Annotated in this window: 102 protein-coding genes, 4 tRNA genes and 4 pseudogenes (1 of these 110 cut by a window edge); 54 read left to right on the plus strand and 56 right to left on the minus strand. The window is 59.2% G+C overall.

Features of this window, described 5'->3' with window-relative positions; all coding sequences use genetic code 11:
* Window positions 1–100 precede the first annotated feature (100 nt).
* The 3 genes from FSY59_RS01930 (at window position 101) to FSY59_RS01940 (ending at window position 2,011) form a co-directional block, all read left to right on the plus strand.
* On the plus strand, window positions 101–316 hold the full coding sequence (locus FSY59_RS01930) for a hypothetical protein (RefSeq protein WP_187427873.1): 216 nt from the start codon (window positions 101–103) through the stop codon (window positions 314–316).
* Window positions 317–1,235: 919 nt separating this feature from the next.
* On the plus strand, window positions 1,236–1,481 hold the full coding sequence (locus tag FSY59_RS01935) for a hypothetical protein (protein ID WP_003057115.1): 246 nt from the start codon (window positions 1,236–1,238) through the stop codon (window positions 1,479–1,481).
* A 173-nt stretch (window positions 1,482–1,654) separates the two neighbouring features.
* Window positions 1,655–2,011, plus strand: coding sequence for a GNAT family N-acetyltransferase (locus tag FSY59_RS01940; RefSeq protein ID WP_255439099.1), 357 nt, complete (start codon window positions 1,655–1,657; stop codon window positions 2,009–2,011).
* 92 nt (window positions 2,012–2,103) lie between these two features.
* Here FSY59_RS01940 and FSY59_RS01945 read toward each other — a convergent pair.
* A pseudogene (locus FSY59_RS01945) lies at window positions 2,104–2,421 on the minus strand (winged helix-turn-helix transcriptional regulator).
* Window positions 2,422–2,547: 126 nt separating this feature from the next.
* Here FSY59_RS01945 and FSY59_RS01950 point away from each other — a divergent pair.
* Window positions 2,548–3,178: pseudogene (locus tag FSY59_RS01950) on the plus strand (glutathione binding-like protein).
* A gap of 99 nt (window positions 3,179–3,277) precedes the next feature.
* Here the strand turns inward: FSY59_RS01950 and FSY59_RS01955 are convergent.
* Together FSY59_RS01955 and FSY59_RS01960 are read right to left on the minus strand one after the other, a co-directional pair.
* Complete coding sequence (locus FSY59_RS01955) at window positions 3,278–3,643, minus strand: hypothetical protein (protein ID WP_148728354.1); 366 nt, start codon at window positions 3,641–3,643, stop codon at window positions 3,278–3,280.
* 257 nt (window positions 3,644–3,900) lie between these two features.
* A complete protein-coding gene (locus FSY59_RS01960) occupies window positions 3,901–4,257 on the minus strand; it encodes a Rap1a/Tai family immunity protein (protein WP_148728355.1) in 357 nt (118 codons plus the stop codon).
* A gap of 127 nt (window positions 4,258–4,384) precedes the next feature.
* Between FSY59_RS01960 and FSY59_RS01965 the strand changes: the two genes are divergently transcribed.
* A complete protein-coding gene (locus FSY59_RS01965) occupies window positions 4,385–4,714 on the plus strand; it encodes a hypothetical protein (protein ID WP_148728356.1) in 330 nt (109 codons plus the stop codon).
* 77 nt (window positions 4,715–4,791) lie between these two features.
* On the opposite strand, the gene FSY59_RS01970 is transcribed toward FSY59_RS01965, so the two are convergent.
* Window positions 4,792–5,046, minus strand: coding sequence for a hypothetical protein (locus tag FSY59_RS01970; RefSeq protein WP_043371760.1), 255 nt, complete (start codon window positions 5,044–5,046; stop codon window positions 4,792–4,794).
* Between the two features lie 139 nt (window positions 5,047–5,185).
* On the opposite strand from FSY59_RS01970, the gene FSY59_RS01975 reads away from it, so the two are divergent.
* From FSY59_RS01975 to arsH, 4 genes are read left to right on the plus strand one after another with little or no spacing between them, the layout of a single operon-like run.
* Window positions 5,186–5,509, plus strand: a complete 324-nt coding sequence (locus tag FSY59_RS01975) for a helix-turn-helix transcriptional regulator (RefSeq protein WP_148728357.1) — start codon at window positions 5,186–5,188, stop codon at window positions 5,507–5,509.
* 25 nt (window positions 5,510–5,534) lie between these two features.
* Window positions 5,535–6,824 carry an arsenic transporter gene (locus FSY59_RS01980; protein WP_148728358.1) on the plus strand — a complete coding sequence of 430 codons (1,290 nt, stop codon included), beginning with the start codon at window positions 5,535–5,537 and terminating at the stop codon, window positions 6,822–6,824.
* Window positions 6,825–6,849: 25 nt separating this feature from the next.
* A complete protein-coding gene (gene arsC, locus FSY59_RS01985; RefSeq protein ID WP_148728359.1) occupies window positions 6,850–7,281 on the plus strand; it encodes an arsenate reductase (glutaredoxin) in 432 nt (143 codons plus the stop codon).
* Window positions 7,268–7,984: an arsenical resistance protein ArsH gene (arsH, locus tag FSY59_RS01990; protein ID WP_003057103.1), complete on the plus strand. Its 717-nt coding sequence runs from the start codon at window positions 7,268–7,270 to the stop codon at window positions 7,982–7,984. The genes arsC and arsH overlap by 14 nt, the downstream gene beginning before the upstream one ends.
* A gap of 59 nt (window positions 7,985–8,043) precedes the next feature.
* On the opposite strand, the gene FSY59_RS01995 is transcribed toward arsH, so the two are convergent.
* Window positions 8,044–8,120: transfer RNA gene (locus FSY59_RS01995), tRNA-Pro, on the minus strand.
* A 271-nt stretch (window positions 8,121–8,391) separates the two neighbouring features.
* Here FSY59_RS01995 and FSY59_RS02000 point away from each other — a divergent pair.
* From FSY59_RS02000 to FSY59_RS02015, 4 genes are all read left to right on the plus strand, one after another.
* Window positions 8,392–8,468, plus strand: a tRNA-Arg gene (locus FSY59_RS02000).
* Between the two features lie 164 nt (window positions 8,469–8,632).
* Window positions 8,633–9,874, plus strand: a complete 1,242-nt coding sequence (locus FSY59_RS02005) for an integrase arm-type DNA-binding domain-containing protein (protein WP_148728360.1) — start codon at window positions 8,633–8,635, stop codon at window positions 9,872–9,874.
* Window positions 9,875–10,249: 375 nt separating this feature from the next.
* The gene (locus FSY59_RS02010) at window positions 10,250–11,005 is read left to right on the plus strand and encodes a restriction endonuclease (RefSeq protein ID WP_148728361.1); all 756 of its coding nucleotides are present in this window, start codon (window positions 10,250–10,252) and stop codon (window positions 11,003–11,005) included.
* Between the two features lie 910 nt (window positions 11,006–11,915).
* Entirely contained in the window at window positions 11,916–14,498 is a 2,583-nt protein-coding gene (locus tag FSY59_RS02015) for an AAA family ATPase (protein ID WP_148728362.1), read from the plus strand.
* A 692-nt stretch (window positions 14,499–15,190) separates the two neighbouring features.
* On the opposite strand, the gene FSY59_RS02020 is transcribed toward FSY59_RS02015, so the two are convergent.
* From FSY59_RS02020 to FSY59_RS02085, 13 genes are all read right to left on the minus strand, one after another.
* Window positions 15,191–17,974: a toprim domain-containing protein gene (locus FSY59_RS02020; protein WP_148728363.1), complete on the minus strand. Its 2,784-nt coding sequence runs from the start codon at window positions 17,972–17,974 to the stop codon at window positions 15,191–15,193.
* Window positions 17,971–18,636, minus strand: a complete 666-nt coding sequence (locus FSY59_RS27605; protein ID WP_255439100.1) for an AlpA family transcriptional regulator — start codon at window positions 18,634–18,636, stop codon at window positions 17,971–17,973. Before FSY59_RS27605 ends, FSY59_RS02020 begins: the two co-directional genes overlap by 4 nt.
* Entirely contained in the window at window positions 18,633–19,142 is a 510-nt protein-coding gene (locus tag FSY59_RS02035; RefSeq protein ID WP_148728364.1) for a hypothetical protein, read from the minus strand. The genes FSY59_RS27605 and FSY59_RS02035 overlap by 4 nt, the downstream gene beginning before the upstream one ends.
* Before the next feature lie 3 nt (window positions 19,143–19,145).
* Entirely contained in the window at window positions 19,146–19,361 is a 216-nt protein-coding gene (locus FSY59_RS02040) for a hypothetical protein (RefSeq protein WP_148728365.1), read from the minus strand.
* A gap of 440 nt (window positions 19,362–19,801) precedes the next feature.
* On the minus strand, window positions 19,802–20,077 hold the full coding sequence (locus FSY59_RS02045; protein WP_003074698.1) for an AlpA family transcriptional regulator: 276 nt from the start codon (window positions 20,075–20,077) through the stop codon (window positions 19,802–19,804).
* Window positions 20,078–20,192: 115 nt separating this feature from the next.
* Complete coding sequence (locus FSY59_RS02050; RefSeq protein WP_148728366.1) at window positions 20,193–20,939, minus strand: hypothetical protein; 747 nt, start codon at window positions 20,937–20,939, stop codon at window positions 20,193–20,195.
* Window positions 20,940–21,078: 139 nt separating this feature from the next.
* Window positions 21,079–21,504 carry an ogr/Delta-like zinc finger family protein gene (locus FSY59_RS02055; RefSeq protein ID WP_187427874.1) on the minus strand — a complete coding sequence of 142 codons (426 nt, stop codon included), beginning with the start codon at window positions 21,502–21,504 and terminating at the stop codon, window positions 21,079–21,081.
* Window positions 21,477–21,680 carry an AlpA family phage regulatory protein gene (locus tag FSY59_RS02060; protein WP_148728368.1) on the minus strand — a complete coding sequence of 68 codons (204 nt, stop codon included), beginning with the start codon at window positions 21,678–21,680 and terminating at the stop codon, window positions 21,477–21,479. The genes FSY59_RS02055 and FSY59_RS02060 overlap by 28 nt, the downstream gene beginning before the upstream one ends.
* Window positions 21,681–21,755: 75 nt before the next feature.
* On the minus strand, window positions 21,756–22,370 hold the full coding sequence (locus FSY59_RS02065; protein WP_148728369.1) for a hypothetical protein: 615 nt from the start codon (window positions 22,368–22,370) through the stop codon (window positions 21,756–21,758).
* A 162-nt stretch (window positions 22,371–22,532) separates the two neighbouring features.
* The gene (locus FSY59_RS02070) at window positions 22,533–22,721 is read right to left on the minus strand and encodes a hypothetical protein (RefSeq protein WP_148728370.1); all 189 of its coding nucleotides are present in this window, start codon (window positions 22,719–22,721) and stop codon (window positions 22,533–22,535) included.
* Window positions 22,722–22,894: 173 nt separating this feature from the next.
* Window positions 22,895–23,125: a hypothetical protein gene (locus tag FSY59_RS02075; RefSeq protein WP_148728371.1), complete on the minus strand. Its 231-nt coding sequence runs from the start codon at window positions 23,123–23,125 to the stop codon at window positions 22,895–22,897.
* Window positions 23,126–23,214: 89 nt separating this feature from the next.
* A complete protein-coding gene (locus FSY59_RS02080; RefSeq protein ID WP_003057101.1) occupies window positions 23,215–24,951 on the minus strand; it encodes a M14 family zinc carboxypeptidase in 1,737 nt (578 codons plus the stop codon).
* A 213-nt stretch (window positions 24,952–25,164) separates the two neighbouring features.
* Window positions 25,165–27,006: a DEAD/DEAH box helicase gene (locus FSY59_RS02085; RefSeq protein ID WP_148728372.1), complete on the minus strand. Its 1,842-nt coding sequence runs from the start codon at window positions 27,004–27,006 to the stop codon at window positions 25,165–25,167.
* 263 nt (window positions 27,007–27,269) lie between these two features.
* Between FSY59_RS02085 and ettA the strand changes: the two genes are divergently transcribed.
* Window positions 27,270–28,931 carry an energy-dependent translational throttle protein EttA gene (ettA, locus tag FSY59_RS02090; protein ID WP_019043963.1) on the plus strand — a complete coding sequence of 554 codons (1,662 nt, stop codon included), beginning with the start codon at window positions 27,270–27,272 and terminating at the stop codon, window positions 28,929–28,931.
* 48 nt (window positions 28,932–28,979) lie between these two features.
* Entirely contained in the window at window positions 28,980–31,265 is a 2,286-nt protein-coding gene (locus FSY59_RS02095) for a DUF1631 family protein (protein ID WP_148728373.1), read from the plus strand.
* Here FSY59_RS02095 and FSY59_RS02100 read toward each other — a convergent pair.
* On the minus strand, window positions 31,262–32,299 hold the full coding sequence (locus FSY59_RS02100; protein ID WP_148728374.1) for a P1 family peptidase: 1,038 nt from the start codon (window positions 32,297–32,299) through the stop codon (window positions 31,262–31,264). The genes FSY59_RS02095 and FSY59_RS02100 overlap by 4 nt on opposite strands.
* 173 nt (window positions 32,300–32,472) lie before the next feature.
* Here FSY59_RS02100 and FSY59_RS02105 point away from each other — a divergent pair, with 173 nt between their 5' ends.
* Together FSY59_RS02105 and FSY59_RS02110 are read left to right on the plus strand one after the other, a co-directional pair.
* Complete coding sequence (locus FSY59_RS02105) at window positions 32,473–33,309, plus strand: MetQ/NlpA family ABC transporter substrate-binding protein (protein WP_003057095.1); 837 nt, start codon at window positions 32,473–32,475, stop codon at window positions 33,307–33,309.
* 205 nt (window positions 33,310–33,514) lie between these two features.
* The gene (locus FSY59_RS02110) at window positions 33,515–34,357 is read left to right on the plus strand and encodes a MetQ/NlpA family ABC transporter substrate-binding protein (RefSeq protein ID WP_003057093.1); all 843 of its coding nucleotides are present in this window, start codon (window positions 33,515–33,517) and stop codon (window positions 34,355–34,357) included.
* A 3-nt stretch (window positions 34,358–34,360) separates the two neighbouring features.
* On the opposite strand, the gene FSY59_RS02115 is transcribed toward FSY59_RS02110, so the two are convergent.
* Window positions 34,361–35,563 (minus strand): leucine-rich repeat-containing protein kinase family protein, encoded by a 1,203-nt coding sequence (locus tag FSY59_RS02115; protein WP_003057092.1) that lies wholly within the window; start codon window positions 35,561–35,563, stop codon window positions 34,361–34,363.
* Window positions 35,564–35,619: 56 nt separating this feature from the next.
* Here FSY59_RS02115 and FSY59_RS02120 point away from each other — a divergent pair, with 56 nt between their 5' ends.
* The gene (locus FSY59_RS02120; RefSeq protein ID WP_148728375.1) at window positions 35,620–36,597 is read left to right on the plus strand and encodes an SMI1/KNR4 family protein; all 978 of its coding nucleotides are present in this window, start codon (window positions 35,620–35,622) and stop codon (window positions 36,595–36,597) included.
* Between the two features lies 1 nt (window position 36,598).
* Window positions 36,599–37,108 (plus strand): ankyrin repeat domain-containing protein, encoded by a 510-nt coding sequence (locus FSY59_RS02125; RefSeq protein WP_003057090.1) that lies wholly within the window; start codon window positions 36,599–36,601, stop codon window positions 37,106–37,108.
* 57 nt (window positions 37,109–37,165) lie between these two features.
* Here FSY59_RS02125 and FSY59_RS02130 read toward each other — a convergent pair whose 3' ends face one another.
* From FSY59_RS02130 to FSY59_RS02165, 8 genes are all read right to left on the minus strand, one after another.
* Window positions 37,166–37,534 (minus strand): copper-binding protein, encoded by a 369-nt coding sequence (locus FSY59_RS02130; protein WP_003057089.1) that lies wholly within the window; start codon window positions 37,532–37,534, stop codon window positions 37,166–37,168.
* Window positions 37,535–37,558: 24 nt separating this feature from the next.
* The gene (locus FSY59_RS02135) at window positions 37,559–38,047 is read right to left on the minus strand and encodes a DUF411 domain-containing protein (protein ID WP_003057088.1); all 489 of its coding nucleotides are present in this window, start codon (window positions 38,045–38,047) and stop codon (window positions 37,559–37,561) included.
* A 19-nt stretch (window positions 38,048–38,066) separates the two neighbouring features.
* The gene (locus FSY59_RS02140; protein ID WP_003057087.1) at window positions 38,067–38,549 is read right to left on the minus strand and encodes a plastocyanin/azurin family copper-binding protein; all 483 of its coding nucleotides are present in this window, start codon (window positions 38,547–38,549) and stop codon (window positions 38,067–38,069) included.
* Between the two features lie 15 nt (window positions 38,550–38,564).
* The gene (locus tag FSY59_RS02145; RefSeq protein ID WP_148728376.1) at window positions 38,565–40,001 is read right to left on the minus strand and encodes a multicopper oxidase family protein; all 1,437 of its coding nucleotides are present in this window, start codon (window positions 39,999–40,001) and stop codon (window positions 38,565–38,567) included.
* A gap of 1 nt (window position 40,002) precedes the next feature.
* Window positions 40,003–41,436 (minus strand): TolC family protein, encoded by a 1,434-nt coding sequence (locus FSY59_RS02150; protein WP_148728377.1) that lies wholly within the window; start codon window positions 41,434–41,436, stop codon window positions 40,003–40,005.
* Entirely contained in the window at window positions 41,433–41,792 is a 360-nt protein-coding gene (locus FSY59_RS02155; RefSeq protein ID WP_003057084.1) for a hypothetical protein, read from the minus strand. Before FSY59_RS02155 ends, FSY59_RS02150 begins: the two co-directional genes overlap by 4 nt.
* A gap of 115 nt (window positions 41,793–41,907) precedes the next feature.
* On the minus strand, window positions 41,908–42,369 hold the full coding sequence (locus tag FSY59_RS02160; RefSeq protein ID WP_050872618.1) for a hypothetical protein: 462 nt from the start codon (window positions 42,367–42,369) through the stop codon (window positions 41,908–41,910).
* Window positions 42,370–42,473: 104 nt separating this feature from the next.
* Window positions 42,474–44,609, minus strand: coding sequence for a cation-translocating P-type ATPase (locus FSY59_RS02165; RefSeq protein WP_148728378.1), 2,136 nt, complete (start codon window positions 44,607–44,609; stop codon window positions 42,474–42,476).
* Between the two features lie 39 nt (window positions 44,610–44,648).
* Here FSY59_RS02165 and FSY59_RS02170 point away from each other — a divergent pair, with 39 nt between their 5' ends.
* Genes FSY59_RS02170 through FSY59_RS02185 form a run of 4 tightly spaced genes read left to right on the plus strand, consistent with a single transcriptional unit; the run spans window position 44,649 to window position 47,687 of the window.
* On the plus strand, window positions 44,649–45,122 hold the full coding sequence (locus FSY59_RS02170; RefSeq protein ID WP_003057078.1) for a Cd(II)/Pb(II)-responsive transcriptional regulator: 474 nt from the start codon (window positions 44,649–44,651) through the stop codon (window positions 45,120–45,122).
* Between the two features lie 57 nt (window positions 45,123–45,179).
* Window positions 45,180–45,983, plus strand: a complete 804-nt coding sequence (locus FSY59_RS02175; RefSeq protein ID WP_003057076.1) for an ABC transporter permease — start codon at window positions 45,180–45,182, stop codon at window positions 45,981–45,983.
* A 13-nt stretch (window positions 45,984–45,996) separates the two neighbouring features.
* Window positions 45,997–46,986, plus strand: a complete 990-nt coding sequence (locus FSY59_RS02180) for an MlaD family protein (RefSeq protein ID WP_003057075.1) — start codon at window positions 45,997–45,999, stop codon at window positions 46,984–46,986.
* Window positions 46,983–47,687, plus strand: a complete 705-nt coding sequence (locus FSY59_RS02185; RefSeq protein ID WP_043371791.1) for a hypothetical protein — start codon at window positions 46,983–46,985, stop codon at window positions 47,685–47,687. Before FSY59_RS02180 ends, FSY59_RS02185 begins: the two co-directional genes overlap by 4 nt.
* Window positions 47,688–47,781: 94 nt before the next feature.
* Here the strand turns inward: FSY59_RS02185 and FSY59_RS02190 are convergent, their stop codons facing one another.
* The gene (locus tag FSY59_RS02190) at window positions 47,782–48,819 is read right to left on the minus strand and encodes a porin (protein WP_003057071.1); all 1,038 of its coding nucleotides are present in this window, start codon (window positions 48,817–48,819) and stop codon (window positions 47,782–47,784) included.
* Window positions 48,820–49,375: 556 nt separating this feature from the next.
* Between FSY59_RS02190 and FSY59_RS02195 the strand changes: the two genes are divergently transcribed.
* A tRNA-Pro gene (locus FSY59_RS02195) sits at window positions 49,376–49,452 on the plus strand.
* A gap of 185 nt (window positions 49,453–49,637) precedes the next feature.
* Window positions 49,638–49,714 (plus strand) — tRNA-Pro (locus FSY59_RS02200).
* A 102-nt stretch (window positions 49,715–49,816) separates the two neighbouring features.
* Here FSY59_RS02200 and FSY59_RS02205 read toward each other — a convergent pair.
* Window positions 49,817–50,257, minus strand: a complete 441-nt coding sequence (locus FSY59_RS02205; RefSeq protein WP_148728379.1) for a YbaN family protein — start codon at window positions 50,255–50,257, stop codon at window positions 49,817–49,819.
* Window positions 50,258–50,474: 217 nt separating this feature from the next.
* Between FSY59_RS02205 and FSY59_RS02210 the strand changes: the two genes are divergently transcribed.
* Entirely contained in the window at window positions 50,475–51,578 is a 1,104-nt protein-coding gene (locus FSY59_RS02210; protein ID WP_003057068.1) for an enoyl-CoA hydratase/isomerase family protein, read from the plus strand.
* A gap of 111 nt (window positions 51,579–51,689) precedes the next feature.
* Here the strand turns inward: FSY59_RS02210 and FSY59_RS02215 are convergent, their stop codons facing one another.
* On the minus strand, window positions 51,690–52,808 hold the full coding sequence (locus FSY59_RS02215; RefSeq protein ID WP_043371797.1) for a DUF72 domain-containing protein: 1,119 nt from the start codon (window positions 52,806–52,808) through the stop codon (window positions 51,690–51,692).
* Window positions 52,809–52,986: 178 nt separating this feature from the next.
* Here FSY59_RS02215 and FSY59_RS02220 point away from each other — a divergent pair, with 178 nt between their 5' ends.
* Window positions 52,987–55,368 carry a Tex family protein gene (locus tag FSY59_RS02220; protein WP_148728380.1) on the plus strand — a complete coding sequence of 794 codons (2,382 nt, stop codon included), beginning with the start codon at window positions 52,987–52,989 and terminating at the stop codon, window positions 55,366–55,368.
* Window positions 55,369–55,510: 142 nt separating this feature from the next.
* Here the strand turns inward: FSY59_RS02220 and FSY59_RS27610 are convergent, their stop codons facing one another.
* On the minus strand, window positions 55,511–55,813 hold the full coding sequence (locus FSY59_RS27610) for a hypothetical protein (RefSeq protein WP_255439101.1): 303 nt from the start codon (window positions 55,811–55,813) through the stop codon (window positions 55,511–55,513).
* Between the two features lie 36 nt (window positions 55,814–55,849).
* Here FSY59_RS27610 and FSY59_RS02225 point away from each other — a divergent pair, with 36 nt between their 5' ends.
* The 6 genes from FSY59_RS02225 (at window position 55,850) to FSY59_RS02250 (ending at window position 63,306) form a co-directional block, all read left to right on the plus strand.
* The gene (locus FSY59_RS02225) at window positions 55,850–56,677 is read left to right on the plus strand and encodes a S9 family peptidase (protein WP_255439102.1); all 828 of its coding nucleotides are present in this window, start codon (window positions 55,850–55,852) and stop codon (window positions 56,675–56,677) included.
* Window positions 56,678–56,743: 66 nt separating this feature from the next.
* Window positions 56,744–57,583: an HDOD domain-containing protein gene (locus FSY59_RS02230; RefSeq protein ID WP_003057060.1), complete on the plus strand. Its 840-nt coding sequence runs from the start codon at window positions 56,744–56,746 to the stop codon at window positions 57,581–57,583.
* Window positions 57,584–57,793: 210 nt separating this feature from the next.
* Entirely contained in the window at window positions 57,794–58,555 is a 762-nt protein-coding gene (locus FSY59_RS02235; RefSeq protein ID WP_003057058.1) for a response regulator transcription factor, read from the plus strand.
* A gap of 30 nt (window positions 58,556–58,585) precedes the next feature.
* Window positions 58,586–59,428: a sensor histidine kinase gene (locus FSY59_RS02240; protein WP_148728381.1), complete on the plus strand. Its 843-nt coding sequence runs from the start codon at window positions 58,586–58,588 to the stop codon at window positions 59,426–59,428.
* Window positions 59,429–59,561: 133 nt separating this feature from the next.
* Complete coding sequence (locus tag FSY59_RS02245; RefSeq protein ID WP_080553942.1) at window positions 59,562–60,581, plus strand: patatin-like phospholipase family protein; 1,020 nt, start codon at window positions 59,562–59,564, stop codon at window positions 60,579–60,581.
* A 298-nt stretch (window positions 60,582–60,879) separates the two neighbouring features.
* Entirely contained in the window at window positions 60,880–63,306 is a 2,427-nt protein-coding gene (locus FSY59_RS02250) for an AI-2E family transporter (RefSeq protein ID WP_148728567.1), read from the plus strand.
* Window positions 63,307–63,323: 17 nt separating this feature from the next.
* Here the strand turns inward: FSY59_RS02250 and FSY59_RS02255 are convergent, their stop codons facing one another.
* The 8 genes from FSY59_RS02255 to FSY59_RS02290 form a co-directional block, all read right to left on the minus strand.
* Window positions 63,324–64,460: an iron-containing alcohol dehydrogenase gene (locus FSY59_RS02255; protein ID WP_148728382.1), complete on the minus strand. Its 1,137-nt coding sequence runs from the start codon at window positions 64,458–64,460 to the stop codon at window positions 63,324–63,326.
* A gap of 577 nt (window positions 64,461–65,037) precedes the next feature.
* Entirely contained in the window at window positions 65,038–65,943 is a 906-nt protein-coding gene (locus tag FSY59_RS02260; RefSeq protein ID WP_148728383.1) for a TIGR01777 family oxidoreductase, read from the minus strand.
* A gap of 33 nt (window positions 65,944–65,976) precedes the next feature.
* A complete protein-coding gene (locus tag FSY59_RS02265; protein WP_043371807.1) occupies window positions 65,977–66,675 on the minus strand; it encodes an SDR family NAD(P)-dependent oxidoreductase in 699 nt (232 codons plus the stop codon).
* A 23-nt stretch (window positions 66,676–66,698) separates the two neighbouring features.
* Window positions 66,699–68,258, minus strand: coding sequence for a cryptochrome/photolyase family protein (locus FSY59_RS02270; protein WP_148728384.1), 1,560 nt, complete (start codon window positions 68,256–68,258; stop codon window positions 66,699–66,701).
* Window positions 68,255–69,550 (minus strand): DASH family cryptochrome, encoded by a 1,296-nt coding sequence (locus tag FSY59_RS02275; RefSeq protein ID WP_148728385.1) that lies wholly within the window; start codon window positions 69,548–69,550, stop codon window positions 68,255–68,257. The genes FSY59_RS02270 and FSY59_RS02275 overlap by 4 nt, the downstream gene beginning before the upstream one ends.
* Window positions 69,547–69,708 (minus strand): DUF2256 domain-containing protein, encoded by a 162-nt coding sequence (locus FSY59_RS02280; protein ID WP_080553913.1) that lies wholly within the window; start codon window positions 69,706–69,708, stop codon window positions 69,547–69,549. The genes FSY59_RS02275 and FSY59_RS02280 overlap by 4 nt, the downstream gene beginning before the upstream one ends.
* A gap of 18 nt (window positions 69,709–69,726) precedes the next feature.
* Window positions 69,727–70,791 (minus strand): NAD(P)/FAD-dependent oxidoreductase, encoded by a 1,065-nt coding sequence (locus tag FSY59_RS02285; RefSeq protein WP_148728386.1) that lies wholly within the window; start codon window positions 70,789–70,791, stop codon window positions 69,727–69,729.
* A 73-nt stretch (window positions 70,792–70,864) separates the two neighbouring features.
* Window positions 70,865–71,320, minus strand: coding sequence for a lipocalin family protein (locus FSY59_RS02290; RefSeq protein ID WP_050872578.1), 456 nt, complete (start codon window positions 71,318–71,320; stop codon window positions 70,865–70,867).
* A 916-nt stretch (window positions 71,321–72,236) separates the two neighbouring features.
* On the opposite strand from FSY59_RS02290, the pseudogene FSY59_RS02295 reads away from it, so the two are divergent.
* Window positions 72,237–72,994, plus strand: a pseudogene (locus FSY59_RS02295) (IS3 family transposase); the annotation flags it as partial.
* A gap of 37 nt (window positions 72,995–73,031) precedes the next feature.
* On the opposite strand, the gene FSY59_RS02300 reads toward FSY59_RS02295, so the two are convergent.
* Entirely contained in the window at window positions 73,032–73,601 is a 570-nt protein-coding gene (locus FSY59_RS02300) for a TetR/AcrR family transcriptional regulator (protein WP_029158530.1), read from the minus strand.
* A gap of 85 nt (window positions 73,602–73,686) precedes the next feature.
* On the opposite strand from FSY59_RS02300, the gene FSY59_RS02305 reads away from it, so the two are divergent.
* Window positions 73,687–74,154 (plus strand): nuclear transport factor 2 family protein, encoded by a 468-nt coding sequence (locus FSY59_RS02305; protein WP_003057023.1) that lies wholly within the window; start codon window positions 73,687–73,689, stop codon window positions 74,152–74,154.
* A 338-nt stretch (window positions 74,155–74,492) separates the two neighbouring features.
* Here FSY59_RS02305 and FSY59_RS02310 read toward each other — a convergent pair whose 3' ends face one another.
* The 3 genes from FSY59_RS02310 to FSY59_RS02320 all read right to left on the minus strand — a co-directional run bounded on the left by FSY59_RS02310 (window position 74,493) and on the right by FSY59_RS02320 (window position 77,463).
* Entirely contained in the window at window positions 74,493–74,900 is a 408-nt protein-coding gene (locus tag FSY59_RS02310; protein WP_148728388.1) for a nuclear transport factor 2 family protein, read from the minus strand.
* 53 nt (window positions 74,901–74,953) lie between these two features.
* Entirely contained in the window at window positions 74,954–76,390 is a 1,437-nt protein-coding gene (locus tag FSY59_RS02315; RefSeq protein WP_003057020.1) for an aldehyde dehydrogenase family protein, read from the minus strand.
* Between the two features lie 488 nt (window positions 76,391–76,878).
* Window positions 76,879–77,463 carry an NADPH-dependent FMN reductase gene (locus tag FSY59_RS02320; protein WP_085960117.1) on the minus strand — a complete coding sequence of 195 codons (585 nt, stop codon included), beginning with the start codon at window positions 77,461–77,463 and terminating at the stop codon, window positions 76,879–76,881.
* 34 nt (window positions 77,464–77,497) lie between these two features.
* Here FSY59_RS02320 and FSY59_RS02325 point away from each other — a divergent pair, with 34 nt between their 5' ends.
* From FSY59_RS02325 to FSY59_RS02350, 6 genes are all read left to right on the plus strand, one after another.
* A complete protein-coding gene (locus FSY59_RS02325; protein ID WP_019043115.1) occupies window positions 77,498–78,214 on the plus strand; it encodes a GntR family transcriptional regulator in 717 nt (238 codons plus the stop codon).
* 373 nt (window positions 78,215–78,587) lie between these two features.
* Complete coding sequence (locus tag FSY59_RS02330) at window positions 78,588–79,448, plus strand: fumarylacetoacetate hydrolase family protein (protein ID WP_148728389.1); 861 nt, start codon at window positions 78,588–78,590, stop codon at window positions 79,446–79,448.
* A 63-nt stretch (window positions 79,449–79,511) separates the two neighbouring features.
* Window positions 79,512–80,495 (plus strand): tripartite tricarboxylate transporter substrate binding protein, encoded by a 984-nt coding sequence (locus FSY59_RS02335; protein WP_255439106.1) that lies wholly within the window; start codon window positions 79,512–79,514, stop codon window positions 80,493–80,495.
* A 23-nt stretch (window positions 80,496–80,518) separates the two neighbouring features.
* Window positions 80,519–81,097: an amino acid synthesis family protein gene (locus FSY59_RS02340; protein ID WP_148728390.1), complete on the plus strand. Its 579-nt coding sequence runs from the start codon at window positions 80,519–80,521 to the stop codon at window positions 81,095–81,097.
* A gap of 17 nt (window positions 81,098–81,114) precedes the next feature.
* Window positions 81,115–82,110, plus strand: a complete 996-nt coding sequence (locus tag FSY59_RS02345; protein WP_148728569.1) for a zinc-dependent alcohol dehydrogenase family protein — start codon at window positions 81,115–81,117, stop codon at window positions 82,108–82,110.
* 19 nt (window positions 82,111–82,129) lie between these two features.
* Window positions 82,130–82,684 (plus strand): VOC family protein, encoded by a 555-nt coding sequence (locus tag FSY59_RS02350; protein WP_148728391.1) that lies wholly within the window; start codon window positions 82,130–82,132, stop codon window positions 82,682–82,684.
* 204 nt (window positions 82,685–82,888) lie between these two features.
* On the opposite strand, the gene FSY59_RS02355 is transcribed toward FSY59_RS02350, so the two are convergent.
* Genes FSY59_RS02355 through FSY59_RS02365 form a run of 3 tightly spaced genes read right to left on the minus strand, consistent with a single transcriptional unit; the run spans window position 82,889 to window position 85,265 of the window.
* Entirely contained in the window at window positions 82,889–83,866 is a 978-nt protein-coding gene (locus tag FSY59_RS02355; protein WP_148728392.1) for a zinc-binding dehydrogenase, read from the minus strand.
* Between the two features lie 3 nt (window positions 83,867–83,869).
* A complete protein-coding gene (locus FSY59_RS02360) occupies window positions 83,870–84,559 on the minus strand; it encodes a type 1 glutamine amidotransferase domain-containing protein (protein WP_148728393.1) in 690 nt (229 codons plus the stop codon).
* A 49-nt stretch (window positions 84,560–84,608) separates the two neighbouring features.
* On the minus strand, window positions 84,609–85,265 hold the full coding sequence (locus tag FSY59_RS02365) for a TetR/AcrR family transcriptional regulator (protein ID WP_003057000.1): 657 nt from the start codon (window positions 85,263–85,265) through the stop codon (window positions 84,609–84,611).
* Between the two features lie 321 nt (window positions 85,266–85,586).
* On the opposite strand from FSY59_RS02365, the gene FSY59_RS02370 reads away from it, so the two are divergent.
* From FSY59_RS02370 to FSY59_RS02390, 5 genes are all read left to right on the plus strand, one after another.
* Window positions 85,587–86,501, plus strand: a complete 915-nt coding sequence (locus FSY59_RS02370; RefSeq protein WP_003056997.1) for a helix-turn-helix domain-containing protein — start codon at window positions 85,587–85,589, stop codon at window positions 86,499–86,501.
* Between the two features lie 168 nt (window positions 86,502–86,669).
* Entirely contained in the window at window positions 86,670–87,662 is a 993-nt protein-coding gene (locus FSY59_RS02375) for a tripartite tricarboxylate transporter substrate binding protein (RefSeq protein ID WP_003056994.1), read from the plus strand.
* 2 nt (window positions 87,663–87,664) lie between these two features.
* On the plus strand, window positions 87,665–88,441 hold the full coding sequence (locus tag FSY59_RS02380; RefSeq protein ID WP_003056991.1) for an SDR family NAD(P)-dependent oxidoreductase: 777 nt from the start codon (window positions 87,665–87,667) through the stop codon (window positions 88,439–88,441).
* A gap of 19 nt (window positions 88,442–88,460) precedes the next feature.
* The gene (locus FSY59_RS02385) at window positions 88,461–89,447 is read left to right on the plus strand and encodes a fumarylacetoacetate hydrolase family protein (RefSeq protein ID WP_148728394.1); all 987 of its coding nucleotides are present in this window, start codon (window positions 88,461–88,463) and stop codon (window positions 89,445–89,447) included.
* A complete protein-coding gene (locus tag FSY59_RS02390) occupies window positions 89,444–90,391 on the plus strand; it encodes an NAD-dependent epimerase/dehydratase family protein (RefSeq protein WP_187427876.1) in 948 nt (315 codons plus the stop codon). Before FSY59_RS02385 ends, FSY59_RS02390 begins: the two co-directional genes overlap by 4 nt.
* A 246-nt stretch (window positions 90,392–90,637) precedes the next feature.
* On the opposite strand, the gene FSY59_RS02395 is transcribed toward FSY59_RS02390, so the two are convergent.
* The 4 genes from FSY59_RS02395 to FSY59_RS02410 are packed head-to-tail and all read right to left on the minus strand — an operon-like array spanning window position 90,638 to window position 94,261.
* Window positions 90,638–91,213: a cupin domain-containing protein gene (locus FSY59_RS02395; RefSeq protein WP_003056981.1), complete on the minus strand. Its 576-nt coding sequence runs from the start codon at window positions 91,211–91,213 to the stop codon at window positions 90,638–90,640.
* Entirely contained in the window at window positions 91,210–92,022 is an 813-nt protein-coding gene (locus tag FSY59_RS02400; RefSeq protein WP_148728396.1) for a cyclase family protein, read from the minus strand. The genes FSY59_RS02395 and FSY59_RS02400 overlap by 4 nt, the downstream gene beginning before the upstream one ends.
* 10 nt (window positions 92,023–92,032) lie before the next feature.
* On the minus strand, window positions 92,033–93,046 hold the full coding sequence (locus FSY59_RS02405) for a tripartite tricarboxylate transporter substrate binding protein (RefSeq protein WP_043371839.1): 1,014 nt from the start codon (window positions 93,044–93,046) through the stop codon (window positions 92,033–92,035).
* 30 nt (window positions 93,047–93,076) lie between these two features.
* Entirely contained in the window at window positions 93,077–94,261 is a 1,185-nt protein-coding gene (locus FSY59_RS02410; protein WP_003056977.1) for a porin, read from the minus strand.
* A gap of 88 nt (window positions 94,262–94,349) precedes the next feature.
* Here FSY59_RS02410 and FSY59_RS02415 point away from each other — a divergent pair, with 88 nt between their 5' ends.
* Window positions 94,350–95,363: a LysR family transcriptional regulator gene (locus FSY59_RS02415; protein WP_322518414.1), complete on the plus strand. Its 1,014-nt coding sequence runs from the start codon at window positions 94,350–94,352 to the stop codon at window positions 95,361–95,363.
* 377 nt (window positions 95,364–95,740) lie between these two features.
* Here FSY59_RS02415 and FSY59_RS02425 read toward each other — a convergent pair whose 3' ends face one another.
* Window positions 95,741–96,925, minus strand: coding sequence for a multidrug effflux MFS transporter (locus FSY59_RS02425; RefSeq protein WP_148728397.1), 1,185 nt, complete (start codon window positions 96,923–96,925; stop codon window positions 95,741–95,743).
* Window positions 96,909–97,370 (minus strand): MarR family winged helix-turn-helix transcriptional regulator, encoded by a 462-nt coding sequence (locus FSY59_RS02430; RefSeq protein WP_003056969.1) that lies wholly within the window; start codon window positions 97,368–97,370, stop codon window positions 96,909–96,911. Before FSY59_RS02430 ends, FSY59_RS02425 begins: the two co-directional genes overlap by 17 nt.
* A 60-nt stretch (window positions 97,371–97,430) precedes the next feature.
* Between FSY59_RS02430 and FSY59_RS02435 the strand changes: the two genes are divergently transcribed.
* The gene (locus FSY59_RS02435) at window positions 97,431–97,976 is read left to right on the plus strand and encodes a PaaI family thioesterase (protein ID WP_148728398.1); all 546 of its coding nucleotides are present in this window, start codon (window positions 97,431–97,433) and stop codon (window positions 97,974–97,976) included.
* Window positions 97,977–98,520: 544 nt separating this feature from the next.
* A pseudogene (locus FSY59_RS02440) lies at window positions 98,521–99,349 on the plus strand (IS5 family transposase).
* A gap of 32 nt (window positions 99,350–99,381) precedes the next feature.
* On the opposite strand, the gene FSY59_RS02445 reads toward FSY59_RS02440, so the two are convergent.
* Both FSY59_RS02445 and FSY59_RS02450 read right to left on the minus strand, forming a co-directional pair.
* Window positions 99,382–101,643, minus strand: a complete 2,262-nt coding sequence (locus FSY59_RS02445) for a sensor histidine kinase (RefSeq protein ID WP_255439107.1) — start codon at window positions 101,641–101,643, stop codon at window positions 99,382–99,384.
* 38 nt (window positions 101,644–101,681) lie between these two features.
* Complete coding sequence (locus tag FSY59_RS02450) at window positions 101,682–102,512, minus strand: DNA-binding response regulator (RefSeq protein WP_003056954.1); 831 nt, start codon at window positions 102,510–102,512, stop codon at window positions 101,682–101,684.
* 362 nt (window positions 102,513–102,874) lie between these two features.
* Between FSY59_RS02450 and FSY59_RS02455 the strand changes: the two genes are divergently transcribed.
* From FSY59_RS02455 to bamE, 5 genes are all read left to right on the plus strand, one after another.
* Window positions 102,875–106,678, plus strand: coding sequence for an Ig-like domain-containing protein (locus tag FSY59_RS02455; protein WP_148728400.1), 3,804 nt, complete (start codon window positions 102,875–102,877; stop codon window positions 106,676–106,678).
* 210 nt (window positions 106,679–106,888) lie between these two features.
* Complete coding sequence (locus FSY59_RS02460; protein WP_255439108.1) at window positions 106,889–108,244, plus strand: TolC family outer membrane protein; 1,356 nt, start codon at window positions 106,889–106,891, stop codon at window positions 108,242–108,244.
* Window positions 108,245–108,315: 71 nt separating this feature from the next.
* Window positions 108,316–110,511 carry a type I secretion system permease/ATPase gene (locus FSY59_RS02465; RefSeq protein WP_255439109.1) on the plus strand — a complete coding sequence of 732 codons (2,196 nt, stop codon included), beginning with the start codon at window positions 108,316–108,318 and terminating at the stop codon, window positions 110,509–110,511.
* Window positions 110,508–111,785 (plus strand): HlyD family efflux transporter periplasmic adaptor subunit, encoded by a 1,278-nt coding sequence (locus tag FSY59_RS02470; RefSeq protein WP_148728401.1) that lies wholly within the window; start codon window positions 110,508–110,510, stop codon window positions 111,783–111,785. Before FSY59_RS02465 ends, FSY59_RS02470 begins: the two co-directional genes overlap by 4 nt.
* A 42-nt stretch (window positions 111,786–111,827) precedes the next feature.
* A complete protein-coding gene (gene bamE, locus FSY59_RS02475; RefSeq protein ID WP_043376289.1) occupies window positions 111,828–112,265 on the plus strand; it encodes an outer membrane protein assembly factor BamE in 438 nt (145 codons plus the stop codon).
* A gap of 321 nt (window positions 112,266–112,586) precedes the next feature.
* On the opposite strand, the gene FSY59_RS02480 is transcribed toward bamE, so the two are convergent.
* On the minus strand, window positions 112,587–112,914 hold the 3' end of the coding sequence (locus FSY59_RS02480; RefSeq protein ID WP_148728402.1) for a LysR family transcriptional regulator. The gene runs 611 nt beyond the window's last position; only the last 328 of its 939 coding nucleotides appear in the window; the start codon falls outside the window, past its right edge; the stop codon is at window positions 112,587–112,589.

Genomic DNA, 112,914 nt, shown 5'->3' on the forward strand with positions numbered 1-112,914 from the left:
ATCAGGAATCGTTACTGATGGCGAGTAAGGGGAATATTTGTTTACAGGCCGGTCTGACTATGAGTCCTAGACTGGTGGCAACAACCAATAAGGAGTTGCCATGAAGAAACTGTCTGCTCTGGCTGCTGTGGTGGCCGTTGCTGCATCACTGGGTGGTTGTATCGTTGCTCCGCACGATGGGTACTACGGTCACGGCCACGGAGGCCGCTACGACAGCGATCGTGGGGGACGCTATGAGTATGAGCAGAACGACCGGGACCAGCGACCCAATCGCCCGGACAGACGCCCGGATGACCGCTGGCGCTCGCAGTACTGACCCCGAGGTCTGTGCTGCTGCATAAAAAGCCCCGCCTGGCGGTGTGAACTCACGGTGAAGTCACAGCTAAAGCCCTGCAGGGGAGGGCACATGGAGATTGCGGCAGCTTGAAGACTCACATTTCAAAATATCCAGACGCCAATAAGCCGTCCGAAGATGGCTGGAACCCAAGAGACTTCATCGCTCTGATTCAGGGCGGCTCATTGGCCGTCTGTCCTGGCTGAATCAGGCGTCCCTGATGTCGCTCAGGGCCTGGTGCCGACTGCTCTGTGGGCGCTGCTGCTCTTGGCTTCCCGGAATGTCTCACCGCCGTATGGGCCTAGCGGATGGATTTCGCGTGGTCTTTCGATGTTCCTGTTGCCGATTCCATCCGGGGCAGAGGAATACTGACTTGAGCGAACGTCGATCTCTTGTATCCCGCTACCGTCTGTGACGCCTTCTGCTTGCCCTACCGTGCCGATGCATGAGCCGGGGGACCCATTGCAGCGGTTTTGCCATAGTGGATGAAGTATAGAAATGCTGACCTTGTGCTGTGAATAAACACTAGCCAAAAAGCCTTTTTACTATCCTATTCACATGTGGAGAGCTGCAAAAGCCCGTATTGGCTGAGCTGTTCGCGCTTGAACCACGGGCGAGGAGGGTGCACCATTGGGGCATCACGCACTTCAAGGAGAGCGGCGATGTCTACCCTCATGATGCAAATGGTTGGCCTTTGGATCCTGGCCGTGCTGGTGGCCTGGGTGATCAATGAAATCCGAGACGACTGGTGGGCGTAAAAAAAGCCCGCTGGAGCGGGGGGCTGAAGCTTACAGATAGTTATGGCTGACCAGAGCAGTTGCAGCGTAACGCCATATAGGCAGCGGCTCATCGCGTTTGGCCATGGGATAAGCTCGGCTACCCTGAAGCCAGACCGAGAGACATGGGACTAGAGTACAAAATCAAATTTTCTGTGCCGGGCAGTTACGACCCCGCTGCCTTGCTACAAAAGCTGCCAAATGCAGTAAATAGAGAGTTGATGTGCGATGCGTATGGCTACGTTGTAGAGCCGGACGGGTTTTATTTCATTGATCACTTGGTGGATCGCACCATAGCGGCCGTGGCGCTGCAAAGCTTGCTTGATGAGGCACTGCGATTCACGGATTCGATTGAACTGACTCAGCTGTAGTCCATGTGTCGCTTTATGCTGCGCAGATGCGGTTGCTCATTGCATGATCACAGGCTTGGGCCACCTAGAATTTGGCGATGAAAAGCAAGGCTCCTACTCCTCAAATTCGACCTGCGTCTGTCTCCGATATGGATGCCATGTTCAGAGTCAGAGCCGCTGTCGGGGAGGACACCATGACCGCAGAGGAACTGTCTGCCATCGGTGTCACGCCAGACTCCATTTCGCAGGCGGTTCTCGGTGCTCCTTGCTCTTGGGTTGCCGCTGTCAATGATGATGTCGTCGGGTTCGCCATGGTGGACCTGGACAGCGCATGTCTGTTTGCGCTATTTGTACTGCCCGAGCATGAAGGATGCGGAATCGGAACAGCTCTCACCCATGCCTGTGAGCAAGCCTTATTTCAGCAACATGCATCAGCCTGGCTTGAGATCGCCAAAGAAAGCCGAGCTGCGCGTCCCTATCGTTACCTCGGATGGGGCGATGAAGTCGATATTGGGAGCGGCGATATACGGCTGAAAAAGCAGCGCGCATAACTGCTTGGGGTTCTGCGCAGGGGGCAGCTTGTGGCCAGAGCGGCCGAGACTTCAGACTCAAGAGGGCCTCATCTTTGGCCTACCGGCAAGTGCTAGCTTTTTTGTTTCAGCCACATCCCAAACTCTTTCATTACGTTGACTACGGGTTTCAAGCGCTTGCCATCGAGCGTCAACTCGTAATCGACCCGGACGGGAGCACTGGGCCACACCGTTCTTTTGACTAGGCCTGACTTTTCGAGAGCACGCAGGTCCAAGGTCAGTGAGCGCTGCGAAATTCCTGTTATGTCTCGGCGCAACTCGTTGAGTCTCTTAGGTCAATCTACAAGATAGGAGACTATTAATAAGCGCCATCGACCTCCCAGCAACCGCATGGCCTCTTCGACTGAGCAGCCACTGACATTGACCTTCATGGCACATCTCTCCAAACGGTGGTCTAGGTATATTTTTTTAACCTATCTGCAGATTTTTTGCCGGTCGATGAAAACTAGCCTTCAGCGCTGTATGTCACAGCGCATGTCATAGATCGGAATACTGCGATGAAGCTGTACTGCATCCCCGCGGCCTGCTCGCTAGCCCCTCATATCGTCCTGCACGAATTGGAGCTGGACTTCACACCCGTCAAGGTGGACTACCAAAACGCATGTGACCGAGGATGGGCGAAACTTCCTGCACCTCAACCCCTTTGGCTATGCACCACTTCTGGATCTGAACGACGGCAGATTGCTGCGTGAAGGCCCGGCAATACTGCAGTACCTTGCGGACCTCAGCCCTGACTTGCAGCTGGCTCCGGCACATGGCTCCATAGAGCGCTACCGGCTCCAAGAATGGCTCAATTTTTTAACTTCTGAAATCCACAAGGGATTCATACCACTGCTCTATCCGGTACAAGCCGGAAGGTATGGCACACAATCAGCAAAGCCCAAGCTGGAAAAACGCTACGAGAGGATCAATGCACAACTTGCGGGAAGGAGATTTCTAACGGGCGAATACTCGGTTGCTGATTGATACCTGTATGCCTTAACCCAATGGGGACAGGCCGAGTGGCTTTTTCCCACATACAAGGCCAATATTCACTTCGATGGTCTCGAAAATCTTAGGAGCTGGTATTTGCGTATGCGTGAGAGGCCCGCGGTGAGAAAGGCGCTGAGCGCAGAAGGGCTGCAATAGCTTTCGCAATGCGCACGGCAGCGAAGGTTATGTGCTGCAGCAGGCATGTTGGAGGCCGCCGCGCTGATGGCGCAATGCGGGTCCAGTTTGATGCGTGCTTCAGCCCCGAGCTCGAAGTTGCTGCTGACGCATTTTCAGGGAGTGCTGGCTTTCTGAGTCGACCCGGGCCCACATATGAAGGAACGCGTCCAGCGCGGGCTTCGACAATTCCTTGTCTTCAATATAGGCAAGTTCGCGTTGCCGGTATAGCTCCAGAACAGCGCGCAGCGTTTTGGGATCGGGGTGTGTGCTGATGAGGGCCCCCATGACTGCAAGGAACGCGGCCTGCATGCCCAGCGTGAATTCGCGCAGTTGTTCTAGCTTCTGGATTTGGTGTGGCATGGCAGCCTTGTTTGGTAATGATGTGTGGGAGTAACCATCGTAGTCCGGGGCAGGACGGTTATCTTTGCCCGATCCTGTCAGCATGTCAGACGCTGCTTTACGCTTGACTTCAGTCGCTGGAGGCCGCGGCGGGGCCGCTATCGCCCCCTCAGGGCCTCGGAATGTGGTGGGCAGATGCGCGGAAGGGGCTCTTGACGACTGTACGGGGCAGTTACTCACAACCAGCGGTTTGATTGCGCGCCCAGCTGGAACTACAAAGGCCACGCCAGCTGTGGCAATCTGACAAGCTCACATCTCTCTTATTCATCCCGAGTGAAGGAATGTCGCAGAGCAGTTGCAATCTACTTTGGCTTGCAGGGGAAGACATCGTGCAATGCTGATGCGACCAGTCGGTTGGCATTCAAGTGCCTGAGCTGGGGCCGGGCGTGGAGCATCATAGGCATGATGTCCAAGATCTGGTCGCGTGTGATGCCATCTGGTATGCAGATGATTTTGGATGACACCAGTGTTTCGGTAACTCCTAAAACATACCCGCGAGCGATGTTGGTCTGTTGGCCGTCCGACGTGATACCCGCTTGAGAGCTTTTTGCTTCAGAAAGCCATTGGTACAGCTCATTTCCTGTGATCTGCTGCGCATGCAGATGTGGTCCGCAGAACAAGGCGACCAACAAAGCGGCTGTTCCCTGAAAAGCTCTCATCTGTCCCAATCCTCCTCTGCGAAGGAATGTATCAGAGCGACTCTGAAGCACATCCCCTCCGGCGAGGGGTAGTCGTACGCGATGAAGTCAGTACGATGCTCGCTCACACTTGAGGAGATGAATGCTCATGAAAGCAGCACTGATGATCTTGGCAGCATCGATGTCGGCAGGCATGGCTTTTTCTGCACATGCCGATGATGCAAAAGCGGCGATGGCTTCAGGCACCATCAATATGGCTGCGAGCATGAATGAGCTCGCTCTGGCTTGTGGACACATGAGCGCCCAGGATGTGGAGGCTGGCCGCATCAAGCAACGCGACGCGGCGATCAAGGACCTCGGCGTGACTTCCGCCAGCTACGACAAGATGTATGCCGGCTACGCATCCGACTTCAAGAAGAAGTGGGGCACCTTGACTGCGGCAAAACAGAAAAGCACTTGTGATCAGATGAAGCGCTAGCCGCGCCCTGACAGCCCGCAAACAGGCCCGCCTTGGCGGGCTTTTGGCATGTTCTCATGCAGAGGTACGGCGCCCCCTCAATAGCCTTCGACCAAGGGCATTTCCGTTCCATCGACCGCAATCATCACGCCCGTGGTGCTGGCGTCGATCTCGATCGGAACGCCCCATAACTCGTTGGGCTTGCCGAAGGAGTTGACGATGTTGAACTGCCGCAGCTCTTCCGGTGGCATTTTGATGAGCTTGGGGTAGGCGTTGTTGTGGGCCTTCCAGTGCCTCAGGAAGGACTGGCAAACGCGCTTGTGGACGGTGTGGATCGGTGATTCATCGGTCATGGCGCGATTGTCTCAGACCATAGTTGGATGCGGCTACAAGCTGCCAGTTGGTGTGCGTTCGTAAATAGGTCCTTCCATCGCCCTTCTGCAACGCAGATACTTTGCATCAATAATTCAACAATAGTTGTATTATCTACTTATGCACGAAACCCAAGTGATCCGTTCCCTCTCCGCGCTGGCCCATGAAGCACGTTTGCGCGTTTTTCGTGCGTTGGTGGTTGCCGGGCCTGAAGGGCTGACTCCCAGCGCATTGGCGCAGCAACTGGGTATCGCTCCCAATGCACTGTCATTTCACCTTAAGGAGCTGTTCCATGCCGAGCTCGTGAGTCAGGAGAGGCAGGGGCGCAATGTGCTCTATCGCGCTGCGTTCCCCGTCATGAATGGCCTGCTGGGCTATCTCACCGAGAACTGCTGCCAGGGCGCTGCCTGCACCCCAGACGCTGCGGCTTTATGCCTGCGCTGAAGTAGTTGTTGCGAGGAGCAGTTCAATGTTGACGGCCATTCTGATTTTCATCTTCACCTTGACGCTGGTCATCTGGCAGCCACGCGGCCTTGGCATTGGCTGGAGCGCCTCGATGGGAGCCGGTATCGCGCTGCTGCTGGGGGTTGTGCATCTTTCTGATATTCCGGTGGTCTGGAATATCGTCTGGAATGCCACGGCGACCTTTGTCGCCGTCATCATCATCAGCCTTTTGCTGGATGAGGCCGGATTCTTTGAATGGGCCGCGCTGCACTTTGCCCGCTGGGGTGGCGGCAGCGGAGTCAAGCTGTTTGCTTTCATCGTGCTGCTGGGGGCCGCCGTTTCGGCCCTGTTTGCCAATGACGGAGCCGCCCTGATTCTCACGCCCATCGTGATGGCCATGCTGCTGGCGCTGGGCTTTTCTGCGGCAGCAACGCTGGCGTTTGTCATGGCCGCCGGATTTATTGCCGACACTGCCAGCCTGCCGCTGATCGTCTCCAATCTGGTGAATATCGTCTCCGCCGACTTTTTCAAGATTGGCTTCAACGACTACGCATCGGTGATGGTGCCGGTCAACATCGTCTCGGTCCTGGCCAGCCTCGGGGTGCTGCTGCTGTTTTTCCGACGCGATATTCCTGCCTTCTACGACATGGCCCAGCTCAAGCAGCCATCGGCTGCGATCAAGGATCTGGCCACCTTCCAGGCTGGTTGGGCCGTGCTGGTCTTGCTTCTGGTCGGCTTCTTCGCTCTGGAGCCTCTGGGCGTTCCCGTCAGTGCCGTGGCCGCCGTGGGGGCTGCGATCTTGCTGGCGGTGGCTGCGCGCGGCCAGGCCATCAGCACCAGGAAGGTGCTTCATGGCGCTCCATGGCAGATCGTGGTGTTCTCGCTGGGTATGTATCTGGTGGTCTACGGGCTGCGCAACGCGGGCCTTACGGATGTCATCGCCGTGTTGCTGAATCAGTTTGCAGCCGGTGGTGTATGGACCGCATCACTGGGCACAGGCGTGCTCTCTGCGGTGCTGTCTTCCATCATGAACAACATGCCCACAGTCTTGATCGGAGCCTTGTCCATCGATGCTTCCACAGCTAGCGGGGCTGTCAAGGAGGCCATGGTGTATGCCAATGTGATCGGCTGCGATCTAGGCCCCAAGATCACGCCGATTGGCAGCCTGGCCACGCTCCTTTGGCTGCATGTGCTCGCCAAGAAGGGCACAACCATTGGCTGGGGCTATTACTTCAAAGTCGGTGCGGTGCTGACCATGCCCGTGCTGCTCATCACACTTGCAGCGCTGGCCTTGCGGCTCAGCGTGGCGTCATGAACCTTTGCAACGGAAATATAGCGCTATGAGTGAAATCACGATTTATCACAACCCTGCTTGCGGCACCTCCCGCAATGTTTTGGCACTGATTCGCAACAGCGGGGAGGAGCCCACGGTCATTGAATACCTGAAGACGCCTCCTGATCGCGCCACCCTGGTGGGATTGATCCAGGCCATGGGCATGCCCGTGCGCGATGTGTTGCGTCAAAAAGGTACGCCTTATGACGAACTGGGCCTTGGCGATCCTCAATGGACCGACGAGCAACTGGTGGACTTCATGCTGCAGCATCCCGTCCTGATCAATCGGCCGATAGTGGTCACCCCTCTGGGAACCCGCTTGTGCCGTCCCTCGGAGGCCGTACTGGACATCCTGCCGCAGCCTCAACAGGCCGCATTTTCCAAAGAAGACGGGGAAGCCGTCATTGACTCGAAAGGAAATCGAATTGGCAAGCTCTGATCTACCGAATCTGGACGAACAAGTATTTGAAAAGCCCAGCCTGGAAGGCTTGCTGCCCGCACAACGTGCTGCGCATGCGCCGCGCATTCTGCTGCTGTATGGCTCGGTTCGCGACCGCTCCTATAGCCGACTGCTGACCGAAGAGGCCGCGCGCCTGCTGCGCAAGATGGGTGCCGAGACCAGGATCTTCGATCCGCGTGGCCTGCCGCAGCCCGATGGAGCCCCTGACGATCACCCAAAGGTCAAGGAACTGCGTGAGCTGGCTGTGTGGGCCGAGGGTATGGTCTGGACGTCTCCTGAGCGTCATGGTGCGATGAGCAGCATCCTCAAAGCGCAGATAGACTGGATCCCTTTGTCCGCTGGTGCCGTGCGACCGACGCAAGGCAAGACGTTGGCGGTGATGCAAGTCTCGGGTGGCTCGCAGTCCTTCAATGCGGTCAACCAGATGCGGGTACTGGGCCGGTGGATGCGCATGATCACCATCCCCAATCAGTCCTCCGTTGCCAAGGCATTCGCCGAGTTCGATGAGGCCGGCCGGATGAAGCCTTCTTCATACTACGAGCGAGTGGTGGATGTGATGGAAGAGCTGGTCAAGTTCACGCTGCTGACGCGAGACTGTTCGGACTACCTGGTGGATCGATATAGCGAGCGCCGTGAAAGTGCTGAAGAGCTGTCCAAACGGGTCAACCAGCGAAGCATTTGAGCGATACCGGCGTATAGACAAAAGGCCTTGGGTTTTGCAACCCAAGGCCTTGTATCGTTTGGTCGGAGCGGCGGGATTCGAACTCGCGACCCTCTGCTCCCAAAGCAGATGCGCTACCAGGCTGCGCTACGCTCCGAAGGGTGTTAATGTAGCGCTAAATCGGGCTCGAAAATTTGAAATTCCTGTTTCAGTTTGACGCAAAGCGATATTTCGATGATGCCTTGCATTGCATCAGGTACTCGTTTGTTGCGCTGACGTCGTGTCGCATGGTGTCCGTTGCAACTACAGAAATCGCATCAATTTTGCACCGATGCCTTGCAAGCCGCTTAGAATAAGAGGCTAACGCGGGTTCAATTCCCGACAGCCATTTTTCAACAACCCAGCTTTGCTGGGTTGTTTCAGTCAAACTGCCCGTAGCTCAGTCGGATAGAGCAACAGCCTTCTAAGCTGTGGGTCACAGGTTCGATCCCTGTCGGGCAGGCCAGATTCTCATCGCAAGTCACTTCAAGACATCTCAAAACCCGCATGCCTAAAGGCTTTGCGGGTTTTTTGTTGTCTCACGTCGTGTCATGCCATGTCTTTACATGCCAACATATTGTTGGTACTTTCGTTGGTATCTGACATGCAAACAGGACGACATACCAACAAATGCCCCTTACAGACACTTTTGTTAAGCAGGTCAAACATTCTGGTAAGGCTGCTGGCGACAAGTACAGCGATGGCGGCGGCCTTTACTTGCATGTGACCAAATCCGGTAGGTATTGGCGCATGGCCTACCGCTTTGGTGGCAAGCAAAAAACCGTAGCCTTTGGCGTATACCCCGCCGTGACGTTAGCCCAGGCCCGCAAGCGCCGTGATGCTGCCAGAGAACAGCTGGCCAGTGATCTTGACCCAGGCCTAGTCAAGCAGGCGGCAAAGGCGGCGCGTGCCTTAGCTGGTGAAAACACCTTTGAGGCCGTGGCCCGCGAATATCACGGTATCAAGTCGAGTGCCTGGAGTGAAAGTTACGCAGCGAAGTGGCTGCGGCTGTTGGAGAAGGATTTTTTTCCCTCACTGGGCAAATTGGCCCTTGCAGACATCACGCCGCCGATGATGCTGGGGGTGTTGCGTCGTGTGGAGCAGCGCGGTGCGGTGGATGCGGCACACACGCTGAGAAAAAACGCAGGTCAGGTGTTCCGCTACGGCATTCAGACCGGGCGGTGTGAGCGTAACCCCGTCCCTGATTTGCAGGGTGCGCTCAAGCCACTATCCGTCAAGCATATGGCAGCATTGTTGGAGCCGGTGAAGGTAGGCGAACTGATGCGGGCTATAGATGCCTATACCGGCCAGCCTGTCACGCGCGGAGCGCTGCTGTTGTCGGCCTTGCTGTTTCAGCGTCCAGTGAATATCAGGTCGATGGAATGGGCGTGGATTGATTTGGATGCCGCCATGCTGACTATTCCTGCGCAGGAGATGAAGCGCACCCAGGCAGGAAAGCTGAACGGCAGGCCACACTTTGTTCCACTGGCTCGGCAGGCCGTGGAAGCCTTGCGTGAGATGCTGCTGCTTACAGGACACCGAGTGCACGTTTTTCCAGCCAATCGGGGAGACGGTCGGCCCATGTCCAACATGACTATCAATGCTGCGCTGCGGCGTATGGGTTTCAGTAGTGACGAGATGACGGCGCACGGCTTCCGTGCAATGGCCAGAACCTTGATGATTGAGCGCATGCCTGGCATCCACGCTGATGTGATCGAGGCTCAACTAGCTCACAGCAAAAGTGGCCCGTTAAGGGCGGCCTACGACCGGGCCGAATACATGGATCAGCGTCGGACGATGATGCAAGCCTGGGCTGACTACCTGGACAAGCTGCGCCAAGGGGCTGACGTGCTTCAGTTCAAGAAGGTATAGCAGCCGACGAACCCAAGCCATCAGTGCGGGCGCTGGCCTTAATTGACCATCATCCCGATACGCGATGACCGGCTTGCTTGTTCTGGCCACCGGCAACAAACGACCCTGATCCGCCATCCAGCTAGAAGCTCGAAAGCCGTCACTAATTGGCCAGCACGGCCTGAAAAGCCCATGTTTCGCGATGCCGCAAACCGTGCTATTTCACAAACAGGCGCACCCATTGCTCATAGGCCTGCTCCGCGAGTCAGCTATAGTATTTGTAACAGATTCGTTCGCGGATCTGATTCCATAACCGCGTGGCGCGTAAGCCAGATATGGCCTACGGGTCGGCGCGGCTTACATCGCGTTATCCCTCACGGTTAGGAGTCGTCACACATGAGCATCATTGAAATTTCGCGCGATGAGTTCGACCAGCTTGGCATTGAGCGCATGGGATTTTCTCCTGAGCGGGGTTGGTTCAAAAGCACGGAGCTCGATCTTGCTGGGACCATCATTCGCGATCCGTTCGACAAGGACTGGTCGTACGTGCTCTTGGCCAAAGAAGAGGACGGGGCATACAGATATCTTGAGGGAGAGGTCAGCCTGAAGACCCAGCAGGATGCGGAGTCAAAGCTGTACGCATCCGCGCTTCGTATCGAGATAGCAGGCGCGTTCCAGGAGGAGCTCTATGCCGCACCTGAATCAAAGGGGGAGGACAGCTCTGCTCTTATCGTTACGTCGATTGACGATGAAGTTAAGAGGTACTTAAAGAAGCACCCTCAGAAGCTTTATGAGCTCTCGCCAAGGAAGTTCGAGGAACTTGTCGCTAGCATCCTTAAAGACTTGGGATTTGAAGTCGAACTCACTCAGGCAACTCGTGACGGCGGAAGAGACATCATTGCCCATGTGAGAAATGCCGTGAGCAGCTACTTGACCTATATCGAGTGCAAGCGTTACGCGGCTGACAACAAAGTCGGCGTCGGCATTGTCAGAGAGGTGATTGGCGTCCATCACCTACGCAAGCCCACTAAGAGCATCATTGTCACGACCAGCTTTTTCTCTAAGGACGCCATCCAAGAGGCCGAGAAGATGGAGAGTCAGCTGGAGCTAAAAGATTTCACTGACATCAAGGGATGGCTGCAACTTTACTAGTGAGGCTTAACACTGCGGTCTAGACCGACACCCAACTGCAGGGCGTGGCTCACCTATGCGTTGAACGTCCGCTTTTATCCGCGGCCATCGGCAGCTCTTGGCAGAACTCAATCGGTCACGACCAGCAGCATAGTTAGCCACAGTCGGCGCAGACAGTCAGTTCGACCGGAATACGCAATCAGGGCGTTCAAGTCTCAAAACGATCAGGGCGCGTTATACGCCTTTTTTTGCGTCCGCTCTCTGTCGACCTTGGACTTTCCATTTTCTCGCGCCACAGGTCCGCTCTGTTCATTTTCTGGCCTGCTGGCGTCCCATGGCAGCCCTATCTGCCGGAGGTCGAACACCGCCTCTCAACCCCGTGGCGCGCCATGACGCCCCCGCCGCGCCCGCCCGCTTCGTGGAGCTCAAATTACGAGAAGGTCGCACCGCCAAAACCCGCATCTGACAAGGCTTTGCCGGGAAAAGTGCATATCTTCAGAACTACGGAATATTACGGAAATTTTGCAGATCCTTGCGCAGATAGAGCCGCTCAAGCAATCGAATTTGGCAACGGGTATATAGCTTTTCTAAAGCCATCAAAAATTACCCCAAAGGAGTGACGGTCTAGCGTCATTGACTCTCAATTTATTCGACGTCGAACATTTCAAACCAATCTCAACTTGCGTCGATCAACGGCTGCAATATGGCAGTGTCAATTTTTTGATAGGTCAGGATTTTCTCTTCAGCACAGAAGAACTGCCCTTTTACGATTTTTCAGGAAAACCTGTATTTTTCTCTTAATAGAAATCTCCAAGCTATGGCTGAGGCATTTTTACGACAATTTCATGAGAGACGGCATAAACGACATACCCCGCGCATGTAACAAAATGCACAATTCAATGTTCAAAAGTATTCTTTGCTGGAGGCTTTAATGAGAACCGTAGGTGAGGACATCAAGACATGGTTGCTAACCCAACAGGATTGGCTCCAAGAGGCCTGTGATCGGCTGCTGACGAGTGGACTGTTAACGGATTCCGATGTAACAGACGTGTGCAGCTTGCTCAAAACCGAAAATGGTCAAAAAGTTAGCAAGCACCGCACTTTTAACGCTCTAGCACAGCCAGCCGTGACGGCTGGTGAGTTCCGCCTTACACGCATCGGTGAAGTTCAGGGCATTGAAAACTTAGCCCCACGAACACCTCTAGATTTTGGCACTGGAAACATGGTTGTCGTCTATGGACACAACGGTTCTGGAAAGTCTAGTTACACAAGAATCTTGAAGAAAGCAAGCGGGAAACCGAGAGCCGTCACTCTCAAGGCAAATGTGTTTGCAGAGGCTCCCGCAGTGCAGCAATGCAGCATCGGTTTTCAACAGGGGAGCCAGGAGTCCGCAGTAATCTGGGCAGCCAATGGCCAACCAATCGATGCAATACGTACAGTAGACATATTTGATAGTGACGAAGCAACCCACTATCTAACCAAAGAGAGTGCCGCTGCGTACATACCGCCGATGGTTTCAATGTTCGAGGCCTTGGCCGGAGCTTGTGACCGAGTGAGAACGCAGCTCCAGTTGGAACAAGATCAATTGACTTCGGTGCTCCCTGTTCTGCCTCCGATCTACTTGGCAACTGAGCCTGCAAGCCGCTACGCTGCTCTCCGTCCAAATATGACGGAGACCGAGATTCAAGCAATTATTTCGTGGACCGATGCACAGGCCAGTGAGCTAAACGCACTGACAGAACGCTTGAAGGTTACTGACCCTGCAGCCGTTGCACGCCAGCGCCGAGCAACCAAGCAGCAGGTAGTGCAAATCAGCGATGCACTAAAACAAGGAACACGTGCCTTCAACGCCGCTGGGATTCAAGCTATTCACCTGCTCCAGAAGACTGCCGAGGAAAAGCGACGAATCGCGACAGAAGGCGCTCTCGTAACGTCTGCGCAGTTGGATGGGCTTGGAGTCAGTACTTGGCGAGCACTATGGGAGGCTGCTCGGGCCTACTCAGAAACTGCATACCCAGGAAAAATATTTCCAGTTACTAATGCTGCGCGTTGCTTGCTTTGCCATCAAGAGCTCGCAGAGGATGCCCAGCAGCGGTTACGCGATTTCGAGTCATTTGTCCAAAGCAAGTTGGAAGCCGAGGCAGACGCTGCGGAGAAAACTTATAGGTTAGCACTTCAAAATTTGCCAACGGTGCCAACAGAAGCCCAATTGAAGACTCAATGTGAGGCCGCCGCGTTAACAAGCGATGCCTGGACTGATTACTTGACGAAATTCTGGAATCTGGCCAGAACTGCACGACTGGCACTGCAATCAGCAAAGTCCGAAGTACCGATACTTCCGGTGCTAGACACGTCGGAGGCACTGGTCTCATTAGAGAGCTATTGCGCTTCGCTTGACGCAGATGCCGCACAACATGACTTGGATGCTCAAGGATTTGACCGGAAAAAAGCAGCGCAGGACAAGCTAACTTTGGAAGCACGACATTGGATATCTCAGCAGGCCGATGCAGTTAGAAAAGAGGTCGGGCGACTGAATGCTCTGAAGTCCTTTGAAGATTGGAAGGCACTTGCGAATCCACGTAAAGTGTCGATAAAGGCAAGCGAGATAGCCGAAAAAGTCATTACACAGGCCTTTGTTAGTCGTTTTAATGATGAGTTAAAGCTGCTCGGTGCTTCGCGAATTCAAGTAGAGATCGTGAAATCGCGAACCGATCGAGGCAAGGTCTTACATCAACTTCGCTTGAAAGGAGCAAAGAACGGTCAGGCTATCCCTGCTGAAGTGCTAAGCGAAGGCGAACGTCGAATCATTGCCCTGGCCGCCTTTCTTGCTGATGTAACTGAAAGGCCGCAGCGCGCGCCCTTTATCTTCGATGACCCAATATCATCGCTGGATCATGACTTTGAATGGGCTGTAGCGACACGCCTCGCGGCGCTAGCTCAGACTCGCCAGGTGCTTGTGTTCACCCATCGGCTTTCACTGTACGGAGCAATGGAAGATGTTGCTCGTAAAGTCGGTGAGCAGTGGAAGACTACTCATCTGACTCAGCTATGTATCGAATCCTACTCTGGCGCTGCAGGCCATCCAGTGGCACAGGCAATCTGGAACTCCAAGACAGAGAAGGCGAACAACATCCTGCTGGACAGGCTTGGAGGGGCCAAGAGAGCCGGCGAAGAGTCCGGAGCCGAGGCATATCGAGCGCTAGCCCAGGGCATCTGTGGTGACTTCCGCAAGCTGCTCGAGAGAACGGTTGAGGATGACTTGCTATATTCAATCGTGCGACGTCATCGACGCAGCGTCACCACAGACAACAAACTTCCCGCCTTGTCAGTGATTAACGCTGACGACTGCACTCTCATTGACGGACTAATGACAAAGTACTCGTGCTATGAGCATAGCCAGTCCCGTGAGGTTCCTGTATTCATTCCCGAAGAGACTGAATTACGGCAAGACATTGAATCGCTGAAGCACTGGCGAAAAAGCTTTGAAACTCGTAGAAAAGAAGTACTAGCCTAAGAAGTTTGGCCTAGTAAACAGCACCAAAGCACCGCAAGAAAATGGCGGCTGCTTTGGGCTTCCACCAAATATTGAGCTGCATCGGCACCGACCACTGATTCATCCAGCTTAAATTCCCTGAGCTACGTCGTCTCGTCAAACTCAGCCCATCAAGGGCCACGTTGGCCCTCCCAGGAACGAACAATGAGCAGCCATCAACCGAAGCAGACATTACTTGAATCTTCTCCAGCCGTTCCCAGGGTGGGTTCGGGAAAAGCGTAACCTCCGTAATCAGCCCATCAAATCGCCTGCAAACCCGCATGAACGCTGGGTTTCGTAGGTTACAGCTTTCTGTAATTCAGCGTAATCCAGATTACAGCAGCTTCGCAACCCATTGTTTTTATTAGTCTTTCTGTTTCTGAGAGATTACTTTGAATTCTGTAATCTGATTACGCTCAGGTTACGGAAAAATTACAACAAGCACCTTTCCAAAAGCATTGATAGCAAAGGCTCTCCAGGTTAGCAATTGCTTCGATTACGCAGATTACACTTTTCCCGACCCCTCCCCGGAATTTTGGTGGACCTTAATTTTCGCAAGGGTTAACCCTTGTTTTTCGCACAAATGCCTATTTATTCATCAATATTGGCGGGCATGAAAAAGCCCCGTTTCCGGGGCTGGCCATGAGATCGGAGTCGGCTCGGAAAAGAGCGGTCTAACCGCCCAACTCAAACACCCAGCAGCGCACCGCCTTACCCTGGTCATCGCCTGCATTGCGGGTCTTGATCGCGCTGTTGATGACGCGGCTGGAGTCCACAAAGCGGCGCGCTTTGCTGGTGCGCAGCACCTTCTTGAGCTCAGCCAGCGGCGGCACTTGCTGGCGGTGCACGCTGGCCTGCTCCACAAACTCGTTCAGGTTCACGGCGATGAGCTGCTTGTCCCGGCTGTGATTCAGGCGCGGCACATGCAACGTGCCTCTCACCGTATCGGTCGGAAGGCTGTCGAGGAAATCGAACATCTCCCAAAACTCTTGCACTAGAGGATGATCGGCACTGATGGACCGCTGCCGCTCCTGGGCCATGGCCACAATGCACGAGCGCACAGCATCAAACTGCCCATCGCTCATACGCATGAGCCGGCTCATGGCCACGACGGCCACCAACAGCTGAGCATGGTTCTTGGCAATACGCGGCTTGTGAATGCCGTCCTGCTGCAGCAACCATGCAATGGTCTTGTCGGTTTCTTTCTTGAAGGTCTCCAACACTTGGGATTCCTGGCGCAGGCAGGCCAGCAGAAAGCCGCTCAGTTGCTCCATTTCATAGGTCTCCAGCTTCTTGGCACTTTCAAAGCTGGCAGGCGTGTGGCCATGCGTGGTGAATGTCATGTGGCAGATGCGCTCCATGATGGCTTGGCTGGCCTGCACAGGGTTGTTCTGGCTGATGACAATGCTGGCCCTGAACGGTGGGTCATAGGTCTCATTGCCGCCCGTGCGCACGCCTGTGGTTCGCACGTTGCGGCCGTTGTAGGCGTCCTTGAGCTCGTCCCAATCAAAGCTCTTCACATGGGCGCTGTTGCCGGTCTTGGTTTCGCGGTCGCTCTCGATCAGCACGATGGGCAGATTGCTGACCTGCGTGAACGTGCGCATGCGTCCGGCAGCCGTGGATTTGCTGGGGTCGAAGCCTTCGTAATCCCGGCCAAACAGCTTCCACAAAAACTGAATCAAGGTCGTCTTGCCGCTGCCCGGTTCGCCCACGATTTCCAGAAACGGAAAGGACATTTGCTCGGCCCGAATCTGCTCTGCAAACAGACTGGCAAACCAGTAGCTTAGAGCCACATAGCCAGGGGCTCCAAAGGCTGACCAGAGGTGCTGTGGCCAGCTTCTGTCCTGGGCTTCTGCATCGCGGTTGATGTGCAGATGAATGGAGCGCTGCAGGCTTTTGATGCTGAGCTTTCCAATCTCGAAATAGTCCTCTTCATTGGCCTCCAGCACCGCGCCATCGTGCACCGCATAGTCGCCCAACAGATAGGTTTTGTGCTGGGCGCTGTAGCCCACAAAATCCACCGTCTGCACTTCTTTGATGTTGTCCAGTTGGCGTTGCATCATTCGTTCAAGCTGGGCGCTGCTGCCGCTATACAAGGCTCCGGGTGCCAAGTGCAGCAGCTGCTTTTTGAACTCGCTGGCCGAGGTCAGATGGCCTGCAGTGAAGTTACCTTTGACGGGCAGGCTTTTATGCGGCTGGGCAATGCTGAAGTAATACCAAGCCTCCTGTGTCACCTCATTGCGCTGGTAGTACAGCGCTTTGGGCAAGCAATTGGCAATGGGCTGCAGCACCGAGGCTTGCTCGATAGCCTTCTCTCGCAGCTCGTGCTCTGACAGGTATTTGTCGCCCTCTTCCTGTCCTTTTTCCAAGTCATCCTTGGCCTTGCTGTAGGCGGCCAGATCGAGCTTGAACCAATACAGGCGGCTGCCATATTCCAAGTCGAACTCGGCGCGGCCCGTGTGGTTGTAGATCAACAGCGCCTTGTCGGAGGCAGACTCAGCCACCAGCAACGCACCTTGATGCAGATACTCTTTGAGGTCTTTTTCCGTCAGGAGCTCGCGCAAATGCAGGTCGTTCCAATCCTGCTTGGCGCTGCCGCTGCGCTGCGGGATTTGCGCCGCTGTGCAACGCCACCCGGCCTCCTGAGCCCTGCGCACATGGCGCAGGGTGTAATCCCGCCCGGCCTTGTCGCTATCAAGCGCAAACACCAAGCGCGGCTCCTTCACCTGTTGGCCCTCGCGCTGTATCTGCGCGCGAAGAGCCTCCAATGCCTTGCCTGGGTAGTTGTTGCAGCTCATCAGGGCGACGGCTGCAATGCCGTGATGGGCCAGCGCAATGGCATCAAAAATGCCTTCCACCAGCCACAGCTCCTTAGGTGGCTCCGATGCCTCAGGCTGGGCCGGATTGGGTGCTGCAAAGCTCAGATCAGGCATGGCCCACCAGTGGCCACCATAGCTCCCTCCCTGCTTGAAATTGGCCTTCTTCTTGCCAAAGCGCGCGGGCTTATCTATCAGGCGCTCCCACCATGTCTGGGCCACAGCAAAACGCACCGTGGCCGTGCCTGCACCGCGCCCCCGGTCAGCGCGCGGGTCAAAGTATTGCTCCTGCGAGTACAGGCCACGAATCCGCGACAAGTCGAAGCCACGGGCCTGCTGCAGATACGCATCTGCAGCCGCGTGCGGATTGCGCTCGGCTTCGGGCTTGCGTTCTTCGGCCATGCGGGCGCGCTCGCTCCAGCTCTCAAACAGATCGCTGTACAGGTCTTTGGCGTGGGCCTCATACCCGCAATGGTTAAGCCGCTCGCACTTCACCACCCACGGCGTGGCAGCGTAAGTCCACAGGCTTTTGTGATCGCAGCCAGGGCATCGGCCCTTGCGCAAATGCTTGCCATCGGATGCAGGCTTGAACTCATAGTCCGACTGCAACCGCTGGGCGATTTCATGAAGCAAATCACTCATGCTGCACCGCCTTTCTGCTGCCATGCCCGCACATCACTCACACGCCACCAACGCAGGCGGCGGCTGGCATACAAAAAAGGCTGCGGAAAACTGGCCTGCCTGAGCAGACGGTCGGTGAAATGCTCTCGTGTGCAGCCCAGCATTTGCGCCACTCCATCGGCATCCACAATCGCCGGGGCTGCGGCGTGGCCGCCGCTGCCAAACTCGGCCCCCTGCGGGGCCAGCCAAGCCAGCACATCCCGGTAAAGCCAAGCGCGCATGCGGTTGCTGACGTTGATGCACGGCGGCGGGAAGTCTTTGCGCTTGGCAATCACCGCAGTGGCGTGCTGGCGTGAGCAGCCCAGCAAGTCGGCAATGCCTCCGACATCAAGCCGCGGTGCCCCCAGGTCTGCCACGCTCAAGGCACGCATGCCGGGCTGATACAGCCACTGCAGCACGTCGATGACCCGCCAGTAACGCAGGCGCGGGCTCAGGTCGATGAACGGCGCGGGGAAGTCAAGACGATGACCCAAATGGTGGCGCACATGGTGCGGGGCGCACCCCAGCAAAGCCGCAAGGCCGGAGGTATCCAGACACTGAACGCCATTCATCACGGCGGTTGCAATGTCGGCTACAGCAGGCGCAGCCGGGCACTTGAATGAAGGCTGGTGCAGGGCATTCATGCTTTGACCCTCCACACCATGCTCACCTCATTGACGGCGCTGCGAATCTCCTGCGTGCGGCGCTCCAGCTCGGCATGCACCACGTGCAACAGATTGGCCATGTCCTGTGCGGGCACACCCAAAGTCGGTCCCACATGAAAGGCGCATTCGTCCGTCATGGTGGCCACCGCGTTCAATGCAGAACGGGCAGCGTCCAGATGCCACACCTCATCACTGAGGTTCAGCATTTTGGTTTTGATCTGCGCTTGAGTGGCCTCGTTCAAGGTGCCAGATGCAGGACTATCCTCACCAAGCCAATTGCTCCATTGCTTGGCCGCATCACTATCGAGGGCCGACTCCCAATCCGATCGCGGAATGCCTGCAGCAATGCAGTCAAAAACATCGCGAGGCTTCGCGGTGCGCTGCGTGCTTTGCGGTTTGGAGCGCGCCGCGCTTGCTCTTGTGGATGTGCCAGACAATGCAGCAGCTTCCACTGCCCCTTGGGCAGCGTTGTGATGGGTTTTCATGGGTCAGCCCTCCAGGCTCAGATCGAGGCCACGCAGAGCGGCCAAAGCCTGCACAGCTTTGCGGCGTGCGCCGGGAACATTGGCCTTGGGCTGGCTGAGATAGTGCAGCGCCATGCTGAGCGCGTTATGCGCATCGGCGTGCAGTTGGATGGGGTCAGATGTGCCCGTGATGGGCGGAGTGAGCGCAGCGCGGCGGCTGGCCAGGGTGATAACGGTCATGGTTTCGATTCCTGCTGGAGAACCAAAGAAAGCCAACTTCTGCGTTTTGAAGCGCATAAGGTGGACGGGATGTTCAAAACACGCCAGCAGACGTGCGGCAGTCCTTACGGATATGCCCATCCCGCCCGTAACCACGTGGGAGCAGTGCAGGCGCACCACTCCCCAAAATTTGGGCGTGACAAAACCCCGCTTGACGGTGGGGGCTGCAACCTCTGCTGGATTGGTGTTTTGAAGCACCGGGCCTCTCGGCTTGCCACAATTGTGCCATGAAGCAGCGCGAGATGGGAAGGCCCGCGATGGGCTATGAGTGCTTTTAAGCTGCCATGCAACTGCACTATTGGCCTGCTGTTGCTGGCTCAGTAGAATGGGCGCTGCTACCGCGCTCTGGCTGTCCGATTGGATGGCTGGGGCGTTTTTCTTTTGTGTCATCGACCTGCCCCTTACGCCTGCTGCTGCGCCATCCAGGCGCGGACATCAGCCACCCTCCACGCGGAAATTTTGGCCCCCAGTTTCTGCGGCTTGGGGAAGTCTCCAGCACTGACCTTGCGCCACAAAGTAGAGGCGCTGAACGGCAGCAGCCCCACCACGCCTTGGCGGCGCGGATGGGCGACTAGATCGCGTTCGCGGATGTATGCGCAATCGGGCAGCGTTTCAAAGGCTTGAGCTGCGGTGAGGGTCTTCACGCCGTGCGTTGTGGCGCGTGCTTGTGCGGTCATATGGGCCTCATTGAATGAACAATGGGGCGATGGTCTGACGCCGACAACGGGCTGTCGCCTAGTTTTCTGATTCGTCCGCTATCCGTCCGCTATCCGTCCGAATTACGGTCGCTCTTTAGGAGCTTGTAAATCGGCCAATGGCCTTGCGCAAAGCTTCCAAGTCAGCGGTGGCCACATCGCCTCTGCTGTCGTAAAAGGCCAGCTCATGAACGTGCACCTGGGCAATTTCAGGCCATGCGTTGGGCTCACTTCTCACCCTATCGCGGAAGTACTCCAAGACATCGCGGGCGGTGGGGCGCGTGCGCAGGCCTATCTCGTTGAAGTGCTCTAAGGCACGTATCAAAGGAAGGGCATAGCCTTGAATCCGCTTGGGATGTCGAATGCTCCAAGGCTGAAAAGATTCGCCCAGCCCGGGCTGCTCTTCATTTCGAGCTTGATCGGGCTCAGAAATTCCATCTTCATCTTCGGCAAAGAGATTTTGGTTATTCTCAATGAATACAGAGACATGCTCATTCGTGTGTATTGATATACTTTCTTGGTCTTCTATAAACAATAGATGTGATTTATACTTTAAAAGTACAGTATTAATTAAAATTGTCGTCAGTAAATTAATATTTGCCGGTGTTAAATCGGGAAGAAAATTCTTTAATTCTTCTGATTTTTTATAAAAATAGATTTTATATTCTGACTGAGGGATTGCTCTGGCAAAAAGCACTTCATCCCCAAAATCCTTAGATATTATTTCAGGATTAACTCCTACGTGAATTAGTAGTGCTTCGGCTATATTTACGCAATCTTCAACGGTGATTGTGACCGTTTCACCATATTGATCTTCATATTGAAAATGTGGTGTCTCACCCATGGCACGCCCTGATGTGCTACTCCCTGAAAGCAAAAAACTCCAGCAGGCGGGCAGGGTCTCCCGCTTTTCGGTTCGCGGGCCTAGCTGGAGTCAAGTGCAATCTTACTTCAGGACAGGCAGAGCATGCACTTGCTCATTCCTATGAAGCCGCGGGCGCGCTATGCAGTGCCTTGATGATGGGGTCTTGTGCTGGAATCTCGAAATGGGCTTTGGGCTTGATTTCAGATTTCTTGTGCTCTGCGCTTTTGCACAGAACCATAGAGTAGGCTCCACCATCCTGCTTATTCAGGGAAACTTGATCCCTGATTATTTTCTGCTTCAGCGCACTCATTGGCAGAAAAATACCCTCACGGGGTTTTGACGATGGCGAGATGGTTCTAACTGCTGCCAATTGCGCCAGGAATGTATGACCACATTCAATATCAGTACAGACAAACACAACATCTCTCACCAGATCAGATACAAATCTGCTGGTGCGCGAATGGGATTTGGCTCCACAGTGTGGGCAGTTAAACATGATTCTTCTACCTCCGGGATCTACAAATTCTTTAGAGAGCTGATCCATGAATTTATCTCGCTTTGACGCCATGCAACTAAGCGTTTGGCAATAACTAATGGGCGGGGAAATTCGTTACTTCGTATTTTCTTGTAAATAGTACTTCGTGCCATTCCCGTTTTTTGAATAACAGCACCGATTCTCAAAAGCTGTTCATCGCACGGCTGATTGGGTTGTGCTTTCATGGCTCTATGCATGCGGACTGAAGGCTTGGGGCACTGCCCGCCGCACCGCTCATTGCGGCGTAGCAGTGATATGGGTCAGCGCGATGACTGCTTGAGATTCAGCACACGATTGCGGTGAAGTGCTATAGGCGACATGCGCGGGATTGTGGGCAGGCCTTCACCGCCGCCAACGGCCATGCCTGCGGCTTCAAATTCAGCCGCTGGATCGCATTGGCCCGGCACGCTGTCGATGGCTTCAAAGATACGGGTCATAGCCCTTGCCTTGATCTCTTTCAGGTCATCCGCCAAAGGCAGCAATCCCTTGGAGTCTCTGGCGTCGGACTTGGCCATGAATCTCTGCAGTGCAATGGCCTTGAGCAGGCTTTCCGGCACTTCGGACAGCGCCTGGGCCAGCATCATTTCAGCGTACTTGCGACGTGCCACATCCAGGGTGGATTGGTAGCTTTGCGCCAGGGTAGCCACCTCAGGCTTGAATGGAAAGTCCTGAATCGCCTGGGCAATGTGAGCCAGAGCTGCGGCGACTTCGCTGGCCATGTCCTTGTTGGCCACCTTCTTGTTCATGGCGTCGTTCACCTGTTTGGTCACGTTGAATCCGCTCTTGGCAAACAGCTCTTTGAATTCGCTCTCAGCGGCGTCGGCAGCCGCTTCAAACTGATGCTGTTTCTCCAGCAGTGAGGTCTGCTGTTGCATCAGCCCTTGCAGGTCTTCTTGAGCCTGACGGTAGGAGGATTGAGCCGATTGAAACTGAGCCAGGGCCGATTGGAATGCAGCTTTTGCGGCTTCGTATGGAGTGACTTGCATAGTGATGGACGTGACGAAAGTTGATGGGCTTCTTGAGGCTGTGGAGCGGGCTTAGTAGTCCGTCAGCAAGGGCTTTGAAGTCGCATCAACTTTGCTGTCCGTGCCGCTGGCGAAATGCTGGCCAGGGGACGAATACGAGGCGGCCTGCAAGGCTTTCTCAGCTTGCGCATATACCTGCTGAGCGCGGTGCAACAGGTCTTTGGCTTCGTTGAATTTCTGGAGGGCTTGGGCTTCGGTCATGGAGGCATCCGGGGTTGCGTTGGGATGTCTCTATGGTGCTCAGTGAGGCTACTGAGATGAAGCAAAACGCTTTGTGCTGGTGCTCAAGACAAAAGGATTCTGCGCAGCACGAATGAGCATTCCAGCCAAGTGGCTTGGATCGGTGGATTGCTGGTCGGGATATGCGCAATCAGTTACTGCGCTTCTTGTGCATGCTCACCCCTTGACCGGCAGCTTGGCGCGTTCGCACAAGGACGCGCTTCACGCTGCAGCGCCATCCAAATTTGGACGGCAAAGGGGGTCAAAATAATATTTGTTGGTACTTTTGTTGGTATGTTTTTTCCTGGCAAAAATGAAACCAAGAGCTGATGGGGTGTGTAGGAGGTTTTTATATCCCTGTCGGGCACATGAACCAAAAAATCCATTCATGCAATTGCATGAATGGATTTTTTGGTTCTGTATCAGCGGTTTGCCGCAGAGTGTTTTGACAGCTCTGCGATCCTGGCTTACGTTTTTATTCCATTTCTTCTTCAAAAACGACCGACGGTGCAGCGACGACACGTGCAATGTCTGTGGGTGCCGTAATCAGGCTTTTGCTTACATAGCTGAAGGGTGTGTCGGGCTCCAGGGCTGCAGTCGCCAAATGGGCTTTTGCCTGGTTGAGGGTGATGTAGTAGCTGCCCATGGGGGCTTCAATGGCGCCGCGCGTCAGCACGGGGGTGTTGCTGCCGGAGCGGGAAGGAGTGTAGTTTTCTGCAAGCATCTGGCCAGATTCCGCAATCTGCATCACTTGCACTCCCTGCAGGCGCAAACGGTCGACGGCTCTCCCGGAGTCAGCGGACAGCCAGTAGCCGCATGGGCGGGGACGGCTTTGTTCGGGCTTGATGCTCAGCGACGAGTTCCAGTCGACACGAGCCTCGATTTCCTGACCGGAGTCGGCCTGCAGCATGTGGATGGTGCGCTGTTCGGGGGTCTGCCTGGCCTGGATGGTCAGAGTGTTGCGGCAAGCGAGAGCGGAAATGTCGCGGGAGACGAAGGACTCGACCTGCTTCAGATTTTTCGATTTCTCTGCCGTTGCACGCAAGGCAGCCGTTGCTGCAGTGACCAGACTGTGCACACGACGCTGAATATGCAGGCGGTCCAGATCGGAGCCGCGGCTGGCGATGAGCAGGGCAACAGAGTTTTTCAGGCTGCTGGTGTTGGCGAGGGTGTCCGCAGTCAAGTCGGCCATGGACAGCGACTTGTCCTCAGGCTGAGCGCTGGGCTGAAAAAACCATTCATTGCTGAGCTCTGCCTGCTTGAGTGCGTTGCGTACAGGCAGGCTGAACCACTCTCGTGCAGCCTTGTTGACGAACTCGTGTGCATTGGCCGTGGCCGCGGGTTGCAGCAGCACATCGTAGCGCTGCACAGCCTGAAACTTCTGCAGCAGCACGCCTGCCGCAGCGAATTCACGCAAGTCAATCACAGCAGCCGGGCGGTAGTTGCGGGTCAGGCGAGCGAGGGCCTGTGCCTCCGGAGTGCTGAGCAGCAGATGATCGTGAACAAGGTCTGTGCCGTCTGCCGTAACGTGGCTGGCCGAGCCAGCCGCATCAGGGTTGGCCCGGGGCAAGATGATGATGTTGATCTGTTGCAGCAATGGCGCCAGCAGGCCGCCCTGGCCCAATTCGCGTGCGACGACCAGCAAGGCTTCTGTGCTGGCGGGTTCGTCGCCACGTTGGCCGCCGACCAGCAGAACCGTGGGTTTGTCGTTGCTGTTGATGGCTGTTGCCTGCGTGCTTTGGCCCCGTGTGGCAATAAGGGCTTGAATCGGTAGCCCTCGTTGAGAGGTGCCGATGGTGACAGTGGACAGCTGGGACCCGTTGCTGGCTTTGCTGCTCACAGATTGCAGCCATGCAGAAATTTCTGTCTGTGTGCTGAACTGCTGTCGTCCGTTGCCCAGACCCGGTGTGTCGTAGAGCGTGGTGGGGTCGGGGAAGCGAGACTCGATGGCAGGGTTATAGGGCAGTGATGTCAGCTGTGGTGAAGGGGGAACCGGCTGGCTGACCGTTGAGGGAGGAGTGGGGGAACTGGCCGCTGGGGCGTTCGCAGTCGGTGCCGGGCCTGACATGCCAGTCCAGGGCTGCAGCTGCACATTGGCACAGGCCGTCAACAGCACTGCCGAGCCCACTGTCGTCAGCTTGAGCATGCTTTGAGTCCAGACGGACTGCGTGCGCTTGGCATGAGAGAAAACAGGCTTGGTGAGAAATGTCATAAGTTCAACGCAGATAAAAAGAACATGCCAAGAGCGAAAGCTCAAGCTTCGCACATCTGGAGCCCATATTAGGTCGGCTGGCTTGCGATCGGCTGTCAGCGGGCAGCGATGCTGCAGCTGGAAAAAACAGAAGGGCTGCAATATTGGAGATTGCAGCCCTTCGGGACGGTGGGCTGAAGGCGATTTCACGCCTTCAACCAAGGAGGCCGTGGATTAACGGCTGTAACCGCCGCCAAAGCCTCCACGGTTGCCACCGCGATTGCCTCCACCGAAGCCACCGCGACCGCCGCCAAAGCCGCCACGGCGACCACGGTCAGCCATGCTGTCCACGCTGGTGCGCATGGGGTCGGGCTGGCCACCGGCATTGCTGCCGCGCGCGCCGTTGTGGCGGGCATGGCCTTGCTGCGTGCCCAGGTGCGCATCGGCGCGGGGGGGCTGGTCGTCGTAGCGGTTGCCGCGTTCGCGATCACCGAGCTGGCGGGCGCCGCCGCGCTTGGGAGCGCGCTGCTGATCGTTGTTGCCCTGGGGGCGTGGAGCACGGTCGCTCGGGCCGAAGGAATTGCTGCGCTCGCCGCTGCGCTCTGTGCTGCGATCGGAGTTGCGTTCGCCGCGTTCGGCAGCTTGCTGGCCCTGGCCGCGCTGGTTGTTGACGCGGTTGTTGCTGCGGGGCTTGTGCTGGCGTGCGGGGCGTTGCTGTGCTTCACCTTCTGCTTCGCCTTGCTGGGCATCTCCAGCAGCAGGGCGACGGCCACCGCGGCCGCCGGTGGGCGCCTTGTTGGAGCGGATGCGCTCCATCATTTCCTGGCGGGCCGCCTTGGCCGCTGCCTGCATCACATCGCGGCTGGGAGGCTTGCCTGCGCCACCCCACAGAGTCTGGCGGCCCATGGCGATGGGTTCGGCGATTTCACCTTCTTCAGGGCCAAAGCCTTCGATGGGCTGCACCGGAATCTCCTGCTTGGTAAAGCGCTCGATATCCATCATGAAGCCTTCTTCGTCCATGCAGACCAGGCTGACTGCATTGCCTTCGCGGCCTGCGCGGCCCGTGCGGCCGATACGGTGCACATAGTCTTCCGAGATATTGGGGATCTCGTAGTTGACCACGTTAGGCAGTTCGTCGATGTCGATGCCGCGGGCTGCAATATCTGTCGCCACAAGCGCTCGCAGCTCACCCGTCTTGAAGCCTTCCAAGGCCTGGGTGCGGGCACTCTGGCTCTTGTTGCCGTGCAAGGCCATGGCGGAAACGCCATTCTTGGTCAGGTACTCGGCCACATTGTTGGCGCCAAACTTGGTGCGGGTGAAGACCAGCACCTGGCTCCAGTTGTTTTCCTGAATGATGTGCAGCAGTACCTGCTTTTTCTTGCCGCGGCCCACGGGGTGGATCACCTGCTTGATGCGCTGGACGGTAGTGTTGCGCGGCGTGACCTGGATGGACTGGGGATTGCGCAGCAGTCCGTTGGCCAGCTCACGGATCTCATCGCTGAAGGTGGCCGAGAACAGCAGACTTTGCTTGTCCTTGGGCACCAGCGCCAAGACCTTCTTGACGTCATGGATGAAGCCCATGTCTAGCATGCGGTCGGCTTCGTCCAGGATCAGCATTTCGACCGTGGACAGGTCCATAAAGCCCTGTCCGGCCAGGTCCAGCAGACGGCCGGGCGTGGCGACCAGAACGTCCACGCCTTTTTCAATGCGGGCGATCTGCGGCTTCATGCCCACGCCGCCGAAAATCACGGTCGAGGTGATGTCCAGATACTTGGCATAGCCGCGCAGGTTTTCTTCCACCTGGGCCGCTAGTTCGCGAGTAGGGGTCAGCACCAGAGTGCGAATGCCCTTGCCGCCAAACTTGTTCTTGGGCGCAGTGCCGCTTGCCAGGCGCTGCAGCATGGGCAGCGTGAAGGCGGCTGTCTTGCCGGTTCCAGTCTGGGCGCCGGCCAGCAGATCGTGCCCGGCGAGAACCAGAGGGATGGCTTGTGCCTGAATGGGGGTCGGGTTTTCATAACCCTGTTCTTGCACGGCCTTCAGAATAGCTGGGGCCAGATTCAGTTCTTCAAATGTCATTGTGATCAATTGCGCCAATCCTGGGCGCGGGGTATCAGCCTGTCATGGCACCCGTGGGGTGCCTGGCCAGTTGTAGGCAGATAAGTTTGCGTGTTGGGAGCTTGGAAACGCTTCCTTTGTCCCCAGCTGAAGTGCTGCTGCAGCAGGCAACTGGACGCCTGTTGCGAGGGGTATTGTCGCATGCACCGATAATCATGGTTTGATTGCCGTGTAAAGCGGCACACTTTTTTGCATAAATCCAAGTAACTCAAAGCATTTCGGACATGGCTCAATACGTTTTTTCGATGAACCACCTGACCAAGACTGTGCCGCCCAAGCGCCAGATCTTGAAGGATATTTCACTGAGTTTCTTTCCGGGCGCGAAGATCGGCGTGCTGGGCCTGAACGGCTCTGGCAAGTCGTCGCTGCTGAAGATCATGGCTGGCGTGGACAAGGAATTCGAAGGCGAAGCCATCCCCATGGCCGGTCTGTCCATCGGTTATCTGCCCCAGGAGCCCCAGCTCAACCCCGAGCACACCGTGCGCCAGGCCGTGGAAGAAGCCATGGCGGCGGTGAACAACGCCAAGGCCCGTCTGGAAGAGGTGTACGCCGCTTACGCCGAAGAAGACGCTGACTTTGATGCGCTGGCTGCCGAGCAGGGCGAGTTGGAAGCCATCATTGCTGCCGCTGGCACCGACTCCGAGCACCAGCTGGAAATTGCTGCCGACGCGCTGCGTCTGCCCGCCTGGGATGCCATCGTGGGCCAGCTCTCCGGTGGTGAAAAGCGCCGAGTGGCACTGTGCAAGCTGCTGCTGTCCAAGCCAGACATGCTGCTGCTGGACGAGCCGACCAACCACTTGGACGCCGAATCCGTGGACTGGCTGGAGCAGTTTCTGCATCGCTTCTCCGGCACCGTGGTGGCCATTACCCACGACCGCTACTTCCTTGATAACGCCGCCGAGTGGATTCTGGAGCTGGACCGTGGACACGGCATTCCCTACAAGGGCAACTACTCCGACTGGCTGATCCAGAAGGGCAACCGCCTGGAAGCCGAGCAAAAGGGCGAAGAAGCACGTGCCAAGGCCCTGAAGAAGGAACTGGAATGGGTACGCCAGAACGCCAAGGGGCGTCAGGCCAAGTCCAAGGCCCGTATTGCGCGCTTCGAAGAGCTGAGCGATTACGAATACCAGCAGCGCAACGAAACACAGGAAATTTTCATTCCTGTGGCCGAGCGTCTGGGCTCCAAGGTCATCGAGTTCACCAATGTCTCCAAGTCCTTTGGTGACCGCATGCTGATCGACAACCTGTCGATGAATGTTCCGGCAGGTGCTATCGTCGGCATCATCGGCCCCAACGGCGCGGGTAAATCGACGCTGTTCAAGCTGATCGCGGGCAAGGAGCAGCCCGATTCCGGCACGGTGGACATCGGCCAGACTGTGAAGATGGCCTTTGTGGATCAGCATCGCGACGAACTGTCCAACGAAAAGACCGTCTGGGAAGATATCTCCGGCGGTCTTGACATGATCAACGTCGGCAAGTTCACCATGGCTTCCCGTGCTTACGCCGGTCGCTTCAATTTCAACGGCCAGGATCAGCAGAAAAAGGTCGGCAACCTCTCCGGTGGTGAGCGCGGCCGTCTGCATCTGGCCAAGACCTTGATTCAGGGCGGCAACGTGCTGCTGCTGGACGAGCCCTCCAATGACCTGGACGTGGAAACTCTGCGTGCGCTGGAAGATGCGCTGCTGGAATATGCCGGTACCGTGATGGTCATCTCCCACGACCGTTGGTTCTTGGACCGTATTGCCACGCATATCCTGGCCGCTGAAGGCGACTCGCAATGGGTTTTCTTTGATGGTAACTATCAGGAATATGAGGCTGATAAGAAGAAGCGACTGGGCGAAGAAGGCGCTGCACCCAAGCGTGTTCGTTACAAGGCGTTGAAGTAAGCGACAAAATGATTCCAGCCTCGGCTGGAACGGGTATTCTTAGGGGCTATGAGCCTCGCACATGCATCCGTTTCCGTGCTGCGCACCTGCCTTGTCCAGGCAGTGCGTGGCGCTGATGCATTTGCGCTGCGATTGTTGCAGCGCACCGAATATGCGTTGGAGCAATCGCTTTCAACCGGTTTCCATCCTGCAAGGCGCGATGTGCTCGGCGCGGCGCTGCACAACCTGCAGCAGCACCGGGCTTCGGTGATCAGCAGCTTTCCGCAGAATTTGCTGGAGGCGCTGGTGCTGTCAGCGCGCCAACCTTTTTCCTTTTCTGCGCAGACGCTCGATACCGTCAACGGCAGGCTTTTGCCATTGGCGGCCATGGCTGAGTCAGCTAATCGTCAGCTTAAGGCCGAGCACAAGCTGGTGCAGATGGTCGAGCCACAGGTCGAACTGGCGCTGGCAGATCTGGACGCGTTGATGAGCGGCGCTCAGGGGCTTGAGTCTGCACGGCCCGAGTGCAATCCGCTGCGACTGCAGAACTATGTACGCGCTTTGAGCCAGTCGCTGACGGCCGTGCAACCTGCCACCGAAGTGGCCGATTGCTGGCATGAATTCATGTCGCAGCAACTGGGCTCCATTCTGGCTTCCGAATACTCCCGCACCGCCAATTTGCTGCGCCAGCATGGAGTGCAGCCTGCCCGATACGGTGCGGATCGCGACACCCGGTCCCAGTGCCTGCTGACCCTGCGCTTGCTGCAGGAGCTGGCTTCGGATCTACGCTGGATTGACGACTCGCGCTGCACCGTGCCGCAGTCGTTGACGGATTCCATGCTGGCGAGCTGGTCCGAGACCGAGCCCGCTGTCATGGCCCCCATGCATGACCTGGGCCTGGAGCCAGGCTGGACTTCGTACTCGGCCAATGCCTTGCAGACATCTCAGCAGCCTTGGGTACCCAGTGTGCTGGGGGGGCTGCGCCCAGCGCAGCCCAGTCAGGCGCCCAGTGCCCTGATTCAGATGCGTACGCTGCATCGCATGATGAGCCATATGACCAGTGACGGTCGCCTGCTGCCGCCCGTGCAGCGGATCTTGCTGCAGCTCGAACCCGTGCTGTGTCAATTGGTGTCTCAGGACGCAGCGTTCTTTGAAGATCGCTTGCATCCGGCACGGCAGCTGCTGGATGAGCTGACGGCTCGCAGCCTCTGGTTTGCCAGCGAATCTGCTTTGGGGTTTGCTCATTTCATCGCCGTGGCCGAGGTTGCGGCGAACCAGCTGGCCGGTGCAGGGGCCGCAAGTGCCCACATGTTTGCCCAGGTGCTGCAATTTGTGCGCGAGCAGTGGCCGCCGGAAGGTCGCATGAGCCACATTGCGGCATTGGGCCAGCAGGCCGAAGCCGAGCAGTCCACGCGGCCAGGGCTGATGAGCTCGGCGCTGGGGCTGTTGGACGGCCAGATCGTGGGCTCCATCGAACGGATCAAGCCCGATGCCCTGCAACTGGCGCAGATGATTCGCAGCCTGCCCAGTGCGAAGGGCGTGCCCGAAGATATTCTGGACTTTGTGACCGGCCCTTGGGCCGGCGTGATTGCCCAGGCGCAGCAGCGGGCCGAGCCAGGGCAGGAGCGTGACCCGGGCGGCTATCTGGCACTGGTGCCCAGCTTGTTGTGGAGCGTGTCTCCACAGGCAGCCCAGGATATGACGCGGCTGGTGGAGCTTGCGCCCAAGCTGCAGCGACGTCTGGCGCGGGGCTTGCGCAGCGTGGGCCGCACCGATGTCGAAATTGCTGCGCTGGCTGCGCGTTTGGGCAGTCTGCAGCAGCGGGCGCTGGATATGGCCGAGGCCGCGAATCGGATCGGCTCGAACGACCTTGTCAGGGCGGGCGTGCCGGGTGAATCGCCGAGCGTGCTGGCGGGTCAGCAAGGAGCCGCGGAAACCGTGCGCGCAAGGCTGGATATCACCTTGCCGGTACTGACAGACAGAGTCGAAGATATGCCTGCGGTGACGGTGGTGGCGCAAGAAACGCAAACCCGGGCGGCATACGATTCTTCCAGACCTGTCTTCAAGACAACGCCGCAGAAGACGGTCGGTGCCGCCGTGGCATCCAGCCCGATGCCCGCGCAAGCCGTCATGGGCCAGGGCAGACCTGAGGAGGCTGTCGAATGGCCTTTAGGCACTTGGGTGGAACTGTGCAACGAGCGTCAGCAACTACGAACCAAGTTGACCTGGGTCAGTCCGCAGCAAAGCCTGTTTTTGTTTACGGCCGAGGACGGAAGCACCCAGTCCATGACGCGGCGCATGCGCGACAAGCTGCTGATCCAGGGGCAGTTGCGGCGACTTGAGGCGATTGCCTAGCTTCCTGCACGTAGATCCTGATGGCTAGGCTGCGTTGCCTGGCCCTCGATCCGCACCGATTGGGCGAGCAAGACTGCGCGCGCGGTGGCTACGGCCACGGCTTCGGCGGCCAATGTGCTCAGCGTCATCATTCCCAACGACTTGCCACTGCGCGCCGTACCCAGGGCGAACAGGCTGTCGCCATCACTCATGGTGTGCACGGGGTTGATGGCACGTGCCAGGCCATCATGGGCTACCACGGCCAGGCGGTGGGCCTGAGCCTTGCTGATGATGGCGTCGGTCGCCACGACGCCAATCGTGGTGTTGCTGCCGGCCAGAACCGGCCTGGGCTCCTCGCCTGCCAGCAAGGCATCGCGGGTGCCACGCAATTGCAGGCCGTCTGCTGTGCGTGCCCCGGCCAGCAACTCGCCGCTAAAGGGGTTGAGCACATCGCCCAAGGCATTGCAGGCAATGATGGCTCCCACGGTGACTCCATCGACGGTAAAGCTGGCCGTGCCCAGGCCGCCCTTCATGGCGCGCTCATGGCCGAAGACCTTGCCCACCACGGCGCCCGCGCCAGCGCCCACGCTGCCTTCGGCGGGGCGCCCGGTGCCGGAGTCCGGCACCGCATTCCGGCAGGCGGCATAGCCGGCCGCAGCATCGGGGCGTATGCGCATATCGCCCATCATCACGTCAAACAGCACGGCCGCCGGCACCAGCGGAATCCGGCCCACGCCGATATTCAGGCCGGCGCCTTGCTCTTCCAGCCAGCGCACGGCCCCTGTGGCCGCGTCCAGCCCCCAGGCGCTGCCGCCGGCCAGCATGATGCCGTGGACCTCCTGCACCAGATTGCTGGGGTGCAGCAAATCGGTCTCGCGCGTGCCAGGGGCGGCGCCGCGCACATCCACACCGCCCACGGCACCTTGAGGACAGAGCACGACCGTGCAGCCCGTGGGGCGGCGCGGGTCGCTGAAATGGCCGATGGAGATGCCTTGCACGCGAGCGATATGGCCGTCATGCGCGAGCAGATCCTCGATGGTTGAAAAAGCACTCATGCCGCTACTCCTTGAACTCTTTATATGCTTTTATGGATAAACAGATGGGGTTTTATTCTTTAGGGTTTGCCCGTGTAAGCTTCATACTTACTACATTGTTGCAGTCCGGTAAACAAATGAGAACCCAAATGAGAACCGTGCTGCCCACGCGCATCCAATTCAAGGAGTGATCCATGCCCGCCCATTTTTCCTTTGCCGCCAGCCGCCGTGCCGTTCTGGCCACTGCCGCAGTCGCATTGCTGGCGACCGCCGGTGTGCCCGCTTTGGCCCAGGACCCGGCCAAGAAGAATCTGCTGATTGGCGCCACCGCCGGCTCCAATTACGACCTGCTGCAAAAAGGCATAGTGCCCCAGCTGCAGAAAAAGGGCTACCAGATCAAGCTGATCGAGTTCAACGACTATGTGCAGCCCAATCTGGCGCTGTCCGACGGATCGCTGGATGCCAACTTCTTCCAGCACCGCGCCTATTTCGACCAGTTCACCTCCGACCGCAAGCTGGCGCTGAGCGCGATTGCGCAAGGCCCGGTGGCGCCCATGGGTGTCTACAGCAAGAAGCACAAGTCTCTGGCCGATATCAAGAGCGGCGCCAAGGTGGCACTGCCCAATGATCCCAGCAACCTGGCGCGTGCATTGCTGGTGCTGCAGCAGGCCGGCCTCGTCAAGGTCAAGGAAGGGGTGAACCCGGCCCGTATCTCCGAGCTGGATCTGGCCGCCAATCCCCACAAGCTCAAGTTTGTGGCGCTGGAGGCAGCCCAGTTGCCCCGCGTGCTCGAAGACGCTGACTATGTGGTGGTCAACGGCAACTTTGCCGTTTCCTCGGGTCTGAAGTTGAGCGAAGCCGTGGTGCTGGAAAAGACTCCCGATCTGTACCTGAACGTGGTGGCCGTGAAGACCGGCAACGAAAACAGCCAGTGGGCCAAGGATCTGGCCGCCGCCTACCGCTCGCCTGAGTTCAAGGCCGTGGTGGACAGCCAGTTTCCCGGCTACTCCAAGCCTGCCTTCCTGAAGTGATCGGGCTGGGCTGAAGACGCCAAGGGCCGCAATGCGGCCCTTTTTTCATGCCTGTGGATTTGCTGGTTTTAGATGAAAAGCAAATAAGAGCATAGGTTTTTATTAGTTGGAATTTGTCTCCGCGGTCTGGATACTGCAAAGGCCTCTGCATGCTGCAGAGCCAAACCTTTCGCATCAAAACTCAGTACATCAACGAGGAGCAAGCATGACCCACCTTTTTTCCGTGGCACGGCGCCGCCGCAGTCTTCTGGCCACCACTCTGCTGGCAGGCGCTGCACTGGTCATGGGCGTCTTGCCGGCGGCGGCCCAGGACGCGGGCAAAAAGCAATTGGTCATTGGCGGCACGGCAGGCTCCAACATTGATCAGCTGCAATACGGCATCGTCCCCATCCTGCAGAAAAAGGGCTACAAGGTGCGTCTGGTGGAGTTCAACGACTATGTGCAGCCCAATCTGGCCCTGGCCGATGGCTCGCTCGATGCCAACTTCTTCCAGCATGAGGTCTATTTCAACCAGTTCAAGGGCGACCGCAAGCTCGATCTGACGGCCCTGGTCCAGGGGCCGATTGCTCCCATGGGCGTCTACAGCAAGCAGCGCAAGAGCCTGGCTGAGCTGAAGGAGGGAGATCGCATCGCCCTGCCCAATGACGCCAGCAATCTGGCACGGGGCATTCTGCTGCTGCAGCAGGCCGGACTGGTCAAGCTCAAGGAGGGCGTGAACCCGCTGCGCGTGTCCGAGCTGGATCTGGCCTCCAATCCCAAGAAGATCAAGCTCGTACCCCTGGATGCGGCTCATCTGCCGCGTGCGCTCGATGATGCGCAGTACGCCATCATCAACGGCAACTTTGCGATTTCCTCGGGCCTGAAACTGTCGGATTCGGTGCTGCTGGAAAAAACGCCCGAGCATTATCTGAACATCGTGGCTGTCAAGACCAAGGACAAGGATGCCCAATGGGCCAAGGATCTGGCTGCAGCCTACAAGTCCGCCGAGTTCAAGGGCGTGGTGGACAGCAAGTTTGCGGGTTATGCCAAGCCCGCATTTTTGCAATAAGCCTCAGCCGACAAGGGCCTGAACCTCGTTTTCCAGGTGGCGCAGCGCACGCAGCTCGATCTGCTGCAGCTGCGCTTGCTGCGTTTCGGGCAGGCCTTGCAAAAGCGCGGCGGCGCCAAAGTCGCTCAGCACGGCCTGCCCGGTCTGCAGATTGCACAGGATATTGTGGGCGTACAGATCTCCATGCAGCAGACCACGGCCGTGAAGATGGGTGATGGCGGAGCGTATGCCTTGCAGCAGCTGCTGGGCCTGGTCGGCTTGCAGGCGAAGTTCGGGGTCATAGACATCACGTGTGCAACTGTCGAAGCTTGGCGGCCCGGCTAGCGGCTGGATGGCCGAATCCAGCAGGGGCAGGGCCGTGGCCATTTGCCCCTCAGGAGCGCCCAGAACCTGCGCCAGTGGCGTCAGCAGATGAGGATGCTGTCCTGCCGCAATGCCTGCTGCCAGTTCGGATTGCGGCGTACCGTCGCTGGTCTGGGCGGTCTTGAAAACCTTGAGTGCCAGCTCCTGTCCGTTGAGGCTGGCGCGGTAGATATGGCCGCTGGCGCCTTCGCCCAGCTTGACAGCGATCTGCAAATTTTGATAAGAAATGGGCTCAATCCCATGCCCTGAAAGCGTATCCAGCTCCTGTTTTTGAGTCATTGGGTTACCTGCCAGCGCCAGCCACGCCAGGCGAGGCAGCCGGAAGATGACTTCAGGAGCATCTTCGAAACGGTTGCTTGCAATGCGTAGCAACTCCAGCGCCTGGCAATGTTGCAGGCTCTGGGGCAACTGCCTCAGCTGGTTGCACGACAGCATGAGCTTTTGCAGGCGCGTGCATTGGCCCATGGATTCGGGCAACTGGTGCACGTGGTTGTCCGTGAGAATCAGCCAGCGCAGGCGCGCCGGCAGGCTGTCCTCGGGCACATGCATGATGCGGCACGCCTTGAAGCCCACCATCTCGAGCTGCGGCATATGACCCAGCACGCGGGGCAGTTCGCTGAATGGATTGTTCGAGGCAAACAGAATGCGCAGCCGCGCAAAACGCGTCAGATCATCGGGTAGGGTGCTGAGCTGGTTGCCCGAAAGATCGAGGACCTCCAGCGTCTCGGTCAGCTGATACAGCGCGGCGGGGAACTCGGTCAGCCCATCGCTGAGCCTGATATGGTGTGCACGGGCCAGTGAACCATTGGCCAGCCCGGAGTGAAACTGTTCTAGCGTCAACATAGGACACGCAGTCTAAGTCCCGCGCACGAAATGCACAGAAAACACGAAATGCCTGCATGAAAATCTTCAAAGACCTGCCTGCGCTGGTGCAGGCATTACCCGAACTCGCGCCGAGCGACTGGGTGGATCTGCCTACCGATGCCGCTGCCCAGCTTGTTGCGCCAAATCAGTCACCGGCAGCAGATCTGCTGAAACAGCCTGCCGTGCGCTTTGTGGTGCGTGATGCGAATGAGGTGCCGCGCATGGGCCATAAGCCCTGGATGCCGGTGGCGGTACTCGCCCAGATGCACTGGCCTTCCTCTGCGGACGCGGTGGCATGGTCCTGTTTTCTGCAGGCCGAGTTCGGGCGCAGCCAGCGCTTTGTAGAAAGCCATGATGTGTGGGTTCAGGCCGATGTGCCCAAGCCGTATTGGCTGACGATCAATGCCACGGCAGAGCAGCGACTGGCGTACTGGTACCAAGGCCTGCAGGCTCATGCCTGGATGGATGAAGAGCCTGTCCAAGCCAAGCCCTTCAGCCTGGCCGAGCTGCGCCTGTGCGAATGGCGCCTGGGTTGCAATCTGTCCCAGTCCTTGCGTGACTATCTTTTGCAGCTCGGTGTTCTGGACTGGGCCGAGCGCTTGTTGAGTCCGCGCTTTGATCTCATGGCGCCGGATGCAGACATGGACGCCATCGGTCCGGTGCAAGTCGTGTTTCCGGGCAGCGCCGATATTGTGGAGATGAGTGCGCCGCAACAGGCGCAGGCCTTGAAGGCGAAGTTGAGTGAGCTGGTGGTGTTCGGGGACTACCTGGGCAATGGCAACCTCTGGTGCTTTGACCGCCGCGATGGCTCGGTCTGGTATCTGGACCATGACTGCAGCCCCTTGCTGACCCGTATGTTCGACGATGCGGGCGACTATCTGGACGCGCTGGCCTTGATGTCGCTATGCCGCAGTCACGCCGTGGCCCAGGGGCGGGGTGATGGCGATGAACAGGCCGAGGTGTTGCTGGGCGAGCGCTTTGGGCAGGCACTGGTCCGAAAGTGGATGTACTGAGATGAGCATGAAACTGCTCAAGGCCGCTGAACAAGGCGATATCGCTGCGCTGGAACTGCGCCTGAAGGACGGTGACGATATCGCCTATGTGCAAAAGAGCACCGGCCTCAATGCGCTGATCACGGCTCTCAATTGCGGCAACGATGCTGCCGCGCGATGGCTGGTGGAGCAAGGCAGCCCGCTGGATCAGGTGAGCCTGACAACGGGCATGAGTGCCACCGCCTGGGCGGCCTTCAACGGGCGCACAGAGATGCTGCAGGTGCTGCGCCAAGCGGGGGCCGACCTGGACAAGACCGGGGATGACAAAGGTCGCACGCCGTATCTTTTGGCCGTGGACCATGGCGCGTGGGCGGCTGTGCGCTGGTTCTGGTCGGCCGGCGTCGATCTCCAGCGAAGAGATACCCATGGTTGCAATGCCCATGATCTGCTGGTGCACGGCGGTCGTGATGTGCCTGGGGATGTACTGGAGCGCGTGGCAGGCCATGCGGCAGTGCTGTCCACGGGGTTGTGACGGGATGACGATGTCATGGTCGCGTGGCATCGTCATCGTCTCAGCCGCGAGACCGCATCAGGACGCTGGCTCGATGCGGGTGATGATCAGCGAGCCATCCTTGTCCTCGGCATGGAACAGTACCTTGTCACCGGCCTTGAAAGAGGCCGACTGTGCGGAGCCTGACAGCGCAAACACCATGGTCATGGGAGGCATGTCCAGGTTCTTGATTGCTTCATGGCGGATCGTCAGCTTGCCTGTGCGGGCATCCACACGGGTGATTTCTCCGGCGGTCAGCACATCGGGCCGGCCAGCCGATGTGGCTGCCGAAGCATCGGCCATCGTCCCATGGCCTGCGTGCGCCGAGTGATCCTGTGCGAAAGCGGGGGCTGCCAGTGCAATGCCGAGGCTCAGCGCTGCCAAAATGGTGTGAAAGAAGTTTTTCATCATGTTCTCCTGAATTGAGAGGGGTCAGCCGCGATAGCTGGTGAAGACGGAGGTGCTGACATCGCTGTTCATGAGGCTCTTGGTGACCAGCAGCACGTCATAGGGGTCTTTACGGCCACCGTATTCGGGGCCGTCCATGCCGGGGCTGCCAATGGGCATACCCGGTACGGCGATGCCCAGCGCCTTGGGTTTTTGCTTCAGCAGCTTGAGCACATCGGCGGCTGGCACATGGCCTTCGACCAGATAGCCGCCCACCAGGGCGGTATGGCAGGAACCCAGGCGGCCAGGCAGGCCCAGTTTGGCGCGTACGGCGCTGTTGCCCACGTCGTGCACCTTGACGGCAAAGCCAGCCTGCTCCATCAAGGCAATCCAGTCCTTGCAGCAGCCACAGTTCGGGTCTTTCCAGACCTCCATGGCAATCCTGGCGGGAGCAGCCGCCATTGCTGGCAGCGCAGCCATGCCGGCAGCGGCGGCCAGCAGATGCAGGGAGTGGCGGCGGTTGGTGCTTGTCATCGGGAATTCCTTTCTTGCGTTATTCGGTGACGGTGATGCGCCCCGTCATGCCAGCCTGGTAGTGGCCGGCGATCAGGCACGCGAAGTCGAAATCGCCTGCGCGGTTGAAGCTCCACACCATGTCTTCGGTCTGGCCTGCGGCGACATGGGCCATATAGGGTTCGGCATGCTCCATGCCGGGGTACTTGAGCATCATCCGCGCGTGCTCATCAAGCGATGCCCGGGTGCCCAGCACCATCTCGTGCATGAGATGGCCTTTGTTGACCACGCGCAGGCGCAGGGTCTCGCCCTTTTTCACGCTGAAATGACTGGGGCTGAAGCGCATGTCATCCGTCATCTGGATGGTGATGGTGCGCCGGACCTCCCTGGCCTCGGCGGCAATGCCCCAGGGCTTTTGTTCCTTGATCACGGGACCGCTGGCATGGGCATTGTTTCCATGCGCAAAACTTGCACTGACGCTTGCTGCCAAAGCACAGGCAGCTATGAAATGAATAGTCTTCATGGGAGTCTCCTGGCATCAGTGCTGGGGGTGAGCGCCTGTGGCGGGGCCGGTCTCGGGTTTGCGTACGGTGGCGGGGCCGGTCTCGGGTTTGCGTACGGTGGCGGCACCGGGAGCGGTGCCGGGTGTGCTCTGGCGGGGAGCCTTGGCATCGAAAGGTGCGCCCTGCCATTCATAGGCCCGGGTTCCTTTGGGCTGCTGGTACCAGCCGGGGTCCTTGTAGTCGTTGGCACCCAGGTTTTTGCGTACCTTGAAGCTGGTGAACATGCCTCCCATCTCGATAGGACCGTAGGGGCCCTGGCCCGTCATCATGGGGAAGGTGTTATCGGGCAGAGGCATTTCCATGGTGCCCATATCGCCCATGCCGCGCTCGCCCATCAGCATGTAGTCGGGCACGATCTTCTGGATCTTGCCCACCAGGCCGCGGTGGTCCACCCCGATCATGGTGGGTACGTCGTGACCCATGGCGCCCATGGTGTGGTGGCTCTTGTGGCAGTGGAAAGCCCAGTCGCCGGGTTCGTCGGCAATGAATTCCACCTGGCGCATCTGGCCCACGGCCACATCAGTGGTCACTTCGGGCCAGCGGGCGGACTTTGGCACGGGGCCGCCGTCGGTGCCCGTGACCTCGAACTCATGGCCGTGGATATGGATGGGGTGGTTGGTCATGGTCAGATTGCCCACGCGGATGCGCACCTTGTCGCCCTGACGAGCCACCAGCGGGCTGATGGCGGGGAAGGCGCGGCTGTTGAAGGTCCAGATATTGAAGTCCGTCATCTCGTTGATGCGCGGCGTCATGGTGCCGGGCTCGACCGCATAGGCGCTGAGCAGGAAGGCATAGTCGCGCTGCACCTTGTCGATCAGCGGGTGGGCTGTCTTGGGGTGGGTGATCCACAAGCCCATCATGCCCATGGCCATCTGCACCATCTCGTCCGAATGCGGGTGGTACATGAAGGTGCCGGGGCGGCGCGCCTCGAACTCATAGACGAAGGTCTTGCCCGGCGGGATGTGGGGCTGGTTCAGACCGCCCACACCGTCCATGCCATTGGGCAGACGCTGGCCATGCCAGTGGATGGTGGTGCTCTCGGGCAGGCGGTTGGTGAGGAAGATGCGCACCTTGTCGCCTTCCACCACTTCGATCGTGGGGCCCGGCGACTGGCCGTTGTAGCCCCACATATTGACGAAAAATCCGGGCGCCACCTCGCGCACCACGGGCTCGGCCACGAGGTGGAACTCCTTGACGCCCGCATTCATGCGCCAGGGCGTGGTCCAGCCGTTGAGCGTGACCACGGGTTGGTAGGGGCGACCGTTGGGCGGCGTCAAAGGCGCAGCCGTGTCGGCGCTGCCTTGCATGACGGGTTCGGGCAGGGCCGCCATGGCAACCCGGCTGATGGCCATTGACGTTGTGGCGGCGGCCACTGCAGTGGCCGCGCCAGTGAAAAAGGATCGGCGTTGCATATCAGTGACCTGCTTCGGCTTGTGCAGCGGGCGCTGCGGTAGTGTTGACGGTGGGGGAGGTTCCTGGCGATGTGCCGGTCAGGGCCAAGCGTAGATCGGTCTCGGCCAGCCAGAAGTCGCGCTGGGCCTCAGTGGCGGTCACCACCGCTTGCGTGGTGCTGCGGGCCTGGGCCAGCAACTGCCACACACTCATGAACATGCCGTTGTAGCGGTAGACGGTTTCTTCCTGCATCAGCTTGGCCAAGGGCAGCACCTCTGCCTGCTGCTGCTGGGCAAGGTCGTAAGCCGTGCGGTAGGCCAGCCAGTTGCTGCGGGCTTCGCTGCGCGCACGTATGGCGTTGTCGCGCAGCAGCGATGCGCTGCGCAGCACCTGGTTGCGCGCCATGCCGCGCGCGGCAAAACCCCAGTCAAACAGCGGCAGCGGTACGTCGAACTCCCAGCCCTGGGTCTTGTCGCTGTGACCGGTGGCTCGTTCGGTGCTGGTGTTGTTGCTGTAGCTGGCGCCGATATCGCCAAAGATGGTGCCCACCGTGGCCCAGCCCTGGCGGCCGGCGGTTACATCCAGGTCGCGGCGCAGCGCGCCCAGATCCAGCCGCTGGCGCAGCGCCGTGGCCTCTGCGTCATCGCCGCCACGCAATTCGGCTATTTTCGGCAGGGCGGGCAGCTGGGCGGGCAGCTTGTAGGCCAGTTGCTGCCCCCACAGGCCCATGCGGCGGGCCAGTTGCTCGCGTTCCAGCTGGGCGTTCAGACGCGCGCGTGCCAGCTGGGCCGAGGCCTGCTGCTGCTGGGCCAGCTCTCTGGCCTGGTCCATCTTGCTGAAGTTGCCGACCTGGGCCATGCGGCGTGCCAGCTCGCCGCCCAGGGCTGCGGCCTCATGCATGCGCTCGTTGGCGGCCAGAGCCTGCTCGGCGGCCACGGCGCGCAGCCACGCGCGGCGTGTGTCGGAGGCCAGCAGCAGCACCTGCTGGGCGGCCGTCAGCGTGGCCTGCTCCATCTGCCAGCCCTGCCAGCGGCTGCGCCAGGGCAGGGTGATGAGCTGCACCAGGCCAAAGCTGAGCTGGCGCTCGATCTCGCGCTCGTGGCCGTTGCGAAAGCGGCCGAAGGTAAAGCTGGGGTTGGGCAGGGTCAGGACCTGCACACGCTGCGCGTCGGCAATGCCGAGCTGCGCCAGTTGGGCCTGCAGACCGGGGTTGTTGAGCAGGGCGATGCGCACGGCGGTGTCGGCATCGACAGGGGTTTTGAGCCAGTCGGCAATCTGGGTCTGCGCATCCTGCAGGGCCTGGGCGTCCGGCGACGGCAGCTGTGCGCCAGCAGGCAGCCTGCCTTCGGTATGTCTGGCCACGTCGCCGCGAAGTCCGTCGGGCGAGATGCTGGCGCAGCCGGCCAGCGCCAGTGCAGCGAGCAATGGCGCGGCTTTGAATGCAAGGCGCTTCATGGCTGGCCTCCGTGATGGTGCTGATGTGCGGATGTAGCGCTGTCCGGGGCTGGGCCGGAGGCATTGTCCTGGGATTTTTCCCACCTGAGCACATCGCCATGGCCGCGCGGGAACTCGCTTACCGCGGCATTGGCGGCCTTCCAGTCACCGGGCTGGGCGACGATGGCCGCGCTGGCGGCAAGCGGCTGGTGCTGCAGCGCCAGCGTGGGCGCTGCGGGGTTGAAAACGCTGTGACTGCTGGCCGGGGACTGGGCGACCGGGAGAGTCGGCGCAGACGGCTGGGCCAGGACTGGCGGGCTGACGCCGGCCATCAGCAAAGCCATGGCTGTCAAAGAAAGAGGATGCGCTTGGCGCATAGAGGATTCCTGTCGTCTAAAACCGGGAGAGGGTCCGCAGTTATGAGCGTTTGACGGCTCGAAACTAGACAGCTAGCACGGTGGCTGCCATCAAAATGCGGACGCACCTAGGGCGTCAGAGCGCAGAAATCGGTGGTTTGACGAGGTCGGCAGGCACTGCGCTGGCAAAGCGCGCTGCACCATGGGTCGGCTGGGCGGCCAGCGGGATGCTGGAGTGAAGCGTCAGCAACTCGGGGTTGGCAAGCGTCGAGTGGCAGATGCCGCAGGCCGTGCAATGGCCTTCATGCTGGTGGCAGTCGCTGTCGGCGGCCTTGGCGCTGCAGCTGACGGCCCCTGCAGGGCCTGCCTTGTGGGACGCGGCCATGTGGTGATGCGGCTGTACGTCGGCCGCGAGGCTTGCATGCGCATGGTGCACAGCGGCTGCCATGGCGGCCACTTCGTCCAGGCTTTGCGTCTGAACAAGCGCATGTCCCATGTGATGGGACTGGTCGGTGTTCTGCTCCATGGCCATGGCATCGCCTGCCAGGCCGCGCAGGGCCAGCAGTAAAACCAGGAACAAGGAGAAAAAGCGACGCATGGGCTGAATGATAGCGAAGGGCGGGGTTTAGTTCCCCGCCCGGTGCAGTAAATCGTAAATTAGATAGCTGCTTGCGCTTGCCCATCAAGGGCTAAGATCGAATTTCATTCATTTTCAGGCTTGTTACCCCAATGGCGCAGGCGCAGGCCGTTGGCGACCACCAACAGGCTCACGCCCATATCGGCCAGCACGGCCAGCCACATGCTGGCATTGCCGCTGACGGCCAGAACGAAGAAGGCCAGCTTGATGCCCAGGGCCAGGCTGATGTTCTGCCAGAGCACGCTGTGCGCGCGCTGCGAGAGATCGACCACCTCGGGAATGCGGCGCAGGTCGTCGTTCATGAGCACCACATCGGCGGTCTCCATGGCCATGTCGGTGGCGTGCATGCCGCCCATGGCAAAGCCTATGTCGGCCTGGGCCAGCGCCGGCGCGTCGTTGATGCCGTCGCCTGTCATGGCCGTGGGGCCGATGTCGCGCTGCAACTCGCTCAGGGTCTTGAGCTTGTCCTCGGGCAACATATTGCCGCGTGCATCGCTGATGCCTGCTTCCGCAGCCACCGTGCGCACGGTGGCGCTGTTGTCGCCGCTGAGCACAATGGGCTTGACGCCTAGCTCCTGCAACCGGGCCACGGCCGCCTTGGCCTGGGGACGCAGCGGGTCGGCCACGGCAAACAGCGCCTGCACACCCTGCTCATTGGCCAGCAGGGTGACGGTGCGGCCCTGTTGCTCCTGCAGCATCAGCGCAGCCTGGAGTTCGGCACTGTCCCAGCCTTGCTCGCCCACCCAGCGCAGATTGGCCAGCGTCCAGCGTTCACCGCCGATCTGTGCCTGCACGCCGCGGCCGGGCAGGGCTTGCAATTGCTGTGCTTCGGCAAAGTCCTTGCCGACCTGGGCTTCCAGCCCCTGAGTAATCGCGCGCGATACCGGGTGGTCGGAGCGCGATGCCAGCGCGTAGGCGCGGGCGGCGGCGTCATCGCTGCTTGCCGCCCCCCAGCTCTGCCAGTCCACCAGCTTGGGCGAGCCTGTAGTCAGCGTGCCGGTCTTGTCGAGTGCAATCGCCTTGAGCTGACGGGCCGACTCCAGTGCGCTGCCACCCTTGATGAGAATGCCGCGCTTGGCGGCTGCCGTGAGCGCGCTGACCACGGTGACGGGGGTGGACAGCACCAGGGCGCAGGGGCAGGCGATGACCAGCAGGGCCAGGGCCTGGTAAGCGGCCTGATGCCAGCTCCAGTCCAGCAGCCAGGGCGCGAGCAGGCCCAGGGCAATCGCCAGCACCAGCACGATGGGGGTGTAGATCTCGGCAAAGCGGTCGACAAAGCGCTGGGTGGGAGCCTTGGAGGACTGCGCCTGCTCCACGGCATGGACGATGCGCGCAATCAGGCTGTCGCTGGCCGGGGCAGTCACGCGCAGCTGCAGCTCGCCATCCTGATTGATGGAGCCCGCATAGAGCTGGTCGCCCGGGCTTTTGTGCGCGAGCGCGCTTTCGCCCGTGATGGGAGCCTGGTTGACCGAGCTTTCCCCTTCGGTGACCAGACCGTCCAGCGGCACGCGAGCGCCGGGCGTCACGCGCAGCACGGCGCCCAGGGGCACCTGGCTGGCGGCCATGCGCACAGTGCTGCCGTCGGGCTGCAGCACATCGGCGGTCTCGGGCGCAAGTTGCAGCAGATTGCGGATGGCCAGGCGGGCCTTGTCCATGGCCTGGTCTTCGATGCGCTCGGCCGCTGCATAGAGCGCCATGACCATGGCGGCTTCTGGCCACTGGCCGATGATGAAGGCGCCCGTGACGGCCACGGCCATCAGGGCATGAATGCCGAGCTTGAAGCGCAGCAAATCCTTGAGGCCAGCCTTGTAGACGCCCAGGCCCGACAACGCTATGCCCAGCACGGCCAGCGCCATGCCCAGGTATTGAAGCGTGGAGTTGGCGCCGTCGCCGCCAAACCAGTGGCAGGCCTCGGCCGCCAGAGCTGCAGCCAGAGCGGCATAGATGCGCGGCCAGCCGGGCAGCACGCCATGGTCGTGGGCATGGTCGTGACCGTCACTCTCATCGTGTGCCTGGCTCTTGGCCGGCTCGCTGATGGAAAACGGGGCGCAGCAGCCCGTGCCGCAGGTCGATGCGGCGGTGGCGGCGACGGGTTTGGACGTGGCGGACGCATGGGCATGCTCATGCTCATGATCGTGGTCATGGGAGTGACCGCTCGGGCCGCCGCCATGGGCGTGGGTGGACAGGCTTTCTTGCTTCATGGCAGTATTGAAAACAATAAAGTCACTTCAAGGTCAAGCATGTCCCTCAATTCGCACGATATTCCGCGCTGGCGTATAGGCGAGGCGGCCAGGCGTTCCGGCATCGCCGCGGCCAATATCCGCTATTACGAGAAGGAGCAACTGCTCTCGCCCGGCGTGCGCGAGGACAACCAGTACCGGCTCTACACCGATGGCGATGTGCACCGCCTGCGCTTTATCCGCCTGTGCCGGGCCATGGATATGTCGCTCGACGAGGTGCGCACCCTGCTGGCGCTCGATGGTGCGCGCAAGGCCGATTGCGTGGCGGCCAACAAGACCCTGGATTCCCATCTGGGCCATGTGCGCGAGCGGCTGGCCGAACTGCAGGCCCTGGAGCACGAGTTGATGCAGCTGCGCAGCCAGTGCGACGGCTCGGACAGCTTCTGCCACATCATCGAGGCCCTGCATGCCCAGGCCGACGAGCCGCTGCCCCAGGGCCTGCAGGGCAGTGCTGCGGCAAAGCGCCATGTCTGACAGAGTGAAACTGTGGCTGCTGCGCCCCTACCCTGAAGTGGACGCTATCATTCCTGCATGAGCTGGAGTGAAACCACCATCAAGCTGCCGGGGCGGATCTGGGCTGCGCTGGGAGCGCAGGCTCTGGCATGGTGGCGCAGTATTTATCTCACCGCCATGCTGCTGGTGCTGATCAGCTCGCCGTCCAGCTATCAGAAGCACGGGCGGGCCATGCTGGCCCAGCAGATGTATGCGCAGACCGCTCCCATACTCACGGGCTTTACCGCGCTGGCAGCCCTGCTGTGTGCGGTGATTGCGCGCATCGTCATCGTCACCGCGCAGAGCTATGGCCTGTCTCGCTACGCGATGGATCTGGTGGTGCGGGTGATGGTGATCGAGCTGATACCGCTGACGGCCGCGCTGTTCGTGGCCATGCGGTGCACCATTCCGGCCGGCGTGCAGGTGGTGCAGATGCGTACCCAGGGCCAGCTTGCGAAGTGGAAGACGCAGGGCATTGACCCTGTCCGAGCGGCGCTGGTGCCGCGTGCGGCTGCGGGAGTGTTTGCGGCCGTCACGCTTGCCGCGCTCAGTTGCATCGTGGCCTTGGTCACCGTGTATCTGAGCGTCTATGGCTTCAGCCTGGCCGGCTTTGCGGCCTACACGCGCATCTTCGGCCAGATCTTCACGCCGTCGCTGACGCTGGTGTTTGTGCTCAAGACCTGGTTTTTCAGCCTCACGGTGGCCGTCATGCCGCTGGCGTCCGCCATGTACACGCCGGTTGCGCGGCACCGGCAGGGCGGGGCGGAGCTGGGCGGTTTTGCACGCATGTTTGCCGTGTTGCTCCTGATCGAGGTGATCTCGCTCATGGGCAACTATTACTGAAAAGGATGGAGCCATGAGCGAAACGCGTATGGCCGAGGAGCAACTGATCGACGAGGAGTTGCTCAGCCTCAAACCCGTCGCGCATCTGCGCGCCAAGGCTGCAGCGCTGCTGGCGCTGACCCTGATCTTGATTCTGAGTGCTGCCGCCTATCTGCTCTATGCGCGCGGGGTGTTCGAGCCCACGCAGCGTCTGGTGCTGACGGCCGACGACTCCGAAGGCGTGGTCGTGGGCATGGACATGACCTTCTCGGGCTTTCCCATAGGCCGTGTGCACAAGATAGAGCTGGCCAAGGACGGCTCGGTCCGCATTCTGGTCGATGTGACCGAGAAGGACGCCCACTGGCTGCGCCAGTCCAGCGTCTTCACACTGGTCAAGGGCCTGGTGGGTGGCACCACCATCAAGGCCTATACCGGCATGCTGGACGATGCCCCGCTGCCGCCGGATTCCGTGCGGCCCGTGCTCAGCGGCGATGCCACGGCCGAGCTGCCGCAGATCATCAATTCCGCCAAGGAGGTGCTGGCCAATGTGGCGGCGCTGACCGCCACGGATTCGGCCCTGGGCGGATCGCTGGCCGAAGTGCGCAAGCTGGCCGAGCGCATGCAGGGGCAAGGCGGCGTTCTGGGGGCGGTGCTGGGCAGCGACGAGGAAGCGAAGAAGGTCGGCCAGATGCTCGAGCGCGCCAACTCCCTGCTTGGACGCATGGACCGCATGGTGGCGCGTGCCGACAGCCAGGTCTTTGATGCGAATGGCGTCATGCCCCAGGTCAAGGCCACCATGGAGCAGCTCAACGGCTTGCTGGCCGATACGCGTAAAAGCATGGCCAAGGTCGATGCCGTGCTGGCCGATATGCAGGTGGTGGGCAGCAACGCGCGCGAGGCCTCGACCGATCTGGGGGCGCTGCGCGCGGAAGTCGAAAGCAATCTGCTGAGGCTGGAGTCCGTGCTCAACGATCTGCAGCGCAAATGGCCGTTTTCCCACAAGCCGGAGTTGAAGCTGCCATGACGCAAAAAATCAAAAAAAACCAGACTCCAGGCCAATGGGGTAGAGCGCTGGCTGCTATATCCGTCATGGCGCTGTCGGCCTGTGGCAACCAAATCCCGGCACCCGATTGGGCCTTGAGTGCCGAAGCTGCGGCGCAAAAAGCCAGCCAAGCCTATTTGCAGGGGCAGCAGCGCGTGGAGGCACTGCAATGGCAGAAGGCGCGCGATGCCGTGGCCAGCACCGGCCAACCCGCACTGGCCGCCAAGCTGGAGCTGATGCGCTGCGCAGCGCAGGTGGCCAGCCTGGACTGGAACAGCTGCCCGGCCTATGAGGCGCTGGCGCAGGATGCGGGCAAGCCAGAACAAGCCTATGCCCGCTATCTGCAGGCGAGTCCGCAAGCCGGTGATATCGAGCTTTTGCCCGAGGCGCAGCGCGGCGTGGCGCGGCAGCTGCTCGGCGGCGGCGCAGCTGGCACTGCCCTGGCAGAGATCAAGGATCCACTATCGAGACTGGTGGCTGCAGGCGCGCTGCTGCGTGGCGGCGCGGCGGACCCGGCCCTACTGCAGCAAGGCGTCGATACTGCTTCGGCGCAAGGCTGGCGCAGGCCTTTGATGGCCTGGCTGCTGCTGCAGCTCAAGGCAGCGCAGCAGGGCGGCGATGCGGAGCAACAGGCGCAGTTGCAGCGTCGGCTGAAGCTGTTGGAGACATCCGCGCCCAAGTGAACAGGCTGCCTGTCATCGGCTTGGAAAGGAAAAAGCGAGGCACAGGCCTCGCTTTTTGTGGATGGCGAGCCAGAGGCCCGCTCAAATCCGGTGCTTAGAAGCGGTGACGGATACCGGCGATCAGGCTGGTGCCGGTCTTGGGGTTGGCATCGGTCACGCGGTCGTACATCAGAGCGGTGTAGACATCGGTGCGCTTGGACAGGAAGTGGTCGTAGCCCAGGGTCGCTGTGGTGCGGGTGGCGTCGGTGGCCGCTTCGTACTTGGTGCGGGCCACGGCGGCCTTGACGGTGCCGGGGGTGCCGGAGACCGGAATATCCAGACCCAGCGAGTAGGTCTTGCTCTTGCTATCCAGATCCTTGACCTTGGCCTGGCCATAGGTGGCGTAGAGCTTCACGACGTTGAAGTTGTAGCTGCCGCCGACCATCCAGTCGCTCTTGGTAGGCATGACCGTGCCGCTGCCGGGGTTGGTGATCTGGTCACGCTCGTAGAAGGCCGTCAGGCTCAGAGGACCGTTGAAGTACAGGGCGTTCACGCCGACGTTCTTCTTGCTCTTGTTGCCAGGAGTCGTTTGTTCGCCGAACTGGTAGTAGACATTGGCAGTCAGACCACCGAAGCTAGGTGTCGTGTAGACCAGCATATTGCTCCAGCCGGTGTCGGCGGGCGTTGTCAGGCGGTTGCCGCCCCAGGCTGCGGTGGGCGTGTTCGCGTGCAGCACCAGAGGCGAGATGGTGAACGAATCGCCGAAGGGGTTGGTCAGAATGGTGGGCAGGAAGTTGGGCGCCTTGTCGCGGCCCAGGCCGATGCGGCCGAAATTGCCGTTCAGGCCGATGTTGGCATCGCGCGAGAAGAAGGTGTCGCCGGGGAAGCGGCCTGTTTCACCCGTGTCCATGCGCATGAAGGCGGTGATGTTGAAATCGACCTTGAGGCCGCCGCCCAGATCTTCCGTGCCCTTCAGGCCCCACCAGGAAGTGGTCATGCCGCCGGAGCCGACAACGCCCTTGCGGTCCTGGCCAGCCATCTTGACGGAGCCGGCATACATATCGGCCAGACCGGTCAGTTGCACATTGCTCTGGGCATAAGCGGCGCCGGAGCAGGCCAGGGCAGCAGCCATGGCGATAAAAGCGGTCTTCATGAGTGTCCTCTCGAGTTAGATATTGGATTTACGTTTTGAAATATAGCGGGGGTTTGTATACAGCTTGCTCTGCAGTTCCGCGGAAGCCGATGAAATCATCTTTTCAGCGATATGACAGTGGTTTTTTTACCTCAAGGACCCAGGGAAACCACTTGTGTGCACCGTCTTGGTGCTATCGATATTGCTGTGCAGAGCGGCCAGCCCAAGCCTGTTGCGCGAGAGTGAGTGCTGATGGTTTGTGGCATCGGGAATAACAGTCATTCCTGAAAGACCGGGTTCGGCCGCATCCTGCACGCTTGCCCTGCCAGAGCCAGAATCAGGGTTGACCCCAGGAGTCATCAGCGCCCGGCTATCCTGAAGCCTGCGCGACCTGCCTGCTCCTGAGCTGGCGGGCTTGCACCGCGATGCGAGGCAGGCGCTGCCGTATGCCTGTGCGACCTAGGCGGCGATGGCATACGGCCCGCTGTCTGAGGCACTAATTTGAACCTTTTTTGAAAAAAGTGCGCGTTTTCCCAGGGGAGGCGGTTTTTACTCCCTATAATTCGCTCCATCGACACGGAATGTAGCGCAGCCTGGTAGCGCACTTGCATGGGGTGCAAGGGGTCGCGAGTTCGAATCCCGCCATTCCGACCAATTTGAAAAGGCCTGTGATGTGAATCACAGGCCTTTTTCAATATCTGTCCGGCTTGAAGGCGCGCACATCATGCTATTAAAGCTGCAGCGTCATGAGTCCGCCATGGTTGATAACCGGATCAGTTGCTTGAGTTGCAGTGTTCGCAAGAACGGGTCAAAAATCGGTTACAATAGCATCATCGACACGGAATGTAGCGCAGCCTGGTAGCGCACTTGCATGGGGTGCAAGGGGTCGCGAGTTCGAATCCCGCCATTCCGACCAAATTGAAAAGGCCTGTGATGAAAATCACGGGCCTTTTTCTATTTCAGCTCTCCTGTTCGAGGAAAGCATCGAGCATGCGCATGTATTGCGACTTTGGGGGCCTCATCCTTCAATCTGCGGCTCGGGCCTGAGCCAGAGCCAGAGCAGCACGCAGGCCATGATGCTCAGCGTCATGGCTGTGAGCCATGGCTTGTAGGAGAAATACAGAATCAGCAGGCTGCTGGCGCCCATGCTGAGGGTTGCTGTCCATTTGGCGCGGCGGCTGACCTTGCCGCCGGTGTCCCAGTTGTGCAGCAGCGGGCCGAAAGCACGGTGTGCATAGAGCCAACGGTGCAATCTGGGTGAGCTGCGCACTGCCGCCCAGGCGGCCATCAGTATGAACACCGTGGTGGGCATGCCGGGGACCACGGCGCCTATCAGCCCCAAAATCACGCAAACCAGCGCAAACGCAATTAGCAGATAGCGCAATGGCGCGGAAAGCAGCTTGGGCTCCAGGTGCGGTTCTTCGTGAGGGGGTTCGGGCGGTGGTGGCAGATCGTTCATGAGACAGAAGGTGGGCTGCAGAAGCTGGTGAGGCTGCAGCCGGGCACGGTTCCCATATTAGTCAGCATTGCAGCCCGTTCGGGCTTTGTGGCTGCAGAGGCTGGCGGTATTTGTCACGTCCTTGTCCCGGCTTGCGCGGAGTGCAACCGCATAATCGCTGCGCATGGCCTGGCGACCGACTGGCGACCAGCATGGAATTGATTCAAGGAGCAAGACAATGAGACCCACCCCGAGCGCCGATATGCCCGATGTGATTGCCGAAGTCCGTGGCAAGCTAGGCATGATTACGCTCAACCGTCCCAAGGCGCTCAACGCGCTGTCCCTGGGCATGGTGCGTGATCTGCTGGGCACTTTGCTGGCCTGGCAAAAAGACGACTCGATTTTGGGCGTGGCCATTCGTGGCAGCAACAAGGAAGGGGTGTTCGGGGCGTTTTGCGCCGGTGGCGACATCCGCTTTCTGCATGCCGCGGGCAGCAGCGGCAATCCTCAGCTCGAAGATTTCTTCACGGAGGAATATGCGCTCAACCATCTGATTCACAGCTTCGGCAAGCCCTATATCGCTTTCATGGACGGCATCGTCATGGGCGGAGGCATGGGCATCAGCCAGGGCGGCTCGCTGCGCATCGTGACCGAGCGTACCAAGATGGCCATGCCCGAGACGGCCATTGGCCTCTTCCCGGATGTGGGGGGCGGCTATTTTCTCTCGCGCTGCCCTGGTGCCGTAGGCGAATGGCTGGCCTTGACCGGCGACACCATCGGCGCGGGCGATGCCCTGGCTTTTGGTCTGGCCGATGGCTGCATTCCCGCCGAACAGCAGGCGGATCTGTGGGAGACCCTGGCAACCACGGACTTTGCCAATTTGGAGGCGCTCAATGCCGTGGTTCGCTCCCGTTTTGTGAGCGCCGATCCAAAGACAGCCGAGCATCGTGAGGAAATCGATGCCTGTTTTTCTCAGCCCACGGTAGCCGCTGTGGTGCAAGCCTTGCAGGCCGGCAGCGACTGGGCCCAGGCCGAAGCCGCCACGTTGCGCAAGCGCTCGCCGCTGATGCTGCATGTGGTGCTGGAGCAAATCCGCCGTGCGCGCCAGATGACGCTGGCCGAAGATCTGCGCATGGAGCGCGATATGGTGCGTCACTGCTTTTATCTGCGCCCTGGTCGGAGCGAAACCGTGGAGGGCATCCGCGCATTGGCGGTGGACAAGGACCACAGCCCGCGCTGGAATCCTGCCAGCATCGAAGAGGTGAGCGATGCCGAGTGGCAGGCGTTCTTTGACAGCCCCTGGCCTGCACATTCGCACCCGCTGGCTGCGCTGCAAGGCTGATCCTGCTCTCAATCAAAACAAAGCCCGACGGGTTCGATGCTGTCGGGCTTTGTTTTTTAATAGCTATCAGCGCTTTACTGGTAAGCGTTTGATGGCATTTTTAGTATCAGTTCAGGATGGTGGGCGCGGATGCTTGTCAGGGCCAGGGTCTGCAAGACTCGCAAGCGCCTGCGCCAGCAGCGCTATCGAGCGGGGGGCACATCCCTCGGCATCGTTGCTGATGGTCACGAAAGCGGGTTGACCGGCACCGGTGATGCCGGCAATCGTGCGGGCCAGCCGTTCCCTGGTATGCAGGTCTTCGCTGAGGATCTCGTTGAACGGCTGGTGCTTCTTCTGGGCATCGGCATAGCCATAGGCGCCAAAGAGGCGATTCAGATTCCAGCGGCACACCAGCGGCCCGGGCCACAAGGCACGCAACGTGGGCAGCTGCTCTTCGATGGGAGGCATCTTGCCGTGCAGCCCCAGGCAGTAGGTCGCGCCATGGAGCTTGAGTGTCTGGGGCAGTGCCGAGGTCAGCAGTTCAGGGTCTCTGACCTCGACGGCAACGACGACATGCGGATGTGCTTTCAGCGCCTGTTTCACGGCGGCCAGCAGAAGGCCCAGCTTGTCCATCAACAGACCGGGGCGGCTGAGCAGACTCCAGGGCAGGGGGCTGAGCTGAAAGACCAGCACGCCCAGTTTGCTGCCCAGCCCTTCGAGAGTGGGCTCCACAAAATGCTCTATGGCCAGGTGAGGGTCCAGAAACGCGGGGTTGGCTTCGCGTGGCTTGCCTTGCTCGCTGCGTACCTGGGCATCGGTAATGCCGGCCGGGCATTTGACGACAAAGCGAAAGTCGGCATCGACCTGAGCGGCAAAAGCGGCATATTGGCTGGCCGTCAGCGGCCTCCAGAAGGTGCGGTCTACGCAGACGGTGCGCAGCAACGGGTGCTGGTGATACGCTGTGAGGCCTTTTTTGGCCAGCACGCTGCTGTCATAGGCTCCGTCCCAGACCAAGCCGTCCCAGCCCGGATAGGACCAGGTCGAGACGCCCATGCGCAGCAGGGGGGGCAGTTGTGCGGCCAGCTCCTGGTACTGCGCGGCTGCCGGGGCCAGGGCAATCGCGCCGCGTCTGGGTTTGCGTTCACCTGGGCCATCGGCCTGCGGCGCCTTTTCAGACAGTGCTTTGCCGGTGCCGTCTCTGGGGGGAGGCTGCTCATCGGCAAAAAAATCGTCCTGGAAGGTATCAGTCATGTCGCAATAATTTTAATGAAATTGGCCTTCCACGCTTTCTCATCAATGGAAAGCAGCTATGGAAAGCATAGTTTTAAGGTTTGCTTGCACTTCTGCCGGATATCAAGCGCAGTCTGGCGGCATGCCTATGGCAAACTCATTGGCTTCCTGTGTTGAACGCCGTGGGGGCGAATATCGAATGCAAAAAATCATTGGTCAGATTGCTCAAGAACTGAATGTCAAGCCGCAGCAGGTGAGCGCGGCAGTGGAGTTGCTCGATGGTGGCGCCACGGTTCCGTTTGTGGCCCGCTACCGCAAGGAAGCCACGGGCGGTTTGGACGATACGCAGCTGCGCACGCTGGACGAGCGCCTGACCTATCTGCGCGAGCTGGACGACCGCCGCGAGACGGTGCTCAAGGCCATTGACGAGCAGGGCAAGCTGACCGATGCGCTGCGCCTGGCGATTGCCAGTGCACCGACCAAGCAGGAACTGGAGGACATTTATCTGCCCTTCAAGCAAAAGCGCCGCACCAAGGGCCAGATTGCCAAGGAATTCGGCATCGAGCCGCTGGCCGACAAGCTGTTTGCCGACCCCACGCTGGACCCGCACAAGGAAGCCGAGGCTTTCTGCAAGCCCGCGACGACACTGGACGACGGCAAGCCCGGTCCCGACTTCAGCACCACCTTTGCCGTGCTGGACGGCGTACGCGACATCCTGTCCGAGCGCTGGGCCGAGGACCCGGCGCTGGTACAGAAGCTGCGCGAATGGTTGTGGGATGAAGGCCTGCTCAAGTCCAAGAAGGTCGAGAGCAAGAACGAAAACGACCCCGAGGTTGCCAAGTTTCGTGACTACTTCGAATACGATGAGCCCATTGGCCGCGTGCCCTCGCACCGTGCCCTGGCGGTGTTCCGCGGTCGTGCACTGGAGGTTCTCGAAGCCAAGCTGGTGCAACCGGTCGAGCCTGAACCGGGCCAACCCAGCCTCGCCGAGGGCAAGATCGCGCTGCACCTGGGCTGGAGCCATGCCAAGCGCGCCGCTGACGATCTGATTCGCAAATGCGTTGCCTGGACATGGCGTGTGAAGCTGAGCCTGTCCACCGAGCGCGACCTGTTCAGCCGCCTGCGCGAAGACGCCGAGAAGGTGGCTATCAAGGTGTTTGGCGACAATCTGCGTGACCTGCTGCTGGCGGCACCCGCCGGCCAGCGTGCCGTGATCGGCCTGGACCCCGGCATTCGTACCGGCGTCAAGGTGGCCGTGGTGGACAGCACCGGCAAGCTGGTGGATACGACCACCATCTACCCGCATGAGCCGCGCCGCGACTGGGATGGCTCGCTGGCCGTGCTCGCCCGTCTGGTGGAAAAGCACGATATCAATCTGATTGCCATCGGCAACGGCACAGCCAGCCGCGAAACCGACAAGCTGGCGGCAGACCTGATCAAGATCGCATCCAGGGCCGACAAGAAGATCGAGAAGGTAGTGGTGAGCGAGGCCGGTGCCTCGGTCTATTCGGCCAGCGAGTTTGCGGCGCAGGAAATGCCCGATATCGACGTGAGCCTGCGTGGTGCGGCATCGATTGCCCGTCGCCTGCAGGATCCGCTGGCCGAGCTGGTCAAGATCGACCCCAAGAGCATTGGCGTGGGCCAGTACCAGCACGACGTGAACCAGAGCGAGCTGGCCCGCCAGCTGGATGCCGTGGTCGAGGATTGCGTGAACTCCGTGGGTGTGGACCTGAACACCGCGTCTGCCCCGCTGCTAACGCGCGTTTCCGGCCTGTCGGGCTCGGTCGCCAAGTCGGTGGTGCGCTGGCGTGATGCCAATGGTTCGTTCAAGAACCGCAAGCAACTGATGGAAGTAGCCGGTCTGGGAGCCAAGACTTTCGAGCAGGCCGCAGGCTTTCTGCGCATTCGCGGTGGCGACAATCCGTTGGATGTCACCGGCGTTCACCCCGAAACCTATCCGGTGGTCGAACAGATCATCCTGGCCACGGGCAAGCCTGTGGATCAGATCATGGGTCGTGGCGAAGTGCTCAAGTCCCTGAAGCCGGAGCAGTTTGCCAACGACAACTTCGGTGCTGTGACCATCAAGGATATTCTCGGCGAGTTGGAGAAACCCGGCCGTGATCCGCGTCCTGACTTTGTGGTCGCCCGCTTCAATGATGGCGTGGAAGACATCAAGGACCTGAAGGAGGGCATGACGCTGGAGGGCACGGTCAGCAACGTGGCCCAGTTTGGCGCATTCGTGGATCTCGGCGTGCATCAGGACGGACTGGTGCACGTGAGCCAGATGAGCCACAAGTTCATCGAGGATGCGCGCGAAGTGGTCAAGACCGGGCAGATCGTCAAGGTCAAGGTGCTGGAAGTCGATGTGGACCGCAAGCGCATCAGCCTGACCATGAAGCTCGATGCGGCTCCCGCACGTCGCGACGGCCCGCGCGACAACCGCTTTGAAGGTGCAGGCCGCGGCAACAGCTATGGCGGCGGCAGCCGCGGTGGCTATGCGCAACCCCAGCGTGGTAACCAGCCCACACAGCAAAATGCAATGGCATCAGCTTTTGCGAAGTTGCAGGGACTGAAGAAATAATCTCCCACCAGGCCGCCATCGAATCCAGATTACAGGCGGCCTTTTTGGTGGGAGCAGAACAATGCGCAAAGCGAGGGGGCGGGTGATATTGCCGGCCATAGGCGTGGCGTTGCTGGTGGTCTTTATCGGCGCCAAGATGACATCACGCGGCTGGATATCGCTGGACAGGGTCAAGCAGAAGGCCCAGGCCCAGGTGCCGGCGCCCGTGGTTTGGCCGCCGGCCCTGGCGCCAGAGGGCGATGGCTTGTGCCATACCGTCAAGCTCAATCTTGCACAGGTCGACAAGGCCCAGGAAGAGGGCATCGACATAGATCAGCAGCGGCGCTGCATCACGCGCGCTGCGATGGCCGAGCATGAGATGGCCAAAGTGCGTCACGCTGCCGCTGGCAAGCAGCACGAGAGCCAGCGCGTGGAGCAGGCGCGGATCGAGCAGGTCGTTGAGCAACAGATCGCATCGGGTGAAATCACTCTGCAGAATCTGATGCAGGCGCGCGCCGGCAAGGCAACCCGGATCGCGACTGCCCTGTTGCCGGCAGCGCATATGCCCGTCAGGTCTATGCCCAAGCCGCCGTCGCGGTTGTTTGTTCCCATGAGCTATCAGAGCGGCGACCTGAAGCTCAAGGCCTTTGTCACGCCGGATCCCGGTGATGGCAGGAAGCAGCCTTTGATGGTCTGGTTGACGGGGGGGGATACCAATAGCCTGGACGATTTCTGGAGTGAAGGCCCTGCTACCAATGATCAAAGTGCCAGCGCGTTTCGCAAGGCCGGCATGGCGATGCTGTTTCCCACGCTGCGCGGCGGCAATGACAATCCTGGCCAGCGTGAGTATTTCTGGGGAGAAGTGCAGGATGTGGCCGCAGCCATCCTGCAGGCCGCGCAACTGCCTTATGTCGATCCGGCCCGCATCTATCTGGGCGGGCACAGCACCGGAGCCACGCTGGCGCTGCTGACGGCAACGGCAGGTTTGCCGGTGCAGGGGGTGTTCGCTTTTGGTCCGGTGGACGAGGTCAGTGGCTATGGCTGGCCTGTGAAATGGGACCTGATCTCGCCGGATGAAAGGCGCTTGCGCTCCCCCATGCACTGGCTGCATGCCATCAAGAGCCCGACATGGATTATTGAGGGCAGCAAAAGCCCAGGCAATATCAATAGCCTCGACAATATGTGTGCGGCACGAAAGTCGAATCAGCTGCATTGCGTCTCGGTTCAGGGGGCTGATCACTTTTCCGTGTTACAACCTTTGACTCGCAAGCTTGCTGGTCAGTTGGTCATGGGCCTGCCCGTGCAGCTGAAAAGAGATGAACAGCTCTGATATTCCCATGAGCCTTCTTTTGTTCACTTCGGGGGGGCGACAACCCGGTCGTCGCTTTTGATCCAGATGAGTCGCGTCAAACCCTTGAGCCTGTCAACTCTGCTGGAGCAGCATGTATTGCTGCCCAGCCAGCCGCGCGCTGTTGCGCTGCTGTCGAGTGAGCTGCGCAAGCCGGAGCCCGGCATGCGCAGTCTGGTGCAATTGTTTTCCACCGATCCGGTCCTGACGGCACGCCTGCTGGCTGCGGCCAACGGGCCGGCGCACCTGCTGGGCCAGCGTGTGCACAGCATTCCCGAAGCGCTGGTGCTTCTGGCGCCGGCTCAGTTGCGGCAGATGGTGCAGAAGGCGACCCCTGTCAGCGCGTCTCATGTCTCGGCGGGCTGGAGTCTGGCTGGCTTCTGGCGCTATAGCCTGGACACGGCACGCATGGCACGCGCGCTTGCCATGTCGGTTCAGGCCAATGCCTCGCAGGCCTACGCATTGGGGCTGTTGCATGGTTTGGGGGAGCTGCTGCTGCAGGCCGCTGATCCAGATACATTCCTCAGGCTTTCCGAGCTCCTGGAGCCCATGCATCCCAGGCGTGCGCAGGTGGAAATGCAGCTGATGGGCTATTGCTCGGGCCAGATCACGGCCCATCTGGCGCGGCAGTGGAATTGTCCGGACCTCATTAGCGACGCGTTCCAGTTCATGCATGCGCCTATGGAGCAGCCTGTTTTCGAGCCTTTGACGGGAGTGTTGCATCTGGCCATCTGGAGGGCATCGACCCGCGCGCTCAACTGGGGTGAGCGCCAGCTGGCAGTGACATTTCCTGCAGAAACCGGACTGGCTCTGGGCATGGACATCGATATGGTGCTGCGTCAGGCATCCATAGACTGGCATGCAGGCTCACTGGATGTTCAGTTTTAGGCCCCAATGCCGCCTGCGACGAGGTTGTTGACGTGTTCAGGGCAGATCTCGTCAGAAATCCGTGGTTATCCAAATTGCTGTTTTTCTTACGCTGAGTTGCAGTTTTAATTGCTAAAAACTATCTAATGATGAATTGGGGAGTTTTTCTCTATGTGGTGTCTTGGGCACCCTCTGGAGCTCTCTGCAAGCAACTCTGGTCAGGAGCGCAAAATGGACCCGAACAGTGCAAACAACTCCGGCGAAGCCTTGATGCTCCGACCCATGGCCGTGGAACTGGGCAGCCCTTCCATGTGGCCTGATCACATGGTGGGACAGCCCGACAACCCGGTCAGGGTGCTGTTGGTAGACGACGATGCTCACTTGCGCATGGTGATCGCGCAGGAAATCATGAACGACCGTCGCACCATGGTGGTGGCTCAGGCGGACAACATCAAGGATGCAAGAAAAGCCATTCGTCAGCATGAATTTGACGTGATGCTGCTGGATCTGAAGCTGGGGGCAGATAATGGTCTCGAGTTGATCGAAGTGATGAAAAGCCACCGTCCGCAGGCCGAAGTCATCGTGGTTTCGGTGGTGGAAACTGAGGAGCAGGTGCTGCACGCTTTCGAACTGGGGGCCACCGGTTATCTGGTCAAGAACTCCTGGTTTGGCAATTACCCCCAGGCAGTGCTGCAGGTCGTCAACGGCGGAGCCTCCATCACCCCCAGTCTGGCCAGGCGTCTGCTGCAGCGGTGCGACAAGCGACCGGCTTCCGGAGCCGTTCCGGGCTCCGACATGTCCGACAGGCTGTCCAGCCGTGAATGCGAGGTTTTGCGCATGGTTGCCAGTGGCAATACCAGCGCAGAGATCGGAGCCAGCCTGGAGATCAGCACCATGACGGTCAACACCCATATCAAGAATATCTACCGCAAGCTCCAGGTGCGCAGCCGAGCACAGGCCGTGCGCTTTGCCTATCTGCGCGGCTGGTTCTAGGCCGCGGCGCTGTCTGCAAACGCGTTCGCCATGTTCTACGCCTGGCATTTGCTTCTGTGGAGTGTGCAGCTGCTGCTGTGGCTGCCCTGGCTTTTGCCGGTGGGTGCGGCGTTTCATTCCGGTCCTTGGTGGACCGCTGTGCTGGGCATGGGGATCAGTATGGCGGTTGTCGTCTGGTTGCTGCCCCAGGCCTATCGCAGCGCGCTGTGGCGCAGACGTAAAAGTGTGCGTCCGTCGCAAGAGGTGCAGCGGGAGCGCAGACGCATAGCGCAAGCCTTGCATGATGATGTCGGCAGCCAGTTGGTGCAGCTGATAAGCCTGACCGAGCGCAGCATGGATCCGGCTATTCGCAGTGCCGCAGAACAATGCTTGCTCGATCTGCGGCTGATTGTTGATTCCATGGATAGCCGCAATGAGCCTTTGGGCCTCCTGCTGGCGCGCTTCAGGCACAGGCTTCAGCCGGTGCTGGACCATCGGGGCATGAGTCTGCACTGGGATGTCTGGGTCCCGGAGGTCTACGGCGGCACCGCCAGTCTGCCGTGCGGTGTCATGGCCGAGGAGATCATGGCCGTGGTGAAGGAGGCGGTCAGCAATGTGCTGCAACACACGGATGCGCGTGAACTCTGGGTCACGCTGGCCGCCGTTGAGCAGTGGGAAAAGTCTCCTGATGCCCCGGCGGCCTATGTGCATGCCAGATTGAGCATTGAGGATGCAGGCCCCAGCAGGCCGGCCGATGGCAGGCAAAGCCCGGACACCGCTGCTGTCACCGGCATGGGATTGAGCAATATGCGTCGCAGAGCACTCGCCATGGGGGCAAAGCTGAGCATCTCGGCCCGGCCGGGTGGCGGCACCTCTGTCACGCTCAACTGGTGAAGTCGCGGACCCGATGGCGAGCTATGGGGCTTGCAAGCACAATGTCCGCATGAGGTCATCCACAAGAGCATTGCGAATCTATGCCGGCATCAAGGCGCGGCTGTCCATGGCGCAGCGGGGCTTGCAGCCGGATATGGTCAGAGTCATACCTGCGGCGGCAGGTGGCCCGAAGGGGCTGATTCTCGGACCTCTGGATCGTTTCGTCTTTGGACAATGGTTGCAGGCCAGCGCGCAGCCGGTGGATCTGGTCGGAGCTTCCATCGGTGCCTGGCGCATGGCAACGGCCTGCCTGGATGCGCCGGTGGCGGCTTTCGAACGGCTGGAGCGCGACTATATTGCCCAGCGCTTTGATCCTCCCGAAGGCCACAAGCGCACGCCTTCTTCACTGGTCAGCGAGCGGTTTGCGCAGTCGCTGCAGGATTTTTATGGCGGGCGTGTGAGCGAGGTTCTGGCGAATCCGCGCTACCGGCTGCATGTGATTGCCGCCCGCGGCCGCGGCCTGCTGTCACGCGCATCACCCTGGCGGACTCCTTTGGGCTATGCGGCCGCGTTTGCCAGCAATGCGTTGCACCGGCCTGCTTTGGGCTGCCTGCTGGAGCGTGTGGTCTTTTCCACGTCTGCTAGCGATGTCCTGCATGCTCTTCCCTTCGGTGTTGCGGACATCCGTTCTGCACAGACACAGCTGACGCAGAGCAATTTCATGCAGGCCTTGCGCGCAAGCTGCTCCATCCCTTTTGTGCTGGATGCCGTGCAGGATATTGCAGAGGCTCCCAAGGGTGCATATTGGGATGGGGGCATTACCGACTATCACATGCATCTGGATTACCTGGCCTCTCGCAGCGGCGATGGGGTGGTGCTTTATCCTCATTTCCAGAAGACGGTGATTCCCGGCTGGCTGGACAAGGGACTGAAATGGCGTCATGGCCCCAGCTCCTACCTGGACTCGATGGTGGTACTGGCACCCGACCCCGCATGGGTGGCCAGCCTGCCCAATGGCAAGTTGCCGGACCGGCATGACTTTCTGAGTTACGGCACCGACCATGATGCGCGTGCCAGGGCCTGGAGCGCGGCGACGTCGGCCAGTCAGCAGCTGGCCGATGAGTTTGCCGAGTGGCTGCATGCAGCCGACCCGAGTCGGGTCGAGGCGCTGTAGCTTTCTTGCAAATTGAGACAAAGCCTGACAGCAGAAGGAGGCAGAGCCAGCTGCAATTCCAGATGAGCACACTTTGACTCCGAAAATCACAGACCGTAGTCCACCAACGATGTCCATGTCCGAGAACCGAAACGAGAAGTCTCCGTCCGAAGAGTCGTCTCCCTCCCCCGAGGTCAACTTTGGTGCGGTTGCGCCCACCAAGCCCTATGCGGGGGCGCCGGTCGAAGTCGAGACCCTCTCGCGAGAGGCGGGTTCGGCTGCAGAGGGCAGGCAGCCTGCGCCCGGTTTGCGGGAGGGTATGGACAGACGTGCCAGGGCCAACATGGCTCCGGGGCTGGTGCATCTGGCCGAAATGCTGCCGGCCCTGCGCTTGCTCATCGGATTGATGATTGCTTCCATCGTGATCCTTGCTCTGTACTTCGGACGGGACCTGTTGATTCCTCTGGCCCTGGCAATGCTGTTCGGCTTTCTGCTCGACCCTGCTGTCAGCAGGCTCAAGCGCTGGGGGTTGCCGCGAATGGCTTCGGCCATCGTGGTAGTGGCTTTTGCCCTGGCTGCTCTCGGGGGGCTGGGCATGTATCTGGGAAGTCAGGTGCAGCAACTCAGCGCCGACTTGCCGACCTATCAATCGACAATCCGCGACAAATTGCGCAGCCTGCGCAAGAGCGCCAACATGCCCAGCGCCTGGGATGGCGTTTTCAAGACCTACAACACGGTCGAGAAGGAGATCGCCAGCGTGGATAGCGCCAGGGCGCGGGTGCAGAAGGTGGAAGTGCAGACCCCCGATTCCAAGCCCACCACGCGGATGCTGCAATGGCTGGGACGTATTGCCGAGCCGGTGACGACTGCCGGTATCGTGCTGCTGTTTGTCATATTGATCTTGCTGGATAGAGACGATCTGCGCGATCGTTTGCTGCGCTTGGTGGGGGGCAACCTCAATCTGGCGACCGATGCGCTGGATGAGGCCTCGCAGCGCATCGGTAAATATCTGCGCATGCAGTTCATCGTCAATGTCAGCTATGGCGTGCCACTCGCCATGGGCTTGTTGCTCATTGGCGTGCCAGGGGCGATTCTCTGGGGGGTACTGGGCGCCATCATGCGATTTGTGCCCTATGTGGGCCCGATGATGTCTGCGGTGTTTCCGCTGGCGCTGGCCTTTGCGGTCGATCCCGGCTGGAATATGTTCTTGCTGACTCTGGGACTGATTCTGCTGCTGGAGTTGATCAGCAACAATGTGATCGAGCCGTGGCTGTATGGCTCCAGTACCGGCCTGTCGACCTTGTCCATCATTGTGGCAGCGACCTTCTGGACGGCGCTCTGGGGGCCGATCGGCCTGATTCTCTCCACACCTTTGACAGTGTGCCTGCTGGTGCTGGGGCGCTACATTCCCTCTCTCAAATTCATGGAGGTATTGCTGGGCAGCGAGCCTGTTCTCGGGCCGCAGCAACGGCTGTACCAGCGTCTGCTGGCTGATGACGCTGATGATGCCATCAGCATGGCCGTGCAGTCGGTGGAGGAGCGCCTGCCCTCGAAACCCGGCCAGGATGACAGAGCCAGTGCCGTCAGGGGGTTCTATGATGAGGTTGCCATTCCTGCTTTGCGTATTGCAACCCAGCAACATCTGGAGTCGGCGACGGCCGAGCATCGCTTGCGGCTGTCCAATGGCATGGCAGCCCTGCTTGAGGAACTTCAGGATCAATATGCATTCAGAAGCCGTGGCGAGCATGCCCGGGCTGCTTCCGGTGAAGATGATCAGCGTCGATGCCTGCGTATCCATTGCGCGGGTGTGCGTTGGGAGGTGGATGCCCTGGGCGCAGCCATGGTGGCCCATGCAGAGAGCTTGCATGGTCATGAGGTCAGCTGCTCCGAATGGGCACTTGCCCCGGACTCCAAGTCCTTGCAGTTCGACGTCAATGGCTTGTTGGCGGATCGCGAGTGGACTCGGGCCGTGAAGCAATCGGATCTATTGGTACTGTCGATTTTCAATCACCAGCCACAAAGCATGGCGAGACGCATTGTGCGGCGCATTCGTCGCCACTGGCCCGGTGCGCGAGTGGTGCTTTGCCTGTGGAATGCGCCAGCCGTGGCGGCTGATCCCGACTTTGCCCGGCAGACAGGAGCGCAGGCCTGTGTGACCAGTCTTCGTGAGTTGCACCTATGGGTGGAGGCCATGCAGGTTGGTGATCCCGGAGAGAGTGTGATTGCAGCTCCGATTCCCGATGACGATGAGCAGCGCGTCAGAATGCTGCATGAAAGCGGAGTGCTGGCACCGGCATTGACCGCGCTATATCGCGACACAGCCAAGAAAGCCGTCAACGCTTTCAACACCAAATGGGCTCAAGTTTCCTGGGTGGATGCTGAGCGTGTCTTTGCACCGGGCAGTCTGCTGCCGCTGTCGGCGCAAGAGGTCCCTCAGCACGGCTTTCCTCGTGATAGCTCGGTGTGCTCGTATGTCGTGTATGAAGAAGAGGCCATTGTGGTCGGAGACTTGGCACGAGACCCCCGATTTGCCAACGACTCGATGGTGCACAGTCTCAAGCTGCGCTTTTACGCGGGCGTGCCATTGACGGACAAAAGAGGCAATGTGCTGGGCTGTCTGTCCATCCTGGATGACGAGCCACGCAATCTGTCCGACGATGAGCTGGAGGTGCTCGGCGGCATGGCGCGGCAACTGATGGATGATGTGCGTGAAGCGCTCAGGCAAGGTCCTGTTGTTGACGCCTGAGCCGGTTGCGCCATCTGTCAGAGTGAGGTTCCGAGCATCTGCTCATAGTCCTGCGCTGAGGCCAGTCGCGGATTGGTGGCATGGCAGTGGTCCTTGAGCGCACCGTTGATGATGGCATCAAACTGGGTGCGTTCCACCCCCATGGCGGCCAGACCCGATGGCAGACCGAGACGGGCATTCATGTCGCGAACAGCTTCAGGGATATCGCTTCCGCTGCTGAGACCCATGGCATGGGCCATGCGATTGAGGCGGTCCTCGCGCTGCACGCTTTCGGCTTCGGCATTGAAGCGTACGACAGCGGGCAGAAACATGGCGTTGAGCGTGCCGTGGTGCAGGCGTGGGTTGATGCCACCCAGGCTGTGGCTCAGGCTGTGCACGCAGCCAAGGCCCTTCTGAAAAGCCATGGCCCCCTGCATGCTTGCACTCATCAGTTGGCGGCGCGCCTCAGCGTCGTTTCCATTGCGAGTGGCCCGCTCGATATGGGCCCATCCCCGGGCCAGCCCGTCGAGGCCGATGCCGTCGGCCGGTGGGTTGAATGTCGACGCCATAAAGGCTTCCATACAGTGCGCTATGGCATCCATGCCGGTCGCAGCCGTCAGCATGGGGGGCAGACCAAAGGTCAGTTCGGGATCGCAGATGGCAGCCTTGGGCACCAGGTGCCAACTGTGAAAGCCCAGTTTGCGATGGTCGTTGACAATGATGATGGCTCCGCGCGCCACTTCGCTGCCGGTACCGCTGGTGGTGGGCACGGCAATCAGCGGTGCAACGCGTTCGGTGATACGAGGAGAGCCGCCTTCAATGGTCGCGTAGTGTGAGAGCGGCCCTTCATGCGTGGCCGCAATCGCCACGCCTTTGGCGCAATCAATGGCGCTGCCGCCGCCCACGGCGATCAGACCATCGCAGCGCTGGGCTTTGTAGATCTCAGCCGCCGCGCACACTGCTGCCTCGGTGGGGTTGGAGGGAGTCTGGTCAAACACGGCATAGGGCAGGTCGCCTAACGCATCTAAGGATTTTTGCAGAACCCCTGCTGCCTTGACACCGGGGTCGGTCACGATCAGCGGCTTGCTGATACCCACACGTTCACATTCCTGGCGCAGCAGGCGCACGGCGCCAAAGTCAAACTGGATCTGGGTTACGAAATTGATAAAGGCCATGGTTCGCTTGCTTGATCGAAAGGATTTCCTGCAATCTAAAAGCGAGATGCTGCAGCGCAAAGACAGCAAACCCTAGGTGACGGTGAAAAGTCGTCTCCCACGGGACAGGATTATTATTTTTGGGTAAATAAAGTCGCAAACTCGAAAATGAAGTCGTAAACAGGGACCCCGCATGCATGCCGGTTTGCAGGGGATGCTGGCGCAGAACTAAAGTCGTAGATTCGTTTCTGACGAGCCTTCTTCGTATACGGAGAAGCCGTGGATTGGAGATTTCCCCGGGTCAATGGCGTGCCGTGGTCCCGTGGCCGCAGGACGCGTACTGAGATGGCTGAAGCCGAGTTTGCCAACGGTGAGCACCACGATGCCGTGACCGCTTCAGTCCGTCCCCATGCTTCACCAGCCAGCAGCAAGGGTGATGTCTAATTTGCGGCATGTGTCACCGAAATTGGCGCTGACCGAGAGCCAAGACTTGTGTGCCACGACGACACCTGGATTTATCCAGGCCCAGCTCTCTGCTATGTGGGATGGCCCACCCTTGAGGGGTGAGGATGTGATGAGACATCAGAGAGCCGCCAATTCAAGCCACTCGAAGCAGGTGCCTTAACGCTCCAGGCAGTTCAGGATATCGCCAAGAAAATCCAGCATCCTGCGCGCGCTGCGGAACCAGGCGTTGACCTCCCAGCAACAGAACGGACATTTCCCCCAGTGCGAGTCGCAACGCCCATGCTGGTAGGTGCAACAGGGCCGGTTTGCCTAACTCCCTAGCGAGGATCTGCGTGAAGTCAATATTGCGCACCACCCCAGGTGCACAGGCGTTGTAAGGCCCGCTGCAGCTCTCGTCCTTCAGAAGGTAGTCGATGAGAGCGACTTGGTCATCGATGTGTATCCATGGCATCCACTGCTGGCCGCTGCCCAGCCTGCAACCAAGCCCTCGTTTGAATGACGGCAGCAGCCGCGCCAGCATTCCCCCGGCAGCCGTCAAGACGGGGGCTGTGCGCAGCAATACAACGCGAACTCCCAATTGCTGGCGCGCGCGTGCGGCCTCCTGCTCCCAGGCCACGCATAGGCGGCTTCCGAAATCGATGTTGCCCGGGGAACTGTCTTCTGATAGCCACTGTTCTTCGCCGTCACCGTACCAGCCGACAGCAGAGCCGGAGATCAACACTTGCGGTATCGAAACTTGCCTGCCCATCCAATCCACTAAGGTTCGCGTCAGGTCAATTCGGCTGTTCCACAAAAGCTCGCAGCGCTCTGCAGACCAACGGTGAGTTGCAATGGGCGCTCCTACTAAGTTGATGACAGCATCGAATGGAGCACTACCATCGAGTGAATCAAGATGCGCTATACCCTTGGAGCCCTGGCACAATTTCTCCACCTGCTGAGGAGTTCGGCTCCACACCCAGAGGTCATGACCTTGGCTCCGCCAGAGTCGACAGAGAGCCTGTCCAATGAGTCCGGTGCCGCCGGTCAACAGGATGCGCATGGGGTTCTCCTTTTTGGGAAATGACCAAAACACTCACCAGGGTAGGCGTTGTCCATCGTATGCCCAGAAGCCGCCGCTGTCCTGCGGCTGCAGGCCGTCTAATACCGTCAACAAATCCCGCGCAGCATCGGTGGGACGGCGACCTATCTGAGCACCGCGAAACGGAGCCGACAAAGCCGAGTCAACTGTGCCGGGATGCAAGGCTGCCAGGACCGCTTTTGGATGGGTGCGAGCCATTTCAATAGAAGCCGTCTTGAGCAGCATGTTCAGTGCTGCCTTCGAGGCTCGGTAGCTATACCAGCCACCCAGACGGTTGTCGCCGATACTGCCAACCTTGGCCGACAGAACCGCAAGCACGCCGGGCTCGTTCTTTGGAAGCAACTGTGAGAAGTGTGCCAAGGCCAAGGCCGGGCCGATGGTGTTGATGGTAAAACTGGCTGCCATGTGTGCTGCGTTCAGGTCAGTCAGTCGCTTTTCGGGAGCGCCGGTTGGGCCGCTGAGCATTCCCGTGGCAATCACAACCAGGTGCCAGGAACCTTGCTGACGCAGCGAGTCGGCGGCAACTGCGATGGAGTCAAGGGCTCGGAAGTCGACGGCGGGACTGCTGCTTCGGCTCAGAGCGGCGACCGCGGCACAGCGTGGATCTGCCTCCAGCTGCGCGGCCATGGCTGAGCCTATAGCGCCGGAGGCCCCAAGAATCAGAGCACGGTAACCAGTGGGCAGTGATTGCATGGTAGGCCTCAATGATGTCGTTGCTACAGGTGGTCGAGCTGGTCACGCAGTTGCTGAGCATGCGTGCGCAACGCTGATTGCTGCCCAGGCGGGAATTTCTGCCACTGTCGGTACACCAGTGCCAACCGGTGGTTGCTGCCAAGAACATCGACGTGACGCGCAAAAAAGTCCCAGTAAAGAGCGTTGAAAGGGCAGGCACTCGGGCCGGTTTTCTGCTTTTGGGTGTACGCGCAACCCTGGCAATAGTCGCCCATGCGCTGCAGATAGGCCCCGCTGCTGACATAGGGTTTGGTGGCAATCAGGCCGCCATCGGCGCGCTGGCTCATACCCAGTGTGTTGGGCAGCTCTACCCACTCAAAAGCGTCAATGTAGATGCCCAGGTACCAGCGGTGCAGCTCCACCGGATCCAGCCCCGCCAGCAAGGCAAAGTTGCCGATCACCATCAGCCGCTGGATATGGTGGGCATGTGCGGTTTGTAGCGACTGCTTGATGGACTGCTGCAAACAGCGCATATGGGTGTCCCCAGTCCAGAACCAGCGCGGAAGCGACAAGTGGTGGTCCAGCGCATTGCGACTTTCGTAGCCTGGCATATGTGCCCAATAGATGCCGCGGATGTACTCACGCCAGCCGAGGAGCTGACGCACAAAGCCTTCCACAGCAGCTAGCGGCGCGTGGCCTGAGCGCCAAGCGGCTTCGGCACACTGCAGCACCTCCAGAGGGTGCAGCATCTTCACGTTCAACGCGAACGAAAGCAAAGAGTGGAATAAGCGCGGCGCTTGGCTTGACATTGCGTCTTCATAGTCACCAAAGTGCGGCAGTGCATGGGTGACAAATGCCTCTAAACAGCGCATTGCCTCTTGCCGGTTCAATGGCCAACGCAGTGCGTCCGCCTGCGCGTCACCGAAGCTTTGAACATTGCTGCGCTGCACGATTTCCCAGAGCGTGCTGTGGTCGTGGAGGGGACGCCAGTCCTCAGGCTCGGCAGGGGTTCCTGGCCAGGGTTTGCGGTTGTCGCGGTCAAAGTTCCACTGTCCGCCAACGGGCTGTTCATGTTCATCCAGCAGCAGTCGGTAACGGCGGCGCATGGTGCGGTAGAAATGCTCCATCAACCATTGGCGGCGCCCACGCATCTGGGTAGCCAGGTCATCGCGTGCCGTCAGGAAGTGTTCGCTGTCTACTGCTTTGCAGGTCAACTGCTGGCTGCTAGCCCAGGCCTGCAGTTGGGCGTCCAGCCGCCACTCGTCGGGCTGCTGCCATTGCACCGTGTGGGCGCCGTAGTGCACAGCAAGCGCCGCCAGGTTGCCGGGTATGGACTGGCGGTTACTGGCATCGTCGATCGACACATAACGAACCCGGTGGCCGTCGGCACGCAGTTGGCGCGCAAAGTCGCGCATGGCAGCAAAAATGGCCAGAATTTTCTGTGCATGGTGCAGCACGTAGTCGGTCTCCTGCCGCACCTCCATCAGCACATACACCACCTGCAGATCAACCTTCCGAAACCAGCTGTGTTCCGGATTGAGCTGATCACCCAGTACTAGACGCAGGGTATGGGCGCTGTGGGTGGCGGCCGTACTATCGCTCATGCTTTACCCCAGAGACGCTGGTAGGCTCCATCAGCGTCGTAGGTGGCGGCTTGTTTGACAGGATCAAAGCGACGCCCTCCTTGCGGATCTGTACCCCGACCGGCAATGTAAAGCCAGTTGCCCTGGTTGCTATAGACGTCGTAGTCCAGCAACTGTGACTCAAACCAGGCAGCGCCGGCGCGCCAGTCACAGCCCAGGTCATGGATCAGATAGCTGGCCGCCACCTGGCGCAAACGGTTGCCTAGGTAGCCCGTGGCAGCCAACTCGCGCATGGCTGCATCCACTAGCGTCTGGCCGGTCTGCCCTGAGCACCAGGCTGCAAAGTTCTGATCATCATGTGGCGTGGCCAGCTCCGGACCCAGACCCCGTGCACGGTAGAGCGCGCGACCGTGCTGCATATGCAGAAAACGAAAATAGTCGCGCCACAGCAGCTCGAACCAGAGCCAGTAGCTGCTTTCGGTCGCGCCGCGCGTAGCTTCAAATTGTCGAAGTTCAGCGTAGGCTTGCCGTGGCGACAACGCGCCTGTAGCTAGCCAGAGCGACCATTTGCTTGAGTAGTCCAATCCCACCAGACCGTTACGCGTACGCTTGTAACTGTGGGGAAGACCGCGTGCGAGGTACTGCCGGAGGTGGGCAAGGGCCGCAGACTCGCCGCCTTGCAGGAAGGCGATGGCACTTCGGGCATCAAGCGAATTAGAGGCATCGGCAAATGCATCCAGAGCTAGTACCTGCTCTTGACGGTACTTGCTGGGTATATTCGGCGGAACTCTGGGCAGAGCCTCCAGTACTGGCAGAGGCGGGTAGGGTTGTAGCTTGGCCTGCTCAACAGCCTGGCGAAACGGTGTGAATATGTCTGGCAGCTGCCGCACCGGCCAAGGCAATTGGTCCGGATGGAGCAGGCTGCTGTGCCACACGGTGTGCACCTGCAGGCCTGCTGCTCGCAGAGCTTGAACCTCGGCTTGCTCATCCGGCGCGGCGATGTCTTCACAGACAATGATGCCGGCCCCTAAGGCCTGCGCCAGCGCAGGCAGGGCCACGGCGGCAGGCGCATCCAAAATCAATAGCTGAGAGCGCAGTTCGTGAAAACTCTGGGCCAGGTTCTGGATCGTGTTGGCCAGCCAGGCGCGACGGTGCGGACCGATGCGGGCAAAGCCCCAATGGGTTCTGGCTTGAATGTCCGGCAGGCACAGCACCGGCAATATGTACTGCGCCCCCATCCTGCACGCGGCGTGAAGCACGGGTTGGTCGTGCAGGCGCAGGTCGTTGCGTAACCAGAGCAGCACCGTGCTCATGTCTGTTCCCCAGACGGAGGTGACTGCTTGCGCTGCCGTCGGCAGCGTTCAGAGCAGTATTTGACCTCGTCCCACACCTGAGCCCACTTTTTGCGCCAGGCAAATGGGCGCCCGCAGCAAAGGCATGACTTTTCAGGCAGATGCGGTTTGCGGTGCACGGCATGCCTTCTTCGGTCTCAGCTCGCGTGGGCGTGCAGCGCGGTGTGGACATGCCGGGCCAGGCGCCTGCCGCTCAGCCAGGCACCCTCCACACTGCCGCTGTGAAGCCAATCTCCACACATTCCCAAACCGGCTGCAGCGTCCCACCAGGCGCCTGCGTTCAAGGGGTTGGCGGTGTCGGCATAGCGCCAGCGATGGGCGGTAGCCTGAACGCTGGCGGGGTCGGGACCTCCCAGTTGCGCAAATGCATGCAGCAGTGCGGTCGTGACAGTTGCGGCATCGTCTTCCAGATGCGCCTCGCTCCAACTATGTCCGGCATGTAGCAGCCAGGTTTCGGTGCCGCCTCGGCTAGGCTTGCTGCTGTCGCGTGCGATCCAACGCAATGGGCTGTGCTCGACAAAGCAACCGTCTACCGGCAGTGACAACGGTTGATGGCAGCGCACCATGAGTGCCCAGCAGGGCAGCATCCTGGCATTGCTTGCAAGGGCAGCGGCTTCAGGAGCAACACCTGCCAGCAGCGGCGCGGCCTGCGGTGCTGGAACGGCAAGCACAACGGCTTGGTAGCGATGTGGCTCGGTGCCATGTTCCTGGCTTTGCAGAATCCATCCGAACGCCGAACGCGGCTGCAACGGCTGGATGGTGGCTTGCCACTGAAAACGCACAGATTGCGATATGGCATGCATGCCGCGCACCATATGTGCAGCCGGAGAGGTCATGCGTGGGGTGCCGACAAAGCGCTCCAAAGGGCGGTCTTGCAGGACAAAGTCATGACCATCGTGCTTGCCGATGCGGCCCTGCCAAACCTGCGCAGCGCCGGCCTGCTCCCAGGCGGAGACTTGGCTGCGGAATTCGGTATTGCTTGCCGTGAAATACTGAGCACCGTGGTCACACTGCCAATCCATGTCTCCATCGCTGCTGCGGCGGGTGCTCATACGGCCGGAAGGGCCCCGACTTTTGTCGAATACATGGACGCAGTGGCCCACTTCGACCAAGGCCTGGGCGCAGGCAAGCCCAGATAGGCCTGCGCCAATGATTGCGATGGTTTTTTTGCTGCTGCTCTCTGTAGGGCTGGGGGTGATCATGGCAATTGAAGGCCTGTAAGCACAAGATCCATCTGCGCGAACTCAAGGTCGCGGGGAAATGACTTTTCTGAAGTCAAGGCTGGTTCGATTGAGGGACCTTCGTGACACGGCTCAGGTCTATGCCCAGGGTTTTGGCCTTCTGTAGCAACAGATTGAACTGTTGTTCGGGAATGCTCTTATTGCGTGACAGAAGCCAGAAGTAATCCATGCTGCTGCCAATCACCAAAGAGGTCTGATAGTCCTCATCCAGGCTCACCACGTTGTAGCCGCCATAGAAGGGGCCGAAGAAAGATACCTTCAGAGCCGCCACATCTGACGACCCCAGGAATCGAGCCTTGCCCTCGGCTTCACGCCATTCCTGCTTGACCGAGTCAAATCCACGGTTCAGTACCGTAACGCTTCCGTCGTCTTTGAGGCTGTAGCTAGCCGAGACCTGGGTCAAGTCCTTCTCGAAGCTGTGATCGATGCGTGCCAGTTCGTACCACGTCCCCATGTAGCGCTTGGCATCAAAACCGGTGACCGGCTTCACCCCACTGGGTACATCAACGGCACAACCCGATAGAACAACATTGACCCCCACAAGGGCCACCGCAAGCGCTGTCGCGCGCATCAATGAGCTTCTCGAGATATGCATAAAGGTCCTTTTGTTTGTGTGCAATACAGAGGCAACGACCTGCGGCAGTTCTCTGCCTGAGCCAGCATGGTTCGCAGTTTGGATTCAGGCCGAATTTCACAAACGCTTCTCGAACGAGCCTGAAGGTAAGTCAAGCCGCCTGTTCGTCATATTCCGGTAGGGCGGCGCAGGGACCTGAGGTTCAGCTGTGTACCAGGCCGCGCATGACACTCACCCTGCGGAAAGGTCTGGCCACGATACGCCGACGTCGCGCTCTGCCGTTTTTGCAGGCAAGGCACTGATAGAGCTTGCGTGTCTTAGGCGCTGTCAGGTGCAGGATCTCCGCTCTGGCTCTCCCAGTGAGCAGCCGACTTGCCGTCGGCGTTCGGAGGTGCATATCCAGTTCTGTGTGCTCCTGGACAGTGATGAACGACCCCCACTAAAGCTGATCGAGGCATGGAAGCTTCCTTGACAAGTGAAAGACACTCATTGATACCAATAAGATCAAATTTTGAACTAATAAGTTCAAGTTGTAAACTTAAAGTGCCAATTTTGAACTGAAGGGTATTGAAAATGATCTTTTGTTTCGCGAACAAACTGTAAAAAGGGCGTGACCCTCAATCCAGGAGGAATCCAGCCCGTGCGCAGAAATGCTGGAGCACCGAGCCATCTCTCTGTCGCTCATCGGAGAAAATGAGATGTTTGGGCTTGTTGCAAAAGCTAGGTCCAGCCGTAGCGGGCTTGAGTTGACTGCCCGGGCGGGTGGCTTGGGATGTGGCAGTTGCCAATACCGTTCATTCATAGGCGGTTGGCTCGCATAGTTGGACCAAGGTTGCGCGAGCTGACGGCAGACTCGCTGCGGGCGTTTCCCGGCAAGGGCGTGATGAAGCCCGAGCAGGCCGAGATAGAGCGGCTGCGCAAGGAGGTTGCCAAGCTCAAGATGAAGCGCGATATCCTGAAAATAGCCGCGGTCTTCTTCGCCAAGGAGTCGATGTGAAGTTCGGCTTCGTTGCGAAACACCGAGGGGCCTGGCCGGTGAATCTGATGTGCGAGGCGCTCGGTGTCTCGCGAAGTGGCTTGCTGGATCGCCAGTTCAAGCCGATACACCGAACCGCAAATGGGTGGCCGACTTTACCTATATCTGGACGGCTGAAGGCTGGCTGTATGTGGCGGTGGTGCTGGACCTGTACTCGCGACGCATCGTGGGTTGGTCGATGCAGTCCAGCATGACCAGCCAACTCGTGGCTGATGCGCTGATGATGGCTGTTTGGCGTCGTGGGCGGCCGCGGGAATTGCTGCATCACTCTGACCGGCCGCCAGTACACCGGCGGGCACTTCCAGCGTCTGCTGAATGCGCAAGGCATCGTGTGCAGCATGAGCCGTGCTGGCGAAGTCTGGGACAACTCGGCAATGGAAAGCTTCTTCAGTAGCCTGAAGACGGAGCGCACGGCTCGCAAGATCTACTGCTCGCTCAAGCAAGCGAGGTCAGATGTGTTCGACTACATCGAGCGGTTCTACAACCCGACGCGTCGGCACTCGACACTTGGGTACATCAGTCCGATAGAGTTCGAGGAAGCTCGAGAAGCTTAGGCTGGTGTCGACGAAACCGGCAGCAGCCCAGACCACCTTATTTGCCCAGAATCCCTTCAACTGATGTTCTAAAGTTTTCCATCACTTCATCAACTGGTTGTCCCATCTGCGCATGAACGATGGCGCCATCTATCAGCAGCGATAGCCTCATTCCAGCAGACACCGCATCGCCAGCAAAGATACTGTCCAAAACAGATGACATTTTTTGCTTGTGTCGACGGACCGTTTCTAAAATTTCTGGTTCGGACGAACCGAGCTCGGCAGCAGCATTGAGAAAAGCGCAGCCCCTAAAGTCGGGCTGGCTGAACCAAGCTCCAAGAGTGGCAACTAGAGCTTCCGACGCAGAAGAACCGCGACCGGTTGCTTGCGCCAAGCAAGTCTGGAACCAAGAAATCCACTTCTCGTGCCGGTAATCGAGGTACGCCCGAATCAGGTCGTCTTTACTTGCGTATTGACGGTAGAAGGTGACTTTGCTGACAGACGACTGGTCAATGATTTTGTCTACGCCAGTCGCTCTGATGCCTTCTCTGTAAAAGAGGATGTGGGCCGCGACCAGGATTCGCTCCCGCGGAGGCAGCGACTCAGAAGGTTTTTCATCAGATTTCATGCAGTTATTGTAGACAGAGCGTTCTACTATCGCTAGCATTGATCATGTAGACAGATCGTTCTACTTGTTTTGAAGAGGTCATATCATGGAAAGTCGTCCACCCCTGCCCCCATTCACACAGGAAACTGCCATTAGAAAAGTCCGATTGGCCGAAGACGGCTGGAATACGCGCGATGCTGCCAAGGTCGCGATGGCATACACCGCTGACACCCAGTGGCGCAACCGCACAGAATTCGCCAACAGCCGAGCTGAAGCTCAAGCCTTCCTTGAGAGAAAGTGGAGCAAGGAGCTTGACTACAGACTCATCAAAGAGCTTTGGTTGCATGAAGGTAACCGGATCGCCGTTCGTTACGCATATGAGTGGCACGACGACGCGGGACATTGGTACCGCTCGTACGGGAACGAGAACTGGGAATTCGAGGCTGACGGCCTCATGCGCCGTCGCTATGCATGCATCAATGACATGCCTATCAAAGAATCGGAGCGGAAGTTCCACTGGCCGCTGGGTCGACGGCCCGACGATCATCCCGGACTGTCTGACCTCGGTCTGTAAGGGAAGCCTCGGATTACAGTGAGGAGAGCTGGCCGGGGGGACGACTGCTCACCAGCGGCATTCGTAGCACAGGCTTCACCGGTACAGCCAAAGCGGACGGCCCGCATTCGGACCAACCTCTCCCGACAGGTGCGCGTACTTTCCGTAGCGTCTAAGTGTGACTGATCTAGCGGTGCAAGCGGCGTGCCAGTTGCCAAATATCAAGCCTTTTTCGGCTGACCGCTCATCGTCGAATAGCGAATTACATTACTGCCAGCAGCAGTCATGCGCCTATCGGTACATGGCTGATGCTGGCGATGTTCCGGGACCTTGAACTCTGATAGTTTCAGGTGAACGGCTTAAGTAACGCTCATTGCAGTGGGAGTTGTCTGAAAGGCAATCTGACGCCACTGACCCTCGTGTTGGGTCCAGACTTGAAGAACTTGAGAGTCAATCCGAACGGTGCCGTTTCCATCTTTTCTGACTGCGACCAGTAACTGTCGGCCAGTCATCACGGCAGTTTCTCCCAGCACCTGGACGCGAAGGTTGGAACGATCGATCTGCTCATAGTTGACGTGCGTTCCGCCAGAGCGGAAATAGCTTTCGTAGCTATCCACTTGGCCTTTCGCGTGGACATGTGTGAGGTCCGGGTGTAGCAACTGTTTGAGCCGATCAAAGTCGCCCCTTTTCATGGCATCGCATCGTTGCTTTTCACGCTCCAGAATCTGAGCTTCGACTTGGGGTAATTCGGCTTTGGTATCAGTCATATCTTGGATTGGCACAAGGAAATCTCGGACTTGGCGGCAGTCGAGCTGCCTGTTCAGGCACAGGTGTAGGAGGTTTTGACAACAGTGAAAAATTCCTGGGAGTAGCGACCTTGTTCGCGCGGTCCGTAGCTCGAACCCTTGCGTCCACCGAAAGGAACGTGGTAGTCAACTCCTGCGGTGGGCAGATTGACCATCACCATCCCTGCCTGGCTATGGCGCTTGAAATGTGTTGCGTGCTTCAAAGAGGTCGTGGCAATTCCGGCTGAAAGACCGAAAGCCGTATCGTTGGCGGTGGCCAGTGCTTCCTCATAGTTCTTCACGCGGATCACGCTGGCCACAGGGCCAAAAATTTCCTCGTTATTGATGCGCATTTCGGAGGATGATTCGCTGAACAAGGCTGGCGACATGTAGTAGCCATCGTTGTCGCGCTTCAATCGCTCACCTCCTGTTGCCAGAGTGGCGCCTTCGCTCTTGCCGATCTCGACATAAGCGAGGTTCTGCTCCAACTGGGACAGAGACGAAACCGGTCCGATGTCAGTACCTGGGTCAAGTGCATCACCAATCCTGATATGTGCCATGCGGGCCTTCATCGCCTCGATGAAGCGTGGGTAGATGCCATCCGTCACGATCAAACGGCTCGAAGCGGTACAGCGCTGGCCGGTCGAGTAAAAGGAACTTTGCACGCATAGTTCAACGGCCTGGCCGAGGTCGGCATCATCCAGCACAACTTGCGGATTCTTGCCTCCCAGCTCCAACTGCACTTTCTTGTGTGTGGCAACGCATTGAGCTGCGATATGACGGCCGACACCCGCCGAGCCCGTGAAGCTGATGGCATGAATGGCTGGGTGCTCAACCAATGCGCTGCCAATCACGCTGCCGCGGCCCATGACAAGATTGAACACGCCCGCAGGTACGCCGGAGCGGTGGATGATGTCCGCCAGGGCCCAGGCGCTGGCAGGTACCAGTTCGGCTGGTTTCAGAACCACACAGTTCCCGAAGGCCAACGCAGGTGCAATCTTCCATGCAGGAATCGCCATCGGAAAGTTCCAGGGGGTGATGAGGCCGACCACGCCCACAGGTTCGCGCGTGATCTCTATCCCGACACCCGGACGTACCGAAGGCAGCACCTCTCCAGAAAGCCGAAGGCACTCGCCAGCAAAGAACTTGAAGATCTGGGCTGCCCGGGTCACTTCGCTCACGCCTTCGGCCTTGGTTTTGCCTTCTTCACGTGAAAGCAGCGTTCCAAGCTCCTCCTTGCGTGCAAGAAGTTCATTGCCGATCTTGTCCAGTGCATCCGAGCGCACTTGGATGTTGCTGGCGGCCCAGGCTGGAAAGGCTTGTGTAGCAGCAGCAACGGCGATGTCGACATCCGCTGCACCGCCTTGCGCATATACAGCGATGGCGTCTTCCAGGTTCGAGGGGTTGATGTCTGGTGCATAGCTCGCCCCTCTTGTCCATTCGCCGTTTATCAATAGATCGTGCTGATTCACAGATATCTCCGTTCGGGTTGTGAAAGACCAAGACGCCGATGCGCGAAGTCTGAATGCCTGTGCTCGACTGCCGAGACAAGGCTGAAAACAAGCCATTGCGTAACACGCTGCCGCCTGCTCATAGATCAAGAGGTCAGCGTGCGTACTCAGTGTTTTGTGCGTAAATTGTATTTTATGCACAAAATAATTTTCGGCAAAAGCTCTTTCCAGGTTGGCAAACCTGCATGGCGTCTCCTGGCTTTAGGATGAGAGAATCAGCGGAGAGCTCGTAGGTCCAGCGAGCTGACCTCTGCGTGCCTTAAGGGCTTGGGCGCGTCAAGCCTCCAGGCTGCGACAAACATTCACCGCGAGGACGGCGAGAGTCCGATATCTGGGCGTTCTGCATCGCCGGACGACAGGATTGCCTGGCACCGGCAATGCATGAATAGGAGGGCCCCTTTGACAAACGCCGAACAGCGTTCAAATTGGCCCCCGTAGGCGAAGCTGAATCAGTTCTGCTTGGTCCGTGCAGTTTGCCAGTGGATCTCATTGATCAGGTCGTCCAAGCCTGTCTTGATGAAGTTCAGGGTCGGCTCGTCCACCAGCCTTCCATCCTGAATACGGTTTGCGGCATTGGCAATGGCGATTTGCTGGCGCACCAATGGACGAGCAAGCGTCGCGGATAGGGCGTCTCGGATCTGGGCCTGGGCTCGAACGCCTCCAGCAGTACCAGGCGATGCGGTCATGATGAGTGCGAGCTTGTCCTTGAGCGGCGATGCAAACCCAGGGCGCGATGCCCAATCGATCGCATTCTTGAGCACACCAGGGATGCCGTAGTTGTACTCGGGCGAGCAGATCACCAAGCCATCCGCTTCTGCAATCGCAGTCTTGAGCCTTTTTACTGCTGGCGGTGGCGTGTCCCCGTCGAGGTCACCGTTGTATAGCGGGACGTCATCCAGGGGCAACAACTCCATGGTGACCGTTGGTGGAAGCAGTGGGGTGAGGCTGCGAAGTACTGCTGTGCAGTGGGATGCACTGCGAATACTGCCTGAAATCGCAACGAGGCGAACCGGGGTGTTGATGTCTACTTTCACTGAGGTTTACTCCTTCTTTCAATCTCCCAAGTTTATGCATAAAATTAAAAACATGTATAAAAAAGACGCCCCCACCAAAGCCCCGACCTTGATCGATCAGGCATTTGCGCAACTGCGTCAGGATGTGCTCAACGGCACGTACGGTGCCGGAGTGAAGCTCAAGCTCGATGAGTTGCAGACAGCCTACGGTTTTTCAAGCAGTCCGTTGCGCGAGGCTCTGAGCCGTTTGGCCCAAGAGGGATTGATACGCGCTGATGAGCGCCGAGGCTTTCGAGTTACCGCCATTTCTGCCGACGATCTGGCCGATATCACGCGCATGCGCATCATGTTGGATTCGCAAGCGCTTCGTGAATCCATTGCCTATGGCGATGACGCATGGGAGGCGTCGGTTGTGGGTGCTTTTCACCGCTTGGAAAAAGTGGAAAGCCGACTTAGCGACGGCCCCGTGGTGCTGGACCAGGGGTGGACTGACATGCACACGGCGTTCCACATGGCGCTGCTTTCGGCCACTCCTTCCGAGCGGCTGCGCACATTGAGTGCCAGCCTGTTCGATCAGGCTGAAAGATATCGCCGCTATTCAGCTCGCTTTCGCAAGACCTTCAAGCACAAATCAAATGAGCACCGCAAGCTCATGGATGCCACGCTGCGAAGGGACGCAGACACAGCGTGCGCGCTACTGGAGGAGCATATTCTCAGTACACAACGGAATGTGATGGAGGTTCTGGAAAAGGTGGAGAAGCAGCCAAGCTGATTCCATACCTCAGCGAAGTGCCCGCCGAGCTATCTCCTGACGTAGAGGCCGTTCTCTTAGCTAGCCGGTGCCAGGATAACGCTGTTGAAGCCATCCTCATACTGATCATGTCGGCATGGCAACCCCCTGCTGTTCCCCCAATGTGGACGTCTAGCTGCTAACCGGCTGCATCTTAAAAATTCCTCCTCGAATCAATGCTCACGCTCACGGGTCGTGAGCATTTTTTTTTGTGCATTTTTTAGCACCTTGGGCAAACCCTATGCATTAAAACTATTTTATGCACAAAAATAAGTTCATGCATGAAGTGGCTTTGGCGCAAAATTGCACGCAAGCCACATCCTTTTCACCACTCCTTATCGCTTGAAGGAAACCCATGAAACTGATGTCTTATTCGCTCGCCGGCCGTGAAACCTGGGGCGTCGTGATTGCCGATGGTGTCGCTGAGCTTGCTGCTCTTACGGGCTATGCCACGCTTGCCGATTTCATCGCCAGCCCTGACTTCGCGCGCCGCGATGCGTTGACAGATGGCCTGGCTGCCGATGCAAAGTTGGCCGACTTGACGTTCCTGCCGGTCATTCCTCGTCCGGAGAAGATCGTTTGCGCAGTGCGCAACTACATGGATCACCACCAGGAAGTGCTGGCCGCAGGAATGCAGCGAGAACTCTCCGAGGAGCCCCCGATTTTTCTGCGCGTGTGGCGTTCTCAGACTGCACACCAAGGCCCGATCGTGCGTCCCCATGTCTCCGACTCGTTGGACTGGGAGGGAGAGCTTGCCGTCATCATTGGCCAGGGTGGCCGCGACATCGCCGAGGCGGATGCCTGGGAGCACATTGCTGGCTATAGCTGCTACAACGATGCGAGCGTGCGGGAATGGCAGTTCCATGCCAAACAGATTGCATCGGGCAAGAATTTCGAGTCCACCGGCGCCTTCGGTCCCTGGATGGTGACAGCCGATGAAATCTCGCCAGGCCGTGAATTGAAGCTCGAGACACGCCTGAATGGTGCCGTGGTGCAGTCTAGCCACACAGGACACATGATCTTCTCGATCCCGCGCTTGATCGCCTATGCCTCCACCATCTTCACGCTGGTCCCGGGCGATGTGATCATCACAGGCACTCCAGCTGGCGTGGGCTGGAGCAAAAAGCCTCAGCAGTTCATGAAAGCAGGTGACGTCGTGGAAGTGGAGATCGAAGCCATCGGTCTGCTGCGCAACCCAGTGATAGCGCAGTCCTAATCCCTCCCTTCAGACTTCATCCACTTCACACGGGTAGAGCCAGGCCCAAAGAGGCCGCCGCCCATGGAGACAAACATGCACAGAAGACACTTCCTTGCCGCCAGCAGTGCGACGGCCTTGTCCTGGTCAACACTTCCGGTTATGGCTCAGACCTATCCGGATCGGGCGATCAAGCTGTATCAGGGCTTTGCCGCTGGCGGAAATGCTGATTCCATCGCCCGCGCCGTAGGTACGGAGATTGGAAAGGCCCTGGGACAACCCGTGATAGTGGAGGCCCAAACCGGGGCCGGTGGGACCATTGCGGCAACCACGGTGGCTCGCGCCAAGCCTGACGGCTACACCTTGTTGATGGCGACTGGCGGTCATGCGGTGGCCGGTGCTTTGTACAACAAGCTCCCTTACAACTCGGTAAGTGATTTTGAGATGATCTCGACGGTCACTTTCTTTCCGTTCCTGTTGGTGGTCAATGCAAAGTCCAAGTTTCAAAGCTTGCGCGAGGTGCTTGCCAGGGCCCAGGCTGAACCGGGTACCTTGGCATATGGCACGGCTGGAGTGGGCTCCACCCATCATTTAGCTGGAGAGCTGCTGGCCAAGTTGGGACGCGTGAGCTTGATGCATGTGCCTTATCGAGGCGACGCCGCAGCCGTCACCGCCCTGCTGGGGGATGAAGTGCCCTTCATCATCGCTCCGCCAACAGCCGTTCTTTCCAACATCCAGGCTGGCAAGCTGCGTGCGATTGCAACCAGTGGTGCACAGCGCTGGCCAGGTTTGCCCAATGTCCCCACAGTGTCTGAGCAAGGTGTGGCTGGGTACGACGTGCGCTCCTGGGCAGGGCTGATGGCACCTGCCGGCACTGCGCGCGCGGTGGTCGAGCGTCTGAATGCCGAGACGCAGCGGGCGCTTCAACTGGCCTCTGTGCGCAAACGTCTGGAAGACATCGGCGGTGAAGCGCGAGGCAGCACGCCTGAAGAAATGAAAGCCATGGTTGGTCATGAGCTTGAGAAGTGGCGCCAGGTTGTAGCCGACGCCAAGATTCCTAAACAATAAATGCACTCACCGAAAGTTCAGTCATGACTTTGATAGCAATTCGCAAACGCAGCCTCAATATCGAGACGATCTACCATGAAGGCGGCCCACCGGCTGAGCAACCTCTACGCGTAGCATCGGCCTGTGCTGTGGTTCGCAACCCCTATGCTGGACGCTACGAACCCGACCTGTTGCCTTTCATGGCAGAGCTGCGCAGCCTGGGCACCTTGCTCGCAGAGGAACTGGTGGTCACTTTGGGCAAAGAAAATGTCCAGGCCTACAGCAAGGCGGCCATTGTGGGCGTTAACGGAGAGCTGGAGCACGGTGCAGTTTGGCACGAGGCCGGTGGTTGGGCGATGCGCCATGTTCTGGGCGAGCCCAAGGCCATCGTTCCATCGGCAAAAGCTGTGGCTGCCACGGGCTACCGCCTGATGGTTCCTCTGCACTACATCCATGCCGCTTACGTGCGCAGCCATTACAACAGCGCGGAAGTCGGCATCCAGGACGCCCCGCGTCCTGACGAAATCCTCTTTGCCCTGGTGATGGCCGACGGTGGCCGTATTCATTCGCGCCTGGGTGGACTGACCCGCGAGCAAGTCTCGGTGCATGACGGGCAGCGCTGACCATGGAGACGAACACTATGACGATGAAAGCCGTGCAACTGCAAACCACTGGCGGCCCAGAAGTGTTGTCTCTGGTCGACTTGCCTCTGCCCCAGCCAGGTGCTGGTCAGGTGCGCGTGAAGGCTCATGCCATCGGAGCAGGCGGCCCCGATGTGTTGATTCGCAACGGCACGTATAAGTGGATGCCGCCATTGCCCGCTATTCCTGGCAACGAACTGGCAGGTATCGTGGATGCGGTGGGTCCGGGCGTGAGTCGCCTCGCTATCGGTGATCGGGTACTGGTCAGTGCACGTGAGCTGCCTCAGCGCGGGGGCTGCTATGCGCAGGCCATCTGCGTTGCGGAGTCCGTTCCGTTTGTACTTCCAGACACCATTGCCTTTGATGACGCGGTAAGCCTTGGCAATTTCCAACTCGCGTTGGCTTTGCTGGCCAGCAATGGCAATTTGCCGGCGCAATCCATTCTGGTGCCCGGTGCCGCAGGTGGAGTGGCGACGGCCCTGGCACAGGTGGCCAGATCTCGTGGCTTGCGTGTCATTGGCACAGCTTCCACCGCTGAAAAACAGGCATTTGCAGTAGAAAACGGCGTCACAGATTTGGTGAACGGCGATGTGAAGACGCTGCCTCTGCAGGTGATGGCACTTACTGATGGGCGAGGCGTTGATTTGGCATTTGACCATGTGGGGGCCGATCTCTTTATCGCCTGTCTGCGTTCTCTGGCACCGTCAGGCATGGCTGTGTCGTACAACATTCTGGCAGGCCCCCCGTCTGCTGATGTGTTCGACGAGTTGCGCAAATTACTAGCCAGAAGCTTGGCCATTCGCACTTTCTCTATCCATGCGGTAGATGCAGACATCACGCAACGCCGAGGATTGATGGAGGAAGCCATCAGGCTCATGGCGAGCGGCTTGGTCCGTGCACCACGTGCCATGCGTATGCAGCTGGCACAAGCTCGACAGGCTCACGAGCTGCTCGATAGTGGTGGCACTCTGGGCAAGCTCGTACTCATTCCCTGATTCCGTGGAGCTTGTTAGCATGAACCAACCCTATACCGCCAACCTGTCCCACTTCGGTATCTTTTGCCGCGATCTGGAAGTGATGAAGTCCTTCTACACAGGCGTTTTTGATATGCAGGAAACCGACCGTGGTGAGGGCGTGACCTTTCGCTTCGAGATCGTGTTTCTGAGCGGACGAAATGATCAACATCATCAATTGGTGTTGGCCGGAGGGCGCGGTGCCGATTCGCCGAGCACAGTGATGCAACTGTCTTTCAAGGTCCAGTCCATTGACCAGTTGCGCGAAGCGCGGCGTCGGGCACTGGCTTTGGGGGCGACGAAAATGCGCGGTCTCAATCATGGCAATGCGCTTTCGATCTACTGCATGGACCCTGAGGACAACACCGTGGAGGTTTACCTGGACACGCCTTGGTATGTGAGTCAGCCCCACGGAGACCCGTTAGATCTGGAGCAGAGTGATGAAGTCATTTGGGCGCAGACCGAGCGGGTCGTGCGCACAGACCCGAGCTTTATGCCTGTGGCCGAGTGGGCAGCCCAGTTTGAGCAGCGTCGTCAGGCGACTGGGAACGCATAGTAGGCAGTGCTTCACCACGAGTTGCGACACCTGAAGCTCAGGTGGGCCAGCACTTGGAAAAGCGGCAAGCCATCTGCATTGAGCAATGTCCTCAATGCTGTATTGGCTTGTCCCTTCCCATGGCGGAAAGTTGTGCCGCTGCAGTCGATAAGCAGCTGTATGTTTTGCTTGCTCCTTGGCGTCAGGTGCCCGCATCCCAATCACTTAGGCTCTTAGCAAGACCTTCCCTTTGCGGCCCGGCTGCAAGCTTGCGGCTGCTGCTTGAGCAGCATCATTGAGATCGAAAATGGCCTCTGCCGGAAGTTTGAGCTCACCCGACAATACCCGCTGCAGCAGTTCGCCAATCAAGCGCCGCTTGTTGTCAGGCGTCATGGCTTGACTGACCTTGCTACCCCAGAAGCCCTTTACCGTTGCTTGCTTGAAGATCAGAGATCCGGAGTCTATCTGCATGGGCTCACCGGCCATGGTGCCAAAGGAAACTAAGGTGCCTTCCTCACCCAATAGACTCAGTAGGGATGCACTGGCGGAGCCTCCAATGGAGTCCACGGCCGCACGAGCCAGCGAGCCGCCAAGAATGGAGCGAGCGCGTTCCTGCCAGTCTGGTTGTGCAGTGGACAAGGCATTGCCGATGCCCAGGGCGGCAAGCTCCTGTACACCTGCATCGCGCCGAACCAGGTTCAAGACGTGCACACCGCGTGCTTTTGCCAACATTGCCAAAGTCTTTCCGACCGCGCCATTCGCTGTGTTCTGCACGATCCATTGTCCCGGCTCGACATTGAGAAACTCCAGCAGCATCAGTGCGCTCAGTGGCATGGCAATGATTTGCGCTGCGGCTTCATCGGGAATAGCTGGCGGCATCGGCACCAGCACATTGGCAGGGGCAAGAAAGTACTCCGCCCAGGTGTTGTGGACTCCCGCTACGGCGACCCGCTGTCCCACTGTCGGGCCTACGACACCTTCACCCAGCGCATCGACGATGCCCACGGCCTCGCTGCCGCCAATCGCGGGAAGCTCAGGCCTGTAGCCGTAGCTGCCGCGGATCGTCCAGAGGTCATGGTTGTGGATTGGCGCCAGCAAGGTCTTGATGCGCACTTCACCGGGACCCGGTTGTGGGATGGGACGATCTATGAGCTCGAGAACCTCGGAAGGTTCGCCAAAAGTGGTATGGATAGCACTGCGCATGACTTATTTCTCCTGATGAGCGAGCATGGACAACAAGGCATGGGCCACGCCCTCGGAGCTGGCTGGATTCTGTCCCGTGATTAGACGTCCATCCGTGACGACATGCACCTGCCAATCCGGCGCTTTTTCATAGTGAGCACCCAAGCGCATGAACTCGTCTTCGATAAGAAAGGGTACGACGGTGGTTAGGTCGACTGCTGCTTCTTCGCTGTTTGTAAAGCCTGTGACATGACGACCGGCAACCAATGGTTGTCCATCAGCAGCCCGGACATTGATCAGAGCACTCGGCGCATGGCAGACGAGGGCGAGTGGCTTGCCGGCACGCGCGAAGGCCTCCAGCAGGGCAATGGAGTTGGGATCGTTGGCCAGGTCCCACAAGGGGCCATGGCCGCCAGGGTAGAACACGGCATCGAAATCGGTGGCGCTGACCTGATTCAGAGGTACTGTCGAAGCCAGAGCTGCCTGCGCTTCGGTGTCCTGGCGAAACCGCTCGGTGGCAGAGGTCTGGGCTGCAGGCTCATCGCTTTTCGGGTCCAAAGGCGGTTGACCTCCAGCAGGCGAGGCCAGCGTAATCATGGCTCCCGCATCTTTCAATGCGTAGTAGGGGGCCGCGAATTCCTCCAACCAGAACCCGGTCTTGTGACCGGTGTCGCCCAGCTTGTCGTGGGACGTGAGTACAAACAGAACTTTCATCAATGACTCCTTAGGTGTCGGAAATACAGTGGCTCTTTGCTTCCATGATTCAGGATGCAGAAGTGCAAGTGAGCAACCGCTCGGTGGTGTCACGAGCCTCCAGCAACGGCAATTTGTTCTGACTCAACTTGGCCAGAAGCGCTGCCCCTAGCCACATTTGATACAGCGCGCGGGCAAGCGCAGGAGACGGCTTCCCAGCGGGCAAGGACCCATCTTCACGGGCTTCGTCGATCAGGGAGGCTATTCTCGCCAGCAGGCGCTGCACGCCGGCGTCGAGCACCAGGCGCATGTCTTCGGAGAGGTCAGCCACTTCGGCAGCGAGCTTTACCACTAGGCATTCTTCGGCCCATCCAAGCGTGGGATTGCTGGGTGCTGAAATCCAGGCATCCCAGTACCGCATCAGTCGCTCACGACCATTGCCGGTTTCGCCGAGCAAGTCATTGAGCTTGTGTCCGTAGCTTTCCACATACTGCTGTAGCAGCGCGCAGCCAAAGGCTTCCTTTGACGAGAAGTAGTGGTAGAACGAACCCTTGGGCACGTTGCAGGCTTTAAGAATTTCGAGCAGGCCCAGACCTGCAAAGCCTTTGTGCAGCACCAATCGATACCCGGTATCGAGAATGTGCTGACGAGTCGCTTCGGCCTTTTTGCTGCGTATCATGTGCGTGATTATAAAAATAGACCGGTCGTCTATAAATGTTTCCAGCATGACCCATGCTGGCCACATGGCTTTGTCGGAGGCTGTTGAAGGCCACGGAGGATTGGATCCGAGAGCTGATCCAGGCATTGGATAGATCTGAGACTGCTGCTCAGTCGCCATGAAATGCCCAGGAGCTACCCGAGCTCATGCGGTTGGATCTATCGCATCATGGGTCGCCTCGATCTGGATTTCATTAGCCACATTCAAATTGACTCGCACTATGGCGGCGCTGGTCTAGCTGATCCTTTAAAGCGGTGTCTAGTGCAATGACCTCAAACTCATGCTCGCGCTAAGATCGACCTCTCTCATGACTGTTTGAGTGAATCCCTCATGGCGGTTCCCGATACGACACAACTTGATTCCCGTCGCTGGCGTAGCGCTGAACGAGCGTTTCAAGACGAACCGCTTGAAGCGGTGCCTCCCGAGCAAGTTCAATGCTCCAGCCTAGGCTTACCCTGGCATGGCATCTCGGTCTGGCATCAGCTCGCCAATGCAGAGGATCTTTATATCCCGCCAGCGGGTAAGCATTGCGTTATCGTGCGTCGAGGGCCAACCACGGGCCTGATTCAGAAGCATGGCGGCGAAATGCACAGCAGCCGGTGGAAAACCGGCGAGGCTTTGCTTCTGCCTGCACATACGCCCAGCTTCTGGCGTACAGAGTTGCCGAGAGACAACCTGCATCTGGACCTCTCGCCCCAATGGCTTCAGACGGTTAGTGGCCAGGACTGCTCTGCCGTTGCCCTGCGCAGCAGCTTTGGACGACATGACCCGGTGCTGGTTCAGTTGGTGCAGGTACTGCTGCAAGCCTTGGGCGACAACTCTGCGCTCAATCCTGCCTTCGCGGATGGAATCGCCATGAGTGTGGCGATTCATCTGCTTGAACACTATCGGGCTCCCCTCAGCGGTCCATCCAGCACAGCACTTTTGTCGGCCAAGCAATTGAAGCGCGTGCAGGCACTGGTGATCGAAAACATGGAGCAGCCTCTACCCATAGCTGTTCTAGCGGCCGAGGTGCAGTTGAGCTCCTATCACTTTGCCCGCAGCTTCAAAGCCACATGCGGTCTGACGCCCCATCAGTTCGTGCTGCAGCAGCGTATGAAGCGGGCACGCAAGCTCATGCTGGAGTCCAGTGATTCCATCGCAGACATTGCGCTGCGGGTCGGTTTCGGCACCGCCTCCCATTTTTCTCAGGCGTTCAGCAAATACTGGGGCACCACGCCCTCGAAATTTAGACAACAGCACTGAGCGGCATCCGAACGCTGGTGCTTACCTGCGTCAATGACGGCCGGGGCTTGCGCAATCCATCGACGATTTGCGCAAGAAATCGACATTCGGGGGCAGCGCGCTCTCCATACTCAATGACAACGGCCTTTCCTCTTCGGACTTAGGCCGGTTCAACGATATGGAGACATCATGATTTCAAGGCGTTCCCTGGTTTTGGCTGGCACATCGCTGCCGCTGGTGGCAGCTGCACCTTTTGCATTCGCGCAACCAACGACCTTCCCGCGTCGTCCCGTCCTCTGGGTGGTTCCCTATCCTGCTGGCGGCTTCGGCGATGCGGTATCGCGTGTACTGGCCCAGCACATGGCGTCTACGCTCAAGCAGCCGGTGGTGGTGGAGAACAAGCCAGGAGCCGGGGGACAAATTGCGGCAGCCCATGTCAAGCAGCAGCCCGCGGATGGTCATACCCTGCTGTACGGCGATATCGGCCCGTTTGCCATGAATGCAGCGCTGTATCCGAAGCTCAACTACAACACGCTCAAGGACTTCACACCGATTACTCGTCTGCTTACCTCCAGCTTGCTCTTGGTCGTGCCTCCCGGTAGCCCGTACAAGTCCGTGGACGATTTGATCAAGGACGCGAAGAGCAGGAAGGACGATCGCGCCATTACCTACGGCTCTTATGGCATAGGCAGCCAGCCGCATATCTGGATGGAGATGCTCAAGCGCGAGACCAGAGCCAGCCTTCAGCATGTGGCCTACAAGGGGGCCGCCCCTGCCGTTCAAGATCTGATGGGCGCTCACATCGAGGTGATGCTGGATGTGGCGGCCAACAGTCTGCCGTATGTTCAAGAGGGGAAGCTGCGCGCCTTGGCTGTCGTGGGGGCGGAAAAACGTCTCGAACGCCTTCCTCAAGTTCCAACTCTTTCCGAGCTGGGCTATCCAAACCTGAACGCTCCAGGTTGGACTGGTGTGGTGGTCAAGGCTGGAACTCCGCCAGACATCGCTGCGCAACTCCGCTCCGCGGTGGTTCAGGCGGTGGAGTCAGAGGAGATCCGCCGCCGGTTTGGTGATCTGGGCGTCACCCCGGCGCCTCAGACACCGCAGGATTTCGCTCGCTTTATTGAATCCGAGACCAAGCGATGGGGTTCGGTCATTCGTAGTGCCGGTGTGGTCCTGGAGTAAGAATGCCTTCAGAGTTGTTCGACCTGCACGGCAAAGTGGCATTGGTCACCGGAGCTACCGGTGGACTTGGTGCCGCGATATGCCGAGTTCTCGCAGCACAAGGCGCTTCGATACTGGCTTGCGACCGCGACAGCGATGCATGCCAGCGTATGGCCGAGGAGCTCCGCAATGGACAGGGGCAGGCGCTTGCGCTACCCGCTGATTTAGCGGACATCCCCGGCATTACCACGCTGGTTCAGAAGGCTCTGGCCTGGAAAGGGCAAGTAGACATCCTCGTGTGCAACGCCGGAATCCAAGGGCCAGCCGGCTCTTTGTCCGATATCGGAGATATCGATTGGCAGCAAGTCATGGATATCAACCTCCGGGCGTCTGTGGAGCTATCGCGGCATTTGTTGCCGGCCATGGCTCTTGCTGGCGGCGGAAGTGTGATCCTGATGTCCAGCATTGCCGGGATCCGCGGTAACAAAGCCATTGGTCTTTATGGCTTGTCCAAAGCTGCCCTGGCTCAACTTGCCCGCAATCTTGCGGTGGAGTGGGGTCCTCAGGCTATACGGGTGAATGCTGTATCGCCTGGTCTGATACGCACACCCTTGGCGCAACCACTGCTGAACCACGCTGAATTTATGCAGCGGCGCCTGTCGCTCACGCCGCTTCGCAGGGTTGGAGAACCGCAGGAAATTGCAGGGGCGGTTGCCATGCTGGCCAGCGCGGCTGGCGCCTTCATCACTGGACACAATCTCGTCGTCGATGGTGGAACCACCATCAGTGACGGCAACTGAAATTTTGCAAAAGCAGCATATGAAACTTGCCACGCTTTACACCGAACATCCAGACGGGCGTCTCGTTGTCGTCTCGCGCGACCTGTCGCTCATGGCGGATGCCTCGGGCATCGCACCAAATCTCAGGACAGCTGTTGAGGAGTGGGAGCGGACCGAATCTGCTCTGCAGGCTCTATATGTCGAACTCAATGAAGGTCGCTGCAAGAAGGCCCTGCCTTTCGAGCCCAAGCAGTGCAATGCGCCGTTACCGCGCGCGCCCCAGTGGTGCGATGGGTCAGCCTTTCTCAACCATGGCCAGTTGATGGAAAAGGCATTCAATACCCCGCCACAACCTGATGCGCAGACAGTCCCCCTGATGTACCAGGGAGCTAGCGACGATTTCCTCGGGCCCTATGCAGATGTGCCCCTGCCCAGTGAGGACGACGGGATTGATTTCGAGGGCGAGTTCGGCGTGATCCTGGGGGCAGTGCCCATGGGTGCGACACCGGATCAAGGTTTGTCAGCCGTGCGCTTGCTGGTTCAGATCAACGATTGGAGCCTTCGTACGCTGGGCCCGCGCGAGATGCGCACGGGCTTTGGCTTTCTGCAAGCCAAGCCGTCCACGAGCTTCGCACCCATCGCGCTCACGCCGGATGAGCTGGGACCTCACTGGAGTGACGGTCGGGTGTATCTGCGGCTGCATGTGGAGTGGAATGACGAACGTTTTGGAGAGCCGCATGGCCAGGAAATGAGCTTCAGCTTTGGCGACTTGATTGCCCACGCCGCGCGCACACGCCGTCTTTCGGCAGGTACGGTTATTGGTTCGGGCACGGTTTCCAACGTTAACCGGGCGGCAGGCTCGGCATGCATCGCAGAAAAGCGTGTCCTGGAGATCCTGGATCAAAGCAAGCCGACTACCTCGTTCATGCGCTTTGGAGACCGAGTCCGGATGCAGGCACGGCTGGAGGATGGAAGCGATGCGCCTTTCGGCACCATAGAGCAATGCGTTGTGAGGCCGCAGGTATGAGCCGTGTGCTTGTCACCGGTGCCGCCGGATTTGTTGGGCAAGCTCTGGTCGGGCGCCTGCTGGACGATGGCATCCAGGGCCGTCCTGTGCACCAACTGGTTCTATCGGACTTGTCCTTGGCTGGAGTCCGCAGGGATCCACGACTGGTGCTGGAGGAGGGCAGTGTGGCTGACAGAGCAGTCCAGCAGCGACTTCTGCGGCATCAACCCCAGGCAATCTTTCATCTGGCCAGCGTGCCTGGTGGCGCAGCTGAACGCGATCCTGTGCTGGGCCGCGGTGTGAACCTCGAGGCAACGCTGAATCTGCTGGAGACTTGCCAGGAGCTTGAGCAGGCGCCACGCTTTATCTATGCGAGTTCCATCGCTGTTTACGGGGATACTGGTACATCGAGCGTGAGCGAGGATATGACGCCTTCGCCCGCTATCACCTACGGCGCTCACAAGCTGGCTTGCGAGACCCTGTTGGCCGATGCCAGCCGTCGAGGCTGGGTGGACGGTTGCTCCCTGCGGCTGCCGGGAATTGTGGCTCGGCGCGACGAGAACCCTGGCTTGGCATCCGCCTTCATGAGCCAGCTCTTTTGGAAGATTGCAGAGCGGAAAGCTATTACATTGCCCATCTCTTCCGAGGGAAGATGCTGGTGGATGTCAGTGAAGACATGTGTGAAGAATCTGGTCCATATGGCCGCCATGGACTCGGGACCTTGGTCTGCTCGGCGCAGCTACCAAATGCCGGTCTTGCACCTGGGTATCGATGAGGTCGTCCAAGCATTGGCAAGGTGCCTGGGTGTAGACGCGGCGGCGCTTGTTCGTTACGAGCCGCACCCTTTCACCGACAAAAATTTCGCACGCTATCCGCAGTTGTCGACACCTCGTGCAATAGCGATCGGTCTACGCAATGATGGCTGCGCCGATGAGCTTGTGCGAAATGTATTCGACCACCCGTGACAACACGCTCGATCCCAGGCCTGTTCTCGACCACGTAACCAACCGGTCAGCTCAGGCCGTGCGTGTAATGCAGGGATGTATATGGGTATGACCTGAGCAGATTTGAATATCCGCTGCTTCTGGCTCAACGCAGAAGCAGCGTGCTGGTGGAGTCGTACCGAAGTCCTGATTGAATCGCCGCAGCCCAGAAGGACTCAGGCAGATAGAGTGGCACTGCCTCTTCGTTTTCCAGGCCGAGAGGCTGCATCACTCGAGCAATGAGGCAATCGCAGGGTGATAGGCACCGTCGACGAGCACAAACAGCATGCGGCAGGGCCGGCTCGAACGGTTGGCCCAGGCGTGGTTGGTGCCGCGCTGCACAACAACATTGCCCGGGCGTAGCAGCACCTCTGCGCCGCTGTCGAGTACCAGGGTCAGTTCGCCTTCGATGACGACGCCATAGTCAACCGACTGAGTGCGATGCATCAACGGGTGCGGCGAATCCGCCTGCACGGTCGATGCGGCTGCATCGCCGATCTGTGTAAAGGCGTTCAGCATCTCGCTTCTGTCTTGCGCGAGGAGCTCTGCGGTATCGGGCGGGATGTCGACGAATCGGATGCGTGTGCCGTTCTGAGGTGGCGGCAGCATCAGCTCGGCAAGTGTTGGGTCGGTGCCGTTATCCACCGGCGCTGGCGTGGCATGGGTGGCCCAAACTTCGTGGAATACCGTGCCAGGAATGGCCGCTATCTCGACTGCTGTGGGAAGTGGGCCGTGCGATGTGATGATGGCGCGACCTTGGTCGTCGTGGCCAGTGACAATGCGTTCAATGGGCGGCAAGCTCATGGTGCGATGTTTTCATCTTCAAAAATGGCGACTGCGCGTGTCCAGCCTGCAGATGCGCCACGGATCTTGTGCGGAAAGCAGCTGATGAGGAAGCCCGTGGGTGGTAAGGCTTCGAGGTTGTGCAGCTTCTCGAGATGGCAGTAGCCGATGTCGCGGCCGGCCTTGTGACCTTCCCAGATCAGGGCCTTGTTGCCAGTCTCCGCAACCTTGGCAGCGGTGTATGAAAAAGGCGCATCCCAGCTCCAGGCGTCCGTACCCGTAAGGCGCACGCCACGCTCGAGCAGGTACATCGTCGCTTCATAGCCCATGCCGCAACCAGCGCCCAGGTAGTCGGCATTGCCGTAGCGGCTACCGGCACGCGTGTTGACGACTACGATATCCAGTGGCTGTATCTCATGGCCAATGCGCTTGAGTTCGGCTTCCACGTCCGCCGCAGTAGCGACATAGCCATCGGGAAAGTAGCGAAAGTCAAGCTTCACGCCTGGCTGAAAACACCACTCAAGCGGCACTTCGTCGATCGTGATCGATGGCCGAGAACCGCCCAGCTTGGCGTCCTGGGTTGAATGGAAGTGCCAGGGGGCATCCAGGTGTGTGCCGCTGTGCGTGGTCAACGTGACCCACTCGGCAGCAGCTGCTTCGCCATCGGGGTAGTCCTCAGGCGTCGTGCCGGGAATCATCGCCATGAACTCTGGCAGCGTATCTTGATGCTTCTGGTAGGTGATCTTGGGTGCTAGCGGTGGCGGGTCAGAGAGAACGTCGTTTTCCAAGTAGATAGAGAGATCGACAAATCGGCGGCATGGCTTTTTCATATAAACACCTTTATTCGGGCACCACGCCCACGGCGCGCGACAGCGCCTGATGGATCTGGATCTCGGATTGATAGAACTTGTCGAGCGCTTCCAAGCTCATAGGTGCTTGTGGGTCAGTACCTTGGCTGCGCAAGAAATCCTGGACGTCAGCGTCGCCCATCGCAGCGTCGAAGGCTGCATGCAGGCGCTTGATCGCGGCGTCGGGAACCCCGCGCGGCACCAGCAGTGCACCCCACGCGGTATGCACAAATGTGCGTAGTTCAGGGGCTTGATTCTTGAGCGGCTCTACCTTTGGCAGCAGTGCGGGAGACTGGTCTGCCGTGCTGCCGAACGCGCGCAACTTGCCTGTCTTTATCAGATCGAACGCCAAGCCCCCCAGCGGCACGAACGACAGATCGATCTGAGAGCCTGCGAGGTCCTGCACTGCAGGCGGGACACCGCGGTAGGGAATATGGGACAGCTGAACGCCGCACAGGCGCGCCCATTGTGCGCCCATCAGGTGAATCATCGACCCCTGGCCGATATGGCCGAATCTCAGCGGGTTGCCCGCTTTATCCGCTTGGCGTGCCAACGACAGCAGCTCAGCAAGACTTTTTGCCGGCAGATCAGGTCTACCGGCCAGCACATAGCTTGTGCGGCCCAGCAGACCCACTGGCCGCATCTGTTCTGGCTTGTAACGCACGCTGGCCAGCGTCGCTGGCGTGAGAATGGGCTCGGTCTGCGAGACCATGACTGCGGTCATTGCATCGGCAGGCAAATTAAGCATGCGCTGTACGCCAATCGCACCGCCAGCACCAGGAAGGTTCTCGACAATGACGGTCTGACCCAATGCGCGTTGCATCGAACCCTGAAGCTTGCGTGCGAAAACGTCGCTGGGATTTCCAGCTGGCTGGGGAACGATTATGGATACATGTCGCCCTGACTGTGCCAGTGCCATAGGCCCGGCGGTGGCCGCGGCCAATATCACCAGCAGGGATCTCCGATTCATTCCCAACGGTGCGGCTTGTTGATATTTTTCGTTCATTGCATTTCTCCTTGTATTCCTGTGGCCGTGTCAGAACCGATGGCGCACGCCCAAAGCGACGCTCGTTCCCCGTGATTCGAGTACCTGAGATGGAGCCCCTGTCGTTTGGGTGCGTGTCTGATCACGCATCAGCACCAGATAGGCGTCGGTGCGCTTGGACAACTGATGGTCATAGCCCACGGTCAGTACTTTGCGCACGAGATTTCCACCAGCGGCAGTAGCGGGCACTGGCACCACGGCGTCACCGGTTCGGCGCGAAGCCCATCCGGCCAGCAACTGGCCTGAACCCACGGGAACGGCAGCGCTCAGCTCCCAGAGCCGATAGGAGATATCCAGTGGTTGCATAGCCGTGCCACGATTGCGTATGCCGCCAAGATGGGCAAAGAATTTGACGGCGTTGAAGTTGTAGGAGGCGGCGAGTTGCCAGGTCCGTGTGTTGTTGGGCGATGTTCCATCGGCAAACGTGAGCGGGTCGCGTTTGACGCTTTGCATTGCAAGAGAAACCGCTGCAGGGCCCTGTGCATAGGCCACACGGAGCGCATTGTTGCTACCGCCTTGTCCCTCCGAGAAGCCGTGGGCCAGAGAAGCGCTGACGCCTCTCCAGACCGGGCTGTCATAGACCAGTGAATTCGCCCAGCCTGTGCCGCCGGTCATCGGGCTGCCGATCATGGTGGTGAGGTTGAGTGGGCTAATCACGGTGGAGTCGCCAAAGGCGTTGGAGGACACGCTGTTGATGAACATCAGCGAAGTCACGTTACCGAGGCGCACGCGCCCCCACGTGGCATGCGCGAGACCGATCCATGCGGCACGGGAGAACATCGGATCGGCAGCAACATTGACCGGCGCTGGAATCGCGTCGTTGCGCCCGAAAGCTCCCGTATCGTTGCGTACGAAGGCAGACAGATCGAATGATGCGGTAAGCCCGCTTCCCAAATCCTCGGTGCCGCGGATACCCCAGTGGCTTGTCGACATGACGCCGCCGTCCACTTTCGCAGTACCGCGATCGCGTGCATTGACTCCAGCTGCTGCACCTTCGAAGCGTCCAACTGCTGCATCTATCAAGCCATAAAACTGCAGACTGGGTCCTGGTACACCTTGCGCATACACATTGGAAAGGGCCACCGCTGCAAGCGTGGCGACCAGTGTCAGCATGGTTGCGGGGGCATGGTTGCGCATGGGCGCTGTCAAGTCGTGCAGCTCAGCACTGTTTTGCATGTTTGTCTCCGTTGATGTTTTTGTATGTCGCCCGGTTCGGAACAGGCGCGACGGAGCGGATTCTGGATATTTAGCTTGTATTCCTGAAATGGATTCTTTAGATTCCAGGAATCCATTTGGTGAATATCAATGCAAACCCGGGGTGGCGAGCTGCTGGAACCGCAGCCTTGCGCTTGTGCCCAAACTTCAAGACATGCGTTTCAACAAACTCGATCTGAATCTGCTCGTTGCCCTGGATGCGCTGCTTGCTGAACGCAACATCAGCCGTGCGGGAGAACGCCTACATCTGAGCCAGCCCGCGATGAGCAATGCGCTGGCTAGGCTGCGAAATTTCTTTGGTGATGAATTGCTTGCCTCGCAAGGTCGACAGATGGTGCTCACACCGCGCGCGTTGGGGCTCATAGAGCCGGTGCGAGAGGTTCTGATGCGCATAGACAGCACGATCACCACACCACCGCTGTTTGATCCCACGGAGTCCACGCGCACCTTTGTGCTGCTGCTCTCTGACTTCACGACTGCGGTATTCATTCCTCCCCTGCTTGAGGCGCTCTACCAACAGGCACGTGGAATCGGTCTGGAGCTGCGCTCGCTCAATGACAAGCCTGCCGAGCAACTCGAGCAAGGGGACGCCGATCTGCTGATCATTCCTGAGCAGTTCGCGGCCGTGGACCATCCTCGCGCACCACTGTTCGAGGAACAGTACTTGTGCGTGACCTGGGCGAACCACAGCCGCATCAGAGAGGAACTCACGTTCAATGACTACCTCGAATGCGGACACGTCGTCGCGAACTACGCGACGGGCCAACAGCGCGCTGCGTTCGATGGCTGGTTTCTCGACCGCTTCGGCATCAATCGCAAGGTCGAGGTGTCCGCGCCCAGCATGGCGGCCCTGCCTCAGATGGTCGTCGGAACCGATCGCATCGCCACGGTGCATAGGCGGCTGGCACTGCAGGCGGAAAAAGTACTGCCAATCAAGCTCTGGCCACCGCCTCTCGAGGTACCCATGCTGGTACAGACATTGCAATGGCATCGACACCGCGATGCCGACCCCGCGCTTCAGTGGATGCGTGAACTTGCTTTTCGCGTTGGCCGTCTCATCTAAGCCGGCGATGGACGAATGTGCCGACCGAGCATCGTGACGATCGGGCGGCAGGCTGCAACATGGCCGCATCTGGGCTCCGATGCAGCGCGTCAGACGCAAGAGGTCAAGACGACATTTGCTGCACGCCCCTGAGAAGGAATGTCCGACCTCGGAGCGAGCAGAAAATGATGGGGCACGGGCCAAGTCCATCGACACCTTTGCGCACATCGTCGAGGCCCTGGTCATGTCAGGGGCCTGTCCCGATGATTCGCCACTTGCCGACGAAATCTTGGCTGTGTGTCGGGACAAGATCCTTGGTGCGTTGGCGGAGCAAGAAGGCGTACCGCCTCCCGCAGCGGCTCACGCTACTCAATCTGATGTGGCCTGAGCTTTAACGTTCAGCGCTTTACCGCAACCCCAAACGTCACCATCGCCATCAGCAAGCTGGTGGCGATGACAGCGCTGAATGCCAGGTAGGGTGAAAGCGGCAGTGCGGAGGTGATCGCGATGGAGATCGCCGCACAGCCCATTTGGAGGAAGCCCAGCAAAGCAGAGGCTGCCCCAGCATTTTGGCCAAACGGCTGCAGGGTCACGGCAGTTCCCAAGGGATTGATCAGGCCCATTCCAATCAGAAACACTGTCAACGCCGCCGAGAAGTAGTACACCTGCTCCGGGGCTGCCAGCAGGGTCGCACCACCGGCAAAGGCGACGGCGATGCCTGCACGGGCAGCGCGCATTGCGCCAAAGCGATGCGCAAGTCGAGGGGCGAGCAGACCAGCGCCAAAGACAACAAAGACGGTCGACGCGAAAAAAAGAGCGAGTTGCAAGGGTGAAAAACCGAACCCTTCCATCAAGATGGCCGGTGCCATTGCAAAAAACAGATACAGCGAGCCCAAGACCAAGCTGACAGACATTGCTGGTGCAATGAAACGGCGGTCAGTCAGGAGTGCTTTGTAGGTCGCAGTTACAGCACTGAGTGCCAACGGGCGGCGTAAGTCGGAACTATGCGTCTCGCCAAGCCGCGACACATAGTGGATACCTAGCAGGATGGCAAGCACCCCGACAACGCCAAAGGTTGCGCGCCAGCCCAAAACGCTATTGAAGACACCGCCAAGTAGCGGAGAAAAACCGGGTGCAGCTGCCATGGCGACCATGACCAGCGACAGCGCACGAGCGAGGGCATCGCCTTCAAACAGGTCTCGGGCAATCGCACGCGATAGGACGGACGTAGCACAAACGCCTAGGGCTTGAATCACTCGGCCGACGATGAGCTGAGGAAGGCTTGTCGCAAAGGCACATACCGCGCTACCGACCACAAACACGCACAAACCGCATACCACCAGGGGTGTGCGTCCAAAGCGATCCGACAACGGTCCCACGAAAAGCTGACCCAACGCGAAAGCCACAAAGAAGGTGCTCAGAGTGGCGCTAAGGTCTTTGACAGATGTCCCAAGCTCGGCCCCCATGGAAGGGAAGGCTGGCAGGATGATGTTGGTGGCCAACGATCCCAGCGCTGCCAGGCCCGCGAGCATCAGCAGCAACTCGCCGGACAGGGATTTCGTGGACTCAATCGGCTTGTGCATCGTCGCTCCCTTCATCGCCGTCAAGGCATTCAATGCAGGAGTCGATCAGGTCATGCAGCGCCGCCACACGTTCCGTCCCCAGCTGCGCGTTCAAAGCAAGCTGTGCAGCCTTCCAAGCCTGTTGTGCTTGTGTCTGTTTAGACACGCCGGTTTCTGTTGCGGTGACCAAACGGCTGCGTGCGTCGGCTCCAGCGCCAATCGTCAGCAAGCCCATTGCTGCCAGCGGCTGAAGATTGCGCGTCAATGTCGAGGCGTCCATCTGCATGCGCTTTGCCAGATCCACCGGCCGTATCGGCCCCAGTTTGACGACGTGGGAGAGTAGGGAGTATTGCGTGATCTTCAAGCCCACCTCCGCAAAAAAGTGGTCGTAGTGCCGCGTCACGATACGACTGAGCTGGCGCAACTTCAGGTTGGTGCAACCCTGGGGCTTGATGCTGTTCTTCATTTGATATATTGTAATTACAATTATTGCAATTACAAGTTTTAAAAAATGAAGGAGGCTGAAATGACTGTGGATCAGGTTATTGAGAGATGGCGGGCGGATGAAGTTGCGGTGCGTGCTCGTCTAAGAGCTGTGGATACTGGGCTGCACGGCAGTGTCGCTGGTCGTTCTGGCATGGAAATGTTCGAGGCCATCTTCGCGGGGGAGCTGTCCCCGGCTCCAATTGGCGAAACGCTCGACTTTGTTCCCATTCGCATGGAACCAGGGGAGGCGGTGTTTCAGGGCAGCCCAAAGCGTCGTCACTACAACCCGCTGGGCACGGTGCATGGAGGCTGGTTTGCGACCTTGCTCGACTCTGCAGTGGGTTGCGCCATTCACACGACCTTGCCGGCGGGCAAAGCCTACACCACCCTGGAGCTGAAAGTGAACATGGTGCGTGCGTTGACCGAAGGGGTGCCGTTGGTGCGTGCAGAGGGAAGGGTGATCCACGCCGGCCGACAGGTAGCTACAGCGGAGGGGCGTATCGTTGGTCCCGATGGGAAGCTGTATGCCCATGCAACCACAACCTGCTTGATCTTCGATCAGCCCATTGGCGCGAAGCCATCTTGAGTAAAGCTGACATTTTGGCATCCAAAACGACGAACGGTGAACCTTGCATAGCGGTCGGCGCCTGCCGAATCGCGACGGGCAGCAATGGGTCGCTAGCACCAATTCGACCCAGGTAAAAGCGGTCACCACGAAATGCATGGCAGTCCAGCGACTGCCTTGAGGTTTGGAGCGGACTTCCGTGAAGTCGCGCTCCAACGACTGCTTTGGGCACTGGCACTCACCGGTATCCGTGAGTTGAGCGACTGCAGGCAGCCTTTGACAGGCACTCCGCTTTGGGTAACGAATGACAAATCACCTCAATCGGTTGAAGATGAGACCGGCTTTGGCTGACCCTGAGGTCAGGTGAATTGGGGCGCTGCTGCACAAATCAAGTTTGAAGCGAGCTACCCCAAACCCTAGCGGTGGCTATACCACGGCTGCCGTCTGAGGACGGCCCAGTTCTGTAGATCGATTCAATATGGCCGCCCGGATATGCAGCTCGTTAAGAGCCGCTAACGCCACTTTCCTTTGAGATCAGCCAGAAGCATTTATGCTTTTGGCCCTCATGGCAAGACAACCCGTTAGCAAAGAACTGTGGCGACAGCTGCAGCCCCTGATCCTCGCCTTCACACCTTCCGTCAAAGGTGGCGCACGCAAGCTCACCGTGAGCGATGAAGCAGCGCTCAATGGCATTCTGTTCGTGCAGCAAACAGGCATCCCATGGGAAGACTTGCCCCAGTCCTTGAATTACGGCAGTGGTATGACCTGCTGGCGGCGCTTGCGTGACTGGAATGCCAATGGCGTTTGGCCGCGTTTGGTAGCGTTTGCACCAAGCCATGCTGGTACGTCTGCGCGAGCATGACCAGATTGATTGGAGCCGAGCCAGCATAGATGGCTCCTCGGTGCCAAGCCCCCGGGGGGGCCAGGAAACGGGCCCCAACCCCACCGACAGAGGCAAGCTCGGCTCCAAACGACATATCGTCGTAGATGCCAGAGGCATCCCACTGTTGATCCTCGTCAGTGGAGCCAACAGGCATGATTCCATGATGTTCGAGAAGTGCATGGATGCGATTGCAGCCATTGCGGGCTTGCCGGGGCGGGCACGCAAGCGGCCGGCGAAGCTGCATGCGGACAAAGGCTACGATTACAAGCGCTGCCGCGCCTATCTCAGGCGACGAGGCATTACCAGCCGGATTGCCAGGAGAGGTGTCGAGAGCAGCGAAAAGCTAGGCAAGCATCGCTGGGTTGTAGAGCGCACACATGGCTGGTTTGCAGGTTTTGGCAAGCTGCGCATCCGCTTTGAAAGGCGGCTGGATATCCACGAAGCGTTGCTGAAACTGGCCGCTGCGATCATCTGTGCGCGCTTCGTGGATCGGTGGTGTTTGCCGCTCTAAGGATGGCCCCAATTCACTGCGTTTGCTGATAATCATCGCAGTGGTGCATCGCGTGCGATATTGCTGATCTGCTCAAAATCCAAATCATCCAGGGCTTGTCTGACCGCCTTGATCAAAACCTGATAGTCCGTGCCGTTATCCATGGCATCAATCCAGCAGTGCAGATCGCTCCAGTTTCCTTGGTCTGCAAGCCGAGCCAATTCGCTCTTGTGCTCTCTTGGAAGAGCTTCGAGTTTATGCATGGTCTTCAGCTGATTGTATTTTTCCGATGTGGTTTGAGTTAACAAAGCCTGGAAGAGAGGGCTATCCGATACCTGCTTCACCATGAGAAAGAAAACCGCATTGGTGCCGCGCCCTGGTTGGCTGTCTATCGATAGATGGCCGTTCATTTTCTCAATGATGCGCTGCGCTATCAGAAGCCCCAGTCCTCGCTTGCTGTGGGTGCGATTCGCTGCCAGCGATTTCTGAATTCCGGCAAGGACTTTTGCATCTATGCCGGAACCGCTATCGCTAACCTCAAAGCGTAGATGCCATTGTTCTCTGCCACGGTATTGGGCGTGCAGCTTGAGGTCAATGTTTCCGTCGAATGTGAATTTCGCAGCGTTGGACAGGAGATTGAGCACCGCCTGCTGCAGGCGCTTTCCGTCCAGATAGATATGTGTGGGCAGCAGGCTCTGGATTTGCAGTGAAAAGGTATTGCGCTGGCGATGGGCCAGGGCCTGGGCGTACTTGGTCAGATCGCTCAGCAAAGAACTCAGATCCACTGATTGCTCATTCAATGCCAATGGAGGCTGCAGCTCATCTTTGGCATAGTCCACCAGCTCGTCTATCAATGCCAATTGGTAGGCTGCGCTTCTTTCAATGGCTGCCAGTTTGTCCGTGTCAACCTTGTTCGGGGACTGGTGCATCAGCTGCAGATAGGCAATGATCGCAGAGACAGGCGCTCGCAAATCATGACTGACATAGGCGAGCAGTTCTTTTTGTTCCAGCGAACGTTGCTCTGCTTGTTCTAGAGCCTCTTTGAGCGCGCTGGTTTTGTGCTCGACCTCTTGTTCCAGGCGCTCTTGCTGCTGGCTTTGCCATTGCAGCAATGTGAGCTGCGCCTGATGCCTTTGATGGGAATATTGATAGGCCGAGCTGGTGATAATGAAAAGGCCGATCGTCAGGGCGGGCAGCACAAGCACATATTGCTCGAGAAGCTGAACCACTGAGATATTGGGCACAAGCAGTGCGGCGGCGCGTAGCAATGCACCGAATGCCAGGACAGAGACCAGCAGCAAGGCAGTCATGCCCCCTGGCCCCCCATTGCGATAGTAGATATATGTGCAAGCCAGAATCGTGAGCAGACTAAACAGTGCGACGATGATGCCGGTAAGTGCGAACCACTCATAAGGTCCAAATAGTGCACCGACCAGAACAACGCTTTCCAGGACAGCGATGAGCTTGAGCAGGAGTATTCCGGATGAGGGCAGATAGTTTTGCGCTTTTTCCAGGCGCGCCCGCAGATACAGCAATAGGCTCAGTACGATGCCAGCCACCAGAACATGATGGGAGCGGTAACCCCACTCTGTGCTGCTGGGCCAAAGTATGATTTGTGCATAGCCGCGATAGGTCGCTTCGTAGAGTGCAGCCAGCAGCAGCCCCAATGTTTGCCATCCCATCATGGGGGTGCGCAGAATTCTCCACAGTGCTGCGGAATACACTACGAAAACAAGGATGCTCCCGATCAGCAGTCCACTGAATAGCGCATAGTCCCGCTCCATCATGTGCCATTGATCCACGGTATGCAGTGCGACGTCCAGCTTGCTGGATGCGTAACTATTGACGTGAACCAGTACGCGTACGGTCTCTCCTGGAGCGAGATTGATGGCAATCTGAGGTACTCGGGTCAGCGATTGGTTGGGGTCGCTGATTCCAGCCAGCATTCGACTTGCGCGAACCTGGCCCTCCCGCATGCGCAGGACATAAAAATTCACATGTTGCAGCCAACATGCCCCCAAAGCCAGTTGCACTGCTTGAGGGCTTTCTAGATCGTTGTGCAGTGTCATCCTGAGCCACAGATGACGCATATCGAATCGCCCATCAAGCGTCTTGGCTGTGACAGTGCGAAATCCATCAATCTCACCATTAGGAAGGGCTGCCACGTTCAGCGGCGCTTCGTTTGGTGAACCTCGTTCCCAGACTTCAACCGTGTTATCCAGGACTTTGAGGCCGAGAATCACATCGCTGATCTGAATGCTTGGCGGGGAGGACACTTCAATCGCCTTCGCATCAATCGCCCAGCACAGCAGCATGCTGCACAGCAGATGGATGCAGCCAGATACGCATCGCCTCATGGCTTCTGACCCAGGCAGGAGCGCCGAAAAGCGGATGGGGTGCAGCCAAAGTAGGCATGAAAAGCGGAGGAGAAATTCGCTGCGCTGGAGAATCCTATGGCTGCGGCCACTTCTTCTATATGCATGGCGGAGCTGGCAAGCATGCGTTTGGCCTCGTGAAGGCGAGCCTCGCGAATGAATTTGTAAACCGTGTTGCCCGTGTGAGTCTGAAAGACCCTTGTCAAGCGCTTTTCATTGGTGCCTAGTTGGGTTGCCAATTCAGGCAGGGGCGGAACCTTGGACAAGTCGGAAAGGACCAACTGCTGCGCAGCCCGCAGCAAGGTCAGATTGTGAACAGCGCTCAGTGTGCTCGATAGTCTTGCTGGCTCAGAATCCTGCGCTGGAGGTTCTGGTGAAGTGCATGCATCTTGGTCTGGTTTTCCTTGGCGTTGCGTCAAAGCCAGATGGATTTCCACACGCGCAAGAACCTCATTGATGTCGAACGGCTTTTGGATGTAGTCCACGGCGCCCAGCTGCAATCCCTTGAGACGCTCCTGGGGTGAAGCGCAAGAAGTCACAAAAATCACAGGGATGTCTGCCGTGGAAGGGTCAGCCTTCAGTAGCCTGCAGGCGGTAAATCCATCGACATCGCCCATGTTTACGTCCAGAAGGATTAATTCAAATTGCTGAGTGGTGGCGCGGCGATAGCCTTGCATGCCGTCCATGGCGACGGAAAGACGATAGCCATTGCTTTTGAGCAATTCCAGCAGGATCTTGAGTTCAGCCACGTTGTCGTCGATGACGAGAATTCTTTCCCCGGAGGGGCCTGCAGGCGACCAGTAAGACACAGCAACAATCCGAGGTTAGATGGTTATGTTGAAAACCTCGGGATTGTGAAGTTGATCTTTAACGAGGTGTTACGTTTCGAGGGTTTGGATGACGCAGATGCACAGAATCTGACGTTTGTTTACAAGTTTTTCCGGAATACAAAAGCAATTTCCTGTTTTTAAAAATTGGCGCGATGCGGCGAATCTCTGTCATCAGAAAAATTGACATTTTTTTGAGTGTTTGTCTGGTGGGAAGACGGAATGTTCGCTTTTTCAAAAGCGTTCCAGATCGCTAGCTCCTAGCATTCGCAGGCGTTTGGCATTGAGCACCCCGGAGTAGAGGGTTCAGAGTTTTGCCAAGGTCAGGAATCAAGGAGCAGTTCATGGAAGCCGTATATAAATCGGGTGGAAAAATCGTCCTTGCGCAGCAAGGACTGGTCTTAGACAAGCCTTCTGCAGTCATCCTCAAAGTTGCACCGGAACAGATCGCCAAATCAGTGCGTGTCGGTAATGATCTGGTGTTGACGCTGGTCGATGGAGAGCAAATCCATGTGAACGGATTCTTCACGGCATATGCAGAGGATGGGCGCAATGATCTGGTCTTGGAAGACCAGCACGGGGTGCTCTGGTGGGGACAATATGGAAAGGCCTGGGAAGGCTTCGAGTTCACCGAGATCGAATCGGATGAGCCTGCCGCACCGTGGTTGCCTTGGCTTCTGGGGCTGGCCTTGGGTGGGCTGGCTGCGTCGAGCGGTGGGGGCGGCGGCAAGAATATCGACCATCCTCCTGAGGCTGCCGATCCCCATGTGGGTTTGCGTCACCTTGCCTCAGACCCTGTGCCCGGGCAGGAATTCAGCAATGGCGGCAACACGGTTTCGGTACGTGAAGATCAGCCGTTCAACGGCAAGATCACCGGTCAGGACAAGGACGGTGACCCACTGACCTACGAGCTGGGCACTCCGCCCGCTCATGGCACCGTGACTATCGACAAGCACACCGGCAAGTACCTCTACACGCCCCACCAGGACTGGAGCGGCCCGGGCACGGACGAGTTCACGGTGATCGTGGACGACGGCAAGGGCGGCAAGACCACGACCACGGTGACCGTGAACGTCACGCCCGAGCAGGATGCGTTCGACGACCGGGCGAGCACGGGCTTTGAGAAGTCCGTCACCATCGATGTGCTGGGCAACGACGACTTCGAAGGCAGCAACGTCAAGATCACGCATGTCAACGGCAGCGCCATTGCCGAAGGCCAGACCGTGACCGTGGCCGATGGCAGCGTCAAGCTGGAGGGCGGCCAACTGGTGTTCACGCCCGATGCGGGCTTCAACGGCGACGCCCGGTTCAGCTACACGGCGCAGACCGACGGCGGCACGCCCGAGACGGCGGATGTCATCGTCACGGTGGCAGCCAACCAGTTGCCCGAGACGACCGATCCCAACGAAGGCCTTAACCCCGGCGACCCTGGCTACCTCCCCGGCCAGAGCTTCACGCCTGGCGGCGGCTACACCGTCACCGTGGGCGAGGACACCCCGTTCCACGGCAAGATCACCGGTCAGGACAAGGACGGTGACCCACTGACCTACGAGCTGGGCACTCCGCCCGCTCACGGAACCGTGGTCGTGACACCGGACGGCAAGTACACCTACATCCCCAACAAGGACTGGAGCGGCCCGGGCACGGACGAGTTCACGGTGATCGTGGACGACGGCAAGGGCGGCAAGACCACGACCACGGTGACCGTGAACGTCACGCCCGAGCAGGATGCGTTCGACGACCGGGCGAGCACGGGCTTTGAGAAGTCCGTCACCATCGATGTGCTGGGCAACGACGACTTCGAAGGCAGCAACGTCAAGATCACCCATGTCAACGGCAGCGCCATTGCCGAAGGCCAGACCGTGACCGTGGCCGATGGCAGCGTCAAGCTGGTGGCCGGCCAACTGGTGTTCACGCCCGATGCGGGCTTCAACGGCGACGCCCGGTTCAGCTACACGGCGCAGACCGACGGCGGCACGCCCGAGACGGCGGATGTCATCGTGACGGTGAGCCAGCCACCGGTGTTTGTCGATCCAAGCGATCCGGGCGAACCGCCGGTGACCAGCTATGCCTTTGAATACGAAGAGAACAGCCCCGTTGGCAAGTGGCTGGGTCAGGTAAAGGCCAATGATGCCGACAGCACATCGGTGACCTACAGCATCGATCCGGACAGCGATCCCGATGGCTGGTATGCGATTGATGCTACGACTGGGGAGATCACGCTGACGGCGGCTGGAGCGGCGTCGCAAGCCAATGATTTCGAGCAAGGCAGCAATAGCCAGACGATCACGGTGGTGGCGACCGATAGCGAGGGAGGCAAGACCGAGGTCGCTGTCACGCTCAATGAAAAGGACCTGAACGACAACGCCCCTGTGTTGGTGATGGACCCCGAAGACAAGGTGTTGCATGTTGCGGAGGAGGCCCTGGTCGGAGGCATCAAGGATGACCCGGGCAGCACGACCACAGCCACGGGCAAGATCAGCTTTACCGATGCGGATCAGACACCGGACATCAACACCTTTTCGCTGGAGATGCAAGGCCCTGCGGACGGCAGCATCACTTCGGGCGGCGTGGCGGTGACCTGGAGCTGGGATGCTGGCAGCAGCACGCTGACCGGCAGGGCCGGTGCCAAGGAGGTCATGACCGTCAAGGTCGGAGCCCTGACCGAGGTTGGTGGCCGGTACGAGGCAAGTTATACGGTCACTCTCAAGGGCCCCGTGGATCATGCAGTCGGCCGTGGTGCAAACACGCTGGACCTGGACTTCAAGGCCATCGTTCACGATGGCAAGCAGAGCAGCGAAATCGGGTTTGTCGTGGAGGTCAAGGATGATGTCCCGGCACTTGCCGATGATGCCGAGCTGGTGATCAACCTCGCCAAGCTGCAGACCAATGTGATGATCGTGCTGGACCTGTCGGGCAGCATGGCCTGGGATAGCAACGGCAAGGTACTGCCTGGCGGTGGCTCCAACGCGAACAGTCGACTGAGCCTAGCCAAGAAAGCGCTTGAAGCCCTGATCAACAAGTACGAAGAGTACGGCGATGTGGCGGTCAAGCTGGTGACTTTCAACGGCTCCTCCGCCAATGCCCATGCCACCTGGATGAGTGCCGCGACGGCCATCGCTATCATCAATGGCCTGACAGCGACTGGCGGTACGCCCTATAAAGCCGCCCTCAACGCGGCGATGGGTACCAATGGCTTTGCCGACAATGTAGGCAAGCTGACCGGGGAGGGAGTGCAGAATGTTTCGTACTTCATCACCGATGGTGTGCCTACCTTGGGCCAAGGCGTCAACCCAAGACTGCAGGCTCAGTGGGAAGACTTTCTGACGACTCATCACATCAACTCCGTGGGGGTGGGCTTTGGCGGTATCAAGACGGGCGATATCCCGAATATTGACCCGATCGCCTACAACGGCCCAGCTGGAGTGGAGAACGCCGTGGTCCTGGCCAATTCGGCGGCGGAGCTCAACTCCACGCTGCAGGACCTGATCCAGTTGCCCAGGCTGGAGGGCTCGTTGCGCGGCGCACTCGACAGCGCCGTGGAAGGCTATGGTGCAGACGGTGGCTTTATCAATGTGCTGGAGGTCGACGGCGTCTCCTATACCTACCTGCCCGGGCAGGCGCTGCAGGTGACGGGCAGCCCGGCTTCGGGAACCTACACCTATGACGCCGCCAAGCACCTCATCACCATCAAGACAGCTGCAGGTGGCTCGTTGACCGTGGAGTTCGATACGGGCAAGTTCATCTATGAGGGCAAGGCGCTGGCTTCCTACTGGGATCGCTTTGGCTACACCATCCAGGACGGAGATGGCGACCAGGCATCGACCGTCAAGGATGTGAAGGTGGTCTACGACGGTGGCGATCCCGGCCCCAAGCCTGCGTATGCGTCGCCGTTGCTGGCCATGAGCCTCGACCCGGAGCAGCTCGATGCCCTGCATGAGGGGGCGGAGGAGCCTGCTGCTACGGCGTTGCCTGCGCTGCACGATGTGCTGCAGTCCAAGGATGAGGCCGCCGGCGACATCGACGGACTGGGTTCGGTGCAAGCTCCTGCAGCCGCTGTTGCTCCTGTCGCTGCGTCACAGGATCTTGCCTTGTATATGCCAGATCCTTTGCCAGAGGAAGAGCTGCACCAGCCGGTGCATGCCTGATGCTCTTCAAACTTGATAGCTGTTAACGCATGAAGCACGGCGTTTTTAGTATTAAACATGCTAGAAGTGCCGTGTCTAATGAAAAGTAAGCTATTTAAGTAAGAGCAAGCAAGAAAAAACAAATAAGCTGTGTCGCTGGCTGGAGGCCGCGATGCAGAACGGTGGTCGCGCCATGGAGCTGCGATGCCAAGCTGTGAAATGGCGATGGATATGTCGATCAAGTCCAAACTTCCTCTGGTTTTCGTGCAGCAGGTTGCCGCAGCGGTCGCACTTGCCTGTGCCGTGGGAGGCGCCCATGCAGCTGCCGCTGGAGGCCAAGCCATGGATATGCGTGCAGCGGTGCAAGCTGCTGTGGCATGGCACCCCGCCGTGCGCACGGCGCAGAGGCAACTGCAGGGAGCAGATGAGGGCGTGGCTTCGGCCCACGCCGGTTATTACCCGCAGGTCAAGGGCGGGGTGGGGGCGCAGGTAAACAACCGCGATGTCTACCCCTATACCTCGCGTCGCGTGTATGACGCCAGCGTTTCGGTGTCGCAGATGCTGTATGACTTCGGCAAGGTGGACAGCGCCGTGAAGCAGGCTGAGGCCGGCATTGAGCTTGCCCAGGCGCAGGTGTATCTGTCCACCGACGATGTGGCGCGCGAGGCTGCGCAAGCCTGGGTGGAGCTGCGTCGCCAGAAGGCCATGGTGGCGATTGCCAAAAGTCAGCTCGAAGGCGTGGGGGCGCTGGCGGAGCTGGCCTGGGAGCGACAGGTCAAAGGTGCCAGCACCCGTTCCGACTTTATGCAGGCGCAATCGCGCAGGGATGGTGCACGCGGCCAGTTGATCAATTACGAGGCGCAGGCACGCCGCTGGCAGGCGCGGCTGATGACTCTGACCGGGATGCAGACGCCCCCCACCCTGAGTGCAGGAAGGGGAGGTATGCCGGATGCCCTGCCCCAGGCCTGCACTGCTGCGCAGCTGCTGCCCACGGCGACGGTGCGCCGAGCTCAGGGGCAGCGGGCGTTGGCCCTGGCCGAGTTGAAGGCCGCTGACGCACAACTGATGCCCACGCTATCGGTGGATGGATCGGCCTCGCGCGGGCTTACCGCAGCATCGCGCCCGGCCGGCTACCCGGATCTGGATATGCGCGTGATGTTCAATGTATCGGCGCCGCTGTTCGAGGGAGGGCGCAACCAGGCCCGCCAGCGCGCAGCAGGGCACGCGCTGGAGGCTGCGGACGCGGCTGTGGCCAATGCCGAGTTCCAGGCTCGGCAGTCGCTGCGTGATGCACAGGACCAGAGCCAGGGTTTAGGGGAGCGCCAGCCGGTGGTGGACGAGCGTATCGCCAGCATCCGCATCACGCGTGACCTGTACCGTGAGCAATACCTGCAATTGGGCACGCGCTCGCTGCTGGATCTGCTCAATGCCGAGCAGGAATACCACGGCGCACGTTTCGAGCAGGTGGACAACGCTCATGACCTGCTGCGGCTGGCTGTGGAGTGCTGGTACCAGAGCGGACGGTTGGCGGATGAGTTCTCGCTCGATACGCGGCTCCGGGATGTGAGCCAAGGAGTGATGCGATGAACGGGACGAAGAATCAGGGCCATCGGAAGCAGGCAGGTTCCGGGCCGCTGCCGCTATTCATGCAGGGTTGGATGGAAGCGATACTGGCAGTGGCCGCGAACTATCAGATCGACACCTCGCGTGAACGCCTGCGCGTGGATGCGGCCTGGGCGGCTGGTGGCGATCTGTCGGCCGACGATCTACGTCAATGCATACGTCAGATGGCCAGGCAGGCGGGGTTGATCGTGACCGAGGTGGCTCCAGATCTGAAACGGCTCACGGCCTGGCGTCTGCCCCTGGTCTTGCAGCTGCGCGGCGGGCAGGTGGCTGTCATCACGGCACTGGCCGATGATGGCCTGCGCCTGCTGCTGAGCGGCGATGAGGGCGGTGAGAGCACTTACACGCTGGCCGAGTTGCAGCCCGAATTGGAGGTGATGGCGGTGCTGCGCCCGCTGCGGTCGACCCCCGATTCGCGCGTGGACGGCTACCTGCGCCCGGTGGAGAGCCATTGGTTGCGCGACATTGTGTTTGCCGACCTGAGACCCTACGGCCACATTCTGTTGGCCTCGTTCATCACCAATCTGATGGCCTTGGGCGGCATTCTGTTTTCCATGCAGGTTTATGACCGCGTGGTGCCGTCCCAGTCCGAGCCTACGCTGTACGTGCTGTTCGGCGGAGTGTTGCTGTCCATCGTATTTGCCTGGGCCATGCGCGCTGCGCGCATGCACATTACCGACATGCTGGGCAAGCGTGCAGATCTGCGCATTTCGGACCGCGTCTTCGGACATGCGCTGCGAGTGAGGAACAGCGCCCGTCCACGTGCCACGGGCACTTTCGTGGCTCAGATCCGTGAACTGGAGCCAGTGCGCGAGATGCTGACCTCCACCACGGCTGCTGCGGTGGCCGACCTGCCTTTCTTTGTGCTGTTCTGCCTCATCTTCTGGATGATCGCAGGCGCATTGGTCTGGGTGCCGTTGGCGGCGTTCGTCCTGCTGCTGGCGCCCAGCCTGTTGGCGCAGAAGCGCCTGCGCAACCTGGCCCAGGCCAGCATGCGCGAATCGGCGCTACGCAACGCGATGCTGGTGGAGACCGTGCAGGGCATCGAGGACATCAAGCTGCTGCAGGCCGAGCCGCGCTTTCAGAATCAGTGGAACCACTTCAACGCAGTGAATGCGGAGGCAGGACTGAAGCTGCGAGCGCTTCTGCATGGTCTGAGCAACTGGATGCAGACGGTGCAGGGCAGCGCTTTCGCTTTTGTGGTGTTCTTTGGCGCACCCCAGGTGATGCGCGGCGAGATAAGCACCGGCGTGCTGGTTGCATCCTCCATCCTGGTCAGCCGCATGCTGGCTCCCTTGTCCAGCGTGACCGGCGTGCTCAACCGCTGGCAGCAGGCCAGGATGGCCAGCGACGGACTGGATCAGCTCATGCGCCTGCCCGTGGATCACGCGGAGGACGGCAGCCGCATCCACCGCCCCGTCATTGAAGGGCGATACGATTTCAGCGACGCCGTGTTCAGCTATGACGGCAAGACCCCCGCGCTTCAGGTCAGGCAACTGCAGATCGCGGCCGGTGAGCGCATCGCCATCCTGGGGCGCAACGGCGCGGGCAAGTCGACGCTGCTGCAGGCTCTGTCGGGTCTGATTGAACCGATGGCCGGACGGGTGCTGCTGGACGGCGTGGCCTTGGCTCACATTGACCCGGCCGACCTGCGCCGTGACTTGAGCTTGCTGACGCAGAATGCGCGTCTGTTCTATGGTTCCCTGCGCGAGAACCTGCTGCTGGGCGCGCCCCATGCAAGCGATGGGGAGCTGATGACCGCGCTGCTGGATGCGGGCGCCTGGTCCTTTGTACAGACCTTGCCCACCGGCTTGGATCACATGGTGATGGAGGGGGGGTTGGGCCTTTCGGGAGGGCAGCGTCAGGGTCTGTTGCTGGCACGCCTGCTGTTGCGCCAGCCGCGGGTGCTGTTGCTGGATGAGCCTACGGCCGCGCTGGACGATGTGGCCGAGCGCGATGTGATCGCGCGGTTACGCAAGCTTGCGCCGGGGCGCACCCTGGTTGTGGCAACGCACCGGCCTGCTGTGCTGCAGGTGGTGGACAAGATCATCGTGGTCGATAAAGGCCAGGTGGTGCTGCAGGGCGCGCGAGATGAAGTTCTCGGGCGCCTGAATGGCTCAGCCCAGCCGGCAGCCTCGCCGCAGAGTGTTCGCGTCGTGCAGAGCGCACGCATGAAGGTGGCCGTGCAGCCGCAGACAAGGCTGTCCTCTGTGGAGGAGGGGCAGAAATGACACAGACAAGCAATTCCGTCGGGGCATTCGCGACAGCCGCCGAAGCTGCTCCAGTGCGCACGCCATCACCCGAGCTTTCGGCCGCGCCAGCGCGTCTGCGTGGCGCCATGCCGGACATAGGCGACTTTGACGAGGTGCGCGCAAGCCGCTCGGATCGCGTGGTGTGGTGGGTCACAGCCTTCGTGCTGGCCTTTCTGGCCTGGGCTTGGTTCTTCGAGATCGACGAGGTATCCAACGGCGGCGGCAAGGTGATTCCATCCTCGCGCGAGCAGCGCATCCAGTCTCTTGAGGGCGGCATTCTGGCCGAGCTTCTGGTGCGAGAGGGAGACATCGTGGAAAAGGGCCAGGTGCTGGCCAAGCTGGAGCCTACACGCGGAGAATCCAGCGTGGAGGAAACGGCTGCCCGCTACCGAGCCGCCCTGGCTGCCAGCGTACGCTTGCGTGCCGAGGTCGAGGGGCAGGGCAGCCTGCAGTTTCCGCAGGAGCTGCAGGCCCATGAGCAGCTCAAAGCGTCGGAGAGCGCGCTGTTCCGTTCGCGCCGTGCGGCGCTGAACGACACCGTGGCAGGCCTGAGTCAGGCACTGGCGTTGGTGCGCAAGGAGCTGGGCATCACCCAGTCGCTGCAGGCCAGCGGTGCGGCCAGCAGCGTCGAGCTCATCCGCCTGCAGCGCCAGGGAGCGGAGCTGGAGCTGAAGATTGCCGAGGCGCGCTCCGGCTATATGGTGCGCAGCCGCGAGGAGTTGGCCAAGGCGGATGCAGAGGCGAAGTCCCTGTCCTCGGTGGTGCGAGGGCGTGCGGATTCGCTGGAGCGCCTGACACTGCAGTCGCCAGTGCGGGGCGTGGTCAAGAGCCTGCAGGTCACGACCATTGGCGGCGTGGTACCTCCCAACGGTCTGCTGATGGCGTTGGTGCCTCTGGATGACCAGTTGCTGGTGGAGGCCCATATCTCGCCGCGCGATATCGCCTTCATTCGTCCCGGGCAGGAGGCGCTGGTCAAGGTCACCGCATACGACTACGCGGTCTATGGCGGCCTCAAAGGGCAGGTGGTGACGATTGCCCCGGATACCCAACGTGACGAGGTCAAGCCCGAAATCGTCTATTACCCGGTCCTGGTGCGCACCGACTCGGACGTTCTGGTGAACAAGGCCGGCCAGCGCATGCCGATTGTGCCGGGCATGGTGGCAGCTACCGATATCCGCACGGGCCGCAAAACCGTCTGGGACTATTTGACCAAGCCGCTGAACAAGGCGCGCGAGGCCTTGCGCGAGCGCTGAAGCCCCGCAATGCGGGATTCTATTTTGATGAAAGAGGATGCCATGAGCATGATTGAATCTACCTTCCGCCTTTCCACTCTGGTGCTGGCAGCAGCTTGCATCGCCTTGCCTGCAGCGGCACGTGGCAACCCGGAGGATGCCGTCAGCAATCCCGACAAGCTGCAGTATTCCGACGTCAAGGTGGGTTACGCAGACATGAAGCCGGACTTTGCCCGCGATGGCGTGCTGGCTGAGCAGTTGGGCGGCATCCGCTCTATTCAGCCCGGAATGGCTCAGGAGAAGGTGCTGCAGACGCTGGGAGAGCCCTTGGCGCGAACAGCCGGATCCAAGGGGCAGGAGTGGGACTACAACTTCAAGCTGCGTCAACCGCAATCGGGCAACCTGCTGGTGTGTCAGTACAAGGTCGTGTTCGACGAGGTCAAGGAGGTACGCGAGTCTGTCTGGCGTCGCCAGCAGTGCCAGCAACTGGCGCAGCGCTGAGGCGCTGCTGGAGCGTCTTCAGCTCGGCCGGCACCTGGGCAATGGCTGTTCGGCAGGTGGGCATATGCCCAGGTATTCGATCCGTACAACGCTCCATCGGGCCAGGCCTGCAGGAGTGGAGTGCCTTGCTGCTTTGAAGACGTCATGAGCGATGGGCGCATGATCGTTGGCAACGTTTGCACGTGAATCGCGTTTTGCCGGTTGCCGAGCATCAGCCGGCGCAGCCTTGCTTCAGTCCTGTGAGGACTGGCTGCGCTGGCACGGCACACCGCAGAAGGCCTGGGAGTCATGGTTCTGGCAGCCCACAGAACCAGGATGAAGTCAGGGTCGCCATTGTCCATCCGCTGCATTGGAAAAGCCGTTTCGCTGCACATGGTGGACCAGAAAATCAAGAAATATCCGGGTCTTGAGAGGCAGGTGCGTGCGGTGCGGGTAATAGGCATAAAAGCCCGGAAAGCTGGCCCAATAGGGCTTCAGCACCTCAACCAGCTGGCCGGCATGGAAGGCGCCGCGCATGGATTCGCGCCAGCCGGTAATCAGACCGACGCCATCAAGGGCCGCGCGCATGGCCGTGTCGCCATGATTGACGGTCAGCGGTCCGCTCAGGGCACGTTCGCACAGTTTGCCGTCGATATTGAATTCCCATTTG

It is taken from the genome of Comamonas sp. Z3 (genome assembly GCF_008121565.1).
Classification (GTDB): domain Bacteria; phylum Pseudomonadota; class Gammaproteobacteria; order Burkholderiales; family Burkholderiaceae_C; genus Comamonas; species Comamonas brasiliensis.

Bases quoted from the DNA above. Each gene is read 5' to 3' on its own strand.
- FSY59_RS01930 (WP_187427873.1), top strand. From the start codon at position 101: ATGAAGAAACTGTCTGCTCTGGCTGCTGTGGTGGCCGTTGCTGCATCA.
- FSY59_RS01935 (WP_003057115.1), top strand. From the start codon at position 1,236: ATGGGACTAGAGTACAAAATCAAATTTTCTGTGCCGGGCAGTTACGAC.
- FSY59_RS01940 (WP_255439099.1), top strand. From the start codon at position 1,655: ATGACCGCAGAGGAACTGTCTGCCATCGGTGTCACGCCAGACTCCATT.
- FSY59_RS01955 (WP_148728354.1), bottom strand. From the start codon at position 3,643: ATGCTGACAGGATCGGGCAAAGATAACCGTCCTGCCCCGGACTACGAT.
- FSY59_RS01960 (WP_148728355.1), bottom strand. From the start codon at position 4,257: ATGAGAGCTTTTCAGGGAACAGCCGCTTTGTTGGTCGCCTTGTTCTGC.
- FSY59_RS01965 (WP_148728356.1), top strand. From the start codon at position 4,385: ATGAAAGCAGCACTGATGATCTTGGCAGCATCGATGTCGGCAGGCATG.
- FSY59_RS01970 (WP_043371760.1), bottom strand. From the start codon at position 5,046: ATGACCGATGAATCACCGATCCACACCGTCCACAAGCGCGTTTGCCAG.
- FSY59_RS01975 (WP_148728357.1), top strand. From the start codon at position 5,186: ATGCACGAAACCCAAGTGATCCGTTCCCTCTCCGCGCTGGCCCATGAA.
- FSY59_RS01980 (WP_148728358.1), top strand. From the start codon at position 5,535: ATGTTGACGGCCATTCTGATTTTCATCTTCACCTTGACGCTGGTCATC.
- arsC (WP_148728359.1), top strand. From the start codon at position 6,850: ATGAGTGAAATCACGATTTATCACAACCCTGCTTGCGGCACCTCCCGC.
- FSY59_RS02005 (WP_148728360.1), top strand. From the start codon at position 8,633: ATGCCCCTTACAGACACTTTTGTTAAGCAGGTCAAACATTCTGGTAAG.
- FSY59_RS02010 (WP_148728361.1), top strand. From the start codon at position 10,250: ATGAGCATCATTGAAATTTCGCGCGATGAGTTCGACCAGCTTGGCATT.
- FSY59_RS02015 (WP_148728362.1), top strand. From the start codon at position 11,916: ATGAGAACCGTAGGTGAGGACATCAAGACATGGTTGCTAACCCAACAG.
- FSY59_RS02020 (WP_148728363.1), bottom strand. From the start codon at position 17,974: ATGAGTGATTTGCTTCATGAAATCGCCCAGCGGTTGCAGTCGGACTAT.
- FSY59_RS27605 (WP_255439100.1), bottom strand. From the start codon at position 18,636: ATGAATGCCCTGCACCAGCCTTCATTCAAGTGCCCGGCTGCGCCTGCT.
- FSY59_RS02035 (WP_148728364.1), bottom strand. From the start codon at position 19,142: ATGAAAACCCATCACAACGCTGCCCAAGGGGCAGTGGAAGCTGCTGCA.
- FSY59_RS02040 (WP_148728365.1), bottom strand. From the start codon at position 19,361: ATGACCGTTATCACCCTGGCCAGCCGCCGCGCTGCGCTCACTCCGCCC.
- FSY59_RS02045 (WP_003074698.1), bottom strand. From the start codon at position 20,077: ATGACCGCACAAGCACGCGCCACAACGCACGGCGTGAAGACCCTCACC.
- FSY59_RS02050 (WP_148728366.1), bottom strand. From the start codon at position 20,939: ATGGGTGAGACACCACATTTTCAATATGAAGATCAATATGGTGAAACG.
- FSY59_RS02055 (WP_187427874.1), bottom strand. From the start codon at position 21,504: ATGGATCAGCTCTCTAAAGAATTTGTAGATCCCGGAGGTAGAAGAATC.
- FSY59_RS02060 (WP_148728368.1), bottom strand. From the start codon at position 21,680: ATGAAAGCACAACCCAATCAGCCGTGCGATGAACAGCTTTTGAGAATC.
- FSY59_RS02065 (WP_148728369.1), bottom strand. From the start codon at position 22,370: ATGCAACAGCAGACCTCACTGCTGGAGAAACAGCATCAGTTTGAAGCG.
- FSY59_RS02070 (WP_148728370.1), bottom strand. From the start codon at position 22,721: ATGACCGAAGCCCAAGCCCTCCAGAAATTCAACGAAGCCAAAGACCTG.
- FSY59_RS02075 (WP_148728371.1), bottom strand. From the start codon at position 23,125: ATGGATTTTTTGGTTCATGTGCCCGACAGGGATATAAAAACCTCCTAC.
- FSY59_RS02080 (WP_003057101.1), bottom strand. From the start codon at position 24,951: ATGACATTTCTCACCAAGCCTGTTTTCTCTCATGCCAAGCGCACGCAG.
- FSY59_RS02085 (WP_148728372.1), bottom strand. From the start codon at position 27,006: ATGACATTTGAAGAACTGAATCTGGCCCCAGCTATTCTGAAGGCCGTG.
- ettA (WP_019043963.1), top strand. From the start codon at position 27,270: ATGGCTCAATACGTTTTTTCGATGAACCACCTGACCAAGACTGTGCCG.
- FSY59_RS02095 (WP_148728373.1), top strand. From the start codon at position 28,980: ATGAGCCTCGCACATGCATCCGTTTCCGTGCTGCGCACCTGCCTTGTC.
- FSY59_RS02100 (WP_148728374.1), bottom strand. From the start codon at position 32,299: ATGAGTGCTTTTTCAACCATCGAGGATCTGCTCGCGCATGACGGCCAT.
- FSY59_RS02105 (WP_003057095.1), top strand. From the start codon at position 32,473: ATGCCCGCCCATTTTTCCTTTGCCGCCAGCCGCCGTGCCGTTCTGGCC.
- FSY59_RS02110 (WP_003057093.1), top strand. From the start codon at position 33,515: ATGACCCACCTTTTTTCCGTGGCACGGCGCCGCCGCAGTCTTCTGGCC.
- FSY59_RS02115 (WP_003057092.1), bottom strand. From the start codon at position 35,563: ATGTTGACGCTAGAACAGTTTCACTCCGGGCTGGCCAATGGTTCACTG.
- FSY59_RS02120 (WP_148728375.1), top strand. From the start codon at position 35,620: ATGAAAATCTTCAAAGACCTGCCTGCGCTGGTGCAGGCATTACCCGAA.
- FSY59_RS02125 (WP_003057090.1), top strand. From the start codon at position 36,599: ATGAGCATGAAACTGCTCAAGGCCGCTGAACAAGGCGATATCGCTGCG.
- FSY59_RS02130 (WP_003057089.1), bottom strand. From the start codon at position 37,534: ATGAAAAACTTCTTTCACACCATTTTGGCAGCGCTGAGCCTCGGCATT.
- FSY59_RS02135 (WP_003057088.1), bottom strand. From the start codon at position 38,047: ATGACAAGCACCAACCGCCGCCACTCCCTGCATCTGCTGGCCGCCGCT.
- FSY59_RS02140 (WP_003057087.1), bottom strand. From the start codon at position 38,549: ATGAAGACTATTCATTTCATAGCTGCCTGTGCTTTGGCAGCAAGCGTC.
- FSY59_RS02145 (WP_148728376.1), bottom strand. From the start codon at position 40,001: ATGCAACGCCGATCCTTTTTCACTGGCGCGGCCACTGCAGTGGCCGCC.
- FSY59_RS02150 (WP_148728377.1), bottom strand. From the start codon at position 41,436: ATGAAGCGCCTTGCATTCAAAGCCGCGCCATTGCTCGCTGCACTGGCG.
- FSY59_RS02155 (WP_003057084.1), bottom strand. From the start codon at position 41,792: ATGCGCCAAGCGCATCCTCTTTCTTTGACAGCCATGGCTTTGCTGATG.
- FSY59_RS02160 (WP_050872618.1), bottom strand. From the start codon at position 42,369: ATGCGTCGCTTTTTCTCCTTGTTCCTGGTTTTACTGCTGGCCCTGCGC.
- FSY59_RS02165 (WP_148728378.1), bottom strand. From the start codon at position 44,609: ATGAAGCAAGAAAGCCTGTCCACCCACGCCCATGGCGGCGGCCCGAGC.
- FSY59_RS02170 (WP_003057078.1), top strand. From the start codon at position 44,649: ATGTCCCTCAATTCGCACGATATTCCGCGCTGGCGTATAGGCGAGGCG.
- FSY59_RS02175 (WP_003057076.1), top strand. From the start codon at position 45,180: ATGAGCTGGAGTGAAACCACCATCAAGCTGCCGGGGCGGATCTGGGCT.
- FSY59_RS02180 (WP_003057075.1), top strand. From the start codon at position 45,997: ATGAGCGAAACGCGTATGGCCGAGGAGCAACTGATCGACGAGGAGTTG.
- FSY59_RS02185 (WP_043371791.1), top strand. From the start codon at position 46,983: ATGACGCAAAAAATCAAAAAAAACCAGACTCCAGGCCAATGGGGTAGA.
- FSY59_RS02190 (WP_003057071.1), bottom strand. From the start codon at position 48,819: ATGAAGACCGCTTTTATCGCCATGGCTGCTGCCCTGGCCTGCTCCGGC.
- FSY59_RS02205 (WP_148728379.1), bottom strand. From the start codon at position 50,257: ATGAACGATCTGCCACCACCGCCCGAACCCCCTCACGAAGAACCGCAC.
- FSY59_RS02210 (WP_003057068.1), top strand. From the start codon at position 50,475: ATGAGACCCACCCCGAGCGCCGATATGCCCGATGTGATTGCCGAAGTC.
- FSY59_RS02215 (WP_043371797.1), bottom strand. From the start codon at position 52,808: ATGACTGATACCTTCCAGGACGATTTTTTTGCCGATGAGCAGCCTCCC.
- FSY59_RS02220 (WP_148728380.1), top strand. From the start codon at position 52,987: ATGCAAAAAATCATTGGTCAGATTGCTCAAGAACTGAATGTCAAGCCG.
- FSY59_RS02225 (WP_255439102.1), top strand. From the start codon at position 55,850: ATGCAGGCGCGCGCCGGCAAGGCAACCCGGATCGCGACTGCCCTGTTG.
- FSY59_RS02230 (WP_003057060.1), top strand. From the start codon at position 56,744: ATGAGTCGCGTCAAACCCTTGAGCCTGTCAACTCTGCTGGAGCAGCAT.
- FSY59_RS02235 (WP_003057058.1), top strand. From the start codon at position 57,794: ATGGACCCGAACAGTGCAAACAACTCCGGCGAAGCCTTGATGCTCCGA.
- FSY59_RS02240 (WP_148728381.1), top strand. From the start codon at position 58,586: ATGTTCTACGCCTGGCATTTGCTTCTGTGGAGTGTGCAGCTGCTGCTG.
- FSY59_RS02245 (WP_080553942.1), top strand. From the start codon at position 59,562: ATGGTCAGAGTCATACCTGCGGCGGCAGGTGGCCCGAAGGGGCTGATT.
- FSY59_RS02250 (WP_148728567.1), top strand. From the start codon at position 60,880: ATGGACAGACGTGCCAGGGCCAACATGGCTCCGGGGCTGGTGCATCTG.
- FSY59_RS02255 (WP_148728382.1), bottom strand. From the start codon at position 64,460: ATGGCCTTTATCAATTTCGTAACCCAGATCCAGTTTGACTTTGGCGCC.
- FSY59_RS02260 (WP_148728383.1), bottom strand. From the start codon at position 65,943: ATGCGCATCCTGTTGACCGGCGGCACCGGACTCATTGGACAGGCTCTC.
- FSY59_RS02265 (WP_043371807.1), bottom strand. From the start codon at position 66,675: ATGCAATCACTGCCCACTGGTTACCGTGCTCTGATTCTTGGGGCCTCC.
- FSY59_RS02270 (WP_148728384.1), bottom strand. From the start codon at position 68,258: ATGAGCGATAGTACGGCCGCCACCCACAGCGCCCATACCCTGCGTCTA.
- FSY59_RS02275 (WP_148728385.1), bottom strand. From the start codon at position 69,550: ATGAGCACGGTGCTGCTCTGGTTACGCAACGACCTGCGCCTGCACGAC.
- FSY59_RS02285 (WP_148728386.1), bottom strand. From the start codon at position 70,791: ATGATCACCCCCAGCCCTACAGAGAGCAGCAGCAAAAAAACCATCGCA.
- FSY59_RS02300 (WP_029158530.1), bottom strand. From the start codon at position 73,601: ATGAAATCTGATGAAAAACCTTCTGAGTCGCTGCCTCCGCGGGAGCGA.
- FSY59_RS02305 (WP_003057023.1), top strand. From the start codon at position 73,687: ATGGAAAGTCGTCCACCCCTGCCCCCATTCACACAGGAAACTGCCATT.
- FSY59_RS02310 (WP_148728388.1), bottom strand. From the start codon at position 74,900: ATGACTGATACCAAAGCCGAATTACCCCAAGTCGAAGCTCAGATTCTG.
- FSY59_RS02325 (WP_019043115.1), top strand. From the start codon at position 77,498: ATGCATAAAATTAAAAACATGTATAAAAAAGACGCCCCCACCAAAGCC.
- FSY59_RS02330 (WP_148728389.1), top strand. From the start codon at position 78,588: ATGAAACTGATGTCTTATTCGCTCGCCGGCCGTGAAACCTGGGGCGTC.
- FSY59_RS02335 (WP_255439106.1), top strand. From the start codon at position 79,512: ATGGAGACAAACATGCACAGAAGACACTTCCTTGCCGCCAGCAGTGCG.
- FSY59_RS02340 (WP_148728390.1), top strand. From the start codon at position 80,519: ATGACTTTGATAGCAATTCGCAAACGCAGCCTCAATATCGAGACGATC.
- FSY59_RS02345 (WP_148728569.1), top strand. From the start codon at position 81,115: ATGACGATGAAAGCCGTGCAACTGCAAACCACTGGCGGCCCAGAAGTG.
- FSY59_RS02350 (WP_148728391.1), top strand. From the start codon at position 82,130: ATGAACCAACCCTATACCGCCAACCTGTCCCACTTCGGTATCTTTTGC.
- FSY59_RS02355 (WP_148728392.1), bottom strand. From the start codon at position 83,866: ATGCGCAGTGCTATCCATACCACTTTTGGCGAACCTTCCGAGGTTCTC.
- FSY59_RS02360 (WP_148728393.1), bottom strand. From the start codon at position 84,559: ATGAAAGTTCTGTTTGTACTCACGTCCCACGACAAGCTGGGCGACACC.
- FSY59_RS02365 (WP_003057000.1), bottom strand. From the start codon at position 85,265: ATGCTGGAAACATTTATAGACGACCGGTCTATTTTTATAATCACGCAC.
- FSY59_RS02370 (WP_003056997.1), top strand. From the start codon at position 85,587: ATGGCGGTTCCCGATACGACACAACTTGATTCCCGTCGCTGGCGTAGC.
- FSY59_RS02375 (WP_003056994.1), top strand. From the start codon at position 86,670: ATGATTTCAAGGCGTTCCCTGGTTTTGGCTGGCACATCGCTGCCGCTG.
- FSY59_RS02380 (WP_003056991.1), top strand. From the start codon at position 87,665: ATGCCTTCAGAGTTGTTCGACCTGCACGGCAAAGTGGCATTGGTCACC.
- FSY59_RS02385 (WP_148728394.1), top strand. From the start codon at position 88,461: ATGAAACTTGCCACGCTTTACACCGAACATCCAGACGGGCGTCTCGTT.
- FSY59_RS02390 (WP_187427876.1), top strand. From the start codon at position 89,444: ATGAGCCGTGTGCTTGTCACCGGTGCCGCCGGATTTGTTGGGCAAGCT.
- FSY59_RS02395 (WP_003056981.1), bottom strand. From the start codon at position 91,213: ATGAGCTTGCCGCCCATTGAACGCATTGTCACTGGCCACGACGACCAA.
- FSY59_RS02400 (WP_148728396.1), bottom strand. From the start codon at position 92,022: ATGAAAAAGCCATGCCGCCGATTTGTCGATCTCTCTATCTACTTGGAA.
- FSY59_RS02405 (WP_043371839.1), bottom strand. From the start codon at position 93,046: ATGAACGAAAAATATCAACAAGCCGCACCGTTGGGAATGAATCGGAGA.
- FSY59_RS02410 (WP_003056977.1), bottom strand. From the start codon at position 94,261: ATGCAAAACAGTGCTGAGCTGCACGACTTGACAGCGCCCATGCGCAAC.
- FSY59_RS02415 (WP_322518414.1), top strand. From the start codon at position 94,350: ATGGATTCTTTAGATTCCAGGAATCCATTTGGTGAATATCAATGCAAA.
- FSY59_RS02425 (WP_148728397.1), bottom strand. From the start codon at position 96,925: ATGCACAAGCCGATTGAGTCCACGAAATCCCTGTCCGGCGAGTTGCTG.
- FSY59_RS02430 (WP_003056969.1), bottom strand. From the start codon at position 97,370: ATGAAGAACAGCATCAAGCCCCAGGGTTGCACCAACCTGAAGTTGCGC.
- FSY59_RS02435 (WP_148728398.1), top strand. From the start codon at position 97,431: ATGACTGTGGATCAGGTTATTGAGAGATGGCGGGCGGATGAAGTTGCG.
- FSY59_RS02445 (WP_255439107.1), bottom strand. From the start codon at position 101,643: ATGCTGCTGTGCTGGGCGATTGATGCGAAGGCGATTGAAGTGTCCTCC.
- FSY59_RS02455 (WP_148728400.1), top strand. From the start codon at position 102,875: ATGGAAGCCGTATATAAATCGGGTGGAAAAATCGTCCTTGCGCAGCAA.
- FSY59_RS02460 (WP_255439108.1), top strand. From the start codon at position 106,889: ATGTCGATCAAGTCCAAACTTCCTCTGGTTTTCGTGCAGCAGGTTGCC.
- FSY59_RS02465 (WP_255439109.1), top strand. From the start codon at position 108,316: ATGGAAGCGATACTGGCAGTGGCCGCGAACTATCAGATCGACACCTCG.
- FSY59_RS02470 (WP_148728401.1), top strand. From the start codon at position 110,508: ATGACACAGACAAGCAATTCCGTCGGGGCATTCGCGACAGCCGCCGAA.
- bamE (WP_043376289.1), top strand. From the start codon at position 111,828: ATGAGCATGATTGAATCTACCTTCCGCCTTTCCACTCTGGTGCTGGCA.